The organism is Pirellulales bacterium (genome assembly GCA_019694455.1).
GTDB lineage: Bacteria > Planctomycetota > Planctomycetia > Pirellulales > JAEUIK01 > JAIBBY01.
Genome location: JAIBBY010000018.1, coordinates 1 through 92,650 on the forward strand (window position 1 = coordinate 1; position 92,650 = coordinate 92,650).

Below are 92,650 nucleotides of genomic sequence, written 5' to 3' on the forward strand. Positions count from 1 at the left end.
GCCTCGGCGAACGAAGTGGTGGTGAGGTCGCCCATGCTGAAGCGGCCGTCGTGGTCGAAGCAGCAGGCCGACAGCCGACCGTCAAACGTGATGTGCCCCTCGGTGAAGATCGACCAGCAAGGGATCGGTTCGCGCATGGCGTCGAGCCGGCCAGGGTTGCCGGCCACGGGGCGCGTGCCGCCGGCGCCCGCGGTCAGACCGGCCTGTCCATACAATGGCAGCCAGTAGTGCTCGTCGACGAATGGCTCGATCTGCGCGACCGCCTCTTGCATGCGGGTGAGTTGCTCGCCGTCGTAGCGGATGCTGGAGGCGTACAGACCGCAGCGGAAGCCTCCCTGCTCGCGCACGGCAAACGCGCCACGGATGTTGTCGATGATGGTGTGAAAGTCGCTCGCCTTGACGCGCGTGACTTCGTGGAACTGCTCGGGCGTGGCGCTGTTGAAGCTGAATTTGAGACTATCCAGCCCGGCGGCCATGCAGTCGCGAATGCGGTCGGGCGTGGCGAGCCGGCCGTTGGTGGTGAGGAAGACATACGGATAGCCGCACTCTTCTTTGGCGTAGCGAATGGCCTCTGGCAACCACGGACAGAGAAACGACTCGCCGAGATAAAAGACGCCTAGCTCCTCGACGCCGTCGTCGCGCATCTGGCGGACGATCTGCCGGTAGAAATCGAGATCGATATCGGCCTTGTTGCGCAGCCGTTTGGCGGTGGCGCAGAAGAAACAGTTCAGATCGCAGCGGGCCGTCAGCTCGATCTTTACGCTGCGCGGAATTGGCGGATCGACGCGGCGGTACTCAGGCGGAATGCGAGTGATGGCGTCGATGCGCGCGGTGATGCGCGAGCGAGGCCGGTCGCCCAAAGCCGGCGCTGTGCCGTCCAAGGGATTCGCTATCACCGGCAACGGGATCACGGTGGAAGAGACCTGGACGACGGGAGGGAGTGACATTCGCCGACCTCGGGCAACCAGACGCCTCGGTGGACCACCGGGGGTTCGGAGTTTGACCCCTGGCGGCTAAATAGGATAATTACATCCAAATTATCGGCCGCAAGTTGACGCGACTTCAATGATTTGCGCCAACTCGTGGGCTACTCACGATGAATCCGAGGTGTGCGAACTTTTCGCCGGGGCAGATTGGTAGGATGGGCAATGACGAGCAAGGCAAACCTGTGAGCGAGCGAACCACGACATGAGCCGCGATGCCGCATCGGCGCTGGACACCCCGCCGCTAGACACCACACGGATTCGCGCCGATTTTCCGATTCTGGCCACGCGAACCCCCAGCGGGGCGCCGCTGGCCTATCTGGATAGCGCCGCCACCACCCAGCATCCGCGGCAGGTGATTCAGACGGTCGCCGAGGTGTACGAGCAGTCGTACGCCAATGTCCACCGTGGCATTCATTGGCTGAGCGACCGGGTGACCGACCTGTTCGAGCAGGCCCGCGACAAGACGCAAAGCTTCATCCACGCGCCGGCGCGCGAGGAGGTGATTTTCACGCGCGGCGCCACCGAGTCGATCAACCTGGTGGCGCGCAGTTGGGGAGACGCGTTCCTGCAATCGGGCGATGAAATACTGCTCACCGAGTTGGAGCATCACGCCAACATTGTGCCGTGGCACGACGCGGCCGCGCGGACGGGGGCCACTGTGCGGTTTTGCCCGATCGCCGACGATGGCCGCTTGGACCGGGAGGCCTTCGATCGGCTGCTCACCGAGCGGACGCGGATGGTGGCGGTGACCGCTGTTTCGAACGTGCTGGGCACAATCAACCCGGTGGCCGAGATCGTGGCGCGTGCCCGCGCGGTGGGCGCGGCGACGTTGATCGACGTGGCGCAGAGCGCGCCGCACGAACCGCTGGATGTGCAACAGCTTGGCGCCGACTTTGTGGCCTTCAGCGGCCATAAGATGCTGGGGCCGTCGGGCGTGGGCGTGTTGTGGGGACGGGCGGAACTGCTCGACGCGATGCCGCCGTTTTTGGGGGGCGGCAACATGATTCGCCGCGTCACCACCGAAGGCTATATCCCGGCCGAGTTGCCAGCCAAATTCGAGGCGGGCACCCCACCGATCGCGCCGGTCATTGGGCTGGGCGCCGCGATCGATTATTTGAACGGCGTGGGCTTGGCCGCCATTGCCGCCCACGAACGCGCGCTGACGCGCCTGGCGCACGAGCGATTGAGTCAGATCGATGGGGTGCGCATCTTGGGCCCGGCGCCCGAGCACAAGGCGGGCATCATCGGCTTTGTGGTCGAGGGAGTGCATGCGCACGACGTGGCGCAGGTGCTAGATCAGCATGGCGTGGCGATCCGCGCGGGACACCACTGCGCGATGCCGTTGCACAAGCGGTTGGGGCTGGCGGCAACGGCCCGGGCGAGTTTTTACCTGTACAGCACGGCCGATGAAGTCGAGACGTTGGCGCAGGCGCTAGTGGCCGCGCGTGGCCTGTTTGCCAAACGCTCGAGCAAGGCCAGCGTGTGACGGCGGCGCCCGTCAGTCGCCGCGTTGATTGATCTGGTCCTGGTCGTGCGCCCAGGCCTTCCAGATCGCTTGCAACTCGTCGTCTGTCGGGTCGAGTTGCTGCCGCCGCGCCTCGGCGATGAACGCCGCGGCGCTCGTCAGATGCTCGGCATTGAACCTGCCGAAGATGACGATGTCTCCCTCCTCGGTGCGGATGCGATACACATCGAGCAGAAAGACCCCGGCAGCCTCGGGGTCGGGTCGCAAGCACAGTGGCGCGTCGTCCATGCGTCGTTCCCTTTCGTGTGGCGTTCGGCGCCGCGACATCTTACCAGACCATGCCGGTTGGCGATGGTCACTGGCCGCCGCCGGCATGCACCCGCTCGCGGAAGGGGCCGACGTCGACCAGTTCGGCCGGCCCCTGGCAATGGACGACCGACAACTGATCGCCCGCGACGTGATAGATGGCGTCTTGATGAAAGCGCGCGCCAAGCTGGCGGGCTTCGCTCAGGGAAATATCGGCGGCAAAGCTCGGTTCGGCGTGACCGGTGGCGGGAGAAAACCCAGTGACGCGGCAGTGCCAATGGCCACGGCTAGCCAGATCCGCTTGCAGGCGGCGGTCGGCCGCTTGATTTTCGGCGTCGGTCCACTGTTGGCCGGTGGTGGCATAGGCGGAGACGATGACGAACTGGTGGGGCCATTCCGGCTCGGCGCCGGGCAGACGAAACCGCGTTTGGAAATAGGCCGGGTGCATGAGGGGGGGGGAAGCAGAAACGGTCCGGAATCGACCTCACCAAAATACGTTTCTCAACTCGGCAGTTTTATCGCGTCCCTGCTCGCAGAGCGAGGCGTGACTTGACGGGCGGAGGCCACATTTTGGCCGTGGAATCCACGGTTGCGCGTTACGATGGCGGTTGGAGAAACCGCATGTCACGTAAACGGCTCTTCCTCATAATTGCCGGAATCAGCGCGCTCGCGGCGGCGCTGGTCGGTGGCATGCCGGTCATGGTTTGGGATGGCGGATTCGGGCAAGTCGAATACCAAATTCGGTTTGTCGACAGCGAAGGCGCCCCAATCCCTGGCGTCCAACTTCGCGTCGAGAACGAACAAGGCGCCAACTTCTTTCATTATCCGGTGACCGACTATGCGGAAGGCCGTGCGCCGGCTTCGGGCGACGACGGGGTGCTGACGTTTCACCATGTCGGCGGCGGACCAGAGTTTAGCGGGCGCTGCACGGAGTGGTTCGGCATTTGCTTTGGCGAATGCAATGCGCCGATATTCATCTGCCGATTCTTGCTGGATGGCAAAGAGGTCTATCGGTCGAAGTTCAATGACATGAACGCCAACGCGACCCAACAGCAAGTCCTCCGCGTATGGAACCACATGGATTGGCTGCCCGTCCGTCGCGAAGGAGAGACGATCATGGATGTGTATGTTCGAGAAAGTGACCATCGAGACAGGGACGATAACGGCGACGTGGACAGGGGCGAGCAGGCCGCGTTCCATGCCCTGGGGCCGCTCGTGGGAAGGGCCTGGAGCGTTGAGCGCGGAAGCGGCGTCGCCACCGAGAATCTGGAGTTCATGACCTATCAAGCGACCGTCGTTGTGAAGTGACAATGACCGCTTTGCCTCTGCGCGACAGGAGCAAAGGCGGCTAGCGAGCCGCCGCGTCCAATGCTCGCGCTTGGGCAATCTCTCGCTCGCCCAAGGGGCGCACCTGGCTGGCGGCCAGCGAAACGACGGCCAACGTCTCCCCCTTGAGGCTGGCAAACTCCACCTCGTAGCCCGCATCGCCGTGCAGCAAGACGACCGTGCCGACGTCGCCGCGTAGGAGGCCCAGCTCGCGCAGGTCGACCGTCAGCACCACGGTATCGAGTTCCTTAATCATTCCTTGGTTTCGCCATCGGGCCAAAGATCTCGAATCGGTCTCGTGACTGTCGCCCGGCATCCACGTCTGGCCGGCGCCTGCGTCGTCCGAAGAACGGAGTCGAGCGGATGTGCGGAGCTAGCAAGCGCTATGGGCGCGGCGATTGGGCCGGGCGCGGTTTGGAATACCAGCCACTGAGAGTTTGTTCGGCCGGCTTGCCGTATACGCAGAAGCTCGTGTCTCCCTGCGCTTGTTTTTTGTCGTAGAGCCGCGCAGGCCAATCCCACCAGCAGTAGCCCAAAAACCAGGGCTCGTTCCAAAACGAATTTAGCGCCGCCTCATAGTATCGGGCCTGCTCGGCGCCGTCGTACGGCAGTTGAGTCTGCTTCCAATCAGAGGGGAAAGCCGAGCAAGTGGCGGCACTGCGGACGCCGATTTCCATGAAGAGGATCGGCTTGCCGGCCTTCTCGCTCAAGGCGCGGAGAGTTTGACGAATCGGTCGCCAAGCGTTCAGCATGTGTTCGAGCGAGGTGTCGCGCCTGGCGCCGACCGGATAATACGCGCCAACGCCAATGATATCGAGCGCGTCGAGCCACTTGATGTTGCCAGCCAGACCGGTGTTCGCGTTGTAGACGATCGGGCCTTTGTAGACTTTTCGAACTGCGGTGATGACGCGCCGCCACTGTTGTTCGAATTTCACCGTGGAATACATTTCGCAGCCGACGCAAAACATTTCGCAGCGCGTGTCCGCGGCTATTTTGGCATAGTGGAGAAGAAAGCGTTCGTAGTTCGCCCACCAGCTTTCCCAATCGCGCTTGTCGGGGAAGTCGATCAATGCCCGCCAGACTCCGTTGCGGCAGTCGACGACCGGTTTGAGGATGATCTTGAACCGATGATTGCGGGCCAAGCGGATTGCCCGACGAAGCTCTCCATCGGTGATCATTTCTTTGTTGCGCGTGGAAAACAGTATTTCAGTGGAACGCTGAGTCTCCATGTGGCCCAAGAACGCCAGGGCGATCCACTCTGTTCCTGTTGCCGTCAGCTGCCGCAACGATTCGTTCGGCGCGGCGCCCAAATAATCGCCGCGTACGCCCGGCCAGCCCCAGGTATAACCTTTGACGAAGCCGGGAAGTTGGGGATTCTTTGGCGGATCGGCAGCGCCGGCCGCTACTTGCGCCGCAACGAGGCGCCCGCCAAGGACGGCCGCCGTGACGATGAGCCGCAAGCAGGTAGCCCATGACTGGCGAACTGGATCAGCGCTTTGAGCCAGCATTGGCAGATCGCAGAGTCCGACCGGTAGAAGCCGGCCGGGCCGTTGGAGTGAGGGGTCGCGATCCTCGGTAGGACGGGTGAAATACGCCCGGCAGGATTCGAACCTGCAACCCTCGGTTCCGAAGACCGATGCGCTATCCAATTGCGCCACGGGCGCTTGCGGGCCGCGGGGCCAGCAACGGGCGCCACGGCACAAAGCTCACTCAGGATAGCGGACAGCGCCCGCCGCCGACAAGTTGCCGCCGGCCCGGGTGAAGCCGGCGCTCTGCTGGCTGCTAGGCCGGGGGACGGCGCCGCCAGACCGAATAGGTGCCCCAATTTTGCGCGGAGACACGGTCGGGCACGGCCTGCTGGCGGAGCGCTAGTTGCTGCTCGCGCAACTGGCGCCGCCGCTCCAGTTCGCCCACCTGGCGCTCCAGCGACGACTGGCTGAAACCGGGAGCGGTCGAATCGCTGCGATCCATCGGTGCTCTTCTTTGCGGAAAAAGTCGCGCGAGACAACCCCGCGCATGTCGCTAGAGGTATCTAACCCACTGGCGCGGAGAGTCAAAAAAGTTTCGCCAGTTATCTGCCAGCGGCGTCATTTCCCGGCGGTATCGAAGCCCACACTGGCGCGGTAGATTGAATAACAAATACCGATGCGGTCCGGGGGTGCCGAGTGGAACAGGTTTCTTTCCGTCGTCCGCAAATCAGCCTGCGGGGACTTTTTTGGCTGGTCGTATTGTTCGGCGCGACCTTTGGCCTCTTTCGTTGGTTGGGGAGTGATACGCGCGCGGCGACGATCACCTTTCTGGCAATGGTCATGCCGGCATGCATCGCGATGGAGCGCGCTTGCACACCGCAGGCAGCGCGCGGCGTGCGACCAACAGCGCGCTCTGCGGTGATCGCCGCGGCGCTCATCGTCGTCGCAAGTGCGCTGCCTGCCGCAATCGGCGTTGCCGTTTTGTCACTGGAAATCGTCTTTCCACTCATTTGGGTGGTCGCGATGTCGCTGTTTGACTTGAATGAAATCTGGGCAATCATCGCGATCGGGATTTCAGCAACCGTTGTCACGTCCGCTTTTCTCGTCACACGGCGTTGGCCGGGGCCAATTCCCTTGCGGGCGCCGATCTTGTTGGCGATATGTGCGCTGTTGTGCTTGGTGTACTGCGCAATTGACGCCACTTCCGCGATTAGCGAGGCGGGATGGGGCAAGTCACTTACGCTGTGGGCAGGCAACTTCGTGGCCGTCTTACTATTGGCGATCTTTTGGTGGCGTCATCGAAACAGGGCCACGCGATTTCAGGCTTTGGCGCTGATGACCTTATTCAACTGCTGGCTGGTTGGCCTGGCATTTCCGGTGCTGGGCGGATTGATGGTCGACGAGTTTTTTCAGTTCGATTTTTCCGGGATGTTTCAAGGCGGCCCAGCGCCGCGCGTCGATCGCGAAGGTTGGAGAAAGCTGCGGAAAGGCATGTCCAAGGCCGAAGTCGAACGCCTCTTGGGCAGTCGTGGCAACGTGGCTACCCTTGGCGCGATCCAACACGCCGATGGGACCACGTCGGCTGAGTTTGAAGTTTGGCAATATGAGTGGTATGGCCCCGGCTTCATCTTTCGCCCAGACGACCGTTCGTATGTTGTGTGGTTTGATGCAACCGACACAGTCTCGCGATTCCGCCCGCCGCTCTATGAGCAGGAACCGGATGATCTTGCGCTGACAGTCGAAACTGTCGCGACTCTGTCGACGAGTATGCTTGCTCCTGCCGACGGTACGTTTCGAGCGGTCGCCATGCGGTTACCGTGGGTCTATGTGTTGGATCGGAGTGGCCACCTCTGGGTGTTTCGTGTCGATCCCGCCGACGTGGACCTCCCACCAAATTTGGAGCGCAGGATCGAACTTGCCGGCGATGGCCACGACATCCAAATTCTGGGCGACACGCTGTTGTTGACTTCACATGGCAAGCTGGTCGCCTATTCGCTGCAACGCCCGGACGAGCCACGATTGTTGGGACTCTTTGGAAGGGATGAGCCCCGCGTGAGAGTAAGTCGCGCCATCGTGCTTGCGGGGAGCCGAATTTTCTTGTTATGCGACGGCGCGGTCGACAGTTTTGATTGTTCGATCCCCAGTCATCCGCGGCTATTGGGATCGATGCAGACAGACGCGACCAATTGCACTGGTTGCGCAAGTGGAGCACGGTTGTATGTCGGCGAGACGCCAAACGACAATAGCGATCGCGCCGGAATCGCGATCTACGATGCGACGCATCCTGAGAAACTGATCAGAAGTGGCTTTGTCCCGCTTGAAGACAGTCCGTACCACCTCTTTACGCCAACTGAGAACCGTCTGTTGGTGCTGGTTGATCGGTGGCGCACAGCGGACGCCTTGCTATTAGACGTCAGCGATTCGAAAAGCCCCGCGATCATCAAAACATTCGATAGAGCGGGTGGCCGGGGCGCCGCAATGGTCCGTCATCAGGGAGAACAGTATCTGATCACAAACGGCGGCGTCTTTCGCATTGCCGGCGACCGTCTCAAGCGCTGCGGCGACTTTGAGCCAAATATCTTCACTCTGGACGGCTCTCCGTATCGAGGCGCCGGCGAGGGCAATTACGCCGCAATCGTCGGAAACAACCAATGCGTATTGTTGCGGCTCGAAGCAGAGGCAGCGCCCTAGCCCGTGAAGCGGGAGACGGCGAGGGTGATGTTTTGCCCGCCAAAGCCAAAGCTGTTCGACAGCGCGTGATCGCAGCGCGCCGGTCGCGGTTGGTTGGGGATGTAGTCGAGGTCGCAGTCGGGGTCGGGCGTTTCGAGATTGATCGTCGGCGGCAGCACATTGTCGCGGATCGCCATCAGGCAAAGGATCAGTTCGGTGGCGCCGGCGGCGGCGATCAGGTGCCCCATCATGCTCTTGGTGCTGGAGACGGGGGTTTGATACGCCTGGTCGCCGAGCGCCCGCTTGATGGCGAGCGATTCCACCTTGTCGTTGACCGACGTGCTGGTGCCGTGCGCGTTGATGTAGTGCACGTCCCCAGGATTGAGCCCCGCGTCTTCCAAGGCCAGCGAAATGCAGCGGGCGGCGCCGCGCCCCTCGGGGTGGATGTCGGTGATGCGAAAGGCGTCGGCGGTCGAGCCGTAGCCGGTGATCTCGCCATAGATCTTGGCGTCGCGGGCGCGGGCGTGGTCGAGTTCTTCCAGAATGAGCATGGCGGCGCCTTCGCCAATCACGAAGCCGTCGCGGTGGCGATCGAACGGGCGACTGGCCTTGGCCGGCTCGTCGTTGCGGGTGGAGAGAGCGCCCAGCAGGTTGAAGCCGGTGATGCCGAAGGGATGGATCATGCTGTGCGCGCCGCCGGAGAGCATCAGGTCGGCGTCGCCGCGGCGAATCATCTCGCACGCCTCGCCAAGGGCCTGGCTGCTGGCGGCGCATGCGGTCAGGCAGTTGGCGTTGGGGCCCTGCGCGCCGAGGATCGCGGCCAGATGGCTGGACGGCATGTTCGGCTCTTGCTCCAGCTCGAACAACGGATCGAGCTGTTCCAGGCCCACCTTGGTGAACCGGGCGATGTTCAACTCTGGGCCATCGAGCGCGGCCACCATCATGTTGGTGAAGCGTTCGAAATCTTGCTGTCCTTCGCCGCTGCCGAGATAGACGCCAAAGCGGGTCGGGTCGGACAAGGTGTCTGGCAACCCCGAGTCGGCATAGGCCTTTTTGGCGGCGCCGACGGCAAACTGCGTATGCCGGCTGCGGAGGCGCCAGGTGTTCGGGTCTTCGCCCACGTCGGAGACGTCCCAGTCTTTGACCTCGGCGGCGATCTTGGTGGGAAAGTTGCTGGCGTCGAACAGGGTCATGGGGCCGACGCCCGACTCGCCGGCGAGCACGCGGCGCCACACATCGTCGACCTCGCTGCCGAGCGGGGTGACGCAACCGATGCCGGTGATGACAACGCGTCGTCGCATGACGATGTTCCCTGTGCTATGGGGCTTCCACGGTTATCGGCGCTCTCGGCGTCACGCGCCCCCGCGCGGCTAGCCGCGAGCGCGTAGCGCGGCGACGCCCGGCGGATCGGGGATGCCGGTGGTTCCGCGACCCACGTCGAAGACGCCGAGCAGCTTCATGGTGAAGACAAAGCTCTGGGGATCGAAAAATTCGGCCGATTGCTGATCGCCGGCCAAGTTGGCGAAGACGATCTCGGCCTCCGTTTGCAGCCGCTCTCCAACGTGCGCGGTGGCGGCGACGCGGGCGCCCTCGGCGCTGGCCGATTCGAGCGTGGCGGTATAAGTGAGCGTGTCTCCCGGCACGACCGGAAAGTGAAAAGCCACGCGCGGCACCTTGGCCAGAATGACCTTGTCTTGAAAGCCGCGCGCCTCGCCGACCAGGATGCCCCCGGTTTGCGCGAGCCCCTCCAAGATGAGCGACGCCGGCATCATGGGAAAGCCGTGGAAGTGGTCGTGCAAATGCTCTTCGGCCAGACTCACGTTTTTGATCGCCCGCGCGCGCTGACCGCTTTCGAACTCAATGAACCGGTCGATCCAAATCCAGCGCATGGCGGGTGACTTGCGAGTGAGATGGTTAGGCGTTGACCTTGCTGGCGATGTACCTGGTCACCATGCCGACGGTGAACAGGTTGCCGAATTCGCGGGCCACCGGGTTGGCGGCGAAGGCGTCGATATCGGCGAACGGCATGCGCTTGCGCAGTTCGGTGATGCCGGCGGTGGTGAACTTGCCGTCCTTCACGTACTGCTCGTCGGTCATGAGCCCTTCGGGGAACAACTCGCCGCGCGGAATCTTGATGTTGAACGCCTTTTCGAGGCGGAAGACGATGTCGAGAAAGTCGATCGATTCGGCGCCCAGGTCGCCAGTGAGCGTGGCTTCGGGAGTCACCTCGTCGTCATCGACGCCGAGGGCATCGACCAGGGACGACTTGATCTTGTCGTAGATTTCTTCCTGTGTGGCGGGCATGTTTGGTTCAAACCTCCTGATCCAATGTTCGACGGCCGCTTGAAGGACGCCTGGCGTGTATGGTTGCTGGCGCACCGCGCGCAAGAACTGTGACGGCAATTAGTTTTATGATCGGCTTTTTTGTCAGTGGGTCGGTAAGCGTGTTTGGTATCGGCAGAAATTGGATTGTGCTTGCGCCAGCGGCGCCAGCGCGGCGCGTCATGGGGCGGAGGCCAGCGGCGCGCGGCGCAATTGGGCAAACTGACTCTTGAGATCTTCGATCATCACGGTGTCGTTGTCGGCCTTGGCGGGATCGGTGTCGGCAAGGTTGTAGCGAACCAGTGTCAAGCGGGCGGAAACCGTGCTCTGATCGCCGACCAGGCCTTGCGTCTTGAGACGCGTCTGGCGGTCGTCCTGATCGATGATCTCGGCCGAGATGCGCAGCGTCTGGCCAGGTTCGACAAAGCTGCCGTACTTGATGTTGCGCGCCTCCTGGAGGACCACGATGCTATGCCGAAAATCTTCGGTCGCGCGGATCAGCCAAGCGCTGGCCTGGGTCATGGCCTCCAGCATGAGCACGCCCGGCATGACTGGAAAGCCGGGAAAATGGTCGGCCAGGTACTCTTCCGCGAGCGAAAGATTTTTAACGGCGACAATTCGACTGCCGAGCTCCAGCTCCAGAACTCGATCGATGAGCGCAAATCGCATGCTCGAAAGCGGGCCAAAACTCGCCAGTTGGCGCAGGTGTCAAACGCGTGAACAGAGACGCAAAATATAACGGGTTCGCCCATTTGCCTCAACCGCTAAAGTCCAACAGCGCAAGGGATAACAAGATCGGCAGCGGTCTAAGCGCCCAACTACTCGCAAGTGTCCGGCTGGCATTTGCGCAGGAGTCAATCGGGTCCGGTTCTGGCAACACGGCCGGCAGGCGATCCCATGCGCAAATCTTACAAACTAGACAACTTACGCTGCGCGGTGATGGCCAGATCTCCTCGGCCGCCGGCGTAATGGTAAATTGAGGGCGGCGCTGCCATATCGACTGTGCCGCGCCGGCTGCCCGCATAATGCTGCCACAGAGTCGCCAGGCGCTAATCCAGCAACCGTCCCCAGTAGGTCGGCCGCAAAGAATGCAGAACATGCGCAAAGGGATTGCGGTTTCGCCCGGCGTGGCAGTCGGCATTGCCTACTGCGTGGACGACATCTACGTCCGCGACCGCGAACCGCTGGCCCGATCGCAGATTTACGAGGAGCTGAAGCGGTACGACGAGGGGTGCGAAAAGACGGCGCTCGACCTGCACGCTTTGCATCAAAAGGTCGCCACGCAAGTCGGGCAATCGGAAGCGGCGATCTTTCAGATGCACGAAACGATCCTGCGCGATCCGGCCTTCACCGGCAAAGTGCGCAATTGGATCGCCAAAGAAGCGATGTCGGCGCCGGCGGCGCTGCGGCGACTGTTGGCCGAGTACACCAATTTGTTTCGCCGCACCGAGGACGAGTACCTGCGCGAACGGCTGACCGACGTGCGCGACGTGATCTTGCGATTGAGCGCGCATGTTTCGGAGGCGCTACGGCCCGATTCCAAGGAACTGGCCGGGCCGGTCGTGCTAATCGCCAACGAACTGTTGCCGTCGCACGCGGTGACCTTGGGCGACCACGAAGTGGTGGGCATCGTCACCCAAACCGGGGGCCGCACCAGCCACGCGGCGATCTTGGCCCGCGGACGCGGCGTGCCGGCGGTGTCGGGCGTGCGCGGCGTGTTGCGCGCACTGCGCAACGGCGACACGGTGGTGGTCGACGGCCGCGACGGGCATGTGATTATCAATCCCGATTCGGAAACGGCGAGCGCCTACCGCAAGCTGCAGCGCGAGTTTGTCAATCTCAAGCATCATCTGGCGGCCAATCGAGAAAAGCCCGCCATCTCGGCCGATGGACAGCCAGTCGACTTGCTGGCCAATGTCAATCACGTGCTCGACGCCACCAGCGCGGTGCAGATGGGGGCGGCTGGCGTGGGGCTGTTTCGCACCGAGTATCTCTTTCTCACGCATGCCGACGTGCCCGACGAGGAGGAGCAGTACCAGGCGTATCGACAGGTGATCAACGCGGCGCCGCAGCGGCGCGTGACGATCCGCACGCTGGACCTGGGCGGAGACAAGACCATTCCGTATCTAGGGCACAGCCGCGAGGCGAATCCCTTCCTCGGTTGGCGGTCGATTCGGTTGTCGTTCGAGCATCCCGATTTTTTCAGCAAGCAATTGCGCGCCATCCTGCGCGCGGCGGCGCCAGAAAACGGAGAGTCGCAAGACGTGCGGATCATGTTTCCCATGATCACCACGCTGGAAGAGATGCGTCGTGTGCGGGGCATGGTCCGCCGCGCGCGCCGGGCGCTGGAATCCGAAGGCAAGCCAGCCGGCGAGTTGCCCATTGGCCTGATGATCGAAGTGCCGGCCGCCGCGATCTGCATTGAGTCGCTGTTGGAGGTGGTCGACTTTGTGTCGATCGGAACCAACGATCTGGTGCAATACCTGATGGCGGCCGACCGCGACAACCCCAAGGTGAATCATCTCTGTCAGCCGCTCAGCCCGGCGGTGCTGCGCGTGCTGCACGACGTGATTCGCGCTTGCGACCGGGTGGGCAAGCCGGTGACATTGTGCGGCGAGATGGCGGGCAACCCACGGGCGTTTTTGCTGCTCCACGGCATGGGGCTGCGCAGCTTCAGCATGAGCCCCGCCTTCATATCGACCATCAAGGACCTGGTGGGCCGACTGACGCGGAGCCAGACGAGCGAGATATTGCGGCACGCGTTGACGCTGAAGACCAGCGGTCAGATCGTGCGCTACACTGGCCAGCAACTGGCCAAGATCGCGCCCGAACTGACAAGCTGGGACAGCGGTTAGTCGGCGGACGGCGTTACTCGGCGGCCAAGGGGGGCACGTCGAGCAGGCTGTGCGTCAGCGTGATGTCGAACCCTTCGATAAAGCCCGACAGCTCGCGCGAGCGCACCGGATGTTGCAACTTGCGCACCGCTTTGGCCTCGATCTGGCGAACGCGTTCGCGCGTGACGGAGAAGATCTTGCCGACTTCTTCGAGCGTGTAGGAGTAGCCGTCGGCCAGGCCGTAGCGCAGGCGGAGGATTTCGCGTTCGCGATAATTGAGGCTGTCGAGCACTTGCTGGATGCGTTGCTTGAGATGCTCTTGATTGACGTCGTAGAGCGGATCTTCGTCGCGCTTATCCTCGACGAATTCGCCGAACGAGCTATCGTCGTTGTCGCCGACCGCCTGATCGAGCGACAGCGGATGCCGCGTCATCTTGAGCACGCAGCGGGCGTCGTCGAGCGACAGCCCGGTGGCCTCCGCGGTTTCCTCGACATTGGGCTCGCGCCCCTTGGTCTGCAAGAACTCGCGGGTGATGTTGCGCAGCTTGCTCATGGTTTCGATCATATGCACCGGCAAGCGGATGGTGCGGCTTTGATCGGCGATGGCGCGGGTGATGGCCTGTCGAATCCACCAGGTGGCGTAGGTGGAGAACTTGAAACCGCGCTTGTGCTCGAACTTGTCGACGGCGCGCATCAGGCCGGTGTTGCCCTCTTGGATCAAGTCCAAGAAGCTGAGGCCGCGATTGCGATAGCGCTTGGCGATGGAGACGACCAAGCGCAGGTTGCCCGCCGACAGCACGCGCTTGGCGGCGTCGTAGTTGTATTGCAACTCGCCGGTGCGCTCGACGCGCCGGTGCAAGGTGGTGCGGCTTTCGAGCGTGACCTTCATGAGGTAGCGCAGTTCGTGCCGCAGCACGTCGGCCTTGTCGAACTGTTGATCGAACTCGGCCTCATGAAGCTGTTCGAGCACCGAATCCATCCGCCGCGAGATTTCCTTGAGTTTGTCCAAGAGCGGCTGCAAGCGCTGGGTGCGCAGGCCAAGCTCTTCGACCAGGCGCACGGCTTTGTGCCGTCGCATGACCAGCCGGCGCCAGGCCGCGCGGCGTTCCGACCTGGTGGCGCGCCGCGACAACGAGGTGCGGAAGTCGACCTGGTTCTGCTGGAGCAGGTGATCGAGCGTCTTGAGATTGGGACCGAGCTTGGCCAGGATGCGGCGCTTGGCGCCCGCGTCGGTCACCGAGACCTCGATAGTGCGATCGAGCCGCAGTTCGCCATCGCGCACCTTACGGAGCAAGGTCACTGCGCCTTGCAGCACAAAGTCGTTGGCCAGGCTGGCATCGCGGTAGCGGCGACGCGTCTTTTCGATCTGCTTGGCGGCCGACACTTCTTCGTCGCGCGAGAGCAGCGCGATCTCGCCCATTTGCATCAGATAGATGCGTACCGGATCGTCGATCCGCGCGTCGGTTTCGGATTCGAGTTGGGCATCGCCATATTCGTCGGCACCATGGTGCTCGGCGGTGGTTTCTGGATCAAATTCGTCGTCAAAGTCGCTCGTCTCGCCACTGGCCACCACTGGTTCGTCTTCCAAGTCGCCGACCAATGAATCGGCGTACTTGACGGCGCCGCCCGATCGCCCAGCGGTTTTGGCCTTGGCCGGCTTGGCAGGCGCCGCGGAATGTTTGCTGGTGGCCAGATTCTTTCGCGTTGTTTTTCGCAAGGAGCAGCCCTTCTGATCGAGGTTCGATTCGCAAGCGTTTGGCTCGACTCGGTGAGGACTTTCGGAAAGCACGCTCGGCGCCATGACCTCGAAGGGGCAATGCTCAGTCTGGCTCAAGTAGTTGTCCTGCATGATGTTATGAATCCGGCGAGAGGTGACGTGACGGCTCAATCTCTGTTGGGTTGTTGACTGGCGGCAACATTCCCGCGTGTGGGGTGTTGCCACCAGTCAACGCGCCCTGGCATCCGTGGGGCCTATGGCTTGCCGAAGCGAACGCGGCAAATCGGTCGAAAGCGCCCATTCAGGGCTCTTGGGCCAACCTGCCGCGCCCCTGCGGCAACCGGATGTGGACAAATGGCAACACCGATGCCGAGCATCAAGAACCGTGCGCCCGACGAGCGATAACTGGCGAGAGGGAAGTGACTTATCGAATATTTCGCACCCTCGGCGAAAAAGGCCAGAGGCGTCTCAGACTGGGCATTTGTTCCAGAAGTGAGACAACGTCTACAAGAGGCGCTGTGCGTTGCTATCATGGCCGGCTGCCCTTTTCCCCTCCCGCCGCGACCGCCAGACACTTCCTGCCGCCTATGCCTTCCGCCCCCAAAACCGCCCCCGCTGCTGCCACTTCCACCCTGGCCGAAATGGCCCAAACCCTGGCGGCCGACGAGGCGCAACTCGCCCTCGGCGGCGGCAAAAAGGCGATTGATCGCCAGCACGAAAAGGGAAGGCTCACCGCCCATGAGCGGATCGAGCGGCTGATCGACCCCGGAACCAGCTTTTTTGAGCTTGGCATTTGGGCCGGGTGGCACATGTACGACGAGTGGGGCGGGGCTCCTGGGGCGGGCGTGGTGTGCGGCCTGGGAACCGTCGCCGGTCGGCGGCACATGATCATTGCCAACGACGCCACCGTGAAGGCGGGGGCGTTCTTTCCGGCGACCGCCAAGAAGGTGCTGCGCGCCCAGCGCATCGCCATGCACAACTACCTGCCGCTCATTTATCTGGTCGACTCGGCGGGCGTCTTTTTGCCGCTGCAAGAAGATGTCTTTCCCGACGAGGACGACTTTGGCCGCATCTTTCGCAACAACGCCGTGATCTCGGCGGCCGGTATTCCGCAAATCTCCGCCATCATGGGCAACTGCGTCGCCGGCGGCGGCTATTTGCCGGTGCTGTGCGACAAACTGCTGATGACCGAGGGCTCGGGCCTCTACCTGGCCGGGCCCGCGCTGGTGCGCAGCGCCATTGGTCAGCGCGTGTCGCACGAGGACCTGGGAGGCGCGGCGATGCACGCGCAGATCAGCGGCACCATCGACTATCGCGACCCCACCGACGAGGCGTGCCTGGAGCGGTTGCGGCGACTGGTGGCGCTGCTACGTCCCGACCCGGAGATGCCGCCCGAGCCATTTCACCGCGCGGCGGCGGTCGATGCCGCGCGGCCGGGGCGCGACATCTACGATCTGGTGTCGCCCGACCCGAGAAAGGACTACGAAATTCGCGACGTGCTCGACTGCGTGGTCGACGCCGGCAGCTTTGACGAATACAAGGCGGAGTATGGGCAGTCGATCGTCTGCGGCACGGCGCGGATCGGCGGCTTTCCGGTCGGCATCGTCGCCAACCAGCATCATCAGGTGCGGCCAGCCGAGGGGCCGATCCAGTTTGGTGGGGTCATCTACGTCGACAGCGCCGAAAAGGCGGCGCGGTTCGTGATGAACTGCAACCAGGATTGGCTGCCGATCCTCTTTGTGCAGGACGTGAACGGCTTCATGGTGGGCCGCGACAGCGAGCACGAGGGGATCATCAAGGCGGGCGCCAAACTGGTGAACGCCATCAGCAATTGCCGCGTGCCCAAGATCACGCTCATCACCGGCGGTAGTTTTGGGGCGGGCAACTACGCGCTGTGCGGTAAGGCGTTCGATCCGCGGTTCTTGTTCGCCTGGCCCTCGGCCCGCTGCGCCGTGATGGGTGGGGAGCAGGCCACCAGCACCTTGCTGGATGTGACCGTGAAAAGCCTGGAGCGGCAAGGGCACGCGGTCGACGCGGCCGAACTGGCCGAACTGCGCGACAAGGTGAAGTCGAGCTACGACCGGCAGATGGATGTGCGCTACGGCGCCGCGCGGGGCTGGGTGGACAAGATCATCGACCCGGCCGAGACGCGCCAGGCGCTAGTGGCCGCGCTGGAGGTGTCCACGCGCCACCCGCTCGACGAGCCGTTCAAGGTGGGTGTGTTTCAGGTGTGACGCGGACTGCGCGCGTACGAGGCTTGTGGCGGCCGAGAGGCGGAGTTGCACTGTCGCCCGCATTACCTGTCTGGCTCAAACAGGCGATACGTCTTGTATCCGCCACTCAGATTCACCACATCAAAGCCGCGTTGCCGCAGCAATCGAGTCGCCAGGTAGCCGCGCTGTCCAACCTGACAGTAGGCGACAATAGGGCGGTCTTTTGGCAACTCGCCGCTGCGCTGTCTAAGCTCATCGACAGGGAGATTGATTGCCCCGGGCAAATGACCCTCGGCAAACTCCTCAGCAGTGCGCACATCGAGCAAGTAGGGGCGCGCGCCGGGCGCGGCGGCCAGCACCGACTCGACATCGATTTGCGGATGATCTCCCCGCAATAGCCCGCTCGCCACAAAGCCGGCCATGTTGATTGGGTCTTTCGCCGATCCATATTGTGGCGCATAAGCAAGTTCCGCTTCCTCCAAGTCATAGACGGTCATGCCCGCCTGAATGGCGATGGCGAGCACGTCAATGCGCTTGTCGACGCCGTCGCCCCCCACGATCTGCGCGCCAAGCACTCGTCCGGTGTTGGGGTCGAATAGCAACTTGAGCGACATCGACTCCGCGCCGGGGTAGTAGGTGGCGTGATTGGCGGGGTGAATATAAATCTTGCCGTAAGAACGCTTGGCGCGACGGAGCGATTTCTCCGACGCTCCCGTAGCCGCGGCCGTGCGGTCGAATACGCGCACGATGGCCGTCGCCTGGGCGCCGCGAAAGCGCGATGGTCTGCCAAAGACGTGATCCGCGGCGATGCGCCCCTGACGATTGGCGGGACCAGCCAGCGGAATCTGCGCGGGATCGCCGATTACGAAGTCGGTGACTTCGACCGCGTCGCCGACCGCGTAAATGTCGGGATCGCTCGTCTGCATGTGTTCGTTGACGCGTATGCCGCCGCGAGCGCCGACCGCCAGGCCCGCGTCGACCGCGAGTTGGCTTTCTGGGCGCACGCCGACTCCAAGCACAATCAGATCGGCCTGGATCGCGCGACCCGATTTGAGACGCACCGCCATGCCGTCGCCGGATTGCTCGAAGGCCGCCGCGGATTCGCCGAGCAGCAGCGTCACGCCGGCATTGCGGAGGCATTGCACGATCGGCGTTGTCATTTCCTTGTCGAGTGGCGGCAGCACCTGATCTTGCAACTCGATGAGCGTTGTGGCGATGCCGCGTCGGGTCAGGTTTTCGACCAGTTCGAGGCCAATGAACCCCGCGCCAATCACTGCCGCCCTGCGGACGCCATCGTTCAGTCGTTTGGTAATGGCGTCCATATCTTGCAAATTGCGCAGCGTGAACACGCCGGACAAATCCAACCCCGGCAACGGCGGGCGGATTGGCGCCGCGCCCGGCGCAAGAATGAGCTTGTCGAATGGCTCCTCGTACGCGCGCTCGGTTGCCAGGTCGCGAACCCGCACGCGCTTGTTCTCGCGGTCGATCTCCTCAACCAACGAGAGTGGACGCACGTCGATTGCAAAGCGTTTGCGTAGGCGCTCCGGCGTCACAACGAGCAACTTGGCTCGATCAGTGATCTCCCCGCCGATGTAGTATGGCAGGCCGCAATTCGCGAACGAGACGTCGGGGCCTTTTTCGAACAGAACGATATCGGCCGATTCTGAGAGACGTCGCGCACGAGCCGCGGCCGAAGCGCCACCCGCCACTCCACCCACAATAAGCAGTCGCATGAGAGCCGCCTCCGTCGAACAGCAAGCGCCGCGTGTTGAGTCACAGGGCCGCCGTGATTTATTGTGTTGTTATATCGGAACATTCCGATATGTCAATGTGACCTCAGGCTGGAGAATGGCGACGGAAATGATCTACCGTTGGCCGTGACCGGCACTTTTGGAGAGGCGCCGGCGCCACAGATCGACCGGCCCGAGGGGGCGGAGAGTGCGAATCGAGGCGGCGCAGAAAACGCCGATTCTGTCTTGGCGTTTTGCTTGGCGCGAAACGGCGCAGATCGGAGCAATTTGGCGCCCTCTGGTGCAGTGAGGGAAGTGCCGATTGCCGAACTGGTCGAGAGCAAAAAGCAGCGGGAAAACTCGCGTTTTCCGGCTGTTTTGCGAGGAAAAAAAAGAAAAGGCGCCGGTGGGAGTCGAACCCACGATGGCGGATTTGCAATCCGCTGCCTTAGCCACTTGGCTACGGCGCCGATAAGGTCTTCAAACTAGGCAATTCTTGCGGATAGGGCAAGAGGAGCAATTGTAGCGACCATTCGGGTTGTACCTATTCCATCGGCAGTACACGGCTGCGGCTTGCGTCGTGACGGCGAAATCTTGGGCAAGCAGCGCGGATTTGATGGCTTGCTGGCGCCTTCGCCCCGTCGGGTCATGACTGCTGTGCCACCGGCGGTCGCGAATTTGAAGAGCCGACGCCGCGAGCACGATGAATGCAAGTAGGGCGCTTGCGCCCTGTCGAACTTGTCCCGCGCTCCGCCAGCGGCGGCGCGATGAACCCCAGGAGGCGACACGGATGGGCCTCATGCGATCGTTGACGTGGTTGTTGGACTTCTCCAAGCGGCGGCGCATTGCCGAAGCGGCGGCCGCCATCGCGCAGGCGAGTCAGAATCTGGTTTGGCAACGCGTCAGCGCGCGCTCCGCCACGATGCGAGCCAGCGAAGCGCGCGGCTACATTCGCGCCCGCGCCGCGCAGGTGATCTGGTCGCAAGTCGACCTGTATCTGGCCCACCAACGGGCGCTCGGCGCCGACTCGCGCGGCGAGCTGATCGATCTGGCGACCACCGAGACCTTGCACATGGTCGTCCGGCAATGGGTGCAGACCCGTCCGGGCGTTGCGCCTGCCCACGTCGCCACGCGCCGCGCGGCGTGATGCCTGGTCGGCGTCGCTGGGACGGCCTGGACAGCAACCGACGCTTGTTGGCGCGTTAGTTTCCCGCTGCGCCGGGAAGCTGCGCGCGACGGGGCCCGGCTTGCGGCAAGGTGTGCTGGCCATTGAGGTTTCGTCGCCGGCTCATTGCTGGCGATTGCGTCTGGCGTTACATTCGATGCGCAATCGAGTGGAGCGCCACGGACGCAAGCTAGCTACATGAGCCGTACACCGCGAAACATGGTGGTCGCCCAAAGCGGCGGTCCTAGCCCGGTCATTAACAACAGTTTGCGCGGCATCATCGAGGCCGCGCGCGATCTGCCGGAAATCGGCACGATTTATGGCGGGCGGCACGGCATCGAGGGGGTGCTCAAGGAGGAGCTGATTGACCTGACGGCGCAGCCCGCCGAGGAGATCTCGCTGCTGCGGGTCACGCCGGCCGCCGGTTCGATCGGCACCTGTCGCTACAAGCTCAAAGAGTCGCAGCGCGAAGATTTTGAGCGCGTCATCGAGGTGCTCAAGGCGCATCAGGTGGGCTACTTCCTGTACATCGGCGGCAACGACTCGATGGACACGGCCAACAAGATTGCTCACCTGGCTCAAGAGCGCGGCCTCGACTTAGTGGCGGTGGGCGTGCCCAAGACCATCGACAACGATGTGGGCGACAGCGAGTTTCGCCTGATCGACCACACGCCGGGCTACGGCTCGGTGGCGCGTTATTGGACGCACATGATCCAAAACGCGAACGAAGAGAACGCGGGCAGTTGCCCCGCCGATCCAGTGCTGGTGTTGCAGGCGATGGGGCGCCAGATTGGCTTTATCCCGGCGGCGGCGCGACTGGCCGACCCCGGGCGCGAGATGCCGCTGCTCATCTATCTGGCCGAGCGCGCGGTTCCGCTGGAAGCGGTCGCCGATCAGGTGAACGACCAACTGCGCCGGGCGGGGCGCGCCATCGTCGTGGTCAGCGAAGGGTTCAGCGTTGGCGCCTTGGGCGAGGTTAAAGACCGCTTTGGTCACACCATGTACGGCGCGAGCCAAACCACCGTGGCGCAGGTGTTGGTCAATTACCTGAACGAAGTCGGCCTCGCCGCCAAAGGCAAGGCGCGGGCCAACGTGCCGGGCACCGACCAGCGCCACAGCATGGCTTACGCGTCGACCGTCGATCTCGAAGAAGCGTATCGCAGCGGTCAAATGGCCGCGCTGCTCGCCGCGCGCGGCGAAAGCGGTTTCATGTCGACCATCCTCCGCCAGCCGGGCGAAATCTATGGCGTCTATTACGACAAAGTCCCACTGAACGAAGTCGCCAACAGCGAGCGGTCGTTCCCCGCGAATTGGATCAGCGAGTCGGGCGCCGACGTAACCGACGACTTTGTGCGCTACGCCCAACCGCTTATCGGCCAAGACATGTTGTCGCTGCCGATTATCGATGGACGACAACGCTTGGCGCGACTGGCGCCGATCTATGCCGACGCCAAGCTGCCTAAGTATGTTCCGCAGGCCGATCGCGCCTGACGCGCCGCCACTCATTCAACTTGTTTGACATTGCGACATGACATTTCAATTCACGCCGCGACATCAGTACCTGGTCGGCATCGATTCCGACGGCTGCGCCTTCGACACCATGGAGATCAAGCACAAAGAGTGCTTCATCCCCAACATCATCAATCACTATCACTTGCAGGCGGTGAGCAAATACGCCCGCGAGGCGGCGGAGTTTGTCAATCTGTACTCCAAGAGTCGCGGCATCAATCGTTTTCCGGGCCTGATCGAAACGCTCGACTGGCTCAGGCGCCGGCCCGAGGTGGTTGCCCGGGGGGCCAAGATTCCGCATCCGGCGGGTCTGGCCGACTGGCTCACGCGCGAAACTCGGCTCGGCAATCCGGCGCTCAAAGAGGCGGTGGAAGCGACCGGCGACCCCGATCTGATCCAAGCGCTTGGCTGGTCGCAGGCCGTCAATCAAGCGGTGGAAGAGATCGTGCGCGGCGTGCCGCCGTTTCCGTATGTGCGCGAGTGTCTGCACAAACTGGCGCCGCACGCCGATCTGCTGGTGATCTCGGCCACTCCGAACGAGGCGCTGCGCCGCGAGTGGGAAGAACACGATCTGGCGGGCCTGGTCGCCGGTATCTGCGGACAGGAAACGGGCAGCAAGAAAGAGACGCTGGCCGCGGCCAAGCAATATCCGCCGCATCACGCGCTGATGGTGGGCGACGCGCCTGGCGACTACGCGGCGGCCAAGGCCAACGCGGCGCTCTTCTTCCCGATCAACCCTGGCGCCGAGGACGCCAGTTGGCGACGCCTTTACGATGAAGGCATCGATCGATTTATCAGCGGAACATTCGCCGGCAAGTTTCAGGATGAACTGCTGGCCGAGTTCGACACCTATTTGCCTGAGCAGCCCCCTTGGCCGTTGACCACGGCTTAAGGCTGTTCAACCAGTTAGCCTGCCCGCGCGAGCGGACCTTTCCCAGCGGAAGAATGACATGGCAGAGCTTTGCGACATTGGCCTGATTGGCCTGGCGGTGATGGGCGAGAATCTGGTTCTCAATATCGAGAGCCGTGGATTTCGGGTGGCGGTCTTCAACCGCACCACCTCGAAAGTCGACGACTTTGTGGCGCAGCGCGCCGCCGGCAAGCAGATTGTGGGCTGCCATTCGATTGAAGAATTGGTGGGCCAGTTATCGCGCCCGCGCAAAGTGATGATGATGGTCAAGGCGGGGCCGGCGGTCGACCAATTGATCGATCAACTGCTGCCGCTCCTCTCGCCGGGCGATGTGCTGATCGATGGCGGCAACACCTACTATCTCGACACCGAACGGCGCGTGAAGCTGGTCGAGTCGAAGGGGTTGCTGTACGTCGGCACAGGAGTGTCGGGGGGAGAAGAAGGCGCGCTGTTGGGCCCCAGCATCATGCCCGGCGGCAGCGAAAAAGCGTGGCCGCTGGTGAAGCCGATCCTGCAGTCGATCGCCGCCAAGGTGGGCGCGAACAACGATATTCCATGCTGCGAGTGGATCGGTCCCGGCGGCGCGGGGCACTATGTCAAGATGGTCCACAACGGCATCGAATATGGCGACATGCAGTTGATCTGCGAGGCGTACGCCTTGCTCGGCAAGGGCCTGGGGCTCTCCAACGCTGAGCTATACGACGTGTTCGCCACCTGGAACCGCGGCGAGTTGGACAGCTACCTGATCGAGATCACGCGCGACATCTTCAGCGCCAAAGATCCGGAAACCGGCGCCTACCTGGTCGACATGATTCTGGACGAGGCCGGCAGCAAAGGGACCGGCAAATGGATGAGCCAACTGGCCCTCGATCTGGGCGTGCCGACCACGCTGATCACCGAGGCGGTGTACGCGCGGTATCTCTCGGCGCTCAAAGAGGCGCGGGTCCGCGCCAGCCAGGTGCTGACCGGTCCCAGTGGCAAATACTCGGGCGACCGGGCGAAATTCATCGAGTCGATCCGGCACGCGCTGTACGCCTCGAAGATCGTCAGCTACGCGCAAGGGTTCTTTCAGATGCAGGCGGCCGCGGCCGAGCATGGCTGGCCGCTCAAGTTCGGCGAGATTGCCTTGCTGTGGCGCGGTGGCTGCATCATTCGCGCGCGCTTCTTGGAGCGCATCAAAGAGGCGTTCGACCGCGATCCCAAGCTGGAGAACCTGCTGCTCGCGCCGTACTTCCGCGACGCCATCGAGAAGGCGCAATCCTCTTGGCGGCATGTGGTGATGCAGGCGATCGAACTGGGCATTGCGGCGCCGGCCTTCACCGCAGCCATCAGCTATTTTGACGGCTATCGCTCGGCAAGGCTGCCCGCCAACTTGCTGCAAGCGCAGCGCGACTATTTTGGGGCGCACACCTATCGGCGCGTCGACCGCGAGGGAGTGTTCCACTCCGAGTGGCTCGACCTGCGCCGCAAACCGAGCGAGTGACGACTGGTGGCGCATAACCAACCGAGCGAGTATCTCGACGAACTATTTGGCATGACGGGCCAGGTAGCCGTGGTCATTGGCGGCACCGGCGTATTGTGCGGCGCGCTGGCGCGGGGCCTGTCGCGCGCGGGCGCCAAGGTGGTGGTGGCGGGGCGCGACGCCGAGCGCGGCGCCGCTTGCGTGGCCGAGATGCGGGCCCTCTCGGCGCCGTGCTGCTATCTGCCGGTCGACGTGCTGCGGCGCGAGTCGATGCAAGAATTATTGGATCGCACGCTACGCGAATATGGCCAGGTCGACATGCTCGTCAACGGCGCCGGGGTCAACTCGGCCAGCGCGTATTTCGACACGACTGACGAAGACTTTGCGCGGGTACTCGACAGCAACTTGCGGGCGGTGCATTGGGGCTGCCAGATCTTTGGGCGCCACATGGCCAGCCAACCGCAAGGGGGCTCGATTTTGAACATTGGCAGCGTGACGGCCGACCGGCCGCTGTCGCGCGTCTTCGCCTACTCGGCGTCGAAGGCGGCGGTGATCAACCTGACGCAAAACGTCGCCCGCGAACTGGCCCCGCAGAAGGTGCGCGTCAACGCGCTTTGCCCGGGCTTCTTTCCGGCCGAGCAGAACCGCAAGATTCTCGACGCCGAGCGGACCGCCGGGATCATGGCGGGCACGCCAATGAAGCGCTATGGCGAGCCCGACGAATTGATCGGCGCGGCGCTCTTGTTGTTGTCGCGGCGGGCGGGCAGTTTTATCACCGGCGCCAGCTACTACGTGGATGGCGGTTTCACCGCGATGCGGTTTTAGGTCACGGACCGCGGCGCCGGCGGCTTCGTGCCGGCGGCCAGCACGTAGTATTGAATGTCGGCGGCCAGTTCGTAGGCTGGCCCCATCAGGTTTTGCAACTCGTCGCGCGATATCTTGCCATGCACGAATCGGTCGTGCATCACTTGCGCGACGGCTAGAAAGTGGGCGCGCCACGCCTGATCGGTCACGTCGATCACGCGTGGATTGTCGAAACCCGCCTCGGCCAGCGCGCCGCGATAGGCCGCTGGATCGCGAAGGTAGTTCTGCTCGTGATGATAGGGGCGCCGCCGCGCCGATTCGACCGACACCAGCACATCGGAAAGGATGAGCATGCCGCCGGGCTTGAGCACGCGCAGCGCTTCTTTCAAAAACTGCTGGCGGGTATGGAAGTGAAACGCCGCCTCGACGCAGATCACCGTATTGAACGAAGCGTCTGCAAACTCCAACTGCACGGCATCCATCAAGCGGAAGTCGACGCCGGGCGCTCGCGTGCGCGCGGTGTCTAGCTGCTTTTCCGAAATGTTGATGCCGGTCACCCGATGGGCCGGGTAGTGGTTCAACAGGTGGCGTGTCGTCTCGCCCTTGCCGCAGGCGACATCGAGAATCGAACCTTGCTTATCCGGGAGTAGCGCGAGCAACCGCTCCATGAGATTGCGGCAGGCCTGCAAACGCGTGTCGCCGGCCGACTCGGTGTAGCCGAAATTGGCCCATTCCGTGCCGTCGTACAGTTCCAAGAACGCCGGGTTGTACATTCGCGCGTCGTACCATCGGTTGATGGGATTGGCGAGAATCTGCTGGCGGTCCATTGGATTACCTGCCCTTGTGCTGTGCCTGACCTGGGGAATCCCGGCGCGGCGCTGCCAGTATTTTCGACTACCGCACTGCGGATTGCGATAGCCGTGCGAACGCCCCTACGGGTGAAAAGTCGTTCATTCGCTCCGTGCAGGAATCGGCTTCTTGCCGCTACACACGCCGCCTGCGCAGTAGATACAGCGCGCCCAATGGCAGCGCGGCAAGAGCCAATACGAATGTCTGCGGCTCTGGGACGCCGCAAATAAAGACGCCCGAGTCCATATAGCCGTCCTTGTTGTCGGCGATGATGAACGAGAGGGTGTTATTCTTGCTGCCTGGCGCCACCTTGGCGGTGATCTCCAGAATCGGATTGCCCCCCGGCGCAAGCACCCACGACATGGCGGTGCCGGGGTTGTTCACGCTGGACGACGGCAGCAGGTCGGGGTGGTGCATTTCCATAGGCTTGCCATCGACGAGCGCGATGTTGGTTCCGTTGAGAAACGCGGCGAAGACGTCGTTGAAGAAATAGTCGTTCGCCGGCAGCGGCGCTTGATCGGTGCCGAACACCAACTTGAAGCTGATCGTGTCGGCGTTGCCGACCATGTCGAAGGTGAGATCGAGCTTGGTGAAGTCGTGAAACGAATAGCCGCCCCAGCCAAACGGTGTGGCGATGGGGTCAAGCAAAGAATCGTAGGCGAAGGTGCCCGTCTTGTAGTTGACGCTCAATACCTTGCTATCGGGACCGGTGCCGAAGTCGGCGGCGTTGCCGGTGGTGAGCACGATGCCGTCGCAGTCCAGGCCGTAGGTGTCGGGCGCGGGGCCGGTCGTCTTGAATACGCCGCTGCTGGCCAATCCCAAACCGGGTATTTGCTGCACTTCGGCGAGATTCGACGAGGTGATGACGGCGCCCGGACCCAGTCCGAGCGCGGCGCCAAGCTGATTGGCGTCGACATTGTTGGTGACCACGATCGCCCCTTGCGCCGAAGTGTGCGCAATGGCGGCGATCAGCGCGCAGCCTATCCAAACGGTCAATCGATGTTGCACGTGCCTTGCCTGTGTTCCGTGAGCCAGCCAACCTGTCGTCGCGGCGGCAATTCAACCAAGCGAACGAGAATCTCGGCGCATGCGCAGCAGCGCAGGCGGAAAATGCGGATGAGAAATTGACGTCCGAGACCGCGATCGCTTCGACGAGTTTTGCCGAACGGGACGCGTGGCTTGGCTACATTAGCGGTCTCAAATCGGTTCCGAGAGCGATGAACTTCGCTCTGACAATATACCCGTATAGTTACCCGAATTTGCCGCGTCAATCGGGGGGGATGGTAATTTGCCACGCTCGCGAGGGCGGCGACCGCCTATGCGGGTTTTGCCGCCCAACGGCAGCGCATGCGATGCGTCGCCAGCGGGGGGTGGCTACTGCCGAAATGCGTCTGTTCGGTACAATTACCCCTAGAAATTTATCGTACTGGCCACTTCTGGCCCCGGACGAGACGCGCCGTACCCGGTCACGAAAGACGACGCCTGAAACAGGGAGTCGTTGTCATGGCGTGGCTGCTGCTGATTGTGGCGGGCATTCTGGAAGCGGGCTGGGCGATTGGACTGAAGTACACCGAAGGCTTCACGCGTCCGCTGGCCACGATTCTGACCGTCGTGGCGATCTTCGCCAGCATGCTTTTGCTCGGTCTTGCCGCCAAGTCGCTGCCCATCGGCACTGCCTACGCCGTGTGGGTCGGCATTGGCACGGCCGGCACGATTTTGCTCGGCATCTTGCTGTTGGGCGAGCCAGCCACACCGGGCCGGCTGTTCTTTCTGGGCCTGCTCCTGGTCGCGATTGTCGGTTTGAAGGTCACGGCGTGACTTTGAGACGACTTCCGCGGCGCGGCCCGATGAGCAGGCGATGGAGGTGCGTCGTTTTCAACATAGCCGTCGAGACAACTTATGCGTCGCGCGAAACCATTGCGCTACTTGCGCGGTTTAATTCGTAGGACTGTCGTGCGCCGCGGAGCCGCGCGACTTGCCCCCAAGTGGTGGGGGCTTCGCGCGGACTGCACCCGAGTTGGCAATGACCGAAAGCTCGACATCCCCTCTCGCCGCGCCTGATCGGCAACGACTATTCGGCAATCGACGAGCGCTGGTAGTAGCCGGCACGCTCCTGTTGCTCTTGGTTGGGGGCTGGTTGGCTCATGGCCGGAACCCACTAGAAGCGGTCATTGGCGCGCCTGGCATCGGCGCGTTGGCCGCAGTGGTGATCGTGTTGGTCGCGCCATGGTTTGCGCCGCGCGGCTGTAGCACGATGTCTTGGCGCGAGCTGGTTGTTTGGGCGGTCGCGTTCGGGATCGGCGCGTCGCTCGCGCAGAATCTGCTCCGCGTGGCTGGGTATTTTCTCTGGTTTCGGCCGCTGCCAGTCAGCTTTACGGATTACTTTGTCACACTTCCCAGCGTCATGTGGTGGCTGACGCCGCTGGGCGAAGTGGCAATGTTCCTAGCGCTGGCGCTATGGGTGAAGCTTGCCGGGCGGGCGTTGTCTGGCATCGATCAGCGGGCCCTGGCTCTGGCGCTATTCGCCTTTGTGGCGGTCCTGGACACAGTGGGCTATGTGCTTGGCGATCGGCTGTATCCGATTTCGCTGGTGATCGTGTCTCTGGGAGTCGCCACGATGATCAGCCGACGCTGGCAACGACTGCCGGCGCGTGTGCCAATACGGATCGCGATTGGCGCGACGGCGATTTGCTTGTTGCTGGCGATTGGCGGTCGCTGGGCGTCACGGCCCGCACCGCCTCCCGACAACCCCCCGCTTGGCCCACCGAATGGCAATGCGCGTCCCAATATCGTGCTCGTCACGCTCGACACGGTGCGCAAACACAATCTGAGCCTCTACGGCTATCACCGCGATACTTCGCCGGCGCTGGCGCGACTGGCCGCGCGCGGCGTGACCTTTCGACAGGCGTATGCTCCTTGTTCGTGGACCTTGCCCACGCATGCCTCGCTCTTTACAGGCGAAATGCCGCACACGCATGGCGCCACGATCTTCGACCCCTTGCCAGAGAGCGCATGGACGCTGGCCGAGGCGCTGCGCGAAGCCGGTTATGCGACCGGCGCCTTTGTGGGCAACTGCAGCTACTGTAGCGCGCGAACGGGGCTTGGACAGGGCTTTGCGCGCTACGAGGACTTGCCGATCACGCGGCGCACCCTCTTAAAGACGAGTTACGTGGGAGGGGCTCTCTGTGCGGTGTTGCTCAATCAGCAGAGCTACGATCCGCGGATGTCGGCCGCCGAGGTGAACGCTCGGTTCCTGCATTGGCAACGGCAGCAGACTGGTCGGCCGTTCTTTGCCTTCGTCAATTACTATGACGCCCATTTTCCGTACTATGTGCCCGATCCGCGATTCGACCGCTATACCACATTGAAAGACCCGCAGGCGCGCTGGGACATGCTCTGGCGCTGGGTCGCACAACTGCCCGACTGGCGGCCGACGCAGCCAGACGAGATCGAGTACGCGATCGGCGCCTACGATGGCATTGTGCGATACGTCGACCATCAGCTTGGCGCCATGCTGGATGAGCTGCAACAGCGCGGCGCGCTGGACAACACGATCGTGGTGGTCACCAACGATCATGGCGAGCATTTTGGCGAACGCGGCCATTGGTTGCACGGCGCCACGCTCTATCGGCCGGTGATCGAAGCGCCGCTCGTCATCTCGTATCCGGCCAAGGCGCCAGCGGGCCGAATGCTGGAGCGGCCGGTGTCGCTGGCTGATGTGCCCGCCACCATTCTCGACCTGGCCGGAATTACTCCGTCGCGACCGCTGCCGGGCGTGAGTTGGGCCCTCGGCTGGAGCGATGAAGCACCTCAACCGGTCTTTGCCGAAGTATTGTCGGCCGATCGCAACTTCGCGCATTTGAAGTCGGTGATCGCGGATGGCTATCACTACATTCAGGCCGACGACGGAGCGCCTGACGAGCTATATCGGTTGGAGGACGGATTTGCCGAGGCGACCAATCTGGCCGAGACGCCCGCCGGGCGTAGGCTGCTGCCGCGGTTTCGCGCGCTGGTGAGCGCGGAATTCACCGCGCAACCGCAGACTGCCCAGCGCAGGAGGGGGGCAGTCTGGCCATTGGTCTGGGGCGCTTGTTGCCGCTGAGCGCGCGCCGATTTTATTTCATCGCGCGAAACCAATCGACGACTGCGGTGTTGCGCTGCCTGATGAGGTCTGAGCCTCGCGCGATTGCCAGTCGGAATCCCACTAGCGAGGGGGCGCAGAGCAAGATTCTCGATGAAATAAAAATCACGCGAAACTCAACTGCCGCCTGATCGGTTATAAGCAGTAACGAGGCGAAGCATGAAGCGACGTTCGCGTCGCGCCAGCTAGCGCCTCGTTCGATTTTTGGGTGACGACACGGCGCGCACACCACCGCCAGCTTGCCGGCGGAATGGTTACCTCAAAATGCGTGACGGGGGTCATGAGCATTTCTGTGCAATCGATCGTCTTGCCAGTCAACGATCGGTGTCGCTGCCCTACGAAGTCGTGATTTGACAGGCGGCGCACCGCGACGAGCGTGCGTGCGCCAATGCGTAGGGAATGCGTTGCATCTGGGGCGGTGTGAGGAGTTTCGTTCGTGGAAAGCTTGGTGCTGTTTTCGTACATCGGCCCGGATACGGTTCTCCCCTTAGGCTCCATGTTGACCGCCGCGACCGGACTGGCGCTGGTCTTTTGGCGACAACCGATGGCCGTGTGCAAGCGGCTATTCGCCTTGGCGAAACGCGGCGAGAAATGAGCGCCGTCATGCGCGGGCCGAGCGGCTGATGTCGCCAATTCGCAAGGTCATCGCGATCGGGCTCGACGGCTTGGCGTTTCAAATTGTTGAGCCGCTGTTGCAATCTGGTGGGTTGCCGCACCTTGCCCGACTGCGCGACTTGGGGGGCTATGCGCGCCTGGCCACGACGCTGCCGGCGCAAACGCCGGTCGCATGGTCGACCTTCGCCACCGGGGTGAACCCCGGCGCGCATGGCATCTTCGATTTTGTGGGCCGCGATCCGCGCGCCTACCGCGTGGAACTGGCGCTCAATCGCTACCAGCAGACCAGTCGGTTGTCCCCCCCCAAGGTGGTTAATCTGCGCCGCGCCGCGCCATTTTGGGATAATCTCTCGGCGGCCGGCATCCCTTCCATCGTGCTCCGCTGTCCGTGCAGCTACCCGCCCGATGCGCTGCGCGGCCGACAATTGGCCGGCATGGGCGTGCCCGACCTGCGCGGCGGCTTTGGCACGGCGACATTCTTCACCACGGCCGCGGATTGTCTGGCCGGCGAAAGCGAACTGGTTCAACACGTCGTCATCGACGGTGTCGGCGGCATTGAAACGACGATCCGCGGCCCGCGACAGGCGCGCGGCGACCTGGAGTGCCGATTGTCGATTCGCGTTGACCGCGCGGCGCGCCGGGCTACGGTGCAGTCCGACGGCGACAGCGCGCCAGTCACCGTGCGCGAGGGGGAGTGGAGCGACTGGCTGCGTCTGCGTTTCAAAACGGGCCTGCTTTCGTCCGTGCGCGGCATGGCGCGATTTTACTTGTCGCGTATAGAACCGCAGTTCGAGCTTTATGCGTCGCCGATCAACTTCGAACCCGCCGCGCCGTTGTTCCCGATCAGTTCGCCGCCGTCGTACGCGGGCGAACTGGCCGACGCGATTGGCCCCTACTACACCACCGGCATGGTCGAGGACCACAACGGACTATCGAACGGCCGCCTTGACGAGGCTGCGTTTCTCGATCAGTGCCATCAGGCGCTGGCTGAGCGCGAGCGGATGATGCTGCACGAATTGGCGCGGCACGACGAGGGATTGTTTTTCATCCTGTTCGACACGCCCGATCGCTTGCAGCACATGTTTTGGCGCTATCGCGATACGGATCACCCCGCCAATCGAGGCCGAGACCGCGGCGACTTTGCCCAGGTGATCGAAGAACACTATATGGCCTGCGACGAGATCGTGGGTCGCGCGCTCGCGCACGCCGACGACCAGACATTGGTGATCGTGCTCAGCGATCACGGATTTGGCGGTTTTCGACGTGGGTTCAACATCAACACCTGGTTGCGCGAGCAAGGGCTGTTGGCCTTGAAGTGTGGCCACGCGCCGGAGGAATGCACGGCCGACGGACTCGACGCGATCGATTGGCGACAGACGCGCGCGTATTCCATTGGCTTGTCGGGCATCTACCTCAATTTGGCCGGCCGCGAAGGGCAAGGCACGGTCACGGCCGACGAGGCGCCACGACTGGCGTCTGAAATTTGTCAGCGTCTGACTGGCCTTGCCGATCCCGCGACGGGCGAGATTGGCGTTCGCGTGGCGGTTCCGCGCGGTCAGGCGTATCACGGCGCTTACGTCGGCGAAGCGCCCGATGTGCTGCTCAAGTACGCCGGGGGCTATCGATCGTCATGGGCGACGGCGCTGGGGGGGCTTGGCGCCACCAGTTGGGAAGACAACACCCGGCTTTGGAGCGGAGATCACATTGTCGATCCCGAGCTTGTGCCCGGTGTGCTGTTCATGAATCGCCCCTTCGACACATCGGCCGCCAGCATGATCGACATGGCGCCGACGATTCTGGCCGCTCTGGGACCGGGCAAGACGGCGGCGATGGAAGGGCGGTCACTGCTGCTATGAAGTTGATCCTAGTCGTGTTCGAGGGGAAAACTGCCGCGGAGTTATTGCGCGACGAGCGGCCGGAAACGATCGACTATTTGATGTCGGTCGGCGCCTACGGCCGCGTGGCCTGGGATGCGCGCTGCGATGTCGAGTTGGCGGAACTCGAAGCGATGATCGACCGGCTGGCCGGAACCACGATCCGGCTGGCGCACGGCAGCGCAGCGGCCAGTGAGATCGACCAAACCCTTGGCTCGCTGCTCGAATCGCAGACGGATGAAGTCGCCCTACTGCTGCTGGCAATTCCCAAGGACGCGGCGGCAGTCGGCGACGATGCATATTTCATCCTGGCGGCCGCCAATTCTCCGCTTGCGGGAGAGTTGGAAAGCATTGCGTGGCAAGACTTGCCGCCGACACTTCTCGCACTTGGGGAGCATCCGATTCCCCCTTCGCTGGCGGGTCGGCCGTTGGCGGCCCCCCTTTCGGCCGAAGAGATGGCGGCGCAGGCCGATGAGCTAGCTCGCGAGCGGCTGCGCGGCCTGGGCTACATAGAATAGCCAGCGATGGGCCGTGATCCGCCGTGCGAACCGATTTCGCCGCGACTGCGCCGGTGGGTTCATTTTGGCCGCGATTGCCCTTAGACTTCGTCTACCAAGAATCGCCAGCGTTCGGTTGGCGCCTGCCAAAACTCGCCCCCAGAGGCACACATGCCGCGAACAGCTTATGCAATCTCCATGGTGTTAGTTTGCTTGTTGGCCGCGATTTGCCTGCCGGCCTGCGGCCGTGCGGACGAAATCGACACCAGTCCCTTGCCGCTCGATATCGTGGTGGCGTTTCCCGACCTTCAATGGGCTGGCTGGACTCCTGAGCCCGAGAGCGGCCTGCCGGTGGCGCTGCGGCCCATCTTGGTCACGCATGCGGGGGACGGCAGCAACCGCGTCTTTGTGCCGACACAACATGGCATCGTGCATGTGCTGGCCAGCCCCGATGCGCCGCGTGAGACAGGGGTGTTTTTGGACATCACCGATCGGGTGTCGTACGACGACAAGACGAACGAAGAAGGCTTTTTGGGACTGGCCTTTCATCCGCGCTATCAAGAGACGGGGGAGTTCTACGTCTACTACACCAACCGGCACGCGCCGCATCAAAACGTGGTGGCGCGCTATCGGGTAAGCAAAGACGATCCGAATCGCGCAGACCGCGACTCGGAGGAGATCTTGATGACCTTCGACAAGCCGTTCTGGAATCATGACGGCGGCACCATTTGCTTTGGACCCGACGGGCATTTGTATATCGCCATCGGCGATGGAGGCGCTGCCAACGATCCGTTTGGCAATGGGCAAAAGCTGTCCACGCCGCTCGGCAAGATCTTGCGAATCGACATTGACGGTCGCGACCCCGGATTGGCCTACGCCATCCCCAAAGACAATCCCTTTGTGGATCAAAAGCAAGCGCGCCCCGAGATTTGGGCCTATGGCCTGCGCAACGTGTGGCGCATGGCTTTTGACCCGGTCACCGGTTTGTTATGGGCCGCCGACGTGGGGCAAGACACCTGGGAAGAGATCGATCTGATCACGCGCGGCGGCAACTATGGCTGGAACATCCGCGAAGGGATGCACCCCTTTCCCAAGGCCAAAGGCAAGGCGCGCGGCAAGCTGATCGACCCCATCTGGGAGTATCATCACGACGTGGGCAAATCGATCACGGGCGGTCATGTGTATCGCGGCAAGCAGATACCCGAATTGGAAGGCTACTATCTCTATGCCGACTACATCGCTGGCCGGATATGGGCGCTCAAGTACGATCCGGCCACGCGGCGCGTGGTCGCCAATCGGCCGATTCCCTGGCCGCCGGCGCTGCCGATCTTGTCTTTTGGAGAAGACGAGCAGGGCGAAACGTACTTCACCACGCATACGTTGACGGGCGAAGGGGTGTTGCGTTTCGCCCCCAGCAAGCGCACCGCGAACAAGTAGCGCTTGCCCAGCGCGCGACTAATAAACAAGCTCGCGAAACTTGCGCACGCGGTGCAGGCTGACTAGGTTGCCGTCGTGCGCGCTGTGCGCCCGCTGGTCGCCCGAGCGGCTGACAATCACCAGATCGTCGCCATCGATCGCCATGCTGGCGTAGTGCCGCGCTTGCCGCGGCGTTTTGCCGGTCGCCACCAGTCCGGCAAAGCACCAGTCGATCATGTTGCGCGAAAAGTGAAGCTGCAATCGGTGCCGCTCGTTGTTCGGCAGGTTGAAGCGATCGGCGCCGAGTCGGTCGGGCCGCGTCATCGAATCGGTCGCCTGCGAACTAAGCAGCCAATAGAGCCGAGTCGGCTCGTCGTACAGCACATGAAATCGCATCTGCCCGCCGGGGCACGGCACAAACAGCGCCTTGCGACCCGAAGGGACCGTTTGCAGGCTGGTCGTCATCTGCCCATCGGGGGCTTCGGTCACTTTGGTGATGGCGGCGTAGCCCGTGCCGCCGGTGTGGGCCCGCATCCACAGATGAAAAGTACGACCGTCCGGATCGTGCCAGAGATGATCGGGGTCGACGAACTCCACGACGTTCGCCTCCAACCATCCCAGCGGGGCGCAGTGGCGCTGGGGCGCGGGGGTGGAACCGGCCGGCAGCGGCGCCGGAAAGAACGGCACGCCAAAATAGTCGAACGGCGGCTTGCCATCGACATGCGGCGCCGCCTCGCCAAACGGCAACTCGCTGGCAAACGTCCAGTTGGCGCGCTGCGTCAGGTCGGCGTCCGCGCGGCCGCGCATCAACACCGGCGCCAGTTCGCCCACGTACCAGCCGCGGATGTTGTCGCTCACGCGCCGCTCCATCACCAGATACACGCAATCGCGAGCGTAATGGACGTTGGCCGCCGATTGATGCCACTTCTGCCCGCTGGTCAAAAAGACGGGCTCGCTCCAGGTCTGCCCCTGATCGTCGGAACGAAGCACAAACAAATCGGTGGTGTGGCCAATCACATACACCGCATTGCCGGCCACGAACGGCCGCGCGTGCATGCCCGCGAACTGGGCGCGAGGGGCCCACGTTTTGCCGCCGTCGTCGCTGGTCATGATGTGCCCTTGCCAGGCGCCTCCCTCGGTGCAGCGATCGCTCTTGGGGCCGGGCAGGTTGGCAGCGCCTTTGCCGCCGAGATCGAACGTCACCACCAACCGCCCCGAAGCGAGGCGGCAGATGCCGGGGGTGTAGCAAAACACATCCTTGGGGCTGGGTGACTCGAAGACGGTGACATACTGATCCGCCAATGGCCGAATGGGTTGACCAACCGGCTCGTCGGCCCGCGCCGACTGCGACAGACACAACAGAAGATAGAGCGACCATGCGCGGGGCTGCATGCGTATCGTTCTCCAGCAGGAAGCAAGCGGATCAAAGCCTGAGCATAGTCGCTTGGCGCGGCGGATTCGACTAACATAGCGCGCAGCAATTTGCCCAACACGACATGCAACTCGCCAAGCTAGAAAGAACACCGATGATCTCTATTCGTCCTTTTGCGCTATGTGTCGGACTCGCGCTAGTTGGCTTTAGCGCCGCGCTTGCCGCGGACAATGAGTTGACCGCGGAAGAAAAGGCCGCCGGCTGGAAGTTGCTCTTCAACGGCAAGGACCATGAGGGCTGGATCTGCAACACGCAAAAACCGATCGCCACGCCGGTCGAAGATGGCTGCCTGGTGCCGTTCAAGTCGGGGGGCTACATCATCATGTACGACAAGCAGAAGTTCGGCGACTTCACCTTGAAGTGCGACGTCAAGATGGGGGACGACCAGTGCAACTCGGGCATCTTCTATCGCGTGGGCGCGCCGCGCAACCCGGTCTATAGCGGGTTTGAGGCTCAGGTGGAGAACAGCAAAGAGCCGGGGCTGCACTCGTTTGGCGCGATCTACGATCTTGTCGCGCCGACCCAGCAAACCCACAAGGGGCCCGGCGAGTGGAACCATGTGGAGCTCACCTGCAAGGGCCCCCTGATGAGCGTGAAGGTGAATGGCGAGGAAATCACCACAATGAACTGCGACGATTTCCCCGAGCGTGGCAAGCGGCCCGATGGATCACGTCACAAGTTCTTCTCCGCCATTAAGGAGATGCCGCGCGAAGGGTACATCGGCTTTCAGGACCACGGCCATCCGGTGTACTTCAAGAACGTGAAGATTTTGGAGTTGAAGCCCCAGTAGCAGCCTCGGCGCCATTGGCGTCCTGGGCCTCGGCGGCCACCTCGGCCTCAAAATCGCCTTCCAATCGCGGCGCCGCGTCCCCCGCGCTTTTGAACATCTGGAGCACGGGATAGGCCTCGTGGAACTTGGCGATGATCGCGTCGTATGGCAGGTCGGCCATGGCGCCGTAGTCGTGCAGATACTCCATGTGTCGGCGGCCGTCGAGATCGTAGGGATGATAGAGCGAATCGGTGCGGCCATCCCAATCGAGCGGCTTGAGCCGCGCCTTGGCGCACAGACTTTCGTTGAACGCCACCGTCGCCTTGACCCAGCGACCGTCGAGCCAAAACTCGTTGTAGCCGTGGTAGTAAAAGACGTCGGTCCCCATCATCTCGGTCAGGCGTCGCGTGGAGAGGTGATTGCGCACATTGGCGTAGCCCAGTCGGCACGGAATGCCAACCGCGCGAGCGGTCGCCGCCAAGAGGCACGACTTGGTGACGCACCAACCGCGCCCCTGCGCCAGCGTGTTGCTGGCGCGAAAGCTGTCGCGGTCGAGCGCAATGCCGTAGGCGGTGTAACGAACGCCGTCGCGAATGGCATAAAACAGCCGTAGCGCGCGCTCGGTGTCGCCCCCTTCGCCTGCGGTCCGCCGCGCAAAATCGACAATCGCCGGATGGTCGGAGTCGACAAACCAGGTGGGCCGCAGGTATTCGCCGTGGGTCACGTTCATGCGCCGCTTTCGATGATTGAGGTTGCAATCTGCTGGCAAGGCTCAAGCGTAACACCCCCTTTGGGGCGCCGGCCAGCGGGGGGGGGTGCCCAAACTGACCTAGACGCCGCCGGCCACCGCAGTTTAGGCTCTTTGCCTCAACAGGCCAGATTCGCAGAATGGAGTCTTCGATATGCGGCGCGCCACAATCGCAACGTTGTTTCTTGGCGTCTTGATTGCCAGCTCAGCACAATCGGCGATTGGTCAGGCGCCGCAAATCTACACGCAAGAACTGCAAACGGTGGCCACCGCCACCTCGGTGCTGGAGCAGTTCACTTCGTTGCAAATGCAATCGATCCCTCGGCAACTGCTGCGCGAAGCGCAAGGCGTGGTGATTATTCCCAGCGTGGTGAAGGTGGGGTTTGTGATCGCCGGTCGCTTTGGCCGCGGCGTGGCTCTGGTTCGCACCCCCGAGGGCGCCTGGCGGGCGCCAGTGTTTGTCACCTTCACCGGCGGTAGCGTGGGCTGGCAGATTGGCGTGCAGTCGACCGATGTGGTGCTGGTGTTCAAAAACCGGCGCGGCATTGAATCGCTGCTGACCGGCAGCAAGTTCACACTCGGCGCCGACGCCGCCATTGCCGCTGGCCCTGTTGGCCGGCAGGCGTCTACCGGCACCGACATCAAGTTGAACGCGGAGATCTATTCCTATTCGCGCAGCCGTGGGTTGTTTGCCGGCGTGGCGCTGGATGGCTCGGTGCTGCAAGTCGACAACAACGCCAATCTGGCGTTTTATACAGGCGGAGTGGTCCCCGAGTCGGCGGTGCAACTGGCCATGTTGCTGGCCCGCGATACGCAGGCGGCCGGCGCCGTGCCCCAGACACCCGCAACCATCCCCGCGCCCGATGCGGCCCTCTCCACCGCACCAGCGGGGGACAGCGCCAGCCAACGCGCGGCCATGCGGCAGGCGATTGTGGCGTCTGGCGGACGTTTGCACGCCAATCTCGACGCGCAGTGGAAGAGCTTTCTGGCGCTGCCGCGCGAGCTACAGTCGGGCACCGCGCCAGTCCCTGCCAAAGAGGCGGCCGATGTGCTCAAGCGGTACGAGCGCGTGCAAACCGATCCAACGTTTCGGATGATCGCCGACATGCCCGACTTTCAAACCACGCTCGCCTTGCTGCGAACGTATCTAAGCGAGAATGCCCAGCCAGTGGCCTCGCAGCCGGCCGCGACGACGGCGGCCCTGCCAACGCCGCCCAAATAGTGACTTGCGGCCCGGCAATTGCCGGCGCGGGCGTCTCGGCACTGGTTTTCGGCGGCGTCAGGCCCTACGCTAAGGCGTGTCCCTTGGGGGGCGCGCCTTGTGCGCCAACGTCCCCAATTGGGGGATGGCGCACAACAATCCATCTCGCCGCGCGCAGTCGCTGCGTGGCAGTCGAGCGTAGCAACTGAGGTCGCAATCGCATGGTCGCCAATACCAGCACGACGGAACGGCCCGCTCACGACGTCGTGATTCGCAATGGACTCTTCTTTGATGGCGCCGGCAAGCCCGGCCGAGTGGCTGATGTGGCGATTTCCGGCGGCAAGGTGGAACAAGCGTCGCCGCAGATTCCCACCCAGGGGCAGCGCGAGATCGACGCCCGTGGCTGCTGGGTGCTGCCGGGTCTCTTGGACATTCACACGCACTACGACGCCGAGATCGAGGCCCTGCCGGGGCTCGACGAGTCGGTTCGCCACGGCGTGACCACGGTGGTGATGGGCAATTGTTCGCTGTCGGCGGCGGTGGGCAGCAAAAAGGATTTGCTCGATCTGTTTTGCCGCGTGGAGAGCCTGCCGCGCGACGTGCTCTCGAAGTGGATCGGCGACGAGATCCCGTGGCGCAATGTCACCCAGTATTACGAGCATCTCGACACGCTGCCCATCGGCCCCAACGTCAGCAGCTTTGTCGGGCACTCCAGCATTCGCGCGCATGTGATGGGCATGGAGCGCAGTCTGCGCGAGTCGCACGCCACTCGCGACGAGATCGACGGCATGCGGCGGATCGTCAGCGAGGCGATGGACGCCGGCTATCTGGGCCTGTCGATCGACATGCTGCCGTGGCATCGCATGGATGGCGAGCCGTTTGTCGGCATCTCGGTCCCTTCGCAGCATGCTAGCCCCAAGGAGTATGGCCAACTGGCCGATGTGGTGCGCCGCCGCGATCGCGTGTTGCAGGCCACTCCCAACGCGCTCAACAAGCGAACCGTCGCCATCCTGGGGATGCTCTCGACCGGTATTTTCCGCCGGCCGCTACGGACCACGATCGTGGCCGCGATGGACGTGAAGACCAACCGCAAGATCTACAAGATCGCCACCGGCGGCGCCAGTTTTCTGAACACCTTTATGCGGGCGAACATTCGCTGGCAGGCGCTGGCTGAGCCGTTTTTGAACTATTGCGACGGCGTCCATACGCCGCTGCTCGAGGAGTTTCCCACCGGCGTCGAATCGATCAGCGCCACCAGCGCCGAGCGAAAGCAGATGTTCTCCGATCCGGCGTTTCGCAAACGATTCCGCGACGACTGGGAAACGCGCGGCGAGCGCGTCTTTCATCGCGATCTGGACGACATGTGGGTGGTGTCGTCTCCCCTCCCCGGTCAGGCGGGCAAGTCATTTCAAGAACTGGCCGAGGCCGCCGGCGCCGAACCGCTGGATTACTTCATGGACCTGTTGGCCGAGCACGATTCGGCCATTCGCTGGAAGACGGTCGTCACCAACGATCGCGCCGACAAGCGGCAATACATCTTCGCGCATCCGACCACGCTGCCCGGCTTCAACGATTCTGGCGCGCACGCGCGCAACATGGCCTTTCAAGATGGCGGCCTGCAAATGCTCCAGCAGGTGGCGCTCAATCCGGGACTGATGCCAATCGAGCAGGCGATTCACAAACTGACGGGCGCCACCGCCGATTGGCTGGGGCTCGACGCCGGCTCGCTGGCCAACGGCCGCTGGGCCGATGTCGCCATCATCGACCCGGAAAAGCTCAAGACCGGGCTGAGCGAGCCGATCGAACATCACGATGAGCGGTTGGCCGGCGCCATGCGGATGGTCAAGCGCAGCGACGGCGTAGTGCGGCAGGTGCTCGTGGGGGGGCAGATCGCTTTTGAAGAGGGACGCTTTGCCGACGATTTTGGTCAGCGTCGTTACGGCCGCATGCTGCGATCCACGCGGTAGGCAGCATGCGCTGGAAATATTGGATTCGTGAAATCTGCCTCTTGGCCGCGCGGTTGTTGATGGCCGTGGCTGTCGTCTATGCGATGCCCATTTCACATATGCGCTGGGGAAACCCGTATCCCGGCGACGGACAAGGCGGCTTTGGTGTCATACTTGGTATGGCGGTTATAGGCGGATTTGCAGCGCTCGTCTTCGTCGTTGCGGGAACGCACATGCAAACCGTATTGCAGAAACGCGCGTTTTGGGTGACTTTGATCTCAGACTTTCTGTTGCTATTGATCTTTGCCGGCGGCTTGGCCTACCTGGGCGTCACCGCCGAGTACCAATGAACGTGGCGGGTGAGGATTCAGCCATCCTATCCCCCTTTGCTCGCCTAGAACGGTCGCCGCGGCTTCGCTAGAATTTGGGTTTCCGCCCTGCCCGCGGCCCCACGCGGCAGGGGGTGATGTGCTACCCGATTTCCAGCTCGCGAGGCCAAGCAGACCACCATGCCGGTCATCAATTTCGTCAACGACAAGAAGCAGGTTCAAGTGCCCGAGGGCGCCAACCTGCGCCAGGCGGCCATGCAGGCGGGGGTGCAGGTGTACCCCGGCATCCACAAGATCGCCAATTGCCACGGTTTTGGCCACTGCGGCGCGTGCCGCGTACTGATCCTCAAGGGACGCGAAAACGCGAGCCCCATGGGCTGGTGGGAAAAGTTGCGGCTGAAGGTGTCGATGGCCTTCATCGGCCACGAAGACCAGATGCGGCTCTCTTGCCGCACCCGTGTGAACGGCGACATGGACGTGCAAACTCGACCCCCCATGAACTGGGAAGGCGAAAACTTCTTTAGCTAGTGCCTTGGTTGAACCTGAGAATCAGGTTTGACCAGGCACGACCGCCGAACACGAACGTGGTTCGGCGGCAAGCCAATACGTTAGTGCTCTGTCATTGTCGTGGAACCCAAATATCAAGCGTTGACAGAGCGCTAGTCTGCCGACTCGATCGTGCGCCGGCAGTCGGGCAGCGAGTCCAAGAACACTCGGCCATACGGCTTGGTGCGCACGCGCGGGTCTAAGATCACGACGATGCCACGGTCGCTCTTGGTGCGAATCAATCGGCCAAACCCTTGCATCAGCTTGATGGCCGCCTCCGGCAGTTGATACTCCGAAAAGGGGCTGCCGCCGCGAGCGCGGATCGACTCCAGTCGGGCTTCCAAAAGCGGCCGGTCGGGCACGCTGAACGGCAACTTGGTGATGATCACGTTCACCAGCGCGTCGCCCGGCACGTCGACCCCCTGCCAAAAGCTGTCGGTGCCGAACAAGACCGCGCGGCGGCTCTCTTTGAAGCGATCCAACAATTGGGTGCGCGGCAAGTTGTCTCCCTGCGAAAACAGCGCGATGTTTTGCCGCATGAGCCACGGCGCCAGTTCGCTCGCCGCGCGGCGCAATAGCTCGTAACTGGTGAACAGCACGAATGCCCGCCCTTCGGTGCGCTCGACATAGCGCCGAATCATGGCGATTGCCTTGCGCTCGTAGCCCGCAGCGTCGGCCGAGGGGTCTGGCATGCCGTCGAGCAAGATCAACTCGGCCTGCGATGGATAGTCGAAGGGGCTGCCGAGGCGCAGTTCGTTCGTCTGGGTGAGGCCGACGCGTCGCTTGAAGAATTCGAACGACGGCGGCCGCCCCACCGCCAGGGTGGCGCTGGTCATGATGACCGTCGGCACGCGGTTGAAAAGCTGCTCGCGCAGCACCGGCCCCACATCGAGCGGCGCCGCCGATAGCGAAGTGCGCGGGTAGCGCCCGCTGGTGGCCTCGATCCAATACACGCTCTCGTCCGCGTTTTGCTTGAGCCAAGCGCCCACCTCACCGCCCAGTGACGCCAGTCGATCGGAGGCGGCGAGAAAGTCTTGCCGCTGCTCCGCCTCGCCCACCTTGTCGCCGGCGCGTTTGACCATCTGCGCCAGGCGCTCAAGCTGCTCTGGCAGCGCTGTCGAGACGATGCGCTTTTCCTTCACCCGGCCGTTGGACCGGCCATGTTCTTCCAGCCAGCCGCGCGTCAATTCGAAGAACTGATCCGCCTGAAAGCGAACGTTGTCGACTTCTTGTTGCAGATCGACCAGCCGATGATGCACCAACAGGCCGCGCTGCGTCCGGTCGTTGTATAGCTTGTTGAGCGTGAACTGCACCTGGCTCGACGAGACGTTCATGCCCAGGTGATCGCTGGCCACGTGCTCCAGGGTGTGGGCCTCGTCGAAGACCACGATGTCGTAGTCGGGCAGGATGCTGGCGCCCTCGCGCCGCAGCGACAGGTCGCTGAAAAACAGGGCGTGGTTGACGATCAGGATTTGCGCGTGCTGCATGCGGCGCCGCGCCTGGTAGTAAAAGCATTCGGCGTGTGTAGGGCATTGCCGGCCCATGCAATTGCCGTGATCGCTGGCCACTTCGTCCCAGACGCTCGGCAGGGGACGAAATTCGAGATCGGCCAGCGAACCATCGGCGGTGCGTTTGGCCCACTGGCCGATCTCGCGCAGTTCGTTGAATTCGCGCTCGTCGCGAAACATGCCTCCTGCCCGAGCCAATGTGTTTTGCAGCCGTCGCCGGCTGAGGTAGTTGCCGCGTCCCTTGACCAGCACGGCGGTGAACTCCAGCGGTATCACCGCGTTGAGCAGCGGCAAATCCTTGCTGAGCAATTGTTCTTGCAGGCTGATGGTGTGGGTCGAGATGACCGCCCGCAGCGGCCGCTCGCTGTCACTGTCTTGCGCCGTGGCCAGAATGACCGGGACCAGATAGGCGAAGCTCTTGCCGACACCGGTCCCCGCCTCGACCACCAGATGCCGCTGGTCGTGGATTGCCTGGGTCACCGCCTCGGCCATGGCCAGTTGCTGCGGACGCTCTTCATACGCCGACAAGCGGGCGGCAATGCGCCCCGCGGGGCCCAGAATGTCGGCGGCTTTGAGCTTCATATCGTGAGCAAATCGCGTGCAGCCAAGTAATGCAGGCTAGCCTATCAATTGCCGCCGCCGGAGAGTAGGCGCGGCGACGGCGGGTAGATTTGCCTTCCGCCGATCCGATGCGCGACAATGCCGTGACCAGCGCTTCATTTCCTCACATTCTCGCGGGAGCCGCTCATGGCCCATTGGCAACATCGCCCCGAGCCGAATTGGCAAAAGTTCGAGTTCAATCAGCCGTATGCCAAGGGTTTGGCCCGCTTGCGCGACGAGGTGCTGGCCAAGACCGATTTCGACCCCGCCACGCTCTGGCAATGGGGGACCATGCAGGCGATGGCGGTGATCGGCGTGCTCAAGGCGATTGAGCGCCGCTTTGGCCGCGAGGGGCAAGAGGTGGTGCAGCAGACCCTACGCGATGTCGGCCTCGACATTGGTCGGCAGATACTCGCCGGCGCGAAGCGGCCCGACGACATGTCGATCGCCGAGTGGATCAGTTTTTACGCCACGGTGATCAACCGCATTATTTACGCCTCGCTGGAAGCGCCGCGAGTCGACAGCGACCAACAGGTGAGCTTCGATATTCTTTGGTGCCCGCACCAGGATCACTATCAGGCGCTCGATTGTCGCGTGCAGCGGTACTTTGTGCAGGGGATGATCGACGCGGCGCAAGAATTTGCGGCAGATCACGGCTTTGACGTGCGGTTTGACACCACCATTCCCGCGGGCGCCCCCACCTGCCACTTCACCATCTGGCGAGCCACCGGCGAGCAGACGTCGGCGGCATGGCAAGAATACACCAGCGTCATCAACGCCAAGGCGCTGAAGATCGCGGCCCAATCCGCGCCGAACGACGCGCCCACTCCCAATCGCTGACTTCTTCAACTCAGCGCAACAAAAAAAGCGAAGCGCCCCGGTGGGAACGCTTCGCTTTGAGATTTGGCAGTCAGGAAGTCGCTCGCGGACTAGCGGCCGCGCTTCCGGACCAGCATCGCCAAGCCGACCACGCCGAGGCCCAGCATCGTGATGGTGCTCGGCTCGGGGACGACATGGAAGGTCTGCGTGATGAACGACAGGGTCGGCACGCCGGTGCCCGCGAAGGCCAGAATGTCCTTCTGCACATGCAGCACGTTTTGGCCGGGCAGGAGCAGCGTCGAATCGATCTTCTTGTCCGAGCCGGGATTGACGTCGTAGATTTCCAGCTTGGCGTTCGGATAATCGGGCAAGAAGGTCTCGGTGACGCTCATGATGCCGGTGCCGGCCACGACCGACGGGTTGCCGGTCATCCGAGCGGCGTTGATTGTGTTCTTAGGATTGACCGTGCTGACGCGGAAGGTCAACAGCGCGTCCGATCCGCCGCCGCCGAGGAAATCGAGGAAGGCGCCTTGGATGACGATGCCCGAGTTGCCAGCGCCATCGGTGTAGGCGTTGACGTTCACATGGGTGTCGGCAGGCATGTCGCCGGCGCCGAGGTAGGTGAACTGATCAAAGACCAGGCCGCCAACCGAGAGCGAGAGGTTCTGGTCGATGAGGTCGTGCAGAATGGCGGCACGGGCCGGAGCGGCCACGGCGATCAGCGTCAGGACGAAGGCGATGTTCGAGAGCAGGAGTTTTTTCAGCATGACGTTCTTTTCTAGGTTGAGTGTGCTTCTTCGCTGCCAAATCAAACTGTGTGTAGGAAAGCAGCCAGCTCGATGGCGGGCTGATGACAACCGAGGTGCTTGAAGCAGCGCCTGCAAGAACTCAACGCGGATCGATCAGTACGTACCGAACCGTTGAGGAGCGAACGTCGAAGCGTGGAAGAGCGCGAAAAGAAAACGCGATCTTGGCCGGCTAGGGCGACGCAAGAGACAGGCGCCACAAGAAAGTTGGCCGGCGTTTGATGGGAGCCAATGGCTCACCACGCCTGGGCGATCAACTTTCTACAACGACATTAGCAGCACCGTTTGCGTTTCAATCGATAGTGGGCCGGTCGGACCAGCTCACTGCTTCCGTAGACTTTAACCACCCTGGGGACGGATGCAAGTCTTTTTTCGAAATTTTTGTGGGATCGACGGCCGGGGGGCTATTGGCAACGGGTACCTAGGACTCGCCGCAGGTCGACGGGCGTGTCGCAAGTCGTGTGCACACAACGTCTTATAGAACTATGGCAGATTCGCTGCCGACACGGTCGGCAGGCACTTCGGCTGGGGTGTAGACGAACCAATCGTACTCGCTGCCGCCGAGCAGAGAGTCTACCGCGTTGTCGTCCTGGACGGTCTGGCCCTTGATCAAGTAAGAGTCGCCATTCAGTCGGGGCCCCGTGCCATTCCCGGAAATATTGGCCAGCCGTGTCGCATAGCTACGTGCGGATGTCCACTCGGCCATGACAGCCATCAGGGCATTGAAGTTGGTCGAGTAGCTGGTCAGGCCGCCGATGAGCAGATCTTCTCCGGCATCGCCAGAGATGGTGTCGGTCCCACGGTCGCCCACGATCAGATCGCGGCCATCGTTGCCATTGATGATGTCGTTGTCACTTCCTCCCAACACCAGATCGTTTCCTTCACCAGCGATGACGACATTGACGCCATGGAAGGTCCAAATGGTGTCGTCGCCCGCTCCGCCTTCGATGTAATCGCCGCCACCGCCACCGAGCAGAACGTCGTTTCCATTGTCGCCATAGAAGGCGACCGGCAGGGACGAGCCATCTCCGCCGGCGAAAAATGTGTCGTTCCCATCGCCGCCGATTGCCACCAACTTGCCGGTGACGCTGGAGAACGACTCCTGGACGATTTTGCCTTGGTCGTTGATCCAAAGGGCGTCAATCCGCCCAGGGGCCAACTCATTGATGATCAGCAGATCGTTGTCCGAGTCGCCCAGGTAGACCAAATTGGTGAGACTGGGATCGGTCCCCGCGCGCAAGGAAAGCTTCGAGTTGGGGTTGGAGACCCGCAGCAGCGCGCTGGCGGTCCCCAAGCCCGCGGCGCCGGGCAGCGCAGCGCCGCCAGAACCATTGAGCGATTGATTTCTGTCTTGAATCGAAACGCTAACGTTGACGTTATACACCCCGGAACTGGCGTAGGTGCCGGTGAATTGCATGCCGTTGGCGCCAACCAGGGTTTGATCGGCGGCGCCGTCACCATTCCAGTCGATGTCGAAGGTCAATGACGTCGACGGCGGAAAGAGCGCGGAGTTCAGTTGAATGCTGAACGTCATCGGTTGTCCACTGACGCCCTCGACCGAACCGACAATACGAGGTTGGGCATCCTGCGCAATTTGGCTCATGATCTGATCGATGGAGCCCTTGAGTTGCGAAACGCCTGAGTATTGCACGATCCAGTAACCCAGCGTCGACGTGGGACTGCTGGGGGTGTAGACAGCCGCGTTGGGTATGGTGACCGTCTTCGATCCAATCTGAAAGATCACATTGGCGCCGCTGGAGCGATTGGATATCGGCAAGGCGGGGTCGGGAGTGAGGCGGTAGACGCGGCGACCAAACGACTCCATGCCCGTCAGCACGTAGCCGTCGCTCCAATCGGCCGCGGTGTAGGTGATTGTCTTGCGATCGGAGAAGCCCACCAGCGGATCGAGCTCCTTGAGCGCCTTGCTCAAGTAGGCCGTATTGGCGGGCGCGTCCTCAAAGGTCGACTTCCACCACAGGAAGTCCTCGGCGCCGGCGAGCGCCGTATGAAACAGTGACTCCGCGTGATAGGTGTAGTCCTTGCCCTCTTCGTTGAGCAGCCAGTCGCGATCCGAGATCCAAGGCAAAAGCGGAACCGTGCTGGTGGCCACCTGCGTGCGCACCAGTTTCATGTCGGCGACGAACGCGTTGTAGGGTCGCCAGATCTCGAGAAACGCGGTTTGAAAGACTTCGTTCCGGGGCGACAAATCGTATGCAATCGGCACGGAGGTTGGACTGTTGATCGTGAACAGATACTTGACCGTCAGGCCGTCGGCCGAGATGGAATAGACCTTCCATTTGCCGGTGTATTGCGGATCGATCCAGTTCTGGCCACGATTCTCGACGTAAATGGTGTCTCCCGCCTTGAGGCCGCGCACAGGTTCGAAAAGTTGCAGCGTGGCTAGGCAGCTTGTGCCCGGCTTGCCGTAGCCGTCCATGTTCTGGACGGCCAGGATCTTTTTGATGCGCAGGTCAAATGGCAGGTCCGGCTGCTGGGCGCCATCCTGGGTGTAGACCGCCGTGTGATAACCGTATAGTTCCTTGGCCTGCTGATTGCCGATGAGCGCGCCAATCGTGTCGGAACTTTCACCAAACACGTAATATTCGGCCGCGGGCAGGGTGGCGCTGCGCAAGTAGCTGCCGTAGTTGGCCACCTTCACGTCGGGAAACAGCGCCTTCAGTGGTTCAAAGACGGCGCGATTCAGATATCCGGCGAACCGCGCCTCCATTACGCCATTCCAGATCGCGACTTCCTTGCCGTTGGGGTCCCAGTTTGTGATGTTGGCCAGCGCCAGGTCGTTATCGGTCAGGCCCGCCGCCTTCAGTTCGGTCTTGACGGCGTTCCAGCGCGGATCGGCCTGAATCGCCTGCCACACATTCCGCGCCGCGGAAACTTGCGGATTGACCCGTCGATCAAAGGTTTGCACCCCCCAATACGACAAGCTGACGTCTTCCACGTCCATAATCAGGTAGTCGAGCTTGCCCCCCAGGTTCTTGTACTGCGTGAAGAAGTTCTGCACGCGCGACTTGGCAAGCTGCTCCCAGCGGTCCATCCAAATCGTGAAGAAATCGCTTGCCGCGCCGCTCGCCGTGATGGGATCGATATAGCCATAGGGCAAATGCTCCGTCGTTCCAAAGCCATCGAACGCCAGATAGTCCGCGAGGTGGATGTTTCGCTCTCCCTGCGGCATGGCGTTAGTGGCCTGGATCGCGGCTTGCGGCGTGGGCGTGTTCGTGTTGCCCGTCGTGTCGCGCAGCCACAATTGATACATGGTGGTGATATTGTCGGCTGACGAGGGTTGCGTTGCAGCGGCATGAAAGCGGTCAACGGTGACGCCCGCCGCGGGCGCGATCGAATCGTCGAACAGCCCCAACAGTTCGCGGGTGGTGAACGCGTCGAGCATGGGGTACGGATTGACGGCGAACAGGAACGACATCGCCGCCTTGGCGCCGACGGCGTCCAACTCCGCATCGGCCGTGCCCAAGAGCGATCCATTGCGCGCGGTGGCCAGCGCGGTCAATACGCCGTCGGGGCGCAGGTTGGCCAGATTCACTCCGCGTCCGGGCAGGGCCGCCTTGAGCGTCGCCAACTCGTCGTAGCCGCGAATCAGCCCGCCGTTCAATAGCGCCACCAGCAATTCGTCGCTCCCCAGCGACAAAAATGCGCGGTCGAAGGATAACGATCCGACCAGCGACGTCGCCGAGTTATGCGTGGTCAGCCCTTTGCTCACCAGGTAGTTCAACACCGCTTGCGATGACAGACCATCGTCCAAGCCGGTCATTTGCGGCGTGGTGGCGGCCAGCGGGGCGAAGTCCGCCTCAGCCGCCGGCGCCGCAAGTTGCGATACCAGGGCGGTTGGCGAGGCCGCGCCCTGCAGCGCTTCTGGCGCAAAGTGAGCCAGATTGCCGACGTCTATATTAAAGACGCGCCGATCCTCCAGGGGCTCGATCAGCAGTTTGCGAAGTGGTTTCTTGCCAGACGAAAGCGGCGCTGTAGCGCGCGCCGGATGCTTGAGCATTTGCGGACCACCTTACGACCGTCTTGGTGCGAGAAGAGGTTGAATCGCTGCCATAGCGACAGCCCGTGCGCATGCTGCCAGTGCGCAGCTAGCACGGAGGTGTTAACTGGTAGCAGAAGTGGAATATTGACGTCGACCTACAACGAGCGAACGCCCGTCGATGTGGCAAGCTTTATCGGTTCAGCGCGGCCCGCGAGATTGGTCCGCGCCGGAGAGCAGCAGAGAAAGTTTTCAAAATAGACGAATAGTGGTCCACGGCGCGGAAGTCAAGAAAGAGAGCGCGTCATGGTGAGACGGGGCAACCAATTGGGTTCGGTCAGTTTGGCGGCGATGCGGCGACCAAGACAAATTGGGTTTGGCCATTGGCGTACTGGCGAACAAGTTTGGAAGCGCGCGATCGATAGGGTTGTCTAGTCCTCGCGTGCCCCGCGCTCTACCCCCAATCCAAGGGGTAATCGGCGAGGCGATCTTGCCGCGCTCCAATCCCGAGGCGGCTAATCGGCGCGGGCGGTGATACCGCGCTACTGCCTTGAGTCCGATGCCATTCTCGCGGGATCATCGGCGGCTGTTGCGCGGTTCCTCACAGATCAAGCGATCAAATTGCAAGTTCTGCTGGCCGCCCAAGCTTGTTCCATTATCAAGAGATGGTCAGCAGCGCATGCCAACGGACCGGAGAGCGCCCAGAGCGAAATTCAGATAGGCGCCAAAGCAGGACTCTGCAACCCGCTGGGGGCACAAACTGCAGCGGCCGTGCGCCAGATGAATTGCATGGGATTGCAAGGCGTTCTCAAGCGGTGAAATGCGGCTCGGCGATGGCGAGATATGCGGCAATCGAGAATACTATTAATTCTGTTAAAATATTGTAGCAGATTGTGTTGATTTGTTTGTATTATGTAGGGGTAGAACCTTTCCGGGCGGTGGCCTGTCGGTCGCCGTTGCCGCCAGTCGGTTGGGTATCGCTTAGGGCAGCTTCCGCATGGGCAGTCGCATTCGTTTTCGCCTTGCAAGCCAAGTCTTCTTGCAATTGCGGGTTCTCTCGACGCGCTATGCTGCGCTTGCTCGCTTGAAGAGAGTGTCGGCAGTCTCGCGGCACGCTGCGCGATTTGCGCACTGGAAACGGCATTGTGCGCCGTCTTTCTCGCCGATGGTGGCGAGAAAGTTGACGGCGCCAACTTTGGCGACGATTTGATTCACAAAACTTTGAAACTGGGGGTCCAACATGTTCATGCGCCGTGTCATTGTCGCGTGCGTCGTTGTCTGCTTGGCTTGCGCTGCGCCAGTGCGCGCCTGGGCGGAAGCCGGTGGCGCGGCACGCACGTTCATCATCAATCTTGACTACCTGGATCAAAGCAAGGCTCAATACCAGGCCGGCGACGCCAAAACGGTGGCGACCGTCAACGCCTTGATCGGCCGAGCGAATACGGTGATGAACTGGGGACCCTGGTCGGTGCTGGACGACGGACTGATGCCGCCGAGCGGCGATCCACATGATTACTTGAGCTATGGCAGTTATTGGTGGCCCAACCCCGATACTCCCGATGGATTGCCTTGGATTGCGCGAGATGGCTACATCAATCCCGCCAACGATGGCGACTTGCGATCGCTGGGCCAGTTCTCCCAGGCCGCCGAAAGCTTGGGATTGGCGTACTACATGACCGGCGACGAGCGCTACTCCACCGCCCTGGCGCGTGACTTGAGAACCTGGTTTCTCGATCCAGCCACGCGCATGAATCCCGTGCAGAAGTACGGGCTGATCATTCCCGGCATCTCCGACAAATCGTTCGATACGGCCGGTTTTCGCAACACAATGCGGACCATATTTGACTCCGCCGGCATCTTGGAGATGTCGCCCAACTGGAGCGCGAGCGACAAGACGGCGCTGCAACAATGGGCCCACGACTTCGCCACCTTCATCGACAACAGCGACGAGGGGCAGGCGCAGTTCGAAGATCCCGCCAATCACGGCACCAACTTCGATGTCAACAAGGCAATCTTGAATTTGTACAGCGGCGATCTGGGCAAGGCGCATGAGGCAATTCAATACTATCTTGATCAACGCATGCCCGGCCAGTTCGCGGCCAACGGCGAACAAATCTTCGAAATGGGTCGCGCCAACAATTTTCTGTACCATCGTTACCATCTCGGCGTGGTGTTCGACTTGGCGCAGATGGCTACGAACTATTTTCCAGACTTGGATGTTTGGAATCACGTAACGCCCGACGGCGCCAGCTTGCAATCCGCAGTCCAATTTATGTTGCCGTACTTCACCGGCGAATTGGAGTGGCCGTACTTCGAGCCAGGCAACGAGTTTCCGCGCGACGACGATTTGTATTACTGGCAAGTGATGGTGGTGGCCGCGGTCGGAATGCATGATCCGGACCTGTACCGCCTGGCCGAACAGCATCGCTCCAAGATTTATATCTACGATTCTCGGATGTTGACGCACCCTGCTTCGGCAGTCCCAGAACCGGCGACAGTTGCCACCACTGCAATGGCGTTGGTATCGCTAGCCACAGGATATGCCTTGCGGCGGCGCAGATTATTGCGAAGGACAAGTTGAGGGGGCGCATCGTCACAATGCTTGACGAACTCGACTGCATGGCAAGTTGTCGATTCGGCCGACTTGTGATGTCAGCGCCATAAGGCGGCCCAATCGGTAAGCGGCGTCAAAAACACCACGGACCGTTCGCCGGCCAGATCGATCGGGGTGTCGTGTCAATGCCGAAGGCCATCGACCCATCTGGCATCACGGCCGTTGCGATTCTTGGTCAATGGCCCGGTTCCCCGTCCCACTTCACGGGTGTGTGCGGACGCAACTTCGTTGCGGACCGCTGGCAACATTTTGTTCCCATTGGTACCCTCACACGTGGTGGCGTGTTCGTGCGAGGGATCGGGATGTCTTTTTAGCGAATTCGGAAACGGATACGCCGCCTGTCTTGGCCTCCCGATTCAAAACTCTTAAGCGCTGGACTCATGACCGACGAACTTGCAATGGCAACACCGGGGCAATCAGCCGCCCAACTCAGCTCAGCGCCAGTTAGCGAGTATTTTGATCGGCTTTCGGCCGATTATCACTTGCAGTATCGAGATTCGCGAAAGTTTCGGCAGCGGCGAGAGCGTTTTGCCGAACTGCTGCGGCGCTATGCAGGCTGGTCTTTGTCCGCTCTCGATTTCGGCTGTGGGGCCGGCAACTTAACACCGCTATTGGCGGAAATCTCCGACAATGTTGTCGCGGTGGACGCATCGGCCGAAATGCGCGCCATGGCCAGTCAGAGACTAGCCCACCTGGCAAATACGCGTGTCAAGGAATTGGATAAGCTGGAGGGGAGCGCATTCGACCTCGTGCTGTGCTCGAGTGTCATCGAGTATGTCAAAGCGGATGCCGAACTGCTGCGGCAATTCGCTGGTTGGATGCGACCCGGCGGGCTGCTGCTGATTACGCTGCCCAACCGGTTTGGCGTGGCACAGAATGTCGCACGCTGGTTGCCTAGCCAAACTGAGACTTGCCGACTTCAGCAGCGCCTTTATCGACGGTCGCAGGCCGTAGAATTATTGGGGCGTCACTTCGACGTCTTGGAATCGAGCGCGTCCATCGGGCTGCCACTGGCCCGTAACCTCGGCATGGGAGAGTTGATCATCTGCGCGGCCAGACGGCGGCGCGAGTCATCTTCCATTGGATAGGCCCATTCCTTGGCACGCCGATCGCCGCGACCTACTAGAAATCGCTTGGCGGGCCGAACTCTCCTCGTACGGGTGATCGCCCCAGCACGGTCCGCAGGCTCACAGTTCCTTGTCGCGCAAAGCCGCCAGCGCCTGGCGATGACGCTCGATGTCGGCGGGGTCGAGAAAGCGCTTGCGAATCTCGCGGGCAGGCGGACTGCCGACGATCGTATACGGCTCCACGTCGCGCGTCACCAGCGCGCCGGCGGCCACAATCGCTCCCTCGCCAATGCGCACGCCGTGCATCACAATGGCGCCATAGCCCAGCCACACGTCGTCTTCGATGACGACGGGCTTTTGCTCGTCGCGCCCCGCGCGGATGCTCGGCGCGCCGACGACATCAAAGCGATGGTCTCCCCCCACAATGCCCACATGCGACGCCAGCATGCAGTAGTTGCCGATCCGCGCCTGGGTCATGATCCAGCAGCCTTCGCCCACGAAGGTGTAGGCGCCGATCGACACCGCCCGCGGCAAAATGCGGGTGCCCTTCGAGATGCGAACGCCCGGCCCCGCGCCCAGCAACTGATAGCGCACGCGGGTGGCGTACCACGACTCCCACTGGCGATACCACTGGCGCAGGCGCAGCGCTCGCGTTCCGCCGGGCGCGCCGTCGTAACCAAAAATGCGTCGCCCAAGCTCGGCCAGCATGGTTTAAGTCGATTTTCCAAAAGCCAAGAGGTTTTCGCCCGCCGATCCTGGCGGATGCGGTCGGCGGCCAGATCGCTACGATTCGTCCGGAACTTTTTCGCCGCCGCAGCGCCGCTTTTCCATGACGACGGCGTTGCCTTGGGCGTTGTATTCCACATGCGACATGAAGCAGCGCATGAGCATGATGCCCCGGCCGCAGGGGCGTTCCAGATTTTCGGGATGGGTGCAATCGGGCACCTGGCCGGGATCGAATCCGGGCCCCTCGTCGGCGACTTCGATCTGCAACCGATCGGCGGAGAGCCGGCAGCAGACCCGCACCTCTTTGTTGGCGTCGCGACAGTTGCCGTGCCGAATGGCGTTGGCCAGCGCCTCGTCCATGGCCAGTCGCACGCTGAAGACCTCTTGCGCATCCCACCCGTGGGCTTGTAACTCTTCGAGCAACTCCTCGATGAGGCGTTGTCCCGCTTCCGAATCGCTAGGAATGACCTGTTCTCGCAGCCAGGTCCAGTGGGGTTGGGTCATGGTCACGCGAAAGGGATGGACGGTCGGTTCCGGTTGGCGCGCCGCAGCGCGATGGTCCTACGCAACGTCAAAAGGCGGCCAGCGCGTCCGCCTCGTCCTCTTTGATGTCAAACAGCTTGTTCAATTTGGTGATGGCGAAGACCTCATAGATCTCCGGCCGAATGTTGGAGAACTTCAACTTGCCGCCGTGCGCCTTCACCTTCTTGTCGAGCGTGATCAACTTGCCCAGCGCTGCGCTAGAAAGAAACTCGACGGTGGAGAAGTTGAGCAGCAGCTTGCTGCGGTTTTCGTCCTCCACCAGATTGAAGAGCTCTTGCCCCAGGCCCTGAATGCTGGCCTCGTCCAATATCTTGCGCTCGACAAAGCGGACGACCGTCACGTCGCCAACCTCGCTGACTGCCAATGCTCGGTGGACTGTCATCCGCCTCTTCCTTGTCTCGATGCCATGTCGCGGTTGATCGATCGCCAATCGAAGTTCAGGTCGCTCCCACAGCGCGCGTGCGCCAGGGGAGATGGCCTAAACCGTTGGTACTCAATGTTATTGCGATGATAGCGTGAGTCAAGCAACACGGCTATCGGCCGGCATTTGCCCGCCGCGATTGGGCCACGGTCGACCGCCGGCTGCCGCCGCGCGCCTCGCGCCACGGTCGATTGGCCTCATATTCGCCGAGCCGCGTCTGATAGACCTCGGCCGTGTCGGGCGGGGCCTGCTGGATGGCGCTGGTCACCGTCTGGGCCGCCGTGGCGTAGTCGCCCGCATTGGCGTACGCCGCGGCCAGGGTGTCGAGATAACGATAGTTTTCGCCGTCCAGTTCCAGCGCCTTCTTCGCCGCGGTCACAGCATGTTCGCGATGGCGAAAGCGCTCGTCAGGGCAGGTGGCCATCAGCCAGGCCGTGCTCTGGTAGGCTCGGCCCAAGTTGGGATTGATGCGAATCGCCGCCCGATAATCGCTCGCCGCCTGGCCATATTGCCCGCGGTCGGCGTAGGTGTCGCCGCGATTGACATAGGCGGCTGCGTTCTCGGGCTCAAGTTGCAGCGCGCGATTGTAATCGGCGACGGCCCGATCGAAGTTCCCTTGCTTGTACCAGGCATGACCGCGGCTGTTGTAGGCCTCGCTGTCGCGCGGCGCCAACCGAATGGCGCGGCTGTAATCCTCTACGGCCTGTTGATACTCGCCGCGATCGTAGAGCAACTCGCCACGGTTGAAATAGGCGTTGGCGTAGTTGGGCTTGAGCTTGATCGTGGCGTCGAAATCGGCCAGCGACTGATCGTACAGCCCGGCCAGCGCATAGGAGATGGCTCGGTTGTGCAGCGCCTTCCAGCGCGTGGAGTCGTATTGGAGCGATTTTTCGAAATCGGCCAGCGCTTCCTCGCCGCGCCCCTGCTCGGCCAGCACCTCGCCGCGCTCGTTGTGCGCCCAACTGATGAGTTGTTTGCCGTAGCGAGCAAACTGCCCTTCGAGATTTGCTGCCAGCGCCGAATCGCACAGCTCGATCATCCGCGTCAACTCCGCGGCGGTTTTGGCGGTCTTGCTCAGTTCATAGGCCTGTTGCAGGCGGGCTTCCGGAGTCGCCGGCGCTTCGGCCTCGGACGCCGGTTGATCCAATGGCGCGGCCTCGTCGGCGGGCGCCTCATCGCCAGCGGGCGGTGTCGCGGCATCTTGTTCAGCGGTCGTTGCTGCGCCATCCTCCGGCGCTGCGTCGCCCGCCGCATCCGCCGCGTCGGGCGCTGGCTCCTGCGGCTGCTCGTCGGCGGGCGTCAGGGCTTCGTCGATCGCCGCCGGGCCGGCGGGGAAGGGTGCGGTGGGCTCGTCCTGGCCGGCCGCCATGCCCGCCATCACTGCCGCAAAACAAAGCGCTCCTAGTAGACGCCCAAGTTGCGTTCGGCTTGTCATCTCGTCGTCACTCCTTCGAACTCGAGCTGTTGATTTGCGCGGCCAGATCAGGCGTGCGGTTCGGTCATGCTCCAGGGATCGAGCGCCTTGTTCAGCTCCGTCGGTTCGATCTCTCCCTTTTCCGCGCAGAGCTGGCGAATGGTCTTGCCCGACTTGAACGCCTCTTTCGCCAATTGCGCCGCTCGTTCGTAACCGATGAGCGGATTGAGGCTGGTGACCATCGACAGGCTTTTTTCCACACTGGCCTCGCAGGCCTCGGGATTGGCCTCCATGTCGTCGGCGCAGAACTCGACATACGCGTTGGCCGAACTGGCCAGCAGGTTCACGCTTTCGAGCGTCGCGTGCCCCATGACCGGCATCATGATATTGAGCTGAAACTGCCCCCCCGCCGCGCCGCTGAGCGCCACGGTCTGGTCGTTGCCCATCACTCGCGCCGCCACCTGCATCATGCTCTCGCTCATCACCGGATTGACCTTGCCCGGCATGATCGAACTGCCCGGCTGCCGGTCGGGCAGCTTGACCTCATAGAATCCGCAGCGCGGGCCCGAGCCCAGCCAGCGGAGATTGTTCGACAGGTTGAAGAGCGTGACGGCGATGGCGCGCAACTGACCGTGGCACTCCACCAGTCCGTCGCGTTGGGCGTTGGCCTCGAAGTGGTCGGCCGCTTCCACAAACGGCACGCCGGTTTCCTTGGCCAGCGCCGCCGCCACGCGGCCGCCAAACTCGGGATGCGTGTTGATGCCGGTGCCGACGGCGGTGCCGCCGGCTGGCAGTTCGAGGATCGCCTCGATCGCGCGCCGCGCGCGGCCAACGCTCAACTCAAGTTGCCGCGCCAGCCCACCAATTTCCTGTCCCAACCGCAGCGGAGTGGCGTCGGCCAGATGGGTGCGGCCAATCTTGATGATCTTGTCCCACTCGGCGGCCTTGCGGGCAAGCGACTTCTGAAACCGCTCTAGCGCCGGAATCAACTTGTTTTGAATCGACAGCGCCACCGCCACATGAATCGCCGTGGGGAACATGTCGTTGGTGCTTTGACCCATGTTCACATGGTCGTTGGGATGAATCGGCTTGGCGTCCGCCAGCCGGTCCCCTTTCATCAGTTCGATGGCGCGGTTGGCGATCACCTCGTTGGCGTTCATGTTGCTCGAGGTGCCCGATCCGGTTTGAAACACGTCGATCGGAAACTGATCGTCCAGCTTGCCGGCGACGACCTCGCGGCAGGCGCTGAGCAGGGCCTCAACCTGCGCGTCGTTCAGGCGGTTCTTGCCCGACTTGGTCAGCTTGCCAAGATCGCGATTGGCGATGCCGGCGGCCAACTTCACCAACCCCAGCGCGTGAATCAGATCGGGGGGCAAGGGCCAGCCCGAGATCGGAAAATTCTCCACCGCGCGCATCGTTTGCGCGCCGTAATAGGCCTGGGCGGGCACGCGCACCTCGCCCATCGAGTCGTGTTCAATGCGAAATTCGGGCATCGTCTTGATTGGATCGAAAGATATGTGACAGAGAGCGGCCGCCGCAGGGGACAAGTGGCCCGGCAGCCGGCGTCATCATACCGGGCCCGGCGCAAGCGACCTAGACCGACACGTTTTCGCGGCGGATTGCGGCTGAAAATGTTGGCGCCGCAATCTGCTTGCTACCGTGGCCATTGCCATTCACAATCGGCGCACTCTCGAATCTGCTTGCATCCGGGGTCAACGTATGCGATTTGCAGTGCTGGCCATTGTGTTGACGCTGACGGCGTCCGAGCCGCTCCATGCGGCGACCTACACGTTTCTGGTCGATCAATTCACCAGCGGAACCGCCGGCTATTACGCGCCTCGCGTCTCGGGCGCCAACGTCGTCTGGTGGGGTAATGTGGGAGGAACCGGTTCGAGCAAACGCGAAATCTTCTTTCACAACGGCGAGACGACCACGCAACTCACCACCAACAACTACCTGGATAGCGATCCCGAGATCTCCGGAACGCATGTCGCCTGGTGGGGCATGCCCGACGGCACGGCCGCGACGAACCGCGAAATTTTTTACTTCGACGGCGCCACGACCACGCGAGTGACCAACGACTCTATCCGCGACGAGGGAGCGCGGATTTCTGGCGGCACGGTGGTGTGGGAACGCGATGCCGGCGCGGCCAAAGAGATTGGGCGCTCGCCCGGATCGCACTTGACCAGCAACACGGTGTATGACGGGCAGCCTTCCATCGCTGGCTCGCGCGTGGTCTGGGTGAGCGACTCGACGCCGAATAATCAAATCATGCTCTACGACGGCGCGACGACCACGCCAATCCAAGCCAGTCAGTACGCGCTCGAAGATCCGCAGGCGTCCGACACACGCGTGGTTTGGGAAGGTTTCAAGGCGGGCACGACCAACGATCGCGAAATCTATCAATACGACGGCGCCAATCCCAACACCCCCACCAATCTCAGCGACAACGCGTTCCCTGACTTCGACCCGCAAGTTTCGGGCGAGACGGTGGTTTGGTGGGGGGGTGTCTTCAACGATTTTCAGATTTATCAATACAAGGATGGCGTCGTGGCGCCCATTTCCAGCGGGATTCGCAATCAGTTTCCGCGGATCGACGGCGACTTTGTCGTGTGGCAGCACTTCGACGGCAACGACGACGAAATCTATTTCTGGGATGGCGCCGCCGCCGTGCCGCTCACCAACAACAACTACAACGACACCTTGCCGCGCATCTCTGGCAACCACATCGTGTGGGAAGCAACCGTGGGGGGCGGCAATCAGATCATGTCCGCCCTGCGCGCGCTGGAGGGAGACGCCAATCTCGACGGCGTCGCCAACGGCGCCGACTACACCATTTGGGCAGACCACTTCGGCCAGTCTGGCGAGTTCACCGAGGGAGATTTCAATCAGGATGGCAAGGTCGACGGCGCCGACTACACGCTGTGGGCCGACAGCTTCACCCCCGCGTCGGCCGCCGCCATGCCGATCCCCGAGCCGGCCACCGGACTGTTGGCGCTGATGGCCACCGTGGCCGCCGCGCTCGCTTGCCGTAGCCTGGGCTGGCGTTGATCCGCGATTACCCGCGCTTGCGCAACAGGCAAGACCAGCCCAAGAAGGTCACCTCGGTATCAAGGATCGCCACAAAGCGAAACTCGCGCAGTTCGACAATCTCGAACAAGCTGCCCAGCTCGCTGCGAATTTCTTCTTCGGTGACTGTCGGCGGACCGGGTTCGCCGGCAGGACGGGGTTTCCCAGCCAGCACCAAGCCCATGGCGCCATCGGCCAGCAGGCGGTGGACCGCCGGGGCGTAGGCGTCTGGATTGCCGCGCCGCACGGCGTGGTAACAGCCGCGATCGAAGAAGAACTTGGCCGGCGGCTTTACCTCAAGAGGCGCCAGGATATCGGCCACGCGAAAATCGACCTTCACGCCCGCCACCTTGGCCGCCTCGCGGGCACGCTCGATCGCCAAAGGCGCCAAGTCGAGGCCGGTGACATCAAAACCTTGCTGGGCGAGCCAGACGCAATTAGTGCCGGCGCCGCAGCCAATCTCAAGTGCCCGGCACGGCGCGATTCCCTGCTCCTTGAGCACAAGCATCAGTTGCGGCGATGGCAGGCCCGTGTCCCACGGCGTGTCGCCCGTTGCGTAACGCTGATTCCAATGAATTTCTTCGGCCATGCCATCTTTTAGCAAAATTTGACCGCTGGCGATAGTTTGCGATGTCCCGCCTTGCCATGATCGACGCCGGCCAGCGGATGCGGCATGCCGGCATAGTCGCCTCATGTGCGCCCCTATTGCCTGCCATCGCGCGCGGCTACGCTTACAGAGGCAAACACCTCCCCAGGACGCATGTCCGAGACTTGAGCGGAGCGTTTGCAGACTCAAGTTCGGGCCCGTAGCTCAGCGGTTAGAGCAGGGGACTCATAATAGACTTAACAGGCAATAGGCTATGTGCGAAAATGCCGAGAAACAGCGATAAAACGCAGCTAGCGCGATGCGCGAATTGTCGGCAGTGTGTGGCGAAATAGGCTGCTTTCAGTAGACAGAGTAGACAAACGGAGACAAGCAGAGGCAATCAGAGACACGACAAAACAGAGGGGCCGTAGCTCAATCGGTTAGAGCGCCGGACTCATAATCCGTCGGTTCTGGGTTCGAATCCCAGCGGCCCTACTTCGCTTTTTCTGGCGTCGCGCGAACGCGCGGATAGAATGGCGACGGCTAACTCAACCGCCGAGCCAGAGAGGGCCTTGCCATGTTCGCCAGGATCGCTTGTGTCGCGTGCGCGATTGGCTGCCTGACAGCAGCTAGCCTATCGGCTCAAGAGCGGCCGGCGGTCAATGTCGATCGCCTGCGCGCCGACGCCACAGCCCAACATGCCGAGCTATTGGCGCTCGCCAAACAAGACCTGGCCAGCGCGCGCGGTTCGCTCGCCCGTTGCAAGAAAGGCAAGATCGACACCACGATTCAGACCGCGCATTTCATTCCCGACCTGGCAGAGTCGAAAATCGTGTTTCGATCGCGCGGAGATCGGCTCAATGCCGTGCGACTATTCGCGGCCGAAGTAGACGTGATCGAAAAGGAAATCGCCGCCGCACAGGTCGGCAAGCGAAAATTGGTGCCGTGCCTGCGCGAGCCACTGGAGGCAGGTCAGGCGGGTCGCTTCGGCAGTCGAGCGCAGGTAGTGCAGGTAATCGACGATCGCCAGCTATTGGCAGAGATTCATACGCAACCTGACAGTGAGCCATTTCGCGAGCGGCGTCTAGTCTACCTGTCAGGCGTTGACGCGGCGGGCGTGAGTGATGGCGATATGATGCCGCTAACGGGTCGCGACGACGTATGGCAGTGCGTTGGCACAAAGACTTACCAGACGGCTCTAGGCGCGTCGAATACCGTGCCGCAATTACGGCCACTCACGGAAGAACAGATCTCCGAATTGCGAGACTTGCTGGCCAACTAGCCACCAATTAGATTGGTTGTTTGCACTGGGCAGTGCGTGCCGCTGAATCAAGGCGGCATCGAATGGAGCGGGCTATTTTGTGCGTCGCGACTTGCGCGGCGTGGTTGACGGCGACAACATGCCAAGCCGGCATTGTTGCCGCTACAGGCGACTCGCAAACCAGCGCCTATGGCGCGATTTTACAGTATCAGTTCAATCGCTTTGGCCTGCCCGCCCAGGCGCTGCGATTCGCCTCCGGCGGCGCGTCCGCGCCGATCTATACCGGGCAGGCGACTGATATTCACGCCGACCCACCGCACGCGCACGATTTTGGCGCCGACGCCCTGAACTCCGGCGCTGGCGTGGTGCTTTTTCAGTTGGGCGTCAACGACTCGTTCTTGGAACCCGATCAATTTGCGGCGTTTCAGACTCTCATCGGGGCGGAATTCGACGCCTTCCAGACCGCTGGCGCGCAAGTGATCGTCGGCGCGAATCTGCCAGTGCTGACCAATCCCAACGACGCGCGCTACGCGCTGGCCGATGAGCGGGTGCGCACGCTCTACAACCCCTGGCTGCAAACGCAGGCCGCCGAGCGCGGTTGGCTGTTTCTGGACAATTACCACGCGATCCAACAGCAGCCCGGCTGGCAAAGCTGGTATTCCGACGACGGCCTGACGCCGGGCTACGTTCACCTGTACGGCGGCCAAAAAGTCAATGGCATTACCCCCGGCTACGACTGGCTGAGCCAGCAATACGCCTTTGGCGTGGCGAGCCTCTGCGCCGGCGACGCCGACATGAATGGCGTGGTCGATGGCGCAGACTACACCGCCTGGGCGGACGGCTTTCACCAACTCGGCGGCTTCGCCGGCGGCGACTTCAACTGCGACCTGCTCATCGACGGCGCCGACTACACCATTTGGGCCGACAACTTTTCCCCTGGCAGCGCCGCAATTCCGGTCCCCGAGCCTGCAAGCTGGCTGCTGCTCGTCGTAGGGTCGTGGCTGCCAGTAATTACCTTCGGTAGTTCTTGCGCCGCCGCGCCCAGGCAATACGCCAAGAACTGCTCGCCCCAGTTGGGGAAATTGGGATCAAAAGCGGCGGGCCAAAAGACGACCAGTGGCGCGGCCGAGACGGGGAATTTTTGCGCCCGCTCGCGGCGGGCCGCCCAAGGGTGATTGATCTCCAGTCCCATCGCCCAGGCGGTTTCCAGGTCGGGGCCGCCGGGCGTGAACTCGGCCCAACTGGCGCCGCGCCGGCGCTGCCCGCCGCCCAATGCCACGAACGGCACGACCGGCAGGCCATCGCTGACGAGTCGCGTGCGACGGTAGGTTTCCTGGTTCAGCGACCATTCGGCCAGATAGAGGGAGCAGCTATTGATCTGGCCCGGTGAACCAGGCGGGTAATAGTCGGCCACGGCCCAGCCGCTATCGCAGCCATCGGGTTGGATAGCGCCACGATCGTAATAGATCACGGCCGCCTGCGGGAACGCAGCGGTTAGCGGCCCGTCGATCGCCTGATAGCGCTCGATCATCGCGGCGGCGTCATCCTTGCCGGCGCGCCAATGCTCGATATCGACGACGACATGCGTGATATTGAGCCCCGCGAACAAAGCGATGAAACAAGTGCTCCAGGCCCTCGCCGTTGAGCGAGCCGATGCGCACGACGACATCGACCGGCGACTTCGAGCGATCGCCCATGCTCACGATCTCAAAGACCACGGCGCGGTCCCCCGCGGCGGACTTGCGCGGCTGGATGCGCGTCTTGCCCAGCCAGCGGCGCAGTTCCCGATCGCGCGAGCTATCGGTCAGCCGCACCAGCTTGCGCATGTCGCCCGTCACCCAGGCCTTGGCCAGCAGCGGCGCGCGATGTTCCAGTTCGCCCGGAATCGCTTCTTCGGGCGGCTCGAACTTTGGCAATGTCACGAAGAAGTAGGCCAGGGTCACCAGCGCCGCCGCGCTCGCGCCCATCAGCCGCGCCGGCCCGATCAGTTCGACCACGACCACCGCGCCGCCAGCGCGCCGGCGAAAAAATGCGCAACGCATTGCGAGTTTGCAAGGTTGGGGAGATGACGGACGATTTGACGCGGCCGCGCGAAGGCGACCGCAAGATCGACTTGCGACTTGTCACCAAATCTGAATCGGCGCTGCCAGAATTGAAACGAACTTGAACCGCAAGTTTGTCGAGGCTTGTTCTCGCGGTGCGTAGGTCGAAGGCGCCGAACTGGTGGGCGGATCAGCCAAGCCCGCTTACAAACACCCCAAAATGGCCGGTCTTTTGCGCACTATGTCAACGATTGGACTGAATTGCTAAAGTTACTGCCAATTGCTGACAGGTATTTCGGTAGCTGACGCGGGCTCGCTGTCGAATATCCCCCGCCGCAGACAATCCGTCACATAGGGTCCATGGCTTGGTTCGTATTGGGGTGGCGCGGTCCTTTGTGGCGCGACGACCCGGCGGCGCATCGACGGTTTGCGTTCTCCGAAATCTTCACTCGACGACAAATGACAACTCCGGCGGCCAAGCATGCAACGGCTCCTGTGAACCGTCGTCACAGCGATGATCAACAGGACGGCGCGCTGCATGCCCGTCTGTTGAAGGTGATCGAACACGCCGCGCATCTGCTCCCCGCGCAGGGGCCGATCACCGTTTTCATCCACCACAACACGTTGCATGCCTTCGAGGATCTGCCGTTCACCGAAGCGGTGAAGCAAGCGGCGACGATTTTCGATTGCCAGCCTTTTTTGGCCAAGGACCGCTACCGCCAGGAGTTAGGGCGGGGGCGAATTCGATCCGCGGACGTGCTGGCGGTGCTGCGCGAAGATTTGGGCGGCCGTGCGGACGAAGCGGTATTGCGGAGGTGCACGCGACTGGAACTGCGACTGGCCATGCTCCAGTATCCGCTGCGTTACGGGCCGACCGAGGAACTTCTCTGGTTCATCGCGGAAACTGACGCCCTCCGCCGGTTTCGCGAGGACATTCCCGCCCTGCACGGGCGCCGCATGATCGCGGAGACGCGCCGGTGGGTGATGCGCGAGATGCGCGGCAGGGGAGCGGCCGGCGAAAGTGGCGACGATTGTGCCCAGCGGGCGAATCGCCGGCCCGCGGCCAACCTGACTGGGCTTATCGAGCGCTTCGGCGCGAATCGGATTGAGAAATGGGGCGAAGGGGATTGGGAAGCGTTCACTCTGCAGGCGCTGTGGCGTGTGTGCTGCGGCGGCGTCGCGGAGACGCCGGAACCCGCGCCCTCCACGCCGCCTCCTGTCAGGTCCCGCGACCTGCTCGTTCAGGCGACTGGCGGAGATCCGGATCTGTTGGTCAACGACCTGCTGATTCGCTTCTGCGGAGCTTTTTTGGATCAGGGCTTGGCGCGCTGGCAACTGCCGAGGCGAGACGAAGGATTCTATCGGTCCTTCATCGCGTTGTATCGCATGCCGGGAGACATGCCAGAACGCTGGCTTGCTGGGTTGCCGCAAGAACTGGCCCGACTGGAAAACAGGGACATCTGCCCGCTGGAATCGATCCGCGAATCTCTGGAACTGCTGGGAGTGCCGGAAAACGAATGGGACGAATACCTGTCGGCTACGTTGCTCGTGTTGCGTGGCTGGGCGGGGATGTTCCAGTTCCTCGAAGAGCGCCCGGATCGGGCGGTCCATCCGATCCCTCCGGGAAGTTTGGTCGAGTTTCTGGCAATTCGACTCGTGCTGGATCGCCTGGCATTGGCTGATGTCGCACGCTGCGAGTTGGGCTTTGCAAGGCCGCTAAGCGAATTGCGGGCGGAGCTGCTCCGGCGCGTTGTCCCCAGTCGCCCCCCCAGTGTTCAGCAGCGGGCCTTTCTGGTGTTTCAGCTTGCGCAGATACTGGGCTGGACGCCCGAGGAATTGTCCCAATTGAGCGAGCGAGAATGGGCCGCGCTGTTGGACGAGATGGATTCATTTCCAACTGTCGAACGGCGGCGCATATTTCATTTGGCTTACGAACGGTTCTTCTATTCGCAGACGCTCGACGCCCTGGCGCTGCACAGCCGCGAGTCGCGCAACGATCCCGCGTCGCCCCGCTTTCAGGCGATGTTCTGCATCGACGATCGCGAGGAATCGTTCCGCCGGCACATCGAGGAACTGGCCCCGGACGCGGCGACCTTTGGCATCGCAGGATTCTACTTTATTGATATGTATTATCGCGGATTGTCCGATGCGCACTTCGCGCCACTATGTCCGGTTGTGGTGCGCCCGCAGCATTGGGTCGTCGAGCAGGTCGACGCAAGCCGCGCCGACGATCATCGAAGCTGGGCGCTGGCGCGCCGGACCCTGGGATTGGCGTCGCATCAAATTCACGTCGGCAGTCGAACGTTTGTCCTGGGGGCCATGCTTTCCGCGATCGGCGGCGTGTTCGCCACGGCTCCGCTGGTGGCTCGGACCCTGTTCCCACGGTTGACCGCTCGATTGCGGAAGCGGTTTGGTCGCGCCGTACTACCGCCGCCGCCGACTCGGTTGGTATTGGAGAGCGCCGCGTCAGACTCCGCTTCTGGCAACGGCCACACTGCCTATACGCTCCCTGAGATGACCGCCATCGCGGAGCGGGTGCTGCGCGACACGGGGCTGACTTCCAGCTTCGCCCGGTTGGTGTTGACGTTTGGCCACGGCTCGACAAGTCTGAACAATCCGCACGAATCGGCCTATCAGTGCGGGGCCTGTGGGGGCGTGCGTGGCGGGCCGAGCGGCCGCGCCATCGCGCAGATTTTGAACGATCCGCGCGTTCGGAGCCAACTTCAGGAGCGCGGCTTGAGCATCCCGCGCGACACAATTTTTGTCGGCGGCATGCACAACACTGGCAACGAGGAGGTCACGTTCTTTGATCTCGACGTCGTGCCCGACTCTCACCGCCAGGAATTGGACGTTGTTCACGCCTTGATCGAGCGCGCCGGCGACCGCAACGCCCACGAGCGCTGTCGGCGCTTCGAGTCGGCGCCTTTGACGCTCTCGTTCGCGTCTGCGCGGCAACATGTGGAAGGCCGATCCGAGGATTTGTCGCAAGCACGCCCCGAGTTGGGGCACGCGACCAACGGCGTCACCATTGTGGGGCGGCGCCGGCGAACGCGCGGTCTGTTCTTGGACCGACGCGCGTTCCTGAATTCATACGACCCGACGCAGGACGACGCCGAAGGCACGATCCTGGAGCGGATCCTCCAGGCCGCCATCCCTGTTTGCGCCGGCATCGGACTGGAGTATTACTTCTCCTGCGTCGACAACGCCGGCTATGGCTGTGGCAGCAAGTTGCCGCACAACGTGGCCTCTCTATTAGGGGTGATGGATGGGGCGGCCAGCGACCTGCGGACCGGGCTGCCTTGGCAGATGGTGGAGATTCACGAGCCAGTGCGGCAACTGTTCGTCATTGAGGCGAGACCGGAGCTGCTGTGCAAGGTGCTGGCCCGCAACCCCGGCTTGGAACGTCTCGTCCGCAACGATTGGGTGCGCCTGGCCACCTTGGATCCCGACTCGCCGAAAATCCAGGTGTTTCGTGGCGGGGCGTTCGAGGAGTACCAACCGCAGGTCGAGCAATTGCCACGGGCGAGATCATCGGTCGATTGGTACCTCGGCCGGCGCGACCATCTGGAGTTCGCCCAGATCGGCGATGCCTGACGGCCGGTTGAGTCTAGGAACTGAAGTCTTTTTCGGCGCCGAAGGAGAAACCTGGCAGTAATGCTCAATCACGCGTCATTGATTGTCTTGTTGGGACTGGTCGCGCTCTCCTCGCCGGCGCTGCTGTTTTGCGCCCTGGGGTTGGCGTCGCTCGCTGGCCATCCGCTCAGCGAGAAGGTGACCGGCCGGGCGTGTCTTGCGGCCAATGTGCTGGGGCTGGTTGCCTCGCTGGGCGCCCTCGCCCTGATGCTGCTGCACGGAACGCGACAGGAGGTGATTGCGCTGGGAGATTGGGTCGTCCTCCCGCATTACCACTTTACGGTGAAGTTGATCTTCGACCGGCTGTCGGTTCCGATGGTGATTCTGTCGTTCGCGCTGTGTGGCGTCATTGCGGCCTTCGCCACCCGCTACCTCCATCGCGAACCGGGGTACAACCGCTTTTTCGTGTTCTATGCCTTGTTTGTGCTGGGCATGGTGTTGACCTCGCTGGCTGGGACGATTGAAACCCTGTTCACCGGGTGGGAACTGGTCGGACTATCGTCGGCTCTGCTGGTGGCCTATTTTCAGAATCGACCAGCGCCGGTGCGCAACGGGTTGCGCGTGTGGATCGTCTACCGCATTTCCGACGCGGCGCTGCTGCTGGCCGCCATCGTCCTGCATCACCTCAATGGCGCGGGCGATTTCGACCGACTGCTTGGCCCAGAATCATGGCCAGAAGGACACTCCGCCATCGGCGAAGAGCAGGCCCTGGTCGTGGGGTTGCTGTTGCTGGTCGCGGCCGCGGGCAAATCGGCGCTTGTGCCTTTCTCTGGTTGGCTGCCGCGCGCGATGGAGGGGCCGACTCCGTCGAGCGCCGTTTTCTATGGCGCGCTGTCGGTCCACCTGGGGTCCTTCCTGCTGCTGCGTGTCAGCCCCATCTTGGACGCCTCGGCCGAGCTTGCCTGCGTGGTTGTCGCGCTGGGGGCGATTACTGCCTTGTATGCCTACCTGGTCGGTGGCGTGCAGACCGACATCAAGTCAGCGCTGGCCTTTGCGTCACTGGTGCAGGTTGGCCTTATTGTGGCGGAGATCGGGTTGGGACTGCGCTACATCGCGCTAGTTCATCTCCTTGGCAACGCCTGCTTGCGAGCGCTGCAATTCCTCCGCGCGCCAACCATCTTGCAAGACTACCACCTGCTCGAGAACGCCATTGGCTCACGACTGCCTCGCTCCAATGGGCGACTGGTTCCAATATCCGCGCGCTTTCGCGCCTGGCTGTATCGTTTTGCCCTGGAGCGCGGCTACCTCGATGCGTTGCTCGGCAGATGGGTTGTCGCCCCGTTCGTTGGTTTATTTTCTTGGTGCGACTCGTTGGAACGCCGCTGGATCAACCTGTTGGCCGGCCGCGAATCGCGGCAAGCCCACGCCAGGCCGACTGTGGAGTGGATTGAGGAACTGTCATGAGCATGTGGGAGGCGCCCTGGCTCGAAGTTGCGATCATCCTGCCGGCGATCGGCGCCTTGTGGGTCAGTCGCTTCCGTAACCCCCTCCGCGCCTTCCAATGGGGCTTGGCTTTTACAACCGCCACGCTCGCCGCCACCCTGCTGGCGTGGATTGGATTTCTTGTCGAGCCCTCCGCCGCGGACGGTGGTCTGAGCGTGCAACCGCGTCTCTTCGGCCGTCAACTGTTCGGCCTGGATGAGCTCAGCGCCCCGCTGGTGGCGCTGATTGCCCTGCTTCATTTCCTTACCGCGCTGGCCACTGGCCGGACGAAGATGCGGCGTTTCTCCCTAGCCTGGTCGCTAGTCTCCGAGTCAGTGCAATTGGCGCTGCTAAGTTGCGCGGTACCTTGGTTGCTCATTGGTCTGTTGGTCGCATGCGTGATCCCGCCCTACGCGGAGTTGCGCAATCGTGGCAGGTCGGCCCGCGTCTATGCGCTGCACATGGGGCTATATGTAGGCCTGCTCGTCCTGGGATGGGCCTGCTTCGATCTTGAAGCGGAGCACAAGTCGCAGCAGGTCTGGGCCGCGATTCCGCTATTGGCGGCCATTCTCATCCGTTGCGGCACCGTGCCAATGCATTGCTGGATGACGGATTGGTTAGAACACGCTTCATTTGGCAATGCCTTGCTGTTTGTGACGCCGCTCAGCGGGGTCTACGCAGCCGTGCGTCTGGTGCTGCCGATCGCTCCCGATTGGGTACTGCAAAGCATTGGCTTGTTTTCGCTGGTCACTGCCGTGTATGCCGCCGGAATGGCCGTAGTACAGCAGGATACCCGCCGCTTCTTCGCGTACCTGTTCCTCAGCCATGCATCGCTGATCCTCGTCGGATTGGAGTTGCACACGTCGATCAGTTTGACTGGCGCGCTTTCTCTGTGGATCGCCGTTTCACTGTCACTCGCTGGGTTCGGCCTGACGCTGCGCGCGTTGGAGGCCCGCTTTGGGCGCCTGTCGTTGGCGAAATACCATGGTCTGTACGATCACTCGCCGGCCCTGGCGGTCTGCTTTCTGCTCACGGGACTAGCGAGCGCCGGGTTCCCTGGCACCCTGGGCTTCGTGGCGACCGAGTTGCTGGTGGAGGGCGCGATCGAAGCCAGTCCTGTTATCGGAATCGGCGTAATCCTGACGGCGGCGATTAATGGCATTGCTGTTGTGCGCGCCTACTTCGCCCTCTTCACAGGCGCTCGGCATGCGTCTACGGTGTCGCTGGGGATGGGCGCGCGCGAGCGCATCGCTGTGTTGACCCTGGCCGCGCTGATCTTAGGGGGCGGGCTCGTTCCGCAGCCCTGGGTGGCCTCGCGCTACCGAGCGGCGACGACGCTCCTTCAGGAACGCGCGCGCCGCATCGCCCCGCCGAGTATGACAACACGGCAGCCGTCCTCCCCCCACGAACGACTTACTCCAGGGCGTTGAACCAACGAAAAGGATATTCCCGACCCGCAGCCGCGCCCCCCATCCGGATTTTTTCTGATCGGCCGCTGCTAGCAGACAATTTGCATCCGCCGGGCATTCGAATAATCATGTGGGTATGCACAAGCGCATTCGCCCCGGCGACCCCATCATCTACCGCGTCACCAAGCGAAGCTGCCATCCGGGGCAGCGGGCGCGCGATGTCTTTCCGGAACCGAGCGGCGACGGCTACACCTACGACATCGACAAGTTCTGGATCGTGAGCGAGTGCCTGCCCGACGGCACGCTGCTCGCCCGCACTCGCAAGGGAAAGACCCGCACCATCCAAGCCGACGATCCGCAATGGCGCCTGCCGCGCTGGTGGGAGCGCCTGCTCTACGCCTCGCGATTTCCGTCGTCAACCGCCGCGGACGAATAGCGCCCCGCGCAATGCTGTCGTACCGTGTCGCCGCGCACTATGGGCGCGCCGCCAGCGCCGCCGCAGCCGCGCGTTGAAACTCCAGGCGATACTCGCTGCCATCGCCGTTGGGCAAACCCACTCGCTGAATCAGCAAGATCATCACGGCTTCGTTGTGCGGATCGGCCCAGGCTTGGGTGCCGAGCATGCCGCCATGTCCGAACGACCCCGGCGACAACATCGCCGTCACCCCTTCGGGCTCGCGCACCACGCCCACCCCCAGACCGTATACCGTGCCCGGCACGAAACCGGCTTTAAGATCGCCCGTCTGTACGCGGCACATTTCGTCCACCGTTTCTGGCTTGAGCAATCGCACGCCATCGAGTTCCCCCCGCCGCAACAGCATTTGATAAAAGCGAAACAGGTCCGCCGCGGTCGAATACAACCCGCCCGATGGGTTGGGGCTGCGCGTCTCCATGGGGCCAAAGAAATCGAACTTGCTGCGCGTCAATTTCTTCTCGCGACTATTGTAGGCGTAGGTTGAGGCCAGCCGCTTCTCGTCTTCCGGAGTCAGTCGAAAACCGGTGTCGTCCATCGCCAACGGTTCGCAAATTCGCTTCGCCACGAACTGATCGAACGGCATGCCCGACGCGACCTCCACCGCGCGGCCAGCCACCGTCAGGCCGGGGCCGTACATCCAGCGAGAGCCCGGTTCGAACTGCAATTTCTGCTTGGCCAGTCGGGCCACGGTCGCTTCCAACGTGCCGGTGTTCCGTTGGTCGCTGAACAGCCCCGAGGTGTGCGTCAGCGCATGCCGCAGCGTGATCGTGTTGTGCGGCGCTTCCTTGAACTCGGGCAACCAGGTGGCCAGCGGTTCATCCAGCGCCAACTTCCCTTCGTCGCAGCAGATCAGCGCCGCCACCGCCGCGATTGGCTTGGTCATCGACATGATGGAGAACACCGTGTCGCCGCGCATGGGGCGTTGTGATTCCACGTCGGCCAGGCCGACGCCATCGAGATGAACGATCTTGCCCCGTTGGCCAACCAGCGCCACGGCGCCCGCCAGATTGCCCCGCTCAACGAATGGTTGCAGCGCGGCGGAGATGGCCGCCACGCGCGGCGGCGCCGACTCTGCCAGCGTTTCGGCCGCGGGTTGTGCATGGACCGCGGCGGCGATCGGCAGATACGCGCCGAGCCACAGCAAATGCTTCCAACGGCTCAAGACGCGGATTGTGACTCCGTGGCGCGGGATGATCGCCGTTGGCATGTTGATGCTCCGCATGACTTGCATAATTGTGGTACGGGCGGGCATTCGCATGGCTCGCCCAATTCGGCAATAATCGACGCTGGCCAAAGCACGCGTCGCGCCATCATCATGCGTCATCTTGTGGAGCATTGCCATGCCGAGGGCATTTCTCATGTTTCTGGTCGCCTGCTTGGCTCAGCACGCCTTAGGCCGGGGCGCTGCCGCCGAGTCTCCCGCGGCGCTCACACTGCACGCCCGCAGTCGCGACGCTGCCGCCGCGCCGGTGGAAAAGGCGCTCCACTGGAACCCGCGCCGCACCGCGCTCATTATCTGCGACATGTGGGACGCTCACTGGTGTCGCGGCGCCGCCGCGCGAGTGGTCGAACTGGCCGATCCCACCAATCGGCTGGCCCAGCGCGCCCGCGAACAAGGCGTGCTGGTCATTCACGCCCCTAGCACCTGCATGGAGTTTTACCAAGACACGCCACAGCGCCAGCGCGCGCTGACGGCGCCGTATGCCAAGGCGCCCAAACCGCTGTCGCAGAGCATGCGCTGGGGCACGCGCTGGTGTTGGCCAGATCCCCGCCGCGAGCCCGACCTGCCGATCGACGATTCCGACATGGGCTGCGACTGCGCCACGAAGTGCGAGATTCACTCCCCGTGGAAGCGGCAGATCGCGATCATCGAAATTGGCGAACCGGACGTGATTAGCGACGACGGTCAAGAGGTGTTCAACGTCCTGGCCGAGCGCGGCATCGACCAGATTATCATCGCCGGCGTGCATCTCAACATGTGCGTGCTAGGCCGGTCGTTCGCCATTCGGCAAATGGTCGACCTCGGCAAACAGGTGGTGCTGGTCCGCGACCTGACCGACACCATGTACAACCACCAGATGCGTCCGCAGGTCGATCACTTCCGTGGCACCGATCTGGTCGTCGAGCATGTGGAGCGCCACTGGTGCCCCACCATCGCCAGCACCGATCTCTTGGGCGGCGAGCCATTTCGCTTTCGCGACGACCGGCGCCAGTAAATGCGCCTAGTTACGGGCTCGCCTTCGCCGGCGCCGACATCGACCGCCCCGCCCGCTCGAACGTGCCTTGCGACACGCGGCCCAGGCAGTTGATGCTGCTGGTCATCACGCCCAATAGCAGCGCAAGCAGCACGGCGTATTCCGTCGAGGTGACGGCACGCTCGTCGCGCAACCAGCCAATGAATTTGCGATGACGCATGAAAGACCGCTCGCGAAACGGCGCCGATCGCGATACCGCGCGGCGTGCTGCCGCCGTATGCTTCCCCTGGAGATACGACGCCGCCGCGCAAATCGATCGGCCCATGCAAGTCTAGCTCGCCGTGGTGAATCGTCCGGCTTGACCAGCTTTCCGAGCGAAACCGTTGGCGTCGGTCGTAACGGTTGTCCGCGTCAGTCTGCCGACTGTCTCCCGTAATACGCCAGTGCGGGCAACTGCGCGCGCGTTCTGACTAGCTCGACAATCTGGTCCACCTCGGCATCGGCCAGTGGGGCCACGTACGATTCGGCCGGGCGCCGCGCCACGGTGTAGACCTGCACCAGTCGAATTTGCCCGCCGGCGGCGACGATCGCGCGCAATCGATCGCAATATGCGTCCAACTCTGCCGGCGTCGGCGACTGGCCATTCACCCGCATGAACAAGGATTGAATCACCAGCGGCCGCCGCCGCGCCGCCGCGGTGATGTTGTCGAGAATCTGCTGAAAGGGAATCGTGGTGCGGTCCACCAGGTGATAGTACTCCGCCGTGCCGGCGTCGAGCTTAGCCCAAATCTCCCCCTGGTTCGCGTCGAATATCTCCAGTCCGCGCTCGACGTGCGGGCGGTGGAACATGCTGGCGTTGGTGATCAACACCAGTTTGACCTCGTCGAGTCCGTGCGCGCGTTTAAGACTGGCGCAGCGCTCGATAATCTCGTCGAAATTGCGATAGGTGGTGGGCTCTCCATCGCCAGAGAACGCGATGTCGTTCAGCCGGCAAAATGCGCCCGGCGTCTCTCGAAACTTCGGCTGCCGCCAGATCGCGCCGGAGCGAACAAGGCCGAGCATGCCGTCGAGTTCCGCCAGCAGCGGATCGATTTCGACAAATCGCGTTTCGCTCTTCTCAACGCGATTCACCTGACAATAGATGCAATCAAAGTTGCATACCTTGTCGGGATTGAGATTAACGCCGATCGATAGTCCGCCCGAGCGACGACTCACCACCGGATAGACGAAGCGGTTGGTCTCGAACGACCGCTCGTGCGCGGCGAAGACCGGCGCAAGGCCACCACTGGGTGCAACGGGTTCGTCGGCGGATGGAAGCGGTTTGGTCATTGGGGCGTGTCCGCATGGTGGCCGTAGTCATTATATCGCATGACTCGGCTCCCAGGTCGGACACGCCCGACCAAGACTTGGTTAACCAACCACTAGCGCGCGGCCTGCTCGCCCGCCTGCAAGCGGTGATCGCTAAACACGATCTGCAGCACTTGGCGGCGATTCTTGTCGCCGCAGCCCACCACGGTCACTTGCGCCGGCAGGTCGAACTTGCCGAGGCGCACCCACTCGTGATAGACGGTCTCGGTCAGCTTGAGATCGCCGGTCTTTTCGTCCCAAAAGCTGACCGTGAACGCGTGCGGCATGTACTTGCCTTCGGCGTTGAAGTCCACATCCAGCACGCTGATCGTGAAGTGCTGCTTGCCCATCGCCCGATTCACCTCGGTCACCACCCGATCGCGAATTCGGTAGACGCTGCCCATCTGCGGGTCGGACAGCTTGACGCGCGGCCCCAGCACGTGCGACAGGCTGCCATCAAAGGCCGCGCCATTGTCGAACTGCGATCCCGGCATGCGGTGCATGACCAGCGAGTTCAGGTGGCGATCGACCAATCCCGCGCCGAACGAGCCGATACCCTTGAGCTCCACATCGCCATCGGCGGTGACGTGCAGCTCGCCTTCCTTGGTTTCTTCATCCAGCTTCACTTCGATCTTGGCCACGAAGCCCGGGAAGTTGTCCCACACGGCGCGGTGCTCGCGGGCGCCGGCCAAAATGGCTTCGGCCGACTCGGCTGCGGCCGTGGTCGCCGGGGCGATGATCTTGAAGGAGGTGGTCGCGAAATGCGTGGTTTGCGTGTACTGCTTGCCGTCCAGTTCGCCGCCGCGATCCGCCTCGACATGCTTGGCGCGGATGGCGTACACGCCAGGCGCCGCCGTCGACAACCGCACCACGCCGGCCGCATCGGTCTTGTGGTCGTGGCTTTCGCCCGCCGGATCAATCACCACCACCTCGGCGTCGGCGAGCGGCTTGCCCTGCCAGAGCGTGGTGAGGGTGATGCCGCCATCGGCCAAGGCCGGCACCACTTCCAGATCAAGCTTGCCGCTGGCGAAAGTCTTGTCGATCGGTCCCAGCCATTGCGTGGCGTAGTAGTTGAGCAGCATGGCCTTGCCTTCGCGCTCGAACACGCCGTATTGGCAGCGCGCCGCCGCCACGTAGTCGCCGGTCACCGGCGCCTCGCCCACCAGCGCGCCGGTTTCGCCGGCGTCGTCTTTCCAGCTTGTCAGCTCAACCGCCTTGGGCTCGCCCCCTTCGCGAATCACCCAGGCCTCGGTCGGCTTCAGACGGTCAACCAGGCGCAGCGCGCCGGGCTCCAGCCCTTCAGAAAAATAAACGCGCAACTGGCGCAGCGCGTCGGATTGTGGGATCACATCGACCCACACAAAATGCGCCGCCGCAGGACGCGCGAGCAGCAATGACAGAAGCAAGATCAAACACTTAGTTGCGGTGCGCATGGTATTCATCTCCGCGAAGTAGGTTGCTCGGATTTCAGTTCAAAATGAAATTCGTTTGGTCCCCCCTGGACCGTTTCGACTAACAAAGTGGACTCTCGGTTGTACGTGGCGGGTATCCGTTCCGCCGGGCGCTTGGCCGGCGGCTTTTCGCCAGGAGCGATGCTCGGCTCGGTCTCCCAAATTTCGACCTGCAATTTTCCGGCGGCCGGTCCCTCATCCTGCTTCAGCACGTACTGCCCGGCGTGGATGGCCGCCGCGGCCTTGGGGCCATTGGTTCCCGCCGCGGGAATGAACATGATGGCGGCGCCGTCGAGCGGTTGTCCATCCAGCCGCACTGTGCCCGACACCGCAACCCGCTCGTTCGGCTCTCCCCCGCAACCGCAGGCCAGCGCCACAGACGCCAATAGCGCCAATAGTCCACAGTGGCCGCGTTTCCGACGGCGCTGCCCAACGGTGTCATCGCCATCACAGCCCATCGTGGTTGGCTTCATGACCGTCGCGCGTGGCGGCCGCGTCGAGCACCGAAGCGTCCACATTGGTGGGCACAAACCGCACCGAGCCGTCGGCAAAGACAAAATTGACGCCCCCCGGATGATCGCCGCGGAACGTCCCCCACTCAAAATTCGTCCCTGGCACCACCACCCGATCACTGTTGAATTGACCGAACGTGGAGGCCCAGCTATGCCCTGGATAACCGATCCCCCACATGGTGCTGCCGCCGCGCACCTGGTCGTATTTTTCGACGCAGGAGGTGAACTTGAAATTCTCCAGGCCAAAATCGAGCTCGCCCACCATCAGCGTGTGCGATGAGCCATCGAGTTGGCTGATGATGCCGACCGACGTTTTATACGGCGGCTTGGTGAACGCGCCGTTGTACACTGCCGCCAACGGCCAGGGATTGTTCGACCCGACGTTCAGGGCATAGCTGGCCGGCGCGCCCGATTCTTGCGCGCACAACACGTTGGCCTCGGGCACCTCGCGCGGCAGCGTCATCGAGGGGCACAGATACACCGGTATCGTCTGCTGAATCACGTTCTTGATGGTGTTCGACGGCGTGATCGCCAGCGGATCCTCGTGAAAATCGTAACGCTCGTGAAGCGCGTCTTGCTCCAAGAACGGCAAGATGCTCACGAAGCCGCTAAACTGCTCGCGCCCGGCGGGCGGCAGGTAGCCGCAGCTATTGCCATACATGTGCAGCGCCAAGCCAATCTGCCGCAGATGACTCGCACAGGTCGCCCGACGTCCTGCCTCGCGCGCCGATTGCACCGCCGGCAGCAACAGCGCAATCAAGATTCCGATGATCGCAATCGAAACCAATAGCTCCACGAGCGTGAATGCGGTGCGTCGCATCGCTGGCGTCCTTAGCGCTGAAAAACCAAATCCTGTCGAAACGCGATCATCTACCGTGCTGAACTACTTGCCGCTGAAATCTCTGGGTCAAAAAACCTCGGCCGTTCGCAGCGGGCAGGCGAACGGCCGAGGCGCCTCTTACATATCTAACGGCAGGCGCGGAGACGCTTGGCGCCTCCCGCTACCATCAGGGCCAGGCCGGCCGCGGCCACCAGCGACAACGCCGCCGGCTCGGGCACAACCTCGTACTCCAAGATCAAAGCCGGCGCGATCTTCGCCGGGTCAAAGTTGTCGCGGGTGTGAAAATTGGGGTTCGTCGAGCCACCTTGCGGCGAATCGTGCAGCGAAACCACCGTGAAAAACAGGCCGCCGTTCGCGATGCCGTCTAGCAGATACTGCTCCACCCCCGGCGTGGTCAAATTGACATCAATCGTGAAGGTCGTCCCGCCCGACTGGCCCGGCGTCCCTTGCGGAACGACGGCGCCCGGCGCCAAGCCATCCACAGTCCCCACGCCCCAAGAGGTGGCGTCCAGTAGGCCATCGGTCAAGACGTTCGACACATCGCCATAGGTTGGATCGTAGGCAAACGCGTTGCGCACTCGTTCCAAAGTGGGGTCGGCGAACGCGAAGATATCGCCCTCCTCGAAGGTCGTGCCGCCCGGAACCGTCGGCCCAAAGCCGAATTGCGTGAATCCGCCGCGCAGCCCGGCGCCGTAGATTTCAACCGGCCGTCCGGCATCGCTGTCGGCCACGTAGTTCGGATCCGAGGGATCGAGCCGACTGCGATAATTGTCGAACGTCGGGTCGTAGACCAGCGTACCGGTCGCGTGCGTCACCTGCACCTTGACCGAGGTGAGTTTGTACTCTTTGCCGGCGGGCAGCGTCTTGGCAAGTCCGGCCGCCTCGGTGTTGAAGCCGAGCAAAAACTGCCCATCAAAGTCGTCGAAGCCCGTCTCGCCCGCGGCGCCAAAGACCGGCGCGCTGGCGCGTTGGCCGGGCGAGGCGTTGAACGGATAGTTCCAGCGATCAAAATCGGCGCTTCGCGTCATGGTTGCCGCTTGAGCCGGGAGGGACAAACCAGCGCCGCAAATCAAAGCCAATGCGGCAACAAGGCAATAGCGTGGCATCGTTTCGAGTCTCCAATTTCGGGGGATACACAAATGAGTTGATTAGCAGCCCACGCGACGGCAGTTTGATTTCCGTCGCGGAAAGAGAATTCACTCGTTCGGCTTCAACTCACTGGCAGCACTCGCGAAATTGAGACTCGGTATCAATTGAACGAGCCAATCTTACACGATCCATACTCGGTGTCAACTCAATTGCCCGGCACACCCCAGTTTTTATGGATCGGGGCGAATAAATGCCGGTTTTTGGGCCAACTGCTCCACTTACCCGCTCAAAAAAAGCGGTCTAGGTGACTCGCGGCGACCGCGATTAAAATCCCCCCACTGTCTCGACCGCTTGATGGATCAAGCTCGCCGGAGGGAGCCATGGAACGGTACCCGTCGCGCCCTCTTGGGGGCGATCGCCGCGGCACACGCGGCCCAAGTCGTCTTTGCCACGCCGCATTTGCGGCGTCGTTTGTCGTGGCGGTCTTCTGCTCCGGCGTGGACGCCCGCGCACAACAACCGATCCGCACGCGCCCCGCGCCCGGCGCCGCAGCGCAACAGCGCCCAGCCACTCGTCAGGCCGCGGTCCCCGCGCAGCCACGCGCTCGCGTTGCCGCCGCCACTCCGGCCACCGCGCCGCCCGATGAGGCGCCCCCCGCGCAGCCATTTCAACTCACGCCCGACGAGCAGCTTGAGCTCGATCAGATGCTCCGCGAGTGGGAATCGCGCAGCGAACAGATCACTCTGTTTCGCTGCGATCTCAAACGCTGGGAGTACGACCTCGTATTCAAAAAGAACACCACCGCCGTCGGCGACATGAAGTACAAATCGCCCGACCGGGGACTGTATCGCGTGCGCGATGAGAAGACGGGCGACTATCTCGAAGACTGGCGCTGCGATGGTAAGGCGATCTATGAATTCAACTACGCCAAAAAACAGGTGATCGAGCGGCAACTGCCGCCACAGATGCAAGGCGCGGCGATCGCCAACGGTCCGCTACCCTTTATCTTTGGGGCCAAGGCCGAGACCTTGAAGAAGCGCTACTTCTTGCGACTCAAGCAGCCCCCCAAGGGGCATGAGGACAAGATCTGCGTCGAGGCTTATCCCAAACTGCAGAGCGACGCCGCCAACTTTCAGCGGGCAGAACTGTTGCTCACCGAGGAGGGCATGCTGCCGTTCGCGCTGCAACTCGATCTGCCCAACGGCAAGACCACCACGGTCCATCAGTTTTTCAACATCAAGACCAATGATCTGGTCGACAAGCTGATCGGCGATTTCGACTCGCCGCGCACGCCGCCATTTTGGAAACGCATTGTCGAGCCAGCGGGCGGGGCCCCGGTCGTCGACGATCCGGCGCAGGTGACTACCGTCCCTGAGGCCGCCCCTCAGCAGGCCACTCGTCCCGCGCAGCCGCCGCGGCGCTAGTCGGCCCGTAGGAACATTCGCCGCACCTTCCGGCGTCTCGCCGTTTCTCCTGCGAACCGGCGCGGCCATGCTGTTTTCACGGCGAAAGGGACATTCCGGCTACGCCGGATGTTGTCCTCTTAAATCGCCAGCCCGAGACTGGCTGCTGCCCCCCAAAATCCGGCGATTCTTTGCCCGATTTTCCTTGACACCCCACCTCTGGGGTGCCTAAAGTTGCCGTGTATACCGCTTGTATACAAGCAAATTGCCTTTTCTCCGGGACGTAATCCATGCGCGGCAATCTCGAACAGCGCGTCTACGAACATCTAGTGCGCAAACTCTCGCAGGGGGAAATCAGCCCCGGCGCTCGCCTGAGCGAGATCGCGCTGGCCCAGGAAATCGGTGTCTCGCGCACGCCGATCCGCGAAGCGTTCACCCGCCTGCGCACCGAGGGGGTGGTCGATGTGCTGCCTCGTTTTGGCTGGTTTGTGCGCATTCCGTCGCGGCAGGAGATTGTCGATCTTTATGAAGCGCGGGAATGGTTGGAGCGCTTCACCGCCGCGCAGGCTGCCGAGCGGGGGACCGCCGCCGATCTCGACGAGCTCCAGCGCCTGCTCGAAGCCATGGATCAGTCGCTTCGCGATTGGCGCCAGCGCCCACGCAGCGTGCTCGAGTCGGGCTCGCTGCATCGCACCGGCGCGCTCGATCGCGCGTTTCACGAAGTCATCTTTCGCGCCGCCGGCAACACCTGGATCACGCGGATGGGCGCGCAATTGGAGGCGTTGGGCCTGGCCTTCAATTTCAAGGTCATCTTGGCCAACGCCGCAAGCTCCCAGTTGCTGACGCTCCCCAAGGCGGGTCAAGAGCGGCATATCGAAGAACTTGCTCGTGTCTGGGATGTGAGCGTGCGCGATCATCATCAAATTGCGTTGGCAATTCGCAATCGCCAACCAAGACAAGCGGAAGAGCTCATGACGCGGCACATCCGCGCCGGATTGGAAACCAGTCTGGCCACCATGGACGCCTGGCGCCGGTTGCATCCGCGAGAATTTGACGCGATGGCGATGGCGGCGCGGCAAACCGCGCCCCTTTCCCGATAATCGTTTGGTTTCACTTTGTTGCTTCAAGCCCCCTGAAGGAGAACGCTAATGACTCGGCCTCCAGTTCGACTCTTTCTGCTCTGCGCCGCGCTGGCGGTTTGGCTGCTGCCGGCGGCCACGGCCCGCGCAGGCCTGTTCTATGGGGCGGCGGGCGCCCAGTTTGTTTCGATCGATGGGGTCACCGGCGTCGCCACGCTCATCAATTCCAATGTCGGCATGTCGATCAGCGCGCTCGCTTGGGACAGCACCGCCAAGGTGCTCTACGGCACCGCCAGCACTGGCAGTGGTACGCCGTTCTTCACGGTCAACACCACCACCGGCGCGCTGAATGTCATCAGCAATGACATTGGCCCCAACGTCGTCTCGCTCGATTTCGACGACTCGACGCAAACCCTCTACGCCGCCGCGTTTGGTGGCGGCGTGCCGCAACGCTTTGGCACGATCGATCTCGGCACCGGCGCGTTCACCACGATCAACGCCAGCGCCGGGCACGATATCGATTCGATCGCCTTCGGTCCGGGGGGCGTGCTGTACGGCGTGGGCCCGGCAGCCGGCGCCGATGATTTCTTCACCATCAATCCGGTCACCGGGGTCGCCAGCGCGCCGATCGTCACCGACATTGGCCCCAACAACATCTCGCTCGATTTCGACAACAACCTGGGCGATTTGTACGGCGCCTTTTTCGGCGGCGGCGGCACGATCAGCGTGTGGCGCTCGATGGACGAAACGACCGGCACGGTTTCGGCGCCGATCAACGCCAACATCGGCTACCATCCGCTGTCGGCGCTCACCGCTGTGCCCGAACCCTCCACCGCGCTGTTAGCGCTGGTGGGCGGCGCGTTTTTCATGATGATTCGCCGGCGGCGCACGCGCTGAGCTGGCAGGTAATAATCTGAATGATCCAACGGGGATGGTCGCGGGATTCGCGGCCGTCCCCGGATCGTTTTTCGAATTCGCCTCGACCCGCCTTCGAACCAAACATTGCGAGTCGCCATGCCGCGCACCGAGCGACGACAGTTCCTGCTCGGCGCCGCCGCGGGGCTAGGCTTGGCCAGTGGCCGCCGCAGCGCCCCTTTGCGCGCCGGTGAGCCAACGACTCCGGCGCTGCCCAGCGGTGTGCGACATCTTTTTGTCGACGACGCATTAGTCGAACGACTCGACGGCCTGCGCCGCGTGCTCCATCAGCCCGAAAAGTTCGCGGGCAATCCGATCTTGCGCTACGACCAAACTCCCTGGCAGGGGTTTCGCTGCCAGCTTTATGGCACGGCGCTCCGCGACCCTGCCGACGGCCTCGTCAAGCTGTGGTACCTCGCCGTGCCGCGGCTTCCGTTTGAAGAGCCCGTCGTCGTCAACGGCCGCAAGCGCGTCCCCAACTTTCAACTGGTGGGCTATGCCGAGAGCCGTGATGGCCTCCACTTTGAACTCCCCCCGCTCGGCCTTGTCGATTTCAATGGCTCGACCGCCAATAACCTCTGTCGCATCGGGCGGGAATGCGTCGAAGGGATCGCCGTCGTCCACGACGCCGACGAGCCAGACAACAATCGCCGCTACAAGGCGCTGTACTGGGAACATCATGTGCCGTTGGCCGGCGCGCCAGGGATCGACGTGAACGCCATGTGCGTCAGCTTTTCGGCCGATGGCAAACGCTGGACCGAGTACGCCAAAAACCCGGTGATTCCCTTCGCCAGCGACACTGGCCAGCAGGCGATCTACGACTCGGCGCTAAAGAAGTATGTCGCCTACGGTCGCTTTGGCGTCGAGGGGCGCCGCCTCGCGCGCAGCGAAAGCGCGAACTTCGTCGATTGGACGCCGCCCAAACTGGTGCTGGAGGCGGACGCCGACGACGGCCCCGGCGCGCAAATCTATGGCATGGGCGTCGCGCGATACGAGGGGCTCTACCTGGGCTTGCCTTGGATCTTTCACGAAGGAACCACCCATCAGATCGACGTGCAATTGGCCACCAGTCGCGATGGCGTCCAATGGCGCCGCGCAGCGGATCGCGAGGTCTTCATCCCCAACGGCCCCGTGGATAGCTGGGACGCCGGCATCATCTTTACCGCCGCGCAACCGATTGTCGTAGCTGGCGACAAGCTGTTGATCTATTACTCCGCTTCCGCGCATAACCACGACTATCGGCAGCGCCCTGCGGCGGACGCCCCCGAGTCCGCGAGCTACTGGCAGTCGGTCAAGACTTCGATCGGCGTGGCCACACTCCGCCGTGACGGCTTCATCTCGCTTGAGCCCAGCGTGCAAACCGGCCGCCTGTTGACCAAACCATTTCTCATGCCGGCGGCAAAAGCGCTGTTCATCAACGCCGACGTCGGCGACGGCGAACTGCGCCTGCAAATCATTCCGCAGGCGTCGCCCGATGGGCCTTGCGCAGCGGCGCCGCTGCGAGCCGACGATTGCCGCCAACAGGTCCAATGGACTGGCGCCGCGCGGTTGCCGCCCCCCGGCGTGCCCGTTCGGCTCGAATTCACCCTCGCCGCCGCGCGACTCTACTCCTACTGGTTTGAGTAGCGTCGGCGACACTTGCCCGCGCCGCGCACTGAATCGTCGCCGCGGCGCCGACCAGCGATAATTCATTGCGCCGAAAGTGGTTGCCGATCGCCGCGCGCCACTCATCGCGGTCCGCTAAGTTTGACTCACCGCGCCCCCTTCCTATAATCGCAGGTGTAGACTCGGAAAGTTAAGGATGGTTTGCACTTACGGCGCTGCCGGCCAAAGCGCCCTAGTGCCTGGATCAGGGTGGAGCCGCCAAAAATGCTCGCCTGGCGCTGGTTGCTGCGCACGACGTATCGCCCGGCGCGAGCCCTAGTGTTCGGATGCGCCTGGCTGCTGTGCGGCGCGCTGACGGCGGCGCAAGAAGCGCCCCCAAAACCGGCGGAAGCGCAGGCCAATCCAGCGGCCAATCCGCAGCGCCGCTCGGCCCATTTGATCAAGGTCGCTGCCCCCATCCGGGATGTGCAGCGGATCGAGCGCGCCGTGCGGCGCTTTGTCGCCGACGCGCGCGCGCACAACCAGTGGCCACTGCTGGTCTTTGAGATCGACAACGGCGCCACCGCGCTCGGCCCAGCGCTCGATCTGGCCCGCTTTCTCTCCAGCGACGAACTCGACGGCGCCACCACCGTCGCCTTTTTGCCCAAGGGCGCCACCGGGCACAACGTGCTGGTGGCCATTGCCTGCGACGAGATCGCCATGCCCAGCGACGCCGAAATTGGCGAGGCCGGCGCCAGCGAGCGCTCGATCGGCCCCGACCTGCGCGACGTGTACTACCGCATTGCGCAGCGCCGCCGCACCATTCCGCCCGACGTTGTGCTCGGCATGCTCGACCCGCGGCTGGAGGTGCTGCAAGTGGAGACCGAGGTCAGCCGCGAGTACATCTTGCGCGAGCGCCTGCCAGAGTTGGAAAAAGAGCGGGCCGTACAAGCGACCAAGGTGTTGATTCGCGCCGGCGAGGCGGGTCGCTTCACCGGACGCGAGGCCAAAGAACTGGGCTTCATTAGCGTATTGGCCGCCGATCGCGCGGCGCTGGCCCGCGTGTACGGCCTATCTGCCGCGGCGCTCGACGACGACGCCGCGCTGGCGGTTGACTGGCGTCCCATGCGGGTCCGCCTCGCCGGGCCAATCAGCACTGGCCTCGCGCAGCAGACGCAGCGCATGATCGACAAAGAGATTCGCGACCACGGCGCCAACTTCATCGTCTTGGAGATCGATAGCGCCGGCGGCGCGCCGCTGGACAGCGTTAATCTGGCCAATCATCTGGCCGACCTCGATCGAGATCGCGTGCGCACCGTGGCGTTTATCGCCGGCGCCGCCAAGGCCGACTCGGCCTTTTTGGCGCTGGCCTGCGATCAGATCGTCATGGCGCCGGGCGCCATGCTCGGCGGCGATTGGACGCGCAAACTGCCGGCCGACGAGGCCGCCACGCTCGCCCGCGTTGTCGGCGAAATCGCCCGTCGCAAGGGACGCTCTCCCGCGCTGGCCATGGCGCTGACCGATCCGGCGGTCGAGGTCTTTCGCTACGAACATGCCGGCGACGGCGCCAGCGATTATTTTACCCCCGAGCAGGTGAACGACCTCAAGGACGCCATCGCCTGGAAGCAGGCCGACCGCGTCACCACGGCCGGCAAGCACCTGCAACTGTCGGGCGCGCAAGCGGTGGAGCTTGGCCTGGCCCGCGCCACGGCCAAGGATTGGGACGAGTTCAACGCCATCTACAGCTTGGAGAGCGCGCCGCGCCTGGTCGAGCCTTCCTGGGTCGATCGCCTGGTGCAGGTGCTCAACTCCAGCGCCGCGGGCTGGGCGCTGTTGGCGCTGGCCGCCATTGGCCTCTATATCGAAGTCCATACGCCCGGCCTGGGCGCGGGGGGCTTCACCGCGGGACTTTGCTTTCTCCTTTTCTTTTGGAGCCATCATCTCGGCGGCACCGCCGACTGGCTGGAAATCTTGTTGTTCGCGGCCGGCGTGGCCTGCATCCTCTTGGAAGTGCTGGTGCTGCCGGGCGTGGGGGTCTTTGCCTTTGGCGGCGGCGCGCTGATCTTGGTTTCGGTGTTGTTGGCCAGCCAGACGTTTGTTTTTCCGCGCGACGAATACGAGGCCGCGCAACTCTTTCGCTCGCTGGCCATGTTCTCGGGCGTCTTTGTCGGTTTCATCGTCGCGGCGGTGTTCGTCAAGCGACTCTTGCCTGGCACGCCCGGCTTTGGTCAGATGGTTCTCGCGCCCCCATCCGCGGAAGAGCAACAGGTGGTGGCGCAGCGCGAAGCGCTGGCCAAGTTCGACCATCTGCGCGGCGCGACCGGCAGCGCCGTGACGCCGCTTTGTCCCGCCGGCAAGGCCCGCTTCGATAGCGAACTGGTCGACGTGCTCGCCGATGGAGAGTTTCTCCCGGCCGGCAGTCCGGTTCGCGTTGTCGAAGTGCGTGGACATCGCGTGGTCGTGCGGCTCGATCAGCGCGCGGCCTCCCTGGGTTAACGGCAAATCGCTATGCAGCTATTGTTCTGGGCGCTGGTCCTGCTCTTTATCGGGCTGGGCCTGATCGCCACCGAGGTGTTCATTCCGTCGGGCGGCGTGCTCGGCGCCTTGGCGGCGCTAGCGGTGTTGGCGGCGATCGGCTTTGGCTTCGCGGCCGGCCCCTTGCTGGGACTTATGGTGCTGGCGATGGCCATTTTTGGCGTGCCGGCCATGCTGATGCTCGCCTTTCGCGTTTGGCCGTCGACGCCGATGGGCCGCCGCATCTTGCTGGAGGCCCCGAGCGAGCAGCAGGTGTTGCCAGACGATCAGCGCCTGCGCGAGCTCAAGCAACTGGTTGGCAAGACCGGCGTGGTCCGCACCGTGATGCTCCCGAGCGGCCAGGTAGAGATCGCCGGCCAGACCATCGACGCCATGAGCCAAGGCATCGCCATCGAACCGGGCCAACGCGTGCGCGTGGCCGAGGTGCATGGCACGCGAGTCTTTGTGCTGCCGATCAGCGACGATGCGCCGGCCCCGCCAACCGCCGCCATCGAAGGCGCGCCGCCGCCTCCGCCCGAGGCCGAGCGGCCCCTCGCCTCATTCGACCTGGACGACATCGACCTGGGGCAAGACAAGGGGTGAGGGAATTGTGACGATTGCAAATGCTTGATGGCCATGCCGCCTAGGACGCTGCCCTAGGTGGTCTATTTTGTCACACGTCGCCTTCGTATGATGAAGTTGGAGTCGCGTTGCACGCGCTTCTTGTGCGCGATCGCCAGAGATCGCGTCAACCCAACGGTCCTCGTACGCGTCGCCCCCGGCAGCGACGCCACGATATGACGAGCGAAAAGACGCGGCGAAAAATCGCCACCGAGGCAGCGCGGCTCCTCTGCTCGCGTCAAGAAACCGATTGCTATCGCGCCAAGCTCCGCGCCGCCCGGCAGATCATCGGCGGCTGGGCCCGGCCGCTCGACCTGCCGACCGATCAGGAAATTCGCGACGAGGTGCTGGCTTGGTCGCGGATGTTCGACGGCAGTCAGTCGGCAGAGCGTCTCGCGCGCCGCGGCGCCGCCGAACCGCTCGACCGCTTTCTCCTTTACGAAATGCTGCTCTGGCCGCTGGAGCATATCAAGCAAAACCCCAAGTGGCATCCCGAGGGAGACGCCCTCTACCACAGCCTGCAAGTCTTTGAACTGGCGCGCGACGCGCTGCCGTACGACGAGGAGTTTCTGCTGGCCGCGCTCTTGCACGACGTAGGCAAGGCGATCGACCCGCACGACCGCGTCGCCACCGGGCTGGCGGCGCTGGATGGCTACATTTCGGAGCGCACTGCCTGGCTCATCGCCAGCCACGAAGACGCCGCCGCGCTGCGCGCCGGCACGCTCGGCGCGCGGGGGCGACGCCGACTGCTGGAACACGAAAGCTTTGAAGAGCTGGAACTGTTGGCCCAGTGCGACCGCCGCGGCCGCCAGTGCGGCGCGCCAGCGCCGGAGGTTCACGAAGCCTTGGACTACGTCCGCGACCTGGCGGCCATGTGCGGATGATGGCTGCCATTTTGTGTGCCTGTGATAGAATACCGACATGACGCCTACTCAAATACTGGATCGCATTCTTGCCCCCGTCGCCGATTGCCTGACGCCAGAAATGGCGCAGCGTCTCGTCAACCTAAGGGCCGATCCCGACATGCAGGCCAGAATCGACGAACTGGCGAGCAAGAACACCGACGGCGAGCTAACACACGACGAGCGGGCCGAGTATGAAACGTACGTGCATGCGGCCGGATTCGTCGCCGTCCTCCAGGCCAATGCGCGACGAATTTTGAATCAGTCCGGCGCGCATTAGATGGACCCAGCGCTTCGCAAGTTGGTGCGTGACCGCGCCAAGCGCTGTTGCGAATATTGCTTGCTCGCGCAAGAAGATTCGTTGTTTGTGTCGTTTCACGTTGAGCACATCGTTCCGCGCAAACATGGTGGCGCGGACGAACCGGACAATTTGGCGCTAGCGTGCGTGCATTGCAACCTGCACAAAGGTCCCAATCTTGCTGGGATCGACCCGTTATCGGCGGACCTTACGCGACTCTTCCATCCAAGAAAGGATTCATGGATTGAGCATTTCAGCATCGATCAAGATGTCATCGTAGGCCGCACGGCAATTGGCCGGACGACCGTCGCCGTACTCAATATGAACGGCTCTCATCAGGTCGAGCTACGAAGGCTACTGCATCGCGGCTAGTTCGACTGCCTGCCGCGTCTACCCAAAAATTCGATCGCGGCGGGCCTGGTTCCAGGCCAGCTTCTCGGCGCGTGTCATTTTGGCGAAGTCGGGCTCGCCCTGCGCGGCTGGCGACACATGCGATCCCCGCTTCGCCGCCGGCTTGTTGTCGCATTGGCACGCGTGGTGACTCGGTCCGCCACAGCCGCAAGACGCTGCCGTTTGGGCCGTGTCCTTTGCTGACGCGCTTGCCGAGTTGGCCGTGATCGCGCGCGGCAGGCTGACGCTCGCGCCGCCGTAACTCATCACCGCCGTCTGCAACACCGAGTCGTCGGCCAAGGACCGCTGCGGGCGAATCCCCAATCGCTGCAAGACGCCGTGATACGCCCGCACCGCTTCCTCGGGCGAGATCGCTCCCTCGACGATCAATCGCAAGAACTCGACGAACGCCAGTTGGCTCTCGGCGCTGTTGATCTTGCGGCCAAACAGGGCCACGCGGGCGCCGTACTTTTGCGCTTCGGCGATCAGCTTGAAGGCGTCGTACGTGGTGCCCGCGCCGCCGCCGAGAATGCCCACGATCAGTTGCGGATCGTAGGCGACCAGTTCCTCCATCGCCTTGGGGCCGTGATACACCACCTTGAGGAACACCGGCCGCCCCGGCCCCGCCACGCCCGCCAAGGTGCGGGTGATCGAGTCGTTCACAAACTGCGGCACCTGCTCGGGCGTGAGACCCTGCGGCGCGTTGGGATCAAACACCTCCAGGAAGTGTCGAAAGCCCTTGCGCTCCGCCTCGGCGCGAAACGCGCCATACGCTTCGAGCGAGGCCAGGTCTTCGTCCAGCCGATTGTTGAACGTGACGCTGTACAGCCCCAGGTTCGCGCCGCGCTGCCGCTCGTTGGGATCGCAATCGAGATGCCCGCACATGACGTGATCGAGACTGGCCGAGCGAAACGGCCGCGACGGCTCTTGAATGTACGCGCCGCCGCGGACCACGAAGATGTCGCTGGTGTCGTTGGCCCGCACCGCCGGCGTCACATGGCTCGACTCGAACAGCCGCTCGCCAAGGGTCAGCACATGATTGGTGCTGGACGACATCAGCATGATGTCGACCAACCCCTGCCGCACAATCTCGCGAATCTGCGCGCGGTACTCGGTGAGCGTGCGAAAGCGAACTTCGCCGGCGTGCGACTCGGGCGACAACCCCGGCGAGCCGATGCCATACGCCATGTCGGCGTCTTTGGCGTCGGCGATGATGAAGTCCTTGGCGCCAGATGGATTGGCGTGAATCGCGGCCAGCTTTTGGTCGAGCGATTTTTGCATGGCTGTTCGCTCCTTTACTTGGCGGCACCGATGCGGCCTAGCACGGTGTCGATGGTTTGCCTCAGCACCTGGCCGCTCTTCTTGAGCGCCTGAACCTCCTTGGGCCACAGCTCAAACTCGTGCGTCTCCAGCACTCCGGCCCGGCCTACCACGGTGGGCACAGAGAGGGCCACGTCGCGCAGGCCGTAGCACCCTTCTTGCACGCTGGAGACCGGCAGCACGCGCCGGCGATCGAGCGCGATCGATTCGATCACCTCTTGAATCGCCAGTCCCACGGCAAAGCCAGCGCCTCCCTTCTTCTTGATAACCTCGGCGCCCGATCCTTTGGTCCGCTGAAACAACTCGTCGACCAGTTTGGGGGCCCAACGAGGATGCTTCTCCACCGGCAGGCCACCGATGGTGGCGCTCGACCAGATCGGAACCATGCTATCGCCATGTTCGCCCAGGATCAGCGCGCTCACTTGCGTCGGCGGCGCGACGAGCCGCTCGGCGATCAAGCTGCGAAAGCGAATCGTGTCGAGCTGCGTCCCCAGGCCAATCACCTGCGACGACGGCAACCGCAGTCGCTGCGCCGCCAGGTAAGTCAGCACGTCGACCGGATTGGAGACGACCAGCACCACGGCGTCTTTGCGGTAACCGGCGCTCTCGATCTGCCCCAGGATGCTCATGAACAGATCGACGTTGCGATTGATCAAGTCGAGCCGGCTCTCGTCGGGCTTGCGCCGCAGGCCAGCGGTGATGCAAATCAGATCGCTGTCCTTCACCTGTTCGTAACCGCCGGAGGTGATGGTCTGATCGGCCATCAGGGTGGCGCCGTGCAGCAGGTCGAGCGCTTGCCCGGCCGCCATCTCGGCGTTGGCGTCGAGCAGGGCGATCTCGCGGACCACGCGTCCGGTTTGCAGCGCAAACGCGGTACACGAGCCCACCAATCCGCCGCCGCCAATAATGCTGACTTTCATTTCACCGTTCCGATCTATTCCCGAATTGTCGTTCCCCACCTCGCCCCCGCGCAGCCGGGGCAGAGGTCGCGGTCGCCCAGCCGCGGGCTAGGGGCCTTATCCGCCCCAATCACCTGCTCCACTAAATCTCCTGCTCACATCCGTGTCACACTGGCGATGCAATCGCTTCACCTCGTGTGCCACTGGCTTTGCCAGTGCTTTCTTCGATTCTTCTCGGCGTCTCCGCGCCTCCGCGGTTCGACTTCCTTCACTCTGCCCCCACTTCCACCCAATCCAGAATTGCCGCGTTGTAAGCGTCGATCGGTTTGCCCGCCGGGTCGAATGGCTGCGCCGCCTCGCGTCCTTCGCTGAGCGCGATCAGGCTGCCGTGGCCGGCGCCCAACTCGTCGTACACCACCAGCGGCTCTTGCTGCTCGGGCGACTCGCCGCGCAGGTTCGCCAGCGATTGCGGAATCGCCAGTCGTAGCCGCGCGCCCTGCATCGTGGGATGCTGCCGCGCGAGGGTCACTGTTCCGATCACCTTGGCAATTTGCATAGCGATTTATTTCAACGCCTCTCGGTACTGCGGCGGACATTCGCAAGCGCCGCTCGAAAACTCAATCACCGCCGACTCCATTTGATAGCTGCTCTTGCCGCGCGGTTGGATCACCAGCACGTTGGGGCCAATCGCGGCGCGCGCCCGGCGCATCGAGTCGGCGCAGCCGACCGCGACCGCCCGCACGCCCGGATGGCGGTTGGCCAGCACCAGCGCTACCTGCGGCTCGCCAGTGAACAACACACCGCGGTCCCCTCCCAATCGCACGCGGTCGGCCAGTTCGCTCACCACGCCAGCCAGTCCCACCCGCGGCAGTTGCTCCACGGTGGCCAAGCGCGGTTTGACACGCGCCACCAGCGCCGCCGGATCAAAGTGTGTCTCGGCCACACCTATCACCAGGCGCGCCGCGGGCGCGGCTTTCGTCGCCGCTTCCGCCGCGTCGCCGCGTCGCAGTGCAATCTTTCGCTCGCGCAACAGGTCGCGCGCCGCGGGGGTCACCACCGCGCGGGCCGCCACGGACACGGTCGCGACCCCGGCAAGCCGACCTTCCAGCAGGCGCGTGGTCACTACCCGTTCTGTCAGCAAGAGCGATCGCTCGTCCGTTGTTGGCGGCGACTTCATCGTGGCTTCGATTCGGGTCGCGACTCGGGACTCGGCGCCGGCCAACCGCGCCAGCACTTCGCGCACGATCGCTTCCACATCGCTCGCGGCGACGCGTGTTCGACCGTTCTGGCTGGCGCTGTCGCTCATTCGTCGCACAGTCCCAATACGCTCCAGCGCACCGGCGTGGTGTCGCCCAGTAGTGTTTGCACCAGGGCGCCGTCGCTGGTGATCAGCACCCGGTCGCCGCGCCCCGCCCCGAGTTGATCGACCGCCAACAGCGGATTGCCGTCTGCCGAAGCGCCGTCGGCCATCAATGGCTGCACCACCAACAGCTTGGTCCCGGCCATCGTCTTGTGCTTTACCGTGGCGGTCGCCGCGCCAACCACTTGAGCCATCTGCATCGACCGCTCCTTTACTTGCCCAGGATCCGCAGGTCGTCGATCAGCGAGCAGCGCCGCTCGCGCGTGAAGGTGAGTGGCGTCGTCACTCCTTCGCCCGTCGGCGTGGCGATCGAGAACGACAGGTACCCTTCGCCCCCTAGCCCCAGCGCCGCCATGCACGGGCCGTTCTTGACGAACAGCGTGGTGTCCATCGCCCGCCCCATCTTGGTCATGTTTCGCACGTTATTCGAGTGAATGAGCGCCGTGTGCCGAAACCCGTGCTCGTACTGTTTTGCCTTGGCAATCGCCTCGTCGACGTTGCGGCAACGCACGAACGGCAAGAACGGCATCATCTGTTCGACGGGCACAAACGGGTTGTGCTCGTCGGTTTCGCCGAACAGCACTTCGGTCGACTCGGCCACGCGCTTGCCGATTCCTCGCGCCAGCACCGCGGCGTCTTGGCCCAAAAAATCCTTGGAGGGGGCATCGTGCTTGTGCGCACCTTCGCCGACTTGCGTGATCGCCACCTTGGTCAGCGCGTCGACCTCGCGGGCGTTCAGCCGCGCGGCGCCCGCGCGATCCATGGCCGCCAGCATCCGGTCGAACACTTCATTGACCACAAACACCTCCTTCTCGGAGATGCACAGCAGGTTGTTGTCGTACGACGCCCCCTGGATGATGCAGCGCGCAGCGTGGTCCAGATCGGCGGTTTCGTCGACCACCACCGGTGGATTGCCGGGACCGGCCACGATCGCCCGCTTGCTGCTCTGCATGGCGGCCCGCGCCACTGCCGGACCGCCGGTGACGCAGATCAGATGAATGCCGCGATGCTTGAACAGCGCGTCGGCCGATTCGAGCGTCGGCTCGGCGATCACGCAGATCAGGTTGTCGATCCCCAGGTCGCGATAGATCGCCTGGTTGAAGCGGCGGACGCCTTCCACCGCCACGCGCTTGCCGCTGGGATGCGGATTCACCACCAGCGTGTTGCCGCCGGCGATCATGCTCACCGCGTTGCCGGTGATTGTCGGCAGCGAATGCGTCACCGGCGTGATGGCGCCAATCACGCCAAACGGCGCGTGCTCGATCACCGCCAGCCCATGATCGCCGCTGAACACATCGCTGCGCATGAACTCGACGCCGGGCGTTTTTTCGCCCAGCGTCTTGAGCTTTTCGATCTTGTGGACCAGTCGGCCGATCTTGGTCTCTTCCATCTCCATCGTGCCCAGCTCAACGCATTGCTCGATCGAGATGCGGCGCACGTGGTCGATGATTCGTTTGCGGTCTTCCAGCGACCGCTCGGAGAGTTGCTCGAAGGCGACATTCGCGGCGGCTACCGCCTCGTCGACGCTCTGAAAGATGCCAAACCGCCCGGCGTGACCGCGGCCACTCACCGGCGTAGCGGCGGTCCCCAATTGCGATAGGACCTGCTGCACCACGCTGCGTACCAGTTCTTCTGTCGCTTGCATGTGTTCCTCGTTCTCGTGTGCAGCGGTCGCCGCTAAAAAGCTTGCGCTGCTTCGACGTTCTTCACCTCACCCCCGCGTAGCAGGGGGAGTGGTCGCGGCCGCCCGGCCGCAGGTGAGAGGGTTCTTCCTCTCCTATCACCTGCTCCACTTTTCTCCTGCTCACATCCGTATCCCGCTGGCTCCGCCAGCGCTTCACCGTTACTTCTGCGTCAAGGCCGCCAACACCCGATCGGTAATCATTTGCACCAGCGCCTCCTGGTCGTTCGGAATAGCCGGCGGTTGCCCGTTGGCCGTGGCGGCGCGCACCACCTTGGCCGCGCCGCTGCCATTGCTTCGCCCCATAGCCGGCGGCGGCTCGAACGCCCGCGGCGCCACCCCCACCTGCGACCAGCTTGAGCGGAACATGTCGTTGGCGCAGATGTCGCAATCTTTCATCTCGGGATCGAGTCGCGGGTCGGAAAAGCCCAGCCGCGATTTCAGTCCCAATAGCTCTTGCGCCTCGCGCTCGTTGAAGTAGTTCAGCCCACCTACCTGCTTGGCGAAGATCACAATGCGGCAATACGCGTCGAGAATCTCCGTCCAGCATTACGACTTCTCCACCGTCTCGCCACAGCTCACCACG

The 92,650-nt window shown here is 62.8% G+C and carries 82 protein-coding genes and 3 tRNA genes; 42 read left to right on the forward strand and 43 right to left on the reverse strand.

Annotation, left to right across the window (positions count from 1 at the left end):
- A partial coding sequence (locus tag K1X71_09220; protein MBX7073315.1) for a radical SAM protein occupies nucleotides 1–947 on the reverse strand: 947 nt, incomplete at its 3' end.
- A 241-nt stretch (nucleotides 948–1,188) separates the two neighbouring features.
- On the opposite strand from K1X71_09220, the gene K1X71_09225 reads away from it, so the two are divergent.
- Nucleotides 1,189–2,472 carry a cysteine desulfurase gene (locus K1X71_09225; protein MBX7073316.1) on the forward strand — a complete coding sequence of 428 codons (1,284 nt, stop codon included), beginning with the start codon at nucleotides 1,189–1,191 and terminating at the stop codon, nucleotides 2,470–2,472.
- A gap of 12 nt (nucleotides 2,473–2,484) precedes the next feature.
- Here K1X71_09225 and K1X71_09230 read toward each other — a convergent pair whose 3' ends face one another.
- Both K1X71_09230 and K1X71_09235 read right to left on the reverse strand, forming a co-directional pair.
- A complete protein-coding gene (locus K1X71_09230; protein ID MBX7073317.1) occupies nucleotides 2,485–2,739 on the reverse strand; it encodes a hypothetical protein in 255 nt (84 codons plus the stop codon).
- 67 nt (nucleotides 2,740–2,806) lie between these two features.
- Entirely contained in the window at nucleotides 2,807–3,205 is a 399-nt protein-coding gene (locus K1X71_09235) for a DUF3293 domain-containing protein (protein ID MBX7073318.1), read from the reverse strand.
- Between the two features lie 173 nt (nucleotides 3,206–3,378).
- Here K1X71_09235 and K1X71_09240 point away from each other — a divergent pair, with 173 nt between their 5' ends.
- Entirely contained in the window at nucleotides 3,379–4,065 is a 687-nt protein-coding gene (locus K1X71_09240; protein MBX7073319.1) for a hypothetical protein, read from the forward strand.
- Between the two features lie 40 nt (nucleotides 4,066–4,105).
- Here K1X71_09240 and K1X71_09245 read toward each other — a convergent pair whose 3' ends face one another.
- The 5 genes from K1X71_09245 to K1X71_09265 all read right to left on the reverse strand — a co-directional run bounded on the left by K1X71_09245 (nucleotide 4,106) and on the right by K1X71_09265 (nucleotide 6,784).
- On the reverse strand, nucleotides 4,106–4,339 hold the full coding sequence (locus tag K1X71_09245; GenBank protein MBX7073320.1) for a DUF4926 domain-containing protein: 234 nt from the start codon (nucleotides 4,337–4,339) through the stop codon (nucleotides 4,106–4,108).
- A 127-nt stretch (nucleotides 4,340–4,466) separates the two neighbouring features.
- The gene (locus tag K1X71_09250; GenBank protein ID MBX7073321.1) at nucleotides 4,467–5,543 is read right to left on the reverse strand and encodes a hypothetical protein; all 1,077 of its coding nucleotides are present in this window, start codon (nucleotides 5,541–5,543) and stop codon (nucleotides 4,467–4,469) included.
- 130 nt (nucleotides 5,544–5,673) lie between these two features.
- Nucleotides 5,674–5,747: transfer RNA gene (locus K1X71_09255), tRNA-Arg, on the reverse strand.
- A 118-nt stretch (nucleotides 5,748–5,865) separates the two neighbouring features.
- Nucleotides 5,866–6,054 carry a hypothetical protein gene (locus K1X71_09260; protein MBX7073322.1) on the reverse strand — a complete coding sequence of 63 codons (189 nt, stop codon included), beginning with the start codon at nucleotides 6,052–6,054 and terminating at the stop codon, nucleotides 5,866–5,868.
- 100 nt (nucleotides 6,055–6,154) lie between these two features.
- Nucleotides 6,155–6,784, reverse strand: a complete 630-nt coding sequence (locus tag K1X71_09265; protein ID MBX7073323.1) for a hypothetical protein — start codon at nucleotides 6,782–6,784, stop codon at nucleotides 6,155–6,157.
- Nucleotides 6,785–6,887: 103 nt separating this feature from the next.
- Between K1X71_09265 and K1X71_09270 the strand changes: the two genes are divergently transcribed.
- Nucleotides 6,888–8,243, forward strand: coding sequence for a hypothetical protein (locus K1X71_09270; GenBank protein ID MBX7073324.1), 1,356 nt, complete (start codon nucleotides 6,888–6,890; stop codon nucleotides 8,241–8,243).
- Here K1X71_09270 and fabF read toward each other — a convergent pair.
- The 4 genes from fabF to K1X71_09290 all read right to left on the reverse strand — a co-directional run bounded on the left by fabF (nucleotide 8,240) and on the right by K1X71_09290 (nucleotide 11,213).
- Nucleotides 8,240–9,529, reverse strand: coding sequence for a beta-ketoacyl-ACP synthase II (gene fabF / locus K1X71_09275; protein ID MBX7073325.1), 1,290 nt, complete (start codon nucleotides 9,527–9,529; stop codon nucleotides 8,240–8,242). The genes K1X71_09270 and fabF overlap by 4 nt on opposite strands.
- 63 nt (nucleotides 9,530–9,592) lie before the next feature.
- Nucleotides 9,593–10,111: a beta-hydroxyacyl-ACP dehydratase gene (locus tag K1X71_09280; protein MBX7073326.1), complete on the reverse strand. Its 519-nt coding sequence runs from the start codon at nucleotides 10,109–10,111 to the stop codon at nucleotides 9,593–9,595.
- 25 nt (nucleotides 10,112–10,136) lie between these two features.
- Nucleotides 10,137–10,526, reverse strand: coding sequence for an acyl carrier protein (locus K1X71_09285; GenBank protein ID MBX7073327.1), 390 nt, complete (start codon nucleotides 10,524–10,526; stop codon nucleotides 10,137–10,139).
- Nucleotides 10,527–10,724: 198 nt separating this feature from the next.
- Nucleotides 10,725–11,213 carry a beta-hydroxyacyl-ACP dehydratase gene (locus K1X71_09290; protein ID MBX7073328.1) on the reverse strand — a complete coding sequence of 163 codons (489 nt, stop codon included), beginning with the start codon at nucleotides 11,211–11,213 and terminating at the stop codon, nucleotides 10,725–10,727.
- Nucleotides 11,214–11,641: 428 nt separating this feature from the next.
- Between K1X71_09290 and ptsP the strand changes: the two genes are divergently transcribed.
- A complete protein-coding gene (gene ptsP, locus K1X71_09295) occupies nucleotides 11,642–13,399 on the forward strand; it encodes a phosphoenolpyruvate--protein phosphotransferase (protein MBX7073329.1) in 1,758 nt (585 codons plus the stop codon).
- Between the two features lie 13 nt (nucleotides 13,400–13,412).
- Here ptsP and K1X71_09300 read toward each other — a convergent pair whose 3' ends face one another.
- On the reverse strand, nucleotides 13,413–15,179 hold the full coding sequence (locus tag K1X71_09300) for a sigma-70 family RNA polymerase sigma factor (protein MBX7073330.1): 1,767 nt from the start codon (nucleotides 15,177–15,179) through the stop codon (nucleotides 13,413–13,415).
- Between the two features lie 503 nt (nucleotides 15,180–15,682).
- On the opposite strand from K1X71_09300, the gene K1X71_09305 reads away from it, so the two are divergent.
- The gene (locus K1X71_09305) at nucleotides 15,683–17,329 is read left to right on the forward strand and encodes an acyl-CoA carboxylase subunit beta (GenBank protein MBX7073331.1); all 1,647 of its coding nucleotides are present in this window, start codon (nucleotides 15,683–15,685) and stop codon (nucleotides 17,327–17,329) included.
- 62 nt (nucleotides 17,330–17,391) lie between these two features.
- Here the strand turns inward: K1X71_09305 and K1X71_09310 are convergent, their stop codons facing one another.
- Entirely contained in the window at nucleotides 17,392–19,041 is a 1,650-nt protein-coding gene (locus K1X71_09310; protein ID MBX7073332.1) for an FAD-dependent oxidoreductase, read from the reverse strand.
- 395 nt (nucleotides 19,042–19,436) lie between these two features.
- Nucleotides 19,437–19,508: transfer RNA gene (locus K1X71_09315), tRNA-Cys, on the reverse strand.
- A gap of 329 nt (nucleotides 19,509–19,837) precedes the next feature.
- Here K1X71_09315 and K1X71_09320 point away from each other — a divergent pair.
- The 5 genes from K1X71_09320 (at nucleotide 19,838) to K1X71_09340 (ending at nucleotide 24,909) form a co-directional block, all read left to right on the forward strand.
- A complete protein-coding gene (locus K1X71_09320) occupies nucleotides 19,838–20,185 on the forward strand; it encodes a hypothetical protein (protein ID MBX7073333.1) in 348 nt (115 codons plus the stop codon).
- A gap of 216 nt (nucleotides 20,186–20,401) precedes the next feature.
- Nucleotides 20,402–21,694: a diphosphate--fructose-6-phosphate 1-phosphotransferase gene (locus tag K1X71_09325; GenBank protein MBX7073334.1), complete on the forward strand. Its 1,293-nt coding sequence runs from the start codon at nucleotides 20,402–20,404 to the stop codon at nucleotides 21,692–21,694.
- Between the two features lie 37 nt (nucleotides 21,695–21,731).
- Nucleotides 21,732–22,604, forward strand: coding sequence for an HAD hydrolase-like protein (locus tag K1X71_09330; GenBank protein ID MBX7073335.1), 873 nt, complete (start codon nucleotides 21,732–21,734; stop codon nucleotides 22,602–22,604).
- 58 nt (nucleotides 22,605–22,662) lie between these two features.
- Nucleotides 22,663–24,105: a decarboxylating NADP(+)-dependent phosphogluconate dehydrogenase gene (gnd, locus tag K1X71_09335; GenBank protein MBX7073336.1), complete on the forward strand. Its 1,443-nt coding sequence runs from the start codon at nucleotides 22,663–22,665 to the stop codon at nucleotides 24,103–24,105.
- Nucleotides 24,106–24,156: 51 nt separating this feature from the next.
- Nucleotides 24,157–24,909: an SDR family oxidoreductase gene (locus K1X71_09340; GenBank protein MBX7073337.1), complete on the forward strand. Its 753-nt coding sequence runs from the start codon at nucleotides 24,157–24,159 to the stop codon at nucleotides 24,907–24,909.
- Here the strand turns inward: K1X71_09340 and K1X71_09345 are convergent.
- Both K1X71_09345 and K1X71_09350 read right to left on the reverse strand, forming a co-directional pair.
- Nucleotides 24,906–25,715, reverse strand: a complete 810-nt coding sequence (locus K1X71_09345) for a class I SAM-dependent methyltransferase (GenBank protein MBX7073338.1) — start codon at nucleotides 25,713–25,715, stop codon at nucleotides 24,906–24,908. The two genes, K1X71_09340 and K1X71_09345, sit on opposite strands and share 4 nt — an antisense overlap.
- Before the next feature lie 157 nt (nucleotides 25,716–25,872).
- Nucleotides 25,873–26,745, reverse strand: coding sequence for a choice-of-anchor L domain-containing protein (locus K1X71_09350; GenBank protein MBX7073339.1), 873 nt, complete (start codon nucleotides 26,743–26,745; stop codon nucleotides 25,873–25,875).
- 495 nt (nucleotides 26,746–27,240) lie between these two features.
- Between K1X71_09350 and K1X71_09355 the strand changes: the two genes are divergently transcribed.
- From K1X71_09355 to K1X71_09380, 6 genes are all read left to right on the forward strand, one after another.
- Complete coding sequence (locus K1X71_09355; GenBank protein MBX7073340.1) at nucleotides 27,241–27,555, forward strand: multidrug efflux SMR transporter; 315 nt, start codon at nucleotides 27,241–27,243, stop codon at nucleotides 27,553–27,555.
- Between the two features lie 205 nt (nucleotides 27,556–27,760).
- Nucleotides 27,761–29,839: a sulfatase gene (locus K1X71_09360; GenBank protein ID MBX7073341.1), complete on the forward strand. Its 2,079-nt coding sequence runs from the start codon at nucleotides 27,761–27,763 to the stop codon at nucleotides 29,837–29,839.
- Between the two features lie 475 nt (nucleotides 29,840–30,314).
- The gene (locus K1X71_09365) at nucleotides 30,315–30,473 is read left to right on the forward strand and encodes a hypothetical protein (GenBank protein ID MBX7073342.1); all 159 of its coding nucleotides are present in this window, start codon (nucleotides 30,315–30,317) and stop codon (nucleotides 30,471–30,473) included.
- Between the two features lie 28 nt (nucleotides 30,474–30,501).
- Nucleotides 30,502–32,349 (forward strand): alkaline phosphatase family protein, encoded by a 1,848-nt coding sequence (locus tag K1X71_09370; GenBank protein MBX7073343.1) that lies wholly within the window; start codon nucleotides 30,502–30,504, stop codon nucleotides 32,347–32,349.
- Entirely contained in the window at nucleotides 32,346–32,885 is a 540-nt protein-coding gene (locus K1X71_09375) for a hypothetical protein (GenBank protein MBX7073344.1), read from the forward strand. The genes K1X71_09370 and K1X71_09375 overlap by 4 nt, the downstream gene beginning before the upstream one ends.
- A 150-nt stretch (nucleotides 32,886–33,035) precedes the next feature.
- Nucleotides 33,036–34,301, forward strand: a complete 1,266-nt coding sequence (locus K1X71_09380; GenBank protein MBX7073345.1) for a PQQ-dependent sugar dehydrogenase — start codon at nucleotides 33,036–33,038, stop codon at nucleotides 34,299–34,301.
- Nucleotides 34,302–34,319: 18 nt separating this feature from the next.
- Here K1X71_09380 and K1X71_09385 read toward each other — a convergent pair whose 3' ends face one another.
- Entirely contained in the window at nucleotides 34,320–35,672 is a 1,353-nt protein-coding gene (locus K1X71_09385; GenBank protein MBX7073346.1) for a glycoside hydrolase, read from the reverse strand.
- Between the two features lie 134 nt (nucleotides 35,673–35,806).
- Between K1X71_09385 and K1X71_09390 the strand changes: the two genes are divergently transcribed.
- Entirely contained in the window at nucleotides 35,807–36,502 is a 696-nt protein-coding gene (locus K1X71_09390) for a DUF1080 domain-containing protein (protein ID MBX7073347.1), read from the forward strand.
- On the opposite strand, the gene K1X71_09395 is transcribed toward K1X71_09390, so the two are convergent.
- Nucleotides 36,465–37,211, reverse strand: coding sequence for a transglutaminase-like domain-containing protein (locus tag K1X71_09395; GenBank protein MBX7073348.1), 747 nt, complete (start codon nucleotides 37,209–37,211; stop codon nucleotides 36,465–36,467). The genes K1X71_09390 and K1X71_09395 overlap by 38 nt on opposite strands.
- 172 nt (nucleotides 37,212–37,383) lie before the next feature.
- On the opposite strand from K1X71_09395, the gene K1X71_09400 reads away from it, so the two are divergent.
- The 4 genes from K1X71_09400 to K1X71_09415 all read left to right on the forward strand — a co-directional run bounded on the left by K1X71_09400 (nucleotide 37,384) and on the right by K1X71_09415 (nucleotide 41,233).
- Nucleotides 37,384–38,451 (forward strand): Ysc84 actin-binding domain protein, encoded by a 1,068-nt coding sequence (locus K1X71_09400; GenBank protein ID MBX7073349.1) that lies wholly within the window; start codon nucleotides 37,384–37,386, stop codon nucleotides 38,449–38,451.
- 200 nt (nucleotides 38,452–38,651) lie between these two features.
- On the forward strand, nucleotides 38,652–40,397 hold the full coding sequence (locus tag K1X71_09405) for an amidohydrolase family protein (protein ID MBX7073350.1): 1,746 nt from the start codon (nucleotides 38,652–38,654) through the stop codon (nucleotides 40,395–40,397).
- 5 nt (nucleotides 40,398–40,402) lie between these two features.
- Nucleotides 40,403–40,726: a hypothetical protein gene (locus K1X71_09410; protein MBX7073351.1), complete on the forward strand. Its 324-nt coding sequence runs from the start codon at nucleotides 40,403–40,405 to the stop codon at nucleotides 40,724–40,726.
- Nucleotides 40,727–40,885: 159 nt separating this feature from the next.
- Nucleotides 40,886–41,233: a (2Fe-2S)-binding protein gene (locus tag K1X71_09415; protein MBX7073352.1), complete on the forward strand. Its 348-nt coding sequence runs from the start codon at nucleotides 40,886–40,888 to the stop codon at nucleotides 41,231–41,233.
- Between the two features lie 131 nt (nucleotides 41,234–41,364).
- Here K1X71_09415 and K1X71_09420 read toward each other — a convergent pair whose 3' ends face one another.
- Entirely contained in the window at nucleotides 41,365–43,251 is a 1,887-nt protein-coding gene (locus tag K1X71_09420) for a DEAD/DEAH box helicase (protein MBX7073353.1), read from the reverse strand.
- Between the two features lie 255 nt (nucleotides 43,252–43,506).
- Between K1X71_09420 and K1X71_09425 the strand changes: the two genes are divergently transcribed.
- Nucleotides 43,507–44,199, forward strand: coding sequence for an L-2-amino-thiazoline-4-carboxylic acid hydrolase (locus tag K1X71_09425; GenBank protein MBX7073354.1), 693 nt, complete (start codon nucleotides 43,507–43,509; stop codon nucleotides 44,197–44,199).
- 89 nt (nucleotides 44,200–44,288) lie between these two features.
- Here the strand turns inward: K1X71_09425 and K1X71_09430 are convergent, their stop codons facing one another.
- Nucleotides 44,289–44,945: a PEP-CTERM sorting domain-containing protein gene (locus K1X71_09430; GenBank protein MBX7073355.1), complete on the reverse strand. Its 657-nt coding sequence runs from the start codon at nucleotides 44,943–44,945 to the stop codon at nucleotides 44,289–44,291.
- A gap of 514 nt (nucleotides 44,946–45,459) precedes the next feature.
- Nucleotides 45,460–49,002, reverse strand: a complete 3,543-nt coding sequence (locus K1X71_09435) for a calcium-binding protein (GenBank protein ID MBX7073356.1) — start codon at nucleotides 49,000–49,002, stop codon at nucleotides 45,460–45,462.
- A gap of 1,219 nt (nucleotides 49,003–50,221) precedes the next feature.
- Between K1X71_09435 and K1X71_09440 the strand changes: the two genes are divergently transcribed.
- Together K1X71_09440 and K1X71_09445 are read left to right on the forward strand one after the other, a co-directional pair.
- Nucleotides 50,222–51,562 (forward strand): alginate lyase family protein, encoded by a 1,341-nt coding sequence (locus tag K1X71_09440; protein MBX7073357.1) that lies wholly within the window; start codon nucleotides 50,222–50,224, stop codon nucleotides 51,560–51,562.
- Between the two features lie 413 nt (nucleotides 51,563–51,975).
- Nucleotides 51,976–52,683 carry a class I SAM-dependent methyltransferase gene (locus K1X71_09445; protein MBX7073358.1) on the forward strand — a complete coding sequence of 236 codons (708 nt, stop codon included), beginning with the start codon at nucleotides 51,976–51,978 and terminating at the stop codon, nucleotides 52,681–52,683.
- A gap of 99 nt (nucleotides 52,684–52,782) precedes the next feature.
- On the opposite strand, the gene K1X71_09450 is transcribed toward K1X71_09445, so the two are convergent.
- From K1X71_09450 to K1X71_09470, 5 genes are all read right to left on the reverse strand, one after another.
- Nucleotides 52,783–53,139, reverse strand: a complete 357-nt coding sequence (locus tag K1X71_09450) for a hypothetical protein (GenBank protein ID MBX7073359.1) — start codon at nucleotides 53,137–53,139, stop codon at nucleotides 52,783–52,785.
- 306 nt (nucleotides 53,140–53,445) lie between these two features.
- Nucleotides 53,446–53,892 carry an ATP-binding protein gene (locus tag K1X71_09455; GenBank protein ID MBX7073360.1) on the reverse strand — a complete coding sequence of 149 codons (447 nt, stop codon included), beginning with the start codon at nucleotides 53,890–53,892 and terminating at the stop codon, nucleotides 53,446–53,448.
- Nucleotides 53,893–53,959: 67 nt separating this feature from the next.
- Nucleotides 53,960–54,271, reverse strand: coding sequence for an STAS domain-containing protein (locus K1X71_09460; GenBank protein MBX7073361.1), 312 nt, complete (start codon nucleotides 54,269–54,271; stop codon nucleotides 53,960–53,962).
- A gap of 193 nt (nucleotides 54,272–54,464) precedes the next feature.
- Nucleotides 54,465–55,787, reverse strand: a complete 1,323-nt coding sequence (locus K1X71_09465) for a tetratricopeptide repeat protein (protein ID MBX7073362.1) — start codon at nucleotides 55,785–55,787, stop codon at nucleotides 54,465–54,467.
- Nucleotides 55,788–55,834: 47 nt separating this feature from the next.
- On the reverse strand, nucleotides 55,835–57,259 hold the full coding sequence (locus K1X71_09470) for a class II fumarate hydratase (GenBank protein MBX7073363.1): 1,425 nt from the start codon (nucleotides 57,257–57,259) through the stop codon (nucleotides 55,835–55,837).
- 226 nt (nucleotides 57,260–57,485) lie between these two features.
- Here K1X71_09470 and K1X71_09475 point away from each other — a divergent pair, with 226 nt between their 5' ends.
- Nucleotides 57,486–58,817 carry a dockerin type I repeat-containing protein gene (locus K1X71_09475; GenBank protein ID MBX7073364.1) on the forward strand — a complete coding sequence of 444 codons (1,332 nt, stop codon included), beginning with the start codon at nucleotides 57,486–57,488 and terminating at the stop codon, nucleotides 58,815–58,817.
- 7 nt (nucleotides 58,818–58,824) lie between these two features.
- Here the strand turns inward: K1X71_09475 and K1X71_09480 are convergent, their stop codons facing one another.
- Entirely contained in the window at nucleotides 58,825–59,424 is a 600-nt protein-coding gene (locus K1X71_09480) for a methyltransferase domain-containing protein (protein ID MBX7073365.1), read from the reverse strand.
- Nucleotides 59,425–59,842: 418 nt separating this feature from the next.
- Here K1X71_09480 and K1X71_09485 point away from each other — a divergent pair.
- The 3 genes from K1X71_09485 to K1X71_09495 all read left to right on the forward strand — a co-directional run bounded on the left by K1X71_09485 (nucleotide 59,843) and on the right by K1X71_09495 (nucleotide 61,857).
- Nucleotides 59,843–59,916, forward strand: a tRNA-Ile gene (locus K1X71_09485).
- An 82-nt stretch (nucleotides 59,917–59,998) separates the two neighbouring features.
- Nucleotides 59,999–60,703 (forward strand): hypothetical protein, encoded by a 705-nt coding sequence (locus K1X71_09490; GenBank protein ID MBX7073366.1) that lies wholly within the window; start codon nucleotides 59,999–60,001, stop codon nucleotides 60,701–60,703.
- Between the two features lie 77 nt (nucleotides 60,704–60,780).
- On the forward strand, nucleotides 60,781–61,857 hold the full coding sequence (locus tag K1X71_09495; GenBank protein MBX7073367.1) for an SGNH/GDSL hydrolase family protein: 1,077 nt from the start codon (nucleotides 60,781–60,783) through the stop codon (nucleotides 61,855–61,857).
- 366 nt (nucleotides 61,858–62,223) lie between these two features.
- Here the strand turns inward: K1X71_09495 and K1X71_09500 are convergent, their stop codons facing one another.
- The gene (locus K1X71_09500; GenBank protein MBX7073368.1) at nucleotides 62,224–62,724 is read right to left on the reverse strand and encodes a hypothetical protein; all 501 of its coding nucleotides are present in this window, start codon (nucleotides 62,722–62,724) and stop codon (nucleotides 62,224–62,226) included.
- 360 nt (nucleotides 62,725–63,084) lie between these two features.
- On the opposite strand from K1X71_09500, the gene K1X71_09505 reads away from it, so the two are divergent.
- The 4 genes from K1X71_09505 (at nucleotide 63,085) to K1X71_09520 (ending at nucleotide 69,624) form a co-directional block, all read left to right on the forward strand.
- Nucleotides 63,085–66,318 carry a DUF2309 domain-containing protein gene (locus tag K1X71_09505; GenBank protein ID MBX7073369.1) on the forward strand — a complete coding sequence of 1,078 codons (3,234 nt, stop codon included), beginning with the start codon at nucleotides 63,085–63,087 and terminating at the stop codon, nucleotides 66,316–66,318.
- 60 nt (nucleotides 66,319–66,378) lie between these two features.
- On the forward strand, nucleotides 66,379–67,761 hold the full coding sequence (locus tag K1X71_09510) for an oxidoreductase (protein MBX7073370.1): 1,383 nt from the start codon (nucleotides 66,379–66,381) through the stop codon (nucleotides 67,759–67,761).
- Nucleotides 67,758–69,209: an oxidoreductase gene (locus tag K1X71_09515; protein ID MBX7073371.1), complete on the forward strand. Its 1,452-nt coding sequence runs from the start codon at nucleotides 67,758–67,760 to the stop codon at nucleotides 69,207–69,209. The genes K1X71_09510 and K1X71_09515 overlap by 4 nt, the downstream gene beginning before the upstream one ends.
- Nucleotides 69,210–69,324: 115 nt before the next feature.
- The gene (locus tag K1X71_09520; GenBank protein MBX7073372.1) at nucleotides 69,325–69,624 is read left to right on the forward strand and encodes a hypothetical protein; all 300 of its coding nucleotides are present in this window, start codon (nucleotides 69,325–69,327) and stop codon (nucleotides 69,622–69,624) included.
- Between the two features lie 37 nt (nucleotides 69,625–69,661).
- Here the strand turns inward: K1X71_09520 and K1X71_09525 are convergent, their stop codons facing one another.
- Nucleotides 69,662–70,870, reverse strand: coding sequence for a beta-lactamase family protein (locus K1X71_09525; protein MBX7073373.1), 1,209 nt, complete (start codon nucleotides 70,868–70,870; stop codon nucleotides 69,662–69,664).
- 133 nt (nucleotides 70,871–71,003) lie between these two features.
- Between K1X71_09525 and K1X71_09530 the strand changes: the two genes are divergently transcribed.
- On the forward strand, nucleotides 71,004–71,879 hold the full coding sequence (locus tag K1X71_09530; protein ID MBX7073374.1) for a cysteine hydrolase family protein: 876 nt from the start codon (nucleotides 71,004–71,006) through the stop codon (nucleotides 71,877–71,879).
- Nucleotides 71,880–71,889: 10 nt separating this feature from the next.
- Here K1X71_09530 and K1X71_09535 read toward each other — a convergent pair whose 3' ends face one another.
- From K1X71_09535 to K1X71_09560, 6 genes are all read right to left on the reverse strand, one after another.
- The gene (locus tag K1X71_09535) at nucleotides 71,890–72,078 is read right to left on the reverse strand and encodes a hypothetical protein (GenBank protein ID MBX7073375.1); all 189 of its coding nucleotides are present in this window, start codon (nucleotides 72,076–72,078) and stop codon (nucleotides 71,890–71,892) included.
- A gap of 191 nt (nucleotides 72,079–72,269) precedes the next feature.
- Nucleotides 72,270–73,187 carry a radical SAM protein gene (locus K1X71_09540; GenBank protein MBX7073376.1) on the reverse strand — a complete coding sequence of 306 codons (918 nt, stop codon included), beginning with the start codon at nucleotides 73,185–73,187 and terminating at the stop codon, nucleotides 72,270–72,272.
- Between the two features lie 92 nt (nucleotides 73,188–73,279).
- Nucleotides 73,280–74,638 (reverse strand): DUF3386 family protein, encoded by a 1,359-nt coding sequence (locus tag K1X71_09545; protein ID MBX7073377.1) that lies wholly within the window; start codon nucleotides 74,636–74,638, stop codon nucleotides 73,280–73,282.
- 5 nt (nucleotides 74,639–74,643) lie between these two features.
- Nucleotides 74,644–75,129, reverse strand: coding sequence for a hypothetical protein (locus tag K1X71_09550; protein ID MBX7073378.1), 486 nt, complete (start codon nucleotides 75,127–75,129; stop codon nucleotides 74,644–74,646).
- Entirely contained in the window at nucleotides 75,104–75,988 is an 885-nt protein-coding gene (locus K1X71_09555; protein ID MBX7073379.1) for a DUF1559 domain-containing protein, read from the reverse strand. The genes K1X71_09550 and K1X71_09555 overlap by 26 nt, the downstream gene beginning before the upstream one ends.
- A 146-nt stretch (nucleotides 75,989–76,134) precedes the next feature.
- Nucleotides 76,135–77,037: a hypothetical protein gene (locus tag K1X71_09560; protein MBX7073380.1), complete on the reverse strand. Its 903-nt coding sequence runs from the start codon at nucleotides 77,035–77,037 to the stop codon at nucleotides 76,135–76,137.
- Between the two features lie 537 nt (nucleotides 77,038–77,574).
- Here K1X71_09560 and K1X71_09565 point away from each other — a divergent pair.
- The 9 genes from K1X71_09565 (at nucleotide 77,575) to K1X71_09605 (ending at nucleotide 86,786) form a co-directional block, all read left to right on the forward strand.
- Nucleotides 77,575–78,522: a TIGR03009 domain-containing protein gene (locus tag K1X71_09565; GenBank protein MBX7073381.1), complete on the forward strand. Its 948-nt coding sequence runs from the start codon at nucleotides 77,575–77,577 to the stop codon at nucleotides 78,520–78,522.
- 269 nt (nucleotides 78,523–78,791) lie between these two features.
- On the forward strand, nucleotides 78,792–79,601 hold the full coding sequence (locus K1X71_09570) for a GntR family transcriptional regulator (protein ID MBX7073382.1): 810 nt from the start codon (nucleotides 78,792–78,794) through the stop codon (nucleotides 79,599–79,601).
- Between the two features lie 48 nt (nucleotides 79,602–79,649).
- Complete coding sequence (locus K1X71_09575) at nucleotides 79,650–80,477, forward strand: PEP-CTERM sorting domain-containing protein (GenBank protein MBX7073383.1); 828 nt, start codon at nucleotides 79,650–79,652, stop codon at nucleotides 80,475–80,477.
- Between the two features lie 117 nt (nucleotides 80,478–80,594).
- On the forward strand, nucleotides 80,595–82,121 hold the full coding sequence (locus tag K1X71_09580) for a hypothetical protein (GenBank protein ID MBX7073384.1): 1,527 nt from the start codon (nucleotides 80,595–80,597) through the stop codon (nucleotides 82,119–82,121).
- A 243-nt stretch (nucleotides 82,122–82,364) separates the two neighbouring features.
- Nucleotides 82,365–84,575: a hypothetical protein gene (locus tag K1X71_09585; GenBank protein ID MBX7073385.1), complete on the forward strand. Its 2,211-nt coding sequence runs from the start codon at nucleotides 82,365–82,367 to the stop codon at nucleotides 84,573–84,575.
- A gap of 12 nt (nucleotides 84,576–84,587) precedes the next feature.
- Complete coding sequence (locus tag K1X71_09590; protein ID MBX7073386.1) at nucleotides 84,588–85,196, forward strand: hypothetical protein; 609 nt, start codon at nucleotides 84,588–84,590, stop codon at nucleotides 85,194–85,196.
- 194 nt (nucleotides 85,197–85,390) lie between these two features.
- A complete protein-coding gene (locus K1X71_09595; GenBank protein ID MBX7073387.1) occupies nucleotides 85,391–86,098 on the forward strand; it encodes an HD domain-containing protein in 708 nt (235 codons plus the stop codon).
- A gap of 37 nt (nucleotides 86,099–86,135) precedes the next feature.
- Nucleotides 86,136–86,396 carry a hypothetical protein gene (locus tag K1X71_09600; GenBank protein ID MBX7073388.1) on the forward strand — a complete coding sequence of 87 codons (261 nt, stop codon included), beginning with the start codon at nucleotides 86,136–86,138 and terminating at the stop codon, nucleotides 86,394–86,396.
- A complete protein-coding gene (locus K1X71_09605; GenBank protein MBX7073389.1) occupies nucleotides 86,397–86,786 on the forward strand; it encodes an HNH endonuclease in 390 nt (129 codons plus the stop codon).
- An 18-nt stretch (nucleotides 86,787–86,804) separates the two neighbouring features.
- Here K1X71_09605 and K1X71_09610 read toward each other — a convergent pair whose 3' ends face one another.
- The 7 genes from K1X71_09610 to K1X71_09640 form a co-directional block, all read right to left on the reverse strand.
- A complete protein-coding gene (locus tag K1X71_09610; protein ID MBX7073390.1) occupies nucleotides 86,805–88,085 on the reverse strand; it encodes a hypothetical protein in 1,281 nt (426 codons plus the stop codon).
- A gap of 14 nt (nucleotides 88,086–88,099) precedes the next feature.
- Nucleotides 88,100–89,044 carry a lactate/malate dehydrogenase family protein gene (locus tag K1X71_09615; protein ID MBX7073391.1) on the reverse strand — a complete coding sequence of 315 codons (945 nt, stop codon included), beginning with the start codon at nucleotides 89,042–89,044 and terminating at the stop codon, nucleotides 88,100–88,102.
- Between the two features lie 247 nt (nucleotides 89,045–89,291).
- Nucleotides 89,292–89,579, reverse strand: coding sequence for a EutN/CcmL family microcompartment protein (locus K1X71_09620; protein MBX7073392.1), 288 nt, complete (start codon nucleotides 89,577–89,579; stop codon nucleotides 89,292–89,294).
- A 6-nt stretch (nucleotides 89,580–89,585) separates the two neighbouring features.
- Nucleotides 89,586–90,329: a hypothetical protein gene (locus K1X71_09625; GenBank protein MBX7073393.1), complete on the reverse strand. Its 744-nt coding sequence runs from the start codon at nucleotides 90,327–90,329 to the stop codon at nucleotides 89,586–89,588.
- A complete protein-coding gene (locus K1X71_09630; GenBank protein ID MBX7073394.1) occupies nucleotides 90,326–90,583 on the reverse strand; it encodes a EutN/CcmL family microcompartment protein in 258 nt (85 codons plus the stop codon). Before K1X71_09630 ends, K1X71_09625 begins: the two co-directional genes overlap by 4 nt.
- An 11-nt stretch (nucleotides 90,584–90,594) precedes the next feature.
- Entirely contained in the window at nucleotides 90,595–92,028 is a 1,434-nt protein-coding gene (locus tag K1X71_09635) for an aldehyde dehydrogenase EutE (protein MBX7073395.1), read from the reverse strand.
- 198 nt (nucleotides 92,029–92,226) lie between these two features.
- Nucleotides 92,227–92,577 (reverse strand): hypothetical protein, encoded by a 351-nt coding sequence (locus K1X71_09640; GenBank protein MBX7073396.1) that lies wholly within the window; start codon nucleotides 92,575–92,577, stop codon nucleotides 92,227–92,229.
- Between the last annotated feature and the right edge of the window lie 73 nt (nucleotides 92,578–92,650).

What these genes read in the sequence shown, in the direction of transcription:
- K1X71_09500 (MBX7073368.1), bottom strand. Translation starts at nt 62,724, where the DNA reads ATGCGTTGCGCATTTTTTCGCCGGCGCGCTGGCGGCGCGGTGGTCGTG.
- K1X71_09225 (MBX7073316.1), top strand. Translation starts at nt 1,189, where the DNA reads ATGAGCCGCGATGCCGCATCGGCGCTGGACACCCCGCCGCTAGACACC.
- K1X71_09435 (MBX7073356.1), bottom strand. Translation starts at nt 49,002, where the DNA reads ATGCTCAAGCATCCGGCGCGCGCTACAGCGCCGCTTTCGTCTGGCAAG.
- K1X71_09475 (MBX7073364.1), top strand. Translation starts at nt 57,486, where the DNA reads ATGCGATTTGCAGTGCTGGCCATTGTGTTGACGCTGACGGCGTCCGAG.
- K1X71_09450 (MBX7073359.1), bottom strand. Translation starts at nt 53,139, where the DNA reads ATGACCCAGGCGCGGATCGGCAACTACTGCATGCTGGCGTCGCATGTG.
- K1X71_09420 (MBX7073353.1), bottom strand. Translation starts at nt 43,251, where the DNA reads ATGGCCGAGGCGGTGACCCAGGCAATCCACGACCAGCGGCATCTGGTG.
- K1X71_09550 (MBX7073378.1), bottom strand. Translation starts at nt 75,129, where the DNA reads ATGAAGCCAACCACGATGGGCTGTGATGGCGATGACACCGTTGGGCAG.
- K1X71_09425 (MBX7073354.1), top strand. Translation starts at nt 43,507, where the DNA reads ATGGCCCATTGGCAACATCGCCCCGAGCCGAATTGGCAAAAGTTCGAG.
- K1X71_09490 (MBX7073366.1), top strand. Translation starts at nt 59,999, where the DNA reads ATGTTCGCCAGGATCGCTTGTGTCGCGTGCGCGATTGGCTGCCTGACA.
- K1X71_09580 (MBX7073384.1), top strand. Translation starts at nt 80,595, where the DNA reads ATGCCGCGCACCGAGCGACGACAGTTCCTGCTCGGCGCCGCCGCGGGG.
- K1X71_09440 (MBX7073357.1), top strand. Translation starts at nt 50,222, where the DNA reads ATGTTCATGCGCCGTGTCATTGTCGCGTGCGTCGTTGTCTGCTTGGCT.
- K1X71_09620 (MBX7073392.1), bottom strand. Translation starts at nt 89,579, where the DNA reads ATGCAAATTGCCAAGGTGATCGGAACAGTGACCCTCGCGCGGCAGCAT.
- K1X71_09390 (MBX7073347.1), top strand. Translation starts at nt 35,807, where the DNA reads ATGATCTCTATTCGTCCTTTTGCGCTATGTGTCGGACTCGCGCTAGTT.
- K1X71_09545 (MBX7073377.1), bottom strand. Translation starts at nt 74,638, where the DNA reads ATGCGCACCGCAACTAAGTGTTTGATCTTGCTTCTGTCATTGCTGCTC.
- K1X71_09615 (MBX7073391.1), bottom strand. Translation starts at nt 89,044, where the DNA reads ATGAAAGTCAGCATTATTGGCGGCGGCGGATTGGTGGGCTCGTGTACC.
- K1X71_09380 (MBX7073345.1), top strand. Translation starts at nt 33,036, where the DNA reads ATGCCGCGAACAGCTTATGCAATCTCCATGGTGTTAGTTTGCTTGTTG.
- K1X71_09430 (MBX7073355.1), bottom strand. Translation starts at nt 44,945, where the DNA reads ATGCTGAAAAAACTCCTGCTCTCGAACATCGCCTTCGTCCTGACGCTG.
- K1X71_09325 (MBX7073334.1), top strand. Translation starts at nt 20,402, where the DNA reads ATGAGCCGTACACCGCGAAACATGGTGGTCGCCCAAAGCGGCGGTCCT.
- K1X71_09455 (MBX7073360.1), bottom strand. Translation starts at nt 53,892, where the DNA reads ATGACCCAACCCCACTGGACCTGGCTGCGAGAACAGGTCATTCCTAGC.
- K1X71_09260 (MBX7073322.1), bottom strand. Translation starts at nt 6,054, where the DNA reads ATGGATCGCAGCGATTCGACCGCTCCCGGTTTCAGCCAGTCGTCGCTG.
- K1X71_09345 (MBX7073338.1), bottom strand. Translation starts at nt 25,715, where the DNA reads ATGGACCGCCAGCAGATTCTCGCCAATCCCATCAACCGATGGTACGAC.
- K1X71_09375 (MBX7073344.1), top strand. Translation starts at nt 32,346, where the DNA reads ATGAAGTTGATCCTAGTCGTGTTCGAGGGGAAAACTGCCGCGGAGTTA.
- K1X71_09415 (MBX7073352.1), top strand. Translation starts at nt 40,886, where the DNA reads ATGCCGGTCATCAATTTCGTCAACGACAAGAAGCAGGTTCAAGTGCCC.
- K1X71_09520 (MBX7073372.1), top strand. Translation starts at nt 69,325, where the DNA reads ATGCACAAGCGCATTCGCCCCGGCGACCCCATCATCTACCGCGTCACC.
- K1X71_09285 (MBX7073327.1), bottom strand. Translation starts at nt 10,526, where the DNA reads ATGCCCGCCACACAGGAAGAAATCTACGACAAGATCAAGTCGTCCCTG.
- K1X71_09590 (MBX7073386.1), top strand. Translation starts at nt 84,588, where the DNA reads ATGCAGCTATTGTTCTGGGCGCTGGTCCTGCTCTTTATCGGGCTGGGC.
- K1X71_09525 (MBX7073373.1), bottom strand. Translation starts at nt 70,870, where the DNA reads ATGCCAACGGCGATCATCCCGCGCCACGGAGTCACAATCCGCGTCTTG.
- K1X71_09465 (MBX7073362.1), bottom strand. Translation starts at nt 55,787, where the DNA reads ATGACAAGCCGAACGCAACTTGGGCGTCTACTAGGAGCGCTTTGTTTT.
- K1X71_09600 (MBX7073388.1), top strand. Translation starts at nt 86,136, where the DNA reads ATGACGCCTACTCAAATACTGGATCGCATTCTTGCCCCCGTCGCCGAT.
- K1X71_09570 (MBX7073382.1), top strand. Translation starts at nt 78,792, where the DNA reads ATGCGCGGCAATCTCGAACAGCGCGTCTACGAACATCTAGTGCGCAAA.
- K1X71_09340 (MBX7073337.1), top strand. Translation starts at nt 24,157, where the DNA reads ATGACGGGCCAGGTAGCCGTGGTCATTGGCGGCACCGGCGTATTGTGC.
- K1X71_09280 (MBX7073326.1), bottom strand. Translation starts at nt 10,111, where the DNA reads ATGCGCTGGATTTGGATCGACCGGTTCATTGAGTTCGAAAGCGGTCAG.
- K1X71_09540 (MBX7073376.1), bottom strand. Translation starts at nt 73,187, where the DNA reads ATGACCAAACCGCTTCCATCCGCCGACGAACCCGTTGCACCCAGTGGT.
- K1X71_09370 (MBX7073343.1), top strand. Translation starts at nt 30,502, where the DNA reads ATGTCGCCAATTCGCAAGGTCATCGCGATCGGGCTCGACGGCTTGGCG.
- K1X71_09560 (MBX7073380.1), bottom strand. Translation starts at nt 77,037, where the DNA reads ATGACGCGAAGCGCCGATTTTGATCGCTGGAACTATCCGTTCAACGCC.
- K1X71_09510 (MBX7073370.1), top strand. Translation starts at nt 66,379, where the DNA reads ATGCTCAATCACGCGTCATTGATTGTCTTGTTGGGACTGGTCGCGCTC.
- K1X71_09400 (MBX7073349.1), top strand. Translation starts at nt 37,384, where the DNA reads ATGCGGCGCGCCACAATCGCAACGTTGTTTCTTGGCGTCTTGATTGCC.
- K1X71_09235 (MBX7073318.1), bottom strand. Translation starts at nt 3,205, where the DNA reads ATGCACCCGGCCTATTTCCAAACGCGGTTTCGTCTGCCCGGCGCCGAG.
- K1X71_09330 (MBX7073335.1), top strand. Translation starts at nt 21,732, where the DNA reads ATGACATTTCAATTCACGCCGCGACATCAGTACCTGGTCGGCATCGAT.
- K1X71_09535 (MBX7073375.1), bottom strand. Translation starts at nt 72,078, where the DNA reads ATGCGTCATCGCAAATTCATTGGCTGGTTGCGCGACGAGCGTGCCGTC.
- K1X71_09395 (MBX7073348.1), bottom strand. Translation starts at nt 37,211, where the DNA reads ATGAACGTGACCCACGGCGAATACCTGCGGCCCACCTGGTTTGTCGAC.
- K1X71_09385 (MBX7073346.1), bottom strand. Translation starts at nt 35,672, where the DNA reads ATGCAGCCCCGCGCATGGTCGCTCTATCTTCTGTTGTGTCTGTCGCAG.
- K1X71_09300 (MBX7073330.1), bottom strand. Translation starts at nt 15,179, where the DNA reads ATGGCGCCGAGCGTGCTTTCCGAAAGTCCTCACCGAGTCGAGCCAAAC.
- K1X71_09515 (MBX7073371.1), top strand. Translation starts at nt 67,758, where the DNA reads ATGAGCATGTGGGAGGCGCCCTGGCTCGAAGTTGCGATCATCCTGCCG.
- K1X71_09635 (MBX7073395.1), bottom strand. Translation starts at nt 92,028, where the DNA reads ATGCAAGCGACAGAAGAACTGGTACGCAGCGTGGTGCAGCAGGTCCTA.
- K1X71_09445 (MBX7073358.1), top strand. Translation starts at nt 51,976, where the DNA reads ATGACCGACGAACTTGCAATGGCAACACCGGGGCAATCAGCCGCCCAA.
- ptsP (MBX7073329.1), top strand. Translation starts at nt 11,642, where the DNA reads ATGCGCAAAGGGATTGCGGTTTCGCCCGGCGTGGCAGTCGGCATTGCC.
- K1X71_09555 (MBX7073379.1), bottom strand. Translation starts at nt 75,988, where the DNA reads ATGCGACGCACCGCATTCACGCTCGTGGAGCTATTGGTTTCGATTGCG.
- K1X71_09405 (MBX7073350.1), top strand. Translation starts at nt 38,652, where the DNA reads ATGGTCGCCAATACCAGCACGACGGAACGGCCCGCTCACGACGTCGTG.
- K1X71_09625 (MBX7073393.1), bottom strand. Translation starts at nt 90,329, where the DNA reads ATGAGCGACAGCGCCAGCCAGAACGGTCGAACACGCGTCGCCGCGAGC.
- K1X71_09355 (MBX7073340.1), top strand. Translation starts at nt 27,241, where the DNA reads ATGGCGTGGCTGCTGCTGATTGTGGCGGGCATTCTGGAAGCGGGCTGG.
- K1X71_09575 (MBX7073383.1), top strand. Translation starts at nt 79,650, where the DNA reads ATGACTCGGCCTCCAGTTCGACTCTTTCTGCTCTGCGCCGCGCTGGCG.
- K1X71_09530 (MBX7073374.1), top strand. Translation starts at nt 71,004, where the DNA reads ATGCCGAGGGCATTTCTCATGTTTCTGGTCGCCTGCTTGGCTCAGCAC.
- K1X71_09240 (MBX7073319.1), top strand. Translation starts at nt 3,379, where the DNA reads ATGTCACGTAAACGGCTCTTCCTCATAATTGCCGGAATCAGCGCGCTC.
- K1X71_09470 (MBX7073363.1), bottom strand. Translation starts at nt 57,259, where the DNA reads ATGCCCGAATTTCGCATTGAACACGACTCGATGGGCGAGGTGCGCGTG.
- K1X71_09290 (MBX7073328.1), bottom strand. Translation starts at nt 11,213, where the DNA reads ATGCGATTTGCGCTCATCGATCGAGTTCTGGAGCTGGAGCTCGGCAGT.
- K1X71_09480 (MBX7073365.1), bottom strand. Translation starts at nt 59,424, where the DNA reads ATGGCCGAAGAAATTCATTGGAATCAGCGTTACGCAACGGGCGACACG.
- K1X71_09410 (MBX7073351.1), top strand. Translation starts at nt 40,403, where the DNA reads ATGCGCTGGAAATATTGGATTCGTGAAATCTGCCTCTTGGCCGCGCGG.
- K1X71_09605 (MBX7073389.1), top strand. Translation starts at nt 86,397, where the DNA reads ATGGACCCAGCGCTTCGCAAGTTGGTGCGTGACCGCGCCAAGCGCTGT.
- K1X71_09305 (MBX7073331.1), top strand. Translation starts at nt 15,683, where the DNA reads ATGCCTTCCGCCCCCAAAACCGCCCCCGCTGCTGCCACTTCCACCCTG.
- K1X71_09310 (MBX7073332.1), bottom strand. Translation starts at nt 19,041, where the DNA reads ATGCGACTGCTTATTGTGGGTGGAGTGGCGGGTGGCGCTTCGGCCGCG.
- K1X71_09270 (MBX7073324.1), top strand. Translation starts at nt 6,888, where the DNA reads ATGACCTTATTCAACTGCTGGCTGGTTGGCCTGGCATTTCCGGTGCTG.
- K1X71_09245 (MBX7073320.1), bottom strand. Translation starts at nt 4,339, where the DNA reads ATGATTAAGGAACTCGATACCGTGGTGCTGACGGTCGACCTGCGCGAG.
- K1X71_09230 (MBX7073317.1), bottom strand. Translation starts at nt 2,739, where the DNA reads ATGGACGACGCGCCACTGTGCTTGCGACCCGACCCCGAGGCTGCCGGG.
- K1X71_09610 (MBX7073390.1), bottom strand. Translation starts at nt 88,085, where the DNA reads ATGCAAAAATCGCTCGACCAAAAGCTGGCCGCGATTCACGCCAATCCA.
- K1X71_09360 (MBX7073341.1), top strand. Translation starts at nt 27,761, where the DNA reads ATGACCGAAAGCTCGACATCCCCTCTCGCCGCGCCTGATCGGCAACGA.
- gnd (MBX7073336.1), top strand. Translation starts at nt 22,663, where the DNA reads ATGGCAGAGCTTTGCGACATTGGCCTGATTGGCCTGGCGGTGATGGGC.
- K1X71_09585 (MBX7073385.1), top strand. Translation starts at nt 82,365, where the DNA reads ATGCTCGCCTGGCGCTGGTTGCTGCGCACGACGTATCGCCCGGCGCGA.
- K1X71_09630 (MBX7073394.1), bottom strand. Translation starts at nt 90,583, where the DNA reads ATGCAGATGGCTCAAGTGGTTGGCGCGGCGACCGCCACGGTAAAGCAC.
- K1X71_09595 (MBX7073387.1), top strand. Translation starts at nt 85,391, where the DNA reads ATGACGAGCGAAAAGACGCGGCGAAAAATCGCCACCGAGGCAGCGCGG.
- K1X71_09505 (MBX7073369.1), top strand. Translation starts at nt 63,085, where the DNA reads ATGGCTTGGTTCGTATTGGGGTGGCGCGGTCCTTTGTGGCGCGACGAC.
- K1X71_09320 (MBX7073333.1), top strand. Translation starts at nt 19,838, where the DNA reads ATGCGATCGTTGACGTGGTTGTTGGACTTCTCCAAGCGGCGGCGCATT.